The sequence below is a fragment of the Arthrobacter sp. EpRS71 genome, assembly GCF_001512285.1.
Classification (GTDB): Bacteria; Actinomycetota; Actinomycetes; order Actinomycetales; family Micrococcaceae; genus Arthrobacter.
Window position 1 is genome coordinate 172,094 of the sequence record NZ_LNUV01000004.1, and the last position, 113,670, is coordinate 285,763.

Genomic DNA, 113,670 nt, shown 5'->3' on the forward strand with positions numbered 1-113,670 from the left:
CAGCACCAAAGTGCTGGTGTCCACCACCGTCATTGAGGTGGGCGTGGACGTTCACAACGCCACGCTCATGGTGATCCTGGATGCCGATCGGTTTGGCATCTCGCAACTCCACCAGTTGCGCGGCAGGGTAGGGCGTGGGGGATTGCCCGGCACTTGCCTTCTGGTGACTACCTTGGAACCGGGGCATCCGAGTCGTCGGCGGCTTGAAGCTGTTGCTTCAACAACCGACGGTTTTGAACTGTCCCAGGAAGACTTGAAGCTCCGCAGGGAAGGAGACATCCTGGGTGCTTCGCAATCCGGCGGACGCTCCACGTTGAAGTTGCTCCGTGTCCTTGACCACGAGGACATCATTGCCCGTGCACGTACTGACGCCCAGGGCCTGGTGTCGGAAGATGCTGCCTTGGACCATCAGCCGGCTTTGGCCGCTGCGATTGATGAATATTTGAACCCTGAGAAGGAGGCGTTCCTTGAACGCGGTTAGAGATCCCCGGTTGCTCGCGCGTGGAGATTCCCTGTGAGCCGGATCATCGCCGGAGTTGGTGGTGGTAACCCGCTGACCAGCGTCCCCGGAACCGCCACGCGTCCAACCACGGACAGGGTCAAGGAGGCGTTGTTTTCCCGGTTGGAATCCTTGGCCGTCATTGACGACGCCCGGGTCCTGGACCTCTACGCAGGTTCCGGATCCTTAGGCATCGAAAGTGCCAGCCGGGGTGCCCGGAGCGTGGATCTGGTGGAGTTCGATGCCAAGGCAAGCGACGTTTGCCAGCGGAATGCGGGCTTGGTCAACCAACTGCTGGGCGGCAAGACGGTCTCCGTTCACCGTTCCAAGGTGGAGTCGTTCCTGGAGCGTGCGAGCGACGCCGACATGTGGGACCTGGTCTTTCTTGATCCGCCGTACCCCTTGGACGAGCCGGCGTTGAGTGCTGTGCTTGAAAAGTTGGCGCCGCACGTGGACGCCGGAGCCGTCGTGGTGGTGGAACGGAGTTCAAGGAGCCCGGAACCGGCGTGGCCCGAGTCCTTGGAGTGTTTTGCCGACAAGAAGTATGGCGAGACCAAACTGTGGTTCGCTGAACCGGCGTAACGCCCCCGGGGACGCTAGGCCGTGATCCGGTCCAGTTCAACGCCCGTGAGGACGGTGGCGGGGTGGGGGCCGCGGGCCAGTAACTGCGCTGTCCACTCCGAAGACCACGGCTTGCGGGTACCCACCAGGATGATGTTGCCCGGGTAGCGGCCGGCGAACATTCCTGTTTCGGCGAAGGCGGCGACGTCCGGCATGGCCTGGCGCAGTGCAGCCACTTGGCTGCGCACCAGCGTGAGCGCAGGTTCATCGCCCACGTTGACGATCAACACGCCCTCGGGCCGCAGCCGCGCCGCTGCTTCTTCGTAGAACCCGCGGCAGGCGATATGGGCAGGGGCCTCCGGCCCGGAGAAGATGTCCAGAATCACGACGTCGAACATCACCCGGGCGGGAAGCTCAACCAACGAGTCGCGGGCATCGCCGATGTGCGTGGTCAATGTGGTTCCGGCAGGCATGGGCAGCTTCTGAAGAACGAAGTCCAGGAGTTCGCGCTCAAGTTCAACCGCATGCTGTTCCGAACCCGGGCGGGTTGCCTGGATGTAGCGCGCCAGAGTGAGGGCGCCCGCGCCAAGATGGAGGGCGTTAATGGGTTGTCCAGGCTCGGCCGCCAAGTCCACCACATGGCCGATCCTGCGCAGGTATTCGTAGAAGATGTCCGAGGGCTCGGCCAGGTTCACGTGTGATTGTTCGGCGCCGCCGATGCTGAGGATGAAGCCGCCCTCAACCAAGGTATCGGCCTCGATCGTGGCGTGCTGCCCTGTGGTTCGGAGGAAACGTGTTGCCTGATGCCGGCCGGAGCCTGCGGCGTTCAGAGCCTGTCCTTCAGGGTGGCGAGGCGTTCGGCGGCTTCTTCAAGGACGTCGGTCTTCTTGCAGAAGGCGAATCTCAGCAGGCTGCGTGTGCGCTCGGCCCCTTCCGGATGGCAAAACACGGGAACAGGGATGGCTGCCACGCCAACGAGCCCCGGTAAGCGCCTGGCAAGGTCAACCGAGTCGAGGATGCCCAGGGGTGCTGTGTCGACATTGATGAAGTAGGTGCCACTCGGGTTGTACACGCCGAATCCGGCAGCGCGCAGGCCCTCGGCGAGGATGTCGCGTTTGTGGCCGAGGGTAGCGGCAATGCCTGTATAGAACTCATCGGGAAGGCCCAGGCCCACGGCAATGGCGCTCTGGAAGGGGGTGCCGGAGCTGTAGGTCAGGAACTGCTTGACGGTGCGCACCGCAGCTACCAGGTGTTCCGGTCCGGTGAGCCACCCGATCTTCCAGCCGGTGAAGGAGAAGGTCTTACCGGCAGAGGAAATCGTGATGGTGCGTTCGCCGGCGCCAGGCAGTGACGTGATCGGGATGTGCGGTACTGAGAAGGTGAGGTGCTCGTACACTTCGTCGCTGACAATGATGGCACCGTACTTTGCCGCCAATTCCACAATCCTGGCCAGGACGGGCTCCGGGAAAACGGCGCCTGTGGGGTTGTGCGGATTGTTCAGAAGGACAATTTTGGTGCGGCTGCTGAACGAGCTTTCCAAAGCTTCGAGGTCGGGGAGGAAGTCCGGGGCAAGCAGGGGAGCCGTGACGTGTTTGCCTCCGGCCATGCCGATGATGGCGCCGTAAGAGTCGTAGAAGGGTTCGAAGGTCAGGACTTCGTCGCCGGGTTGGATGAAGGCCAGCAGGGTGGCTGCGATGGCCTCCGTCGCACCCGTTGTCACGAGGACTTCGGTGTCAGGATCCGGGGTCAGCCCGTAGAAACGTTGCTGGTGTGAGGCAATGGCTTCGCGAAGCGCGGGAACGCCTTTGCCGGGCGCGTATTGGTTGGCACCTGAGGCGATTGCGGACCGGGCAGCGGCTTTGATCTCTGCAGGGCCGTCTTCATCCGGAAACCCCTGGCCGAGGTTGATGGCACCGGTGGACAACGCCAAGGTGGTCATTTCCTCGAAGATTGTGACTCCCAGATTTCCTTCCGGGGAGAGCAAATTGGCTCCTGTGGCGGCCCGTTGCCACGGTGCCGGTCGGGCGTCCTCGGTGGTGTCTGCGCTCATTTTCAAGGAAGGGTTGCTGCCTGCGGATGCCATGTCAGCCATGGTATCCCGGCAAAGTCATGGGGTAGGTTCGTCTCATGAGACGCGCGGTATGCCCTGGATCCTTTGACCCCATCCACAACGGACATCTCGAAGTCATCGCCCGGGCCGCCGGCCTGTTCGACGAAGTCATTGTGGCCGTGTCCACAAATTACGCCAAGAAGTACAGGTTCAGCCTTGAGGACCGCATGGAGATGGCCCGTGAAACCCTGGCCTCCCTACGCGGCATCATCGTTGAGCCCATGGGCGAGGGGCTGTTGGCTGAGTACTGCCGCCACCGGGGTGTTTCAGCCATAGTCAAGGGCTTGCGTTCATCCTCGGATTTCGACTACGAGCTGCCCATGGCCACCATGAACCGCCAGCTGACCGGCGTCGAAACGGTTTTTCTGCCTGCAGAAGCGCACTACCTGCACCTTTCCTCCACCTTGATCAAAGAAATCAACGTCCTCGGTGGGGACATCTCCGACTTCGTCCCCAAATCTGTGCTGAAAAGGCTTCTGGCTGGCGAGCCGCCAACGGAACAGCCGCGCAAGGGGTAGGCTTGACAGGTACCTTGCGCCGTTGCGCCGAGTTCCCCAAGCTGAAACCACCGCGTAGTTACCTGCGCCCGGCGTCGGTTTGAGTCCTCAAGCGTGATCAGGCTAAGATGGTACGTCGGTCATATGTTCTACAGGAGTTCTCATTAAGCGAGATGCAAGTTCGCCCTTGGCGCTGGTAGTCAAGGACCTTGGACGTAGTCCAGGGACCATGCGGACACTCAACGAGCATGTACCTGCGCCAAGTGACCTTGGTGTGGCGCTCATTGGCGTAAAGGAAGGCTCGGATATCGAGCTGGATCTTCGTCTTGAGGCCGTACACGAAGGAATTCTGGTATCCGGAACCGTCGTCGTCGAAGTAACCGGCGAATGCGGTCGATGCCTGGATCCCCTTGCGTATGACCTTGAGGTCAATGTGCAAGAACTTTTCTTCTATGAAGGCGTCGAGCTTTCAGGCGAAGAAGACGATGAAGAGCAACGTCGAGTCGAGTACGATCTGATCGATCTTGAGCCGGTGTTGCGGGACGCAGTTGTCACTATGCTGCCGTTCCAGCCGGTGTGCCGGGAAGACTGCCAGGGCCTGTGTTCCGAATGCGGAGCGCGCCTGGAAGACGAGCCGGGGCACCACCACGAGGTCATTGACCCTCGCTGGGCTGCCCTAGCTGATCTGGCTAAGACTGACCGGCAAACCGATTAGTAAGTGTTCGTCTAAGAGAGAAATGAGATAGCCGTGGCTGTTCCCAAGCGGAAAATGTCTCGCGCAAATACACGCGCCCGCCGTGCCCAGTGGAAGGCAACTGCCCCCAACTTGGTCAAGACCATCGAAAACGGTCAGGTTACCTACAGCCTGCCGCACCAGGCAAAGGTCGTTACTGACTCTGCCGGCACCGCGCTGTTCCTTGAATACAAGGGCCGCAAGGTCGCAGACGCCTAATCTGCCGTACAGGCTGACTAAGGATGTCTTCAACTGAAGAGCTTCTGAAGCGTCTCGGTGTCTCGATTGACACCGAGACGCTTCGTCTTGCTCTGACACATCGCTCATATGCGTATGAGAACGGCGGGATTCCCACCAACGAGCGCCTCGAGTTCCTCGGCGACTCCATCCTGGGATTTTCCGTCACCGATTCTCTTTACCGTGAGAACCCCTCGCTGCCCGAAGGCGAGCTCGCCAAGCGGCGTTCCGCCGTCGTCAGTACGCGTGCCTTGGCCGGAATTGGCCGGGAGATCGGCGTTGGTGAGTTCATTTACCTCGGGCAAGGCGAGAAGCTGACCGACGGCAAGAACAAAGCCTCCATCCTGGCTGACACCATGGAGGCCCTGATCGGCGCCACGTATCTCTCGAACGACATCGAGACAGCACGTCAACTGGTCATGCGCCTGGTGGGCCCGCTCCTGAAGGATGCAGGTGCACTTGGAGCAGGAACTGACTGGAAAACGAGCATCCAGGAGCTGACCGCGAGCCGGCAACTGGGCGCCATCCACTATGCCGTTGAAGGCTCGGGGCCGGATCACGCCCGGACGTTCGAGGCAGTGCTGAATATTGGCGGCACGCCCTTCGGCAGAGGCTCGGGTCATTCCAAGAAGGAAGCGGAACAAGAAGCTGCCGCTGATGCCTGGCGTGCCCTGACCGCCCTGGACTCCACCACCGCCGGTCCTGCTACCTCATAAACCCCATGCCTGAACTTCCCGAAGTAGAGGTAGTCCGCCGCGGCCTGGCCCGTTGGGTTCGTGGACGCACCATCACAGGCGTCGATGTCCTGGATTCACGGTCCATCCGTCGGCACGCGCTTGGCACCGAGGACTTCATCGGCAATCTTGTGGACGCCACCGTGCTCGACGTTGTGCGCCGGGGGAAGTTCCTCTGGATGCCCCTTGCCATGCCGGACTCGCCGGATGGTGACCCCGGAACTAACCCGGGAGACCTCCCGAAGGTGGCGCTCATGGCGCATCTGGGAATGAGCGGTCAACTCCTGATGCAGGACCCGGACGTTGCTGATGAAAAGCACCTCAAAGTCAGAATCAGGCTCAGTACCGTGCCCGATATGCCCGAACAACTGCGGTTTGTTGACCAGAGAATCTTCGGCGGCCTGTTCGTGACGTCCCTGGTGCCAACAGTCGACGGCGGCCCTGGCGGCTTGGGCGAGACGCCGCTGCCGGAGATCGCCGAGGAAGCCTCCCACATTGCCAGGGATCCGCTGGACCCCTATTTCTCGTTCGACGCTTTCTATAAGAAAGTCAAAAGCCGCAAGACAGGCCTGAAGCGCGCGCTTCTGGATCAATCGGTAGTTTCCGGCATCGGCAACATCTATGCGGACGAAGCCCTGTGGCGTGCCAGGCTCCACTACGCCAGGGCAACGGACACACTTCGCCGAGCGGATGCGGAGCGGTTGGTCGAGGCTGCGAAGGATGTCATGAACGCCGCCCTTGACGCCGGGGGGACAAGTTTCGACTCCCTATATGTCAACGTCAATGGCGATTCCGGGTACTTTGCCCGGTCTCTGAATGCCTACGGACGTGCTGGTGAACTGTGCGGACGCTGCGAGGAGATAGGCCTGCGGAGCATCATCAAACGGGAACAGTTCATGAACCGTTCTTCCTATACCTGCCCGGTGTGCCAACCGCGGCCGCGGAATGGACGTTGGTAGGCCCAAAACTGTTCCGGAATCGGGATGGCAATGGCAGACTGTCCCCATGAACAGCTTGGCGTTCCGAATCGCCATCGCGCACGTCAACGCCACCACACTGCCGGTGGCGTCAGTTCTACCTGCTGCCCTTAACGATATGGCCTGGCAACCACCCGGCAACTCAGCCACTTCGGATATGCCATGATGGTGCGGCGGCTGGTGCTTGCAGGCATTTGCCTCGCTGTGCTGATCGCCGCCGCCGCAATCATTCTGGACCAGATGGCTGGGAAGCCAAGGCCCTCTGCCGTCCAAGCCACATCAACATCCGCTCCCAGTGCGGCATCAAGCGCCGCCCCTGCAGGGGGAGCGACTCCGGGCGGCAACCCTCCGTCCGGGAAAACGACAACCGGGAGCCCGGCGACTGGCATTCCGACGTCCGGCACCGACGGCAGCGGAAGCAGCAGCGGTGACGGCGGCCCTGTGGCGGCGAAACCCTTGGAGGTCCTGCCGCCCGTAACGGCAACGCCCACCGGTTTGCCCGAGCCTTCCGCCCCTGCGCCACTAATTACCGGCCCTTTGCCGCAGCCGGGCAGCGCGTCCGGTGAGGTAGTGGACGGATGGCCGGGAGGGGTCCTGAGTTTGCCCGAAGGTACAACAATCGGCTCCACGTCAGTCTCGACGTCCGGTGATGTCCTTCAGGTCGCCGCAGACGGCATCATTGCCAAGCCACAAGCCGAGGTCCTGGCGTCCTTCCGCCAGTCCCTGGTGGCCCAGGGATTCTGGTCGGAGGCTGCGCCGGCTCTGGACGGAGCGATGGCCGAACGGTTCGTGCGAGGCACGGATACGGTGACGGTTTCGGTATCGACTACAGGTACGGGTACCTCACGATTCCAGCTTTTGGGCAGCCTGCGCGCGGCGGCGGACTAGGGGCAGCGATGTACATTTCACTCTCGGACCGCGGGAAACGGGACAAGCCGGAGGGACCACGAACGGCACTATCGAGCGAAGTGCCGTTCCGTTTGTCTCCGGTCATTCTGTGGTTGGGCATTGTGAGTATGGTGACCGATGTTTCCTCTGAGTCGGTCACGGCGATCCTGCCCTTATATGTGACCGGTTTCCTGGGGCTCTCCACCATTGCCTTCGGTTTCATCGACGGCATCAACCAAGGTGCCAGCGCGATCGTCAGGATCGCTGCCGGCTGGGCTGCCGACCGCAGTGGTCACCCCAAACGGATAGCCTTGGCTGGTTACGGCTTATCGATGCTCGCCAGGATAGGTTTCCTCTTTGCCGGCGGGTTTTGGGCCATCACGGCGATAGTCACCGGCGACAGAATCGGCAAAGGCATCCGCACGGCTCCGCGGGACGCCCTGATCTCAGTATCTGCGCAGCCTGAACATCTGGCCCGTTCGTTTGGCGTGCACAGGATGCTGGACAACATCGGCGCTGCCGCCGGGCCGTTGATTGCCTTCTTCGTGTTGCTGATGATCCCCAACGGCTTCAGCACGGTGTTTGTGGTGTCACTGGCCTTCGCGGTCATTGGTGTCGCCGTCCTCGCCTTGGTGGTGCCGGACATCAAGGCACGCGGCCTCCAAGGAGTGGAGGGCCGGGAGGGTCGGCGGCTCTTCGCTTTTTCCTGGAGCCACCTGAAGGAACCGGGGCTGGGAAAGTTGCTGATTGCCGCGGGACTCTTGGGCTTGGTGACCATTGGCGACGGCTTCATCTACCTGGTGCTCCAGGCACGGGACTCTTTCGCTGTCCAGTGGTTTCCGCTGTTGTTCGTCGGTACCAACGTGGTGTTCCTGGCGTTCGCCATTCCGCTGGGCCGGCTCGCGGACCGGGTGGGGAAGATCCCCGTGTTCGTGGGTGGTCACCTTGCCCTGCTGGCAACCTACCTCCTCGCAGCGGCGCCGTTCGGAGGGCTGTGGGCGACTATCGGCTGCTTGATCCTTCTGGGAGCGTTTTACGCAGCCACTGACGGCGTCCTGGCCGCCCTGGCCAGTCAATTGACACCGCCGGGGAAACTCGCCACGGGTATCGCTTCGGCACAGACCGTCGTCGCCCTGACCAGGATGATCGCATCGGCAGGTTTTGGTGTCCTCTGGTATTCAGTTGGTGCACCAACGGCCATGGCGGTGGCGGGAGGATTGCTGGCCTGCACTGTTGTGGCTGTCGCGGTCATACTTCGAGGTGCCCGGGTCATCCCGGCAGCGGAATTAGATGACGCTCATGACGCGGGGCATGACGCATGAGCGGTTCGCTCGTTGAAAGTAAGATGCGGTGGGGTGCCCTTCTTGCCGTCACAGCGCTGGTGTTGGTGGCGGCGGGTATTTACGCGGTGGGGGCGTACCAGCGGTTTGAAGAGAGCAGAAACGCGGTGTCGTCGGTGGGCGTCACAGCGAGCCAGCCGCTTCCGGCTGGCTCATTCGTCCTCTTCCGGAACACGGCGTCGGGCCAGGGCTACGGAAACGCAGCCACGGTCCCGTTGTCGGCTCCCGGCGGATCCCGTGCCGTGAGCGGGCAGGAGTGTGATCGCGTTTACGGAACACGGGACAAAGTGGTGTGCTTGAAAACCAACAGGGGCTTGGTAACAGCGTTTGACGCTGTTGTCCTGGACCGCAACTGGGATCGGGAGCGGACATGGCCGGTCCCTGGAATACCCAGCCGGACCCGCATGAGCGCCGATGGATCCATGATTGCCACCACGGTCTTCGTTTCGGGCCACTCTTACGCCACGTCTGGCTTTTCCACGGCCACCGAGATCAGCCTCCCGGACGGGACCTCCGGCAATCTGGAGGACTTTGCCTTGATGGTCAACGGTGAGCGGCTTCTTGCCACGGACAGGAACATCTGGGGTGTGACGTTCGCGCCCGGCCAGAGTGATGTTTTCTACGCCACGGCAGCTTCCTCGGGACGCATCTGGCTGGTCCGGGGCAGTTTGTCCGCAAAGACCTTGACCGCCATTCACGACAATGTGGAGTGCCCGTCCATCTCGCCGGACGGGCAAAGGATTGCGTACAAGAAGAACGACGGCGGCGCGCTGGCAGCTCATTGGAACGTCGCTGTGCTGGACCTCGCTACGGGACAGGAGATTGTCCTCGCAGAGAGGCGCAGTGTTGATGACCAGATCGAATGGCTGGATAACCACAACCTTCTCTATGGCTTAGCTGACGAATCCACTGACGGAGACAGCAACATCTGGAAGTTGGGAACCGCACCCGGTTCCCAACCCAGCTTGTTCATCGCCCATGCGTGGTCGCCCAGCGTCGTTCGCTGAAGGATCCCAATAGCGTCAGCAAACCCTCAACAAACCGCAGAGCAATCCGCCGGACTGGGTGGGAGTCGGTGACGGACTTGGCGTGGCCGTTGCCGTAGGACTTGGTGAGGCCGTCCCTGTTGGTGTCGCGGTGGCAGTGGATGTGGCCGTTGGAGTTGCTGTGGCCGTCGACGCAGCTTGCTGCTGGGCCGGAGCTGTGGTGGAGTACACCACGTCAACAAAGTAGTTCGTGGCGTTCCAGGAGCTCGTTGGCATCACACCTCCCGAGCCATACCGGTACCGACCGTTGTTCGGGCCTGCGGCGGTGAACACCCCGCTGTTCCAGGTCTGGTTGAAGAACCCTGCCGTCGAGGAGTATCGGCCGTTCGGTGCCCTGTAGGACACCACGTAGGTTTGTCCGGTGACCAGCGGCACGGGTGTTGCCAAGGTGGCGGTTTGCCACCCTGTGGCTGTCTCGTTGGTGAAAGTCACTTGTGCAAGGCGGGTGCCGGCCGAGTTCCACAGCGAGCCCACATGTGTTCCAGTGTTTCCGGTTCCCTTGTAGAAGCGGATGCCGGTTACATTCCCGGCTTGGGACACGGTGAAGGCGGTACCCAGTTCCACTGACAGGAAGTCAGAGTTCGCGGCAACCTGTGGAACCAGCGATCCGAAGATCGTGGATAGTTGCACCGCCGGTGCCGCAGTGGTGAATTGCCAGGCCGTGGTGGGGAATGCCTGCCCTTGCTGGGACACAACGTTTGCCACGCTCACGGAAATCACGGTGCTGGCAGGCAGCGCCGCCGTGGGAGTGAACGTCACGCTCCGGCTGTCGGCGGACAGGACCGCCGTCCCCGCAACCGGGCTGCCGTTGGCCGTCAGGGTGAATGAAGCGCCCGGCCGTATGGCGGACGAGAAGGTAATGGACGGCTTGACGTCCACCGGTATGCCGGTGGCACCCGGCGCCGGAACCTGCTCGGAAATAGTCAACGGCGGTGTGGTCACCGTGAACACCAGATCCACCAGGTAGTTGGCGGTGGAGGAAGCGTTGGGGAAGTCACTGTTGTAGGCGAAGGCTCCGGAATCCGAGGCTGCACGCAGCGGACCACTCGTCAGGCCGGCACCAAATCCACCGGCAGTGTAGGAGTACTTGCCGGTAGGTGACTTGTAGGCCACCACGTACTCTGTATCGGCCTCAATGCTGACAGGCTGGCTGAAGGTGGCCGTTTGCCAGCCCGAACTGGATTCATTGGCGAACGTCACTGTAGCCAGCAGCTGCCCGGTGGTCGTGTAGAGCGAGCCGGTGTGGGTTCCGGTGTTGCCGGCCGCCTTGTAGAACCGCACCCCGGTGACTTGCCCGGCGGTGTCACTGGCAAACCGGACTCCCAGGGACAACGGCACGCCATCGTTCGCATCCGGAGTCGTGGGCGTCACTGTGTCTTGGAAGAGCGTGCACGGGCACACCCCGGGAGTCCGCGGAGGCGGAACCGTGGTGAATGTCCAGCTGCCCCCGCTTGACATCAGCTGACCGGACACTGAGGTGGCAGTGACTGTTGCCGTGTAAGAGGTCCCTGCAGCCAATGGTGCAGAAGGCGTGAACGTCACCTTGCGGGTGGTTTGATCGTAGGTGGTGGTCCCTGCGACGGCAGCTCCGCCGGTGATCTTCAGCCCCAGCGTCACGCTGGATGCCACCGCAGCCTCGGACAGTACGGCGCTGACGGCAGAACTCAGCGGGACACTGGCCGCGTTGGGGATCGGCGAGTGTGAACCGACAGTGAACGGCGGGTTGGGTACGTTGACTATGACGTCCACCAGATAGCTGGTGGTGGAGCGTGCGGAGGCGAAATCACCGCTGTAGGTGTAGGCGCCTGCATCAGAGGCAGCCCGGAGCGGGCCCACGCTCATGCCGGAACCGAACCCGTTGGTAGTGGCCGAGTAGGTGCCGGTCAGTGATTTGTAGGAAACGATGTAGTCGGTGTTCGCAGCCATTTGTACCGGTTGGCTGAACATTGCCGTTTGCCACCCGGAGGCACTTTCATTCGTGAAAGCCACGGTTGCCAGTTGCTGGCCTGTTACCGAGTAAAGGGCACCGTTGTGGGTTCCCGTGTTCCCTGCCGACTTGTAGAAGCGCATGCCCAGGACCTCACCGGCGGAGACACTGGAGAACCTCACGCCCAAGGTCAAGGGAACTCCCTCACGCAGTTCGGCAATACCGGGCGTGACGGAGTCATCAAAGAGGCTGCAAGGGCAGGCGCCCGGGACTGGCAACGTTGCTGCCGTGGTGAAGGTCCACGTCCCCCCAGCTGTGACCGGCCCACCGATCGAATCAGTGCCGGACAACGTGGCGGTGAATTGAGTACTGAAGGCGAGGGCGTTCGACGGCGTGAAGGTCGCCCGCCGCGTGGCAGCGTCGTACGCCGTGGTGCCTGCCACCGGCCCGGAAGGCGACTGCAGGGTCAACTGGACACTGGCCGCGGTGACGGGTTTGGAGAAGACTGCGCTCACCTTGGTGTTGACGGAAACGCTTGAGGATGAAGGAATCGGTGAATGGCCTGATACGGTCATCGGTGAGCTGTCCACGGTGCTGAAGAGGGCGTCGGCGAAGTAATTGCCGCCGTTGTAACTCGTCGTGGGAAAGCCTTGAGACGTGGCATAGACCCCGGCCGGCTCGGCTCCGAAACCACCGGCCACCTTCAGGGGTGCGTCGGTGGATCCGAAACTTGCCCACTGATAGTCCTTGGTGGAGTAATGGCCGTTCGGCGCCCAGTAGGACACGGTGTATTTCTGTCCGGCCGCCACAGGCACAGCTTGGGTGAAGAGTGCGGTCTGCCACCCCGATGCCGTCTCATTGGTGAAGGTCACTGTGGCCAGGCGCTCGCCGGTGGAGCTCCACAGGGACCCGGTGTGGGTTCCGGTGTTGGCTGTGCTCTTGTAGAAGCGGACGCCCGTGATGAAACCGTCTATGGAGGGCGTAAACCTCAAGCCCATCTCGTACGCTCCGCCATCACCTGAATCCTTGACCGTGGGAATGGTCTGGCCGAAGACGCTGTAGGGTCCGCTGAGGGTCAGGTTCCTGACGGTTGCTGCCCCGATGTTGGCGCTATCGTCGATGGCCCGGGCCTGGATTGTTGCCGTGGCGAGGCCCTTTTGGATGTACGTGTAGGTCCAGTTCTGAGTGCCCTGTGCCGGATGCCAGGTGGTGCCGCCATCGGTTGAAACCTCCACCCCGGCCACCACGCCGCCAACATCAGCGGCAGTTCCCGTCACGGTGACGCTGTTTCCGTGGGGTACCGTGGCGCCGTTGGCCGGAGCAGAGATGGCGGCAGTGGGCTTGGTGGTATCGGTGCTGGGCGCCGCGGCAACCAGTCCGGCAGCCCTCGTGGCCGGCTGCGCACCCATGTCGGCCAAAAGATTGACCTGCGCTTGCCTCATGCGGATATCGGCCGGCGCGCCATTGCCGTCGTGCTCCTGGTCCAGGCCCCAAGTCCATTGGACGCTGCCTGCAGAAAAGACCAAAGCACCGCTTGCTGCCCGGTAGAGAGTCACGTTGTGGGTGGTGGTTCCCGGAGCCACGGTGTTGCCGAAGTCCTGGAGATATTGTGGAACACTTCCTACCGTGGTGGACAACCTGACCAAACCCGCCGGCCGGAATCCGTTGTCCAGATCTTCGTTTGACTCGTATCCCACGGTGTGGGGAGCCAAGGCTGCGGAAGAACCAGCGGAAAGCGTCGCCAGAGACGTGTTGCGCCAGAGCCGTGTTTTCCCTTCCTGAGCGGATACTGTCACAGGTAGGTCAGAGAAATTGGACATGTACAGAGTGCCTGTCAACCCATTCTCGGGGAGCCCACCACCGTTGGCTTGCGAAGCGAAGCGAGGATCCCGCCAGGTGCCCGTCCACTGCACTGTGGGGTCAATCTTTTCGTTTGCCCACGTTTCCTTGTAGCAGGTCAGGGTACGGTTGGCTGCGCCATCCACCGCGGAGGGTTCAAACCGTGTCCTCCAGTACATTTCGTTGCCGGAGAGGAACTGGAGATTCACTCCCGCATCCCTCGCGGCCGTGACGTTGGCCCGTTGCGGTCCTGACCAATATTCGTCGTGGCCTACAGACAGGAACACTTTGTGGTTCAATAACTCGGCGCCGTTGCGGTCCGCATCGAGACCACTGATGTAGCTGACGTCGTAGCCATTCTGCTCAAGGAAACGCACCATGGGGTATTCGTTGGCGAAGTAGAAGTCACGGCCATCCGGTCCTCCTCTGGTTGCCATGGGCCGGTTGTAGCTGACCTTATAGGCGCGGCCGTTGACCCCCTGATAGAAGTCAGCGCCCCCGTAGGAGTTGTAGGCCTGCCACGTCTGGTCAGCGGTCTGGAAGACCACTGCGGAACGGTTACCATCGTTACGCACGATGAACGTGATGTGGCTTTTCTCCCCTGTATCAGGCCGCTTCAGCAGGGCGATGTAGACCCCTGAAACGGCTGTGGCCGGCACCTGCCATGTTGCGGACACTGCCCATGTGCCGCAGTCAAAAATGCCTGTGGTGGCGTCACTGCGGCAGGCTGGCTGATTCTGCCGGAGGACCGACGGCGTCACATCGGCGATTTTGCGTGCGCCCAGGCCGCCGTACCAGCCCGTGCGGTAAATCGCGATGGTGTAGCTGGGCGCGCTCGTATCCACCTTGAAGCGGATAGGTTGCCCCGCGTTCACACTGATCTCGGTAGAGAAGCCCTGGATGCTGTCATCACCGGCGCCACTGATGTCCCATTCGGAGGGCGGACTCCCGGCCTTGGAGTTCTCGCACGCCACAAGGTTCACCACAGGATCACATGGGCCCGCCGCAACTGCTGCCGGTGCTGAAAGGGGCAGCAGGGCCGCCACCATGGCAAGCACCAAAGGCACAAGGAAACCTTTGTAGGCCCGCTGCGGTTGGGTAGCTGAAGGACCGGGCATGAGAACTCCTGGAGTGGTACGCCGATTGCTAAGACGGGGCCACGCAATGAAGCGCAACCCCTGCTTGCCGCTCCCCAGCCAGGGTCAAACCAAGATCTTCAGTTGTGAAACTCAGGGTTGGCGCGGATGGGCGTTCCCAAGATCGGGACCGGACCCGGCAATGACCGAACAGAAGTTCAAGCCGACGCCGGACCACAGGAACGAATCCGCCAAGTAACCCTTGGCAGGAGTGTAGGGGTGCGGCATGCCGCCCGCAAGGGCTTCCGCTTTCAGATCCGCAGATTTCGTGCAAACCGCAGTAGATTTAGTGGATACAGACACCCGGGCCATCCAGGAGAACCGAAGCGCCTTGCACCTGAAAAGTTTGACTGTCCGAGGATTCAAGTCGTTTGCGTCGGCCACGACCTTCGACTTTGAGCCCGGCGTCACCGCCGTCGTCGGTCCCAACGGATCGGGCAAGTCCAACGTCGTGGATGCCTTGGCCTGGGTCATGGGAGAGCAGGGCGCCAAAACCCTCCGCGGCGGCAAGATGGAAGACGTCATCTTCGCAGGTACCTCGGGCAGGCCACCGCTGGGCAGGGCACATGTTGCCTTGACCATCGACAACGCAGACAACGCGCTCCCCATCGAGTACAGCGAAGTGACCATCTCCAGGACCCTGTTCCGCACGGGCGGGTCCGAATACGCCATCAACGGCGCACCCTGCAGGCTCTTGGACATCCAGGAACTCCTTTCCGATTCCGGCTTGGGCCGCGAAATGCACGTCATTGTGGGACAGGGCCAACTGGACCGCGTGCTCCATGCGACTCCCGAGGACCGGCGCGGCTTTATTGAAGAAGCGGCGGGAATTCTCAAGCACCGCCGCCGCAAGGAAAAGACTGTCCGCAAGCTCGAAGCGATGCAGGCCAACCTCGCGCGGCTCGGAGACCTCACGGCCGAGATACGGCGGCAACTGACTCCGTTGGGCAAGCAGGCGGAGATAGCCCGCCGCGCCCAAACAGTCCAGTTCGACGTCCGGGATGCCCGTGCCCGACTCCTGGCGGATGACCTCGTTCACCTGACAACCACGCTTGAAAAAGACGTTGCTGACGAGGCTGCCCTCAAAGAGCGCCGCCTCGTGGTTGAGGCAGGGCTTGGCACGGGGAGGCGACGCCAAGCTGCACTGGAGCAGCAAGCCGCCGAGGCCACGCCACGACTGAACGCCGCACGCGAGGATTGGTACCAGCTTTCAGCAACCCGGGAACGGCTCCGCTCACTCGGTTCCCTGGCTACCGAACGCAGGAGGCTTCTGGGTTCGGTGGAGGCCACACCGGATACTGGACGCGACCCCGAACACCTTGAGCGCCAGGCTGCCCGGGTTCGTGAGGAACAGGCCTCCCTTGAGCACGACATCCTCGCCAAGCAGGCGGCTCTCTTGGAGGCAACGGTCACGAAGGACTCGGCTGAGGCGCTCGCCGCTGCGGAGGACAAGCGCCTTACCGCCATGTTGCGGGCTGCCGCCGACCGGAGGGAGGGGCTGGCCAAGTTAGCGGGCCAGGTGGCCGCAGCCAGATCCCGGGCTGAAGCTGCCGAGGCCGAACGTGGTCGCCTCAGGGAATCGTTGGCTGCCGGTGATGATCGGCGTCGCACGGCGCAGAGCGAGTTCACTGCACTGGAGTCACAAGTGGCCGGCGTCGAAGACGGCGAAGAAAGCCTGGACGCCGAGTACGAGAATGCCAACGACGTCCTGGATGCAGTCAGCAGGGAAATCGAGGAGCTGAAAGCCTCTGAACGGGAAGCTGTCCGTGAGCGGGACGCCCTGGTGGCTCGACGCGATGCCCTTCAACTTGGGCTCAACCGCAAGGACGGGTCCGGAAGCTTGTTGACCGCCGAAGGCGTCCTCGGACCTTTGGCTGCTTTGGTGACCATCGAGCCGGGATACGAGGCTGCCGTGGCCGCCGCCTTGGGCAGCGCTTCGGACGCCCTGGTGGTTGCCGATACCGACAGTGCCCTGGCAGCCATCCGGCGACTGAAGGATGACGACGCCGGGCGGGCAGCACTGCTTCTTGCCGGAAGCGGCACCGCACGGGAGGGCCTCCGTGCACACCCCGCACTGCCCGCAGGTAGTCGTTGGGCAGCCGACGTTGTCAGGATTACTGATCCAGCTGCCCAAAGCGCGTTGGGGCTTTTGGCCCGTACCGCCGTCGTTGATGATGTGGAGGCTGCGGCGGCTTTCCTCGCCGAACAGCCCGACATCAGGGCCGTTACCCGCGAGGGAGACGTCCTGACTTCCCTGACAATCACGGGAGGTTCGGCCAGCGCGCCGTCGCTGCTGGAAGTTCAGGCGGCAGTGGACGACGCCGTTGCCCGGCTTCAGGAGGTCACGGCCCGTCTGGAACGTGGACGCTTCACCCTTGCTGGGGCTCAAGCGCGCCGTGCCGAGGCTCAGGATCGCGCAGACACTGCGTTGGAGCGCCTGCATGAATCCGACGCCCGCCTTGCCGCCGTAGCTGAGCGCCTGGGTCACCTCAACTCTGTCCTTCGCAGTGCCGTTGGCGAAAGCGAAAGGCTCGCTGCGTCCATGGCCAAAGCCGAAGCCAACATCGCAGAGGCCCAACTGGACCTGGAAGTCGCTGCCGAACGTCTTGCGGCGGCCCAGGAAGCTCCGGATGAGGAGCCGTCCACGGATCGGCGGGACGAACTCGCTGCCCAAGCCAGGGCTGCCAGGGCATCAGAAACCGAGGCCCGGCTCGCGCTGAGGACGTCGGAAGAGCAGTTGGGAGCCATCAGCAACAGGGCGGCATCGCTTGAACGGGCAGCGGCTACAGAACGCCGTGCCCGTGAAGAGGCCGCCCGACGCGCGCAACGCCGCCGCGCGCAGGCGCAGCGCGCGGCGGCGGTCGCGTCAGCGGTGGAACAGACGCTCAGGTTCATCGACGTTTCCGTGGAACTGGCCGGATATGATCGTGACCTCGCCGAACAGAAGCGGGAGCAGCTGGAGAAGGAACTGGCAGAGGTCCGCTCCGGCAATGACGCCTTGGCGCGGGAGCTTGCCGAACTGACAGATTCGGTGCACCGGGATGAGATGGCGCGGACACAGCAGCGGCTACGCATCGAGGCCTTGGAAGCGCGGACCATTGACGAACTGGGACTTTCAGCTGAACAGCTCCTTGCCGATTATGGCCCCGATCAACCAGTTCCGCTGCCACCTGGATCCACCACAGATAAGTGGGCTGAACTCCGGGCGCCCGTTGATGAAAACGGCGACGCCATCATTGAAGGGATTCCGTTCGTCCGGGCAGAGCAGGAGAAGAGGCTGAAGAAGGCCGAGCGCGAGCTCGCCGCTCTGGGCAAGGTGAACCCTCTTGCTTTGGAAGAGTTCGCCGCCCTGGAAGAACGGCACCAGTTCCTGAGCTCGCAGCTTGAGGACCTCAAGTCCAGCCGTAAGGACCTGTTGGACATCATCAAAGAGGTGGACAACCGTGTCCAGCAGGTTTTCACCGAGGCCTTTGCTGACACGTCAGCCCAATTCGACCACGTCTTCGCCAGGCTCTTTCCCGGCGGTGAAGGCAGGTTGGTTCTCACTGACCCTGACGACATGCTCAATACCGGGATTGAAGTGGAGGCACGGCCGGCGGGCAAGAAGATCAAGAGGCTTTCGCTGCTTTCCGGCGGGGAGCGCTCGCTCACGGCAGTGGCGCTGTTGGTGGCCATCTTCAAAGCACGTCCCTCGCCGTTCTATGTCATGGACGAAGTGGAGGCGGCGTTGGACGACACCAACCTGGGCCGGCTCATCACCATCTTCGAAGAACTGCGTGAGTCCAGCCAGTTGATTGTGATTACACACCAGAAGCGCACCATGGAAGTGGCAGATGCCCTTTACGGAGTGACGATGAGGGGCGATGGCGTCTCAACCGTCATCAGCCAGAGGCTCGGTGCCGGGGCGTAGCTTTATGAGAAGGTAGGGGAGTGAACGATTTCCTACCCATAATTCTGTCCATTCTCGCTGCGCTCGTAGTGGTCGGCGGACTCGTGCCGGTACTCATGAAAGCCCGGAAGACCGGCGCCAAATACCCCGGAACACGCGACGCGAACGATCCCGTCCAGTCATCGGCAGCAGGCGGCGGAACGCTTGTGGAGGACCGTCCGGATGCGGTGAAGGCGCCGGCTCCCACCTTCGACGGCGCTGTGCAGGACACGGATGTCCCGGATGACGCTGCCGGGCTCGAAACCATCGCCATTGACACTCCGGCGCCGGTGGAAGGCAGGCTCACCCGCCTTCGCGCCCGCTTGATCAAGTCCAACAACATCCTGGGCAAGGGTCTCCTGGCTCTGTTGTCGGGCGACAAGATCGACGAAAACGTGTGGGACGAGGTAGAAGAAACCCTCCTGCTGGCCGACCTTGGCACAGAACCCACCATGCAGTTGGTGGACGCCCTGCGTGAGCGCGTGAAGGTGCTGGGTACCCGGAGCCCGGAGGACGTCAAGGCGATGCTCCGAGAGGAACTCATCAAGCTGGTTGATCCAGGGATGGACCGTTCCTTGAACGTCGAGCGCAAAGGCGACCGTCCCGCCGTCGTGCTTGTTGTTGGGGTGAACGGCGTTGGTAAAACCACCACAGTGGGCAAGCTGGCACGGGTGCTGGTAGCTGAAGACAAGGACGTCCTGTTGGGCGCCGCTGATACTTTCCGCGCTGCTGCTGCCGAGCAGTTGGCCACGTGGGGCCAGCGCGTGGGTGTTCCCACGGTCAAGTCCGACATCGACGGCGCCGATCCCGCTTCTGTGGCCTACGAAGCCGTGAAAGCCGGCATCGACCAGGAGGTGGACGTCGTCATGGTTGACACGGCGGGACGCCTGCAAAACAAGACCGGGCTGATGGATGAACTCGGCAAGGTCAAGCGGGTCATTGAGAAGCTGGCCGAAGTGGACGAGGTCCTGCTGGTCCTGGACGCCACCACCGGACAGAACGGCCTGAACCAGGCCCGTGTTTTCGCGGAGGTAGTGAACATCACCGGCATCGTGCTGACGAAGCTGGATGGAACTGCCAAGGGCGGAATTGTTGTGGCTATCCAGAAGTCGCTGGGTGTCCCCGTGAAGCTTATTGGCTTGGGTGAAGGCCCGGACGACCTCGCACCGTTCGACGCAGAAAGCTTCGTGGACGCACTGCTCAACTAGCGTTGTGGCCGGCGGGGGAGTGCTTCGAAGGCTCCCGCGCCGGCAGCCAGGCTAAGGCGGTGAGGAGGAGCACGCCTCCGGTGATGCCGAACGCCCAGCCGTAGCCGAGGCGGTCGGCCAGCAGCCCGGCCACGATCGGACCAACGATCGCCCCGGTATCAGCCGCCATTTGGAAGATCGCCAGTACCTTCCCTCCCGAGCGGCCGCGGCCGATGACGTCGGCGACGGCGGCCTGCTGCGCCGGGCCCAGCAATCCAGAGCCGAAACCCGCCACCGCGGAAGCGATGAGGAATCCTGTCAGATCAGTGCTGAGCCCGATGACGCCGGTGGCCGTGCCCGTGATGACCAAACCGGGGATCAGCAGTGGCTTACGTCCCCACGCGTCGGCGAGCCGCCCGCTGAACGTCAGGGCAAGGGCGTTGCCCACGGCAAAGATGGCCAGCGCCCATGCTGCGGTCTCGGGCGCTGACTGCAGGACAGCAACGGCGAACAGCGGGATGGTGGCCATCCGGACGCCGAACGTCACCCAGCCGTTGCCGAAGCTTGAGAAGATGGCGGCGCGGTAGGCAGAGTCAGCTAAGGCTTCCTTGAGGGTCATGGCCGGGGCAGGTGCGGTCTCTCGTGCTTCATTTCCTTCACCGCTGAGCATGGTGCGCACCACCAAGGCGGCCACCAACAACGCTCCTGCGTAGGCAAGGAAGGGTACCCGGAGGCCGAAGCCCGCCAGCAAACCACCCACTACCGGACCCAGAACACTTCCTATCAGGAATGCCGAGGCGTAGGCACCGGACACGCGACCCCTGCGCTCGGGCGGCGCCAGACGGATCAACAGTCCCATAGCGGCAACTGTAAACATCACCGAGCCGGCTCCACCGAGACCACGGAAGATCAGTAGCTGCCAATAGTCCTGCGCGAAGGCGCATGCCGCGGTGGAGACTGCAACGATCAGCAAGCCGGTGACGTAGACGTTCCGCTCGCCGAACCGTCCGATCAAGGCGCCGCCTGCAGGTGCGAAGACCAACCGCATGAACGCGAAGATACTCACAATGACGGCGGCAGCAGTGGCGCCGACGTCGAAGGTGGTGGCGAACTGCGGCAGGACCGGGGCCACCAGGCCAAAGCCCAACGCGATCAGGAACGCCGCAGCCAACATCACCTTGATATCGCGCGGAAGGGGAGTCTTCTCCGGCCTGATCCTTGGGGCTTTGACGGATCTGGGCGACTCGGTCATACGGTGCTGGTCCTTCAGGTGAGATTCTGGGTGATACTTCGGGGGCTATAGAGGTGCATGTGGTCCAAAACCGGGTATTTCCGGTGAAGTCCGACGCCTGAAACATATCCGTAACACCGGGGATATGCACCATTTACGTTGGGGAGGTTGTTGTAACGAGCCCGCAATGTAAAACCTGCGCAGGTGAAACACGGCGGCACAAAACTCTTAAGCAGGACGCAAACGGCGTCAGGACAGCGGTTGAACCGCAGATCTAGCAAGAGAGGAACGTGCACCATGGAACTTACCGCAGGTCACGTATGGGTCATGGTGGCGGCGGCGCTTGTGCTGTTCATGACACCTGGTCTGGCATTTTTCTACGGCGGCATGACACGCGCCAAAGCAGCCCTGAACATGATGATGATGAGCTTCATCTCCATCGGCATCGTCGGGGTTGTCTGGGTGCTGTGGGGCGCTTCGATGAGCTCGGGCGAAGGCTTCATGCAGGTTGTGGGTAACCCGTTCGCTGCCTTCGGTCTGGCCGGAGTGGAGACCACCCCGGACGCGATGATCAAGATTGGCTACGCAGCAACCTTCGCCATCATCACCGTTGCCCTCATCAGCGGCGCCATCGCCGACCGCGCCAAGTTCGGCGCCTGGAGCATCTTTGTTCCGGTCTGGGTAACCCTGGTCTACTGCCCGCTGGCCTACATGGTCTGGGGTGGTGGCTTGTTCGGCCCCGAAGGCGCAATCGGCAAGGCTCTTGGCCCGGCCATCGACTTCGCGGGTGGCACCGTGGTGCACATCAACGCCGGTGTGGCGGCACTCGTCCTGGTTCTCATCATTGGAAACCGCCGTGGCTTCGGCAAGGACCCGAACCACCGCCCGCACAACATCCCCTTCGTAATGCTCGGCGCTGCAATTCTCTGGTTCGGCTGGTTTGGTTTCAACGGTGGCGCAGCTACCACCGCTGAGCAGGCGGGCTTGATCTGGATCAACACTTTGGCAGCCCCTGCGGCAGCCATGATCGGCTGGCTCATCACCGAACGCATTCGTGATGGCCACCCGACGTCGCTCGGTGCAGCATCCGGTGTTGTAGCCGGTCTGGTTGCCATCACCCCGGCCTGCGCAAACGTGGACCCCATTGGTGCCCTCGGCCTGGGTGTAGTCGCCGGTGTTGCCTCGGCCTTGGCGGTCGGCCTGAAGTTCCGTTGGGGCTTCGATGACTCCTTGGATGTTGTAGGCGTCCACCTCGTTTCCGGCATCATCGGCACCGTGGCCCTTGGCTTCATTGCCAAGTCCACTGACGGAGTGGGTGGCGGTCTCTTCTACGGCGGCGGCATGGCCCAGATGTGGGCACAGCTCGCAGCAGCCGGTATAGCGATTGCTTTCTCGGCAGTCATGACGGCCATCATTGCCTTCGCCATCCACAAGACCATGGGCTTCAGGGTCTCCACGGAGCAGGAGAACGTTGGCGTGGACCTCAGCCTCCACGCTGAGACGGCCTACGAGTTCGGAGTCAACGGCCACGGTGGCAGCTTCCAGCCACTGCACAATGCCGTGACAGGAAAGTCCGACCCCGCTGCAACCAAGACGCCCGCTGAAGGCAAGGAGAGTGTCCAGGCATGAAGCTCATCACAGCGATCGTCCGTCCCGAAAAGCTTGAAGCAGTCCGGGAAGGCCTCGAGTCATACGGGGTCCAGGGTCTGACGGTCAGCGCGGCCAGCGGCTACGGCCGCCAGCGCGGCTACACCGAGGTGTACCGGGGTGCCGAGTACAACGTGGATCTTCTGCCGAAGATCCGGATCGAGGTCCTCGCCACGGACGAGCAGGCAGACGACATCCTGGATGTCCTGATCGCCAGCTCAAACACAGGCCGCGCCGGTGACGGCAAGGTGTGGACCGTGGATGTCTATGAAGCAGTAAGGGTCAGGACCGGGGAGCGCGGCGCGGCCGCAATCTAAGTCCCATGATCAACAAGAAGCGGGCCGGGTACCACTGAAAGGTACCCGGCCCGCTTGCGCTGTTTACTCTGGCTTTAGTCCACGACGTCGGTGGGCCAGCCCGCCGGGCCCGCGCTGCCGGCGTCGTACTCTTCCAGCGGGACGTCGCCAGATTCCCAAGCCCGGAGGACGGGCTCAATGATCCGCCAGCAGTCCTCGGCGGTATCACCCCGAACTGACAACAACGGATCGCCGTTGAGGATGCCTTCCAGCACTTCACCGTACGGAAGCATTCCTGCAGCGTTGAGCTGGGCCACCAAGCTTGCGCGGTCCAGCGTGAAGATGTCGCCGGGGCCGTTCACATCGACGTCGAGTTGGAGTACATCCGGACCGAAGCCGATCCGCAGCTGGTTGGGAGAGTCCACGCCGGAGAATCCCTTGGGCAGGTGGGGGACAGGGCGGAAGGTGATCACGGCTTCCTTGCGCCGGTGTCCCAGGGCCTTGCCGGAGCGAAGGATAAACGGGACACCCTTCCACCGCCAGTTGTCGATTTCCACCCGGACTTCGGCCAGGGTTTCGGTGCTGCGGGAAGCGTCCACGCCTTCTTCGGCAGCGTAATCCGGCACCGTCCGTTCCCCCAGCGTTCCCGCGGTGTATCGGGCGCGGCGTGTGGAGCCGCTGTACGGGGCTTTGATGCTGCTGGCCCGCAGGACCGTAGCCACGGCATCACGCAGGTCCCGTTCTTCGATGGTGGCCGGGGCGTCGATGGCCAGGAATGCCATGATGTGCAGGAGATGGCTCTGGATCATGTCGCGAAGGGCGCCGGCAGTGTCGTAGTACCGGGCCCGGCCCTCAAGGGCCAGGTCCTCATCAAAGATGACCTCTACCTTCTCGATGTGGTCCCGGTTCCACACGGGCTCCAGGAACCTGTTGGCGAAACGAAGGCCTAGGATGTTCAGTACTGTCGCTTTGCCCAGGAAGTGGTCCACGCGGTGGATGTGGTCTTCGGGGACCAGCGCGGCAAGAGTCTTGTTGAGCTGGTGCGCAGACTCCGTTCCGGAGCCGAACGGTTTTTCCATCACCAATCGCGTTCCCGGGAGCAGCTGATCCGGGTGGAGAACCTCGCAGGCCTTCTGGCTGACGTGGGGCGGCAAGGCGAAGTAGATGGCCACCGGCCCTTCCAGTTGGGCCAAAAGCCCGGCCAGCGGTCCGTCTGCGGTGACGTCCACCTGATGGTATTCGGTGGATTCGGCGACGGCAGCCAGCGCAGCGCGGCCTTCGGTGTCGGCCGCGCTTGACGCCGCAGCGAAGGCACCGGTGACCCGTTCCTGCCACTGGTCAGGGGACCACGGGTCAGAGCCCGCCCCCACCAAACGAAGTCCGGGCGCCCGGCCGGAAGCCAGTAGGCCGGCCAGGCCCGGCAGGAGCAGCCTGCCTGTGAGGTCCCCGGACGCGCCGAGGATGAGCAACGTTTTTACAGTTGTTTTGCTGGTCACTGTGCCAGCATGCCATCTTGCAGGTGCGACTTGGTACCCTAGATAGTCGAGTCCCGTAGTCGAAACAGATTTGTTGGCTGAGAGCTATTTGCCGGGGCAAGAATGATCAGGACTATGGCGTGCCGCATTGGCCGCCATTCGTAGACCATCGAAAGAAGTGCACGGCGCGTGTTCAATTCACTCTCTGACCGGTTGACAGCAACCTTCAAGAACCTTCGTGGCAAAGGCCGCCTCACCGAGGCTGATGTTGATGCCACCGTTCGGGAGATTCGCCGTGCCTTGTTGGATGCGGACGTTGCAGTATCCGTGGTCCGCGAGTTCACCGGCCGTATCCGTGAACGTGCCTTGGGCGCCGAAGTCTCGGGAGCCCTGAACCCGAGCCAGCAGATCGTGAAGATCGTCAACGAGGAACTCAAGGAGATCCTTGGTGGCGAAACCCGCCGCATCCGTTTGGCCAAGACCGGTCCCACCATCATCATGCTCGCCGGCCTCCAGGGTGCCGGTAAGACCACCCTGGCCGGCAAGCTGTCCAAGTGGCTCAAGTCCCAGGGACACAGCCCCCTGCTGGTGGCCTGTGATCTTCAGCGCCCCAATGCAGTGACCCAGCTGCAGGTTGTGGGGCAGCGTGCCGGCGTCCCCGTGTTCGCTCCGCACCCCGGTGCTACGTCCGAGCTCGAGCACCCTGCCGGCGATCCCGTGGCCGTCGCCAAGGCCGGTGTCGAGGAAGCACGTCAGAAGCTGCACGACGTCGTGATTGTTGACACCGCCGGCCGCCTTGGCGTCGACGCCGAGATGATGGATCAGGCCCGCCGCATCCGTCAGGCGATCATCCCCAACGAAGTCCTCTTCGTCATTGACTCCATGATCGGCCAGGACGCTGTCAACACGGCGATGGCATTCGATGAGGGCGTCAACTTCACCGGAATCGTGCTGTCCAAGCTCGACGGCGATGCCCGCGGCGGTGCCGCACTTTCGGTCGCGTCCGTGACTGGCAAGCCGGTGATGTTTGCTTCCACGGGTGAAGGACTGGATGACTTCGAGCTCTTCCACCCGGACCGCATGGCTTCCCGCATCCTGGACATGGGTGACGTCCTCACACTGATCGAGCAGGCCGAGAGGTCGTGGGACAAGGATGAAGCTGCCCGGATGGCGAAGAAGTTCGCTGACCAGGAAGACTTCACCCTGGACGACTTCCTCGCCCAGATGCAGCAGATCCGCAACATGGGCTCCATGAAGAAGATGCTCATGATGATGCCGGGTGCGCAGAACATCCGCCAGCAGCTTGAGAACTTCGACGAAAAAGAGATCGACCGCGTTGAGGCAATCGTCCGCTCCATGACCCCGCACGAGCGGGTGGCTCCGAAAATCATCAACGGTTCCCGCCGTGCCCGTATCGCCAAGGGCTCCGGTGTGCACGTCTCTGAGGTCAACGGCCTGCTGGAGCGGTTCGCTCAGGCCCAGAAGATGATGAAGAAGCTGGCCCAGGGCGGCGGCATGCCGGGCATGCCCGGGATGCCTGGCCTCGGAGGCCCCGGCGGCGGACGCAAGAACGGGAAGAACGCCCCGAAGAAGAAGGCTCGCTCTGGCAACCCTGCCAAGGCAGCCCAGGAGCTGCGTGACGCTGAGGCCAAGCGGGCCAACGCGGCCTCGGCAGCACCCACGGGCGCGGCTTTTGGTCAGGGTGCAGCGGACTTCGACCCGTCATCGCTCAATCTTCCCAAGGGCTTTGACAAGTTCCTCGGAAAGTAGATAGTGCGTCCTAAGGAGCCGGGCCCCCGGCTCCTTAGGATGTTAGAGCCGTGGAATAGGCTGAATCAATGCATAAGCAGCGCGTAGTTTTCGTCCACGGCCTGGGCAGTTTCGGTGCTGCGGCGTGGCCGAAACAACATGGCATGGCCCTCGCTTATGACGCCCTCTTCCTTCGGCGGCACGGCTTTGACGCCGTCGCCGAACCCACGGAATCCAATGTGGCGGCGGACGTTGCCATTGTGATCAATGCCTTGATTGATTCCGGTGGAGGCCACATTGTGGCACACGAACAAGGCGCCATCTCCGCCATGCTGGCAGCAATCGAACACCCCGATCTGGTGCATTCGCTCACTTTGGTGGAGCCCGCATGTTTGTCCCTGACGGCTGAGCTTCCGGCTACGGGTTCCCACCGGGCACTCATGGAACCGCTGTTCGACGCCCGCACCCAACTCAACGACGCCGATTACCAGCGTGAATATTTCCGCCGGGCTTTCTCTGCTGAAACGGGTGGGCTGGACACTGCAGAAGCCCGGCGTTCCGCCCGCAGGCTCAGGCTCCAGGCACCGCCATGGGAGGCGCCGCTCCAGATCGTTCCAGGGGTCCCCACCCTGGTCCTCACCGGCGGGTGGGAACCCCTCTACGAGGAAATTGCAGGCTACCTCCAGGAAACCGGTGCCCTCCGCCGCGTGGCAGCGGGCGGACACCGGCCCCAGGATTCCGTTGACGGCGATCAGGCTATCCGCTCGTTCATCGCCGATGTTGGCCGGGCGAGGTCAGCTCAGGCTTCCTGAGCTCCTGCCGTGGTTCGCGGGGACCTGAAGCTCCGGCAGGTACACCTTTCCCCCGGAAGCCAAAAACTCCTCGCTCTTCTCGCGCATCCCGTGATACAGGCCTGCGATTGCAGCCTGGGATTCTGCGGAACCGTATTCGTCGCGGATGTCCTGGCTGATGCGCATCGAACAGAACTTAGGTCCGCACATGGAACAGAAATGGGCGGTTTTGGCGGGTTCTGCAGGCAGTGTCTCGTCGTGGAACGCTTCGGCGGTGACAGGGTCCAAGGACAAAGCGAACTGGTCCCTCCAGCGGAATTCGAACCTCGCCTTGGACAGCGCATCATCACGTTCATGTGCTCCCGGATGTCCCTTGGCGAGGTCAGCCGCGTGCGCCGCGATTTTGTACGTGATGACGCCAGTCTTGACGTCGTCCTTGTTGGGAAGCCCCAAGTGCTCCTTCGGGGTCACGTAGCAGAGCATTGCGGTGCCGTAGCGTGCAATTTCCGTGGCGCCGATGGCCGAGGTGATGTGGTCATAGCCGGGGGCTATGTCGGTAACCAGTGGACCCAAGGTGTAGAACGGCGCACCTTTGCACAGTTCCTGCTGGCGCTCAACATTCTCCCGCACCAGATGGAAGGGAATGTGGCCGGGGCCTTCCACCATGACCTGGACGTCGAACTCCCACGCCCGCTGTGTCAGCTCCGCGAGCGTATCCAACTCGGCGAACTGCGCGGCGTCGTTGGCGTCCGCAATGGATCCAGGACGCAGCCCGTCTCCCAGGGAAAACGCGACATCGTACTGGGCAAAGATTTCGCACAGCTCGTCAAAGTGCGTGTAGAGGAAGTTCTCCTGGTGGTGAGCAAGGCACCAGCCGGCCATGATGGAACCGCCGCGGGATACGATGCCGGTGACCCGGTTGGCGGTCAATGGCACGTACCTGAGCAGAACGCCCGCATGGATGGTCATGTAGTCCACGCCCTGCTCGCATTGCTCGATCACGGTGTCGCGGAAGATCTCCCACGTCAGCTGGTTGGCCTCGCCGTTCACCTTCTCCAGCGCCTGGTAAATGGGGACTGTTCCGATGGGAACGGGCGAGTTGCGGATGATCCATTCACGCGTGGTGTGGATGTCGTCTCCTGTGGAAAGATCCATCACCGTGTCAGCACCCCACTGCGCCGCCCACTGCAGTTTGTCCACTTCCTCGGCTATGGAACTGGTGACTGCCGAGTTGCCGATGTTGGCGTTGATCTTGACCAAGAATGCTTTGCCGATGATCATCGGCTCGGATTCGGGGTGGTTAATGTTGTTGGGGATAATCGCCCTTCCCGCGGCGACTTCGCTGCGGACGAGCTCAACATCGCAGTTCTCCCGCAATGCGACGAAGTGCATTTCCGGAGTGACGACGCCTTGTTTCGCGTAGTGCATCTGCGTGACGGTCTTACCGTCGACGGCGCGGCGCGGCACCGGCTGCGCGCCTTTCCACTCCGCTGAAGCTGCTCCCCGCCGAACTGCGGATTTACCGTCATCGAGCAGGTTCCGTTCGCGCCCCGAATACGCTTCAGTGTCTGCCCGGGCTTCAATCCATGGGGTACGGAAAGGCTCCAGACCTACCACGGGGTCACTGCCTGGGCCCGCTGTCCGGTAAACATGTAGAGGCGGGTTGGCCAGGCCGTTGGGGGAGGGTTCCAAGGCGATCTCCGTAACGGGAACCCGAATGCCATGGCGGGGATCTTCCAACCAGGCCAGCGAGTGGGACTTCAACGACTGCGTGATGGCCTCATTTTGGCCCGCGTTCGTCCCGTTTTGGGCAGGGCTGTGCTGTGTTTCTGTGGTGCTCAAGGGAATACTCACTTCCTTCGCCGGCATTACCCGGACAGGTTCAACGGTCGCAGACTGCGTCAGTCCGATCTCAGCCCCTGCAGGGGCCCCCGTGTGGTCGTAGACGAAGCTACCACAGCTCCGAACAGCGGCCCAGTCACATGCATGCAGCGGGCCCTGCAGCGCTACCCCAGCTACGCTTTTGCCATGGCCACCATCATCGAATTCATTGGACCTGTGCTCGTCTCGGCGAACGAGGAGCGTGAAGGGATGTGGTCCGTGGATGGAGTTGTGACCTTCCAGCGCCCCACGGTCACGCCGGACGTTGTGTTGGAGGGGTGGGTTCTGCCTGGTTTGGTGGATGCCCACTGCCACATCGGGCTAGGGGCTGGCGGAGCGGTTGATGAGCACGCCACCCTGGCTCAGGCCCAAGCGGACCGTAACGCCGGAACGCTGCTGATCCGCGATTGCGGATCGCCCAGCGACACGCGCTGGGTCCAACAGCGAACTGACCTGCCCCGACTCATCCGTTCAGGCCGGCATATTGCCAGGAGCCGGCGCTACCTCCGCGGCCTGGGCCACGAGATTGAACCGGAGCAGCTGGTGGAGACCGTCCGAAAGGAAGCAAGGGACGGTGATGGCTGGGTAAAGCTGGTGGGCGACTGGATAGATCGTGGCGTTGGCGATCTCGCCGCATCGTTTCCTGCAAAGACCGTGAGGGACGCCATCTCGGCCGCGCATGATGAAGGTGCCCGGGTGACGGCTCATTGCTTCGCCGAGGACACCATCGACGACATGCTCGATGCCAACATCGATTGCATCGAGCACGCCACCGGCCTCTTGCCTCGGCACATTCCGCGGTTGCTGGAGCAGTCAGTCCCTATTGTGCCCACCTTGGTCAACATCGCGACGTTCCCGGATATCGCCGCGCAGGCCGGGCCAAAGTTCCCCGGGTACGCAGCCCATATGACACGTCTGTGGGAGCGCCGGCGGGAGCGGGTGCTGGAAGCATTCGAGGCAGGCGTTGCGATCTATGCCGGGACCGACGCGGGCAGCGTCATCAAACACGGCAGGATTGCGGACGAAATGATGGAGCTGCACGACGCCGGTATGCCGCCTGTCGCTGTCCTGGACGCCGCAGCGTGGGGTGCCCGGGCATGGCTGGGAGTCCAGGGCATCAGCGAGGGTGCCCGGGCCGACGTCGTGTTGTGCAGGGACGACCCGCGGCTTCGCCTGGCCACGGTCACTGATCTGAAGCACATTGTCCTTGGAGGATGTGTCGTCCGTTAGGAATAAATTGAAGCTTCAAGTAATTTATAGAGGTAGAAGGAAGCCGATGCGCGGCCACCTCAGAACCGGGAGCTTCACATGACCATCTCAATCAGTCAGGATCTTCTGCCTGCCGAACTCACCATGGGCACCGTCATGCTCAAGGTTGGCGACATGAAGGTTATGAGCGACTACTACCAGCGCGCTTTGGGCCTGGAGGTGGTTGCCGAGCAGGATGGCGGGCTGTATCTGGGGCGAGTCGGAAAGCCAGTGGTCCACCTTGCTCCCGCGGCGGGGCTGCAGATTCCAGGGCGGGGCGAGGCCGGCTTGTTTCACACGGCCATCCTGTTCGAAGACCAGCCTTCATTGGCCGCCACCATTGCCACCGCCGCCGAGTATGAACCCCGCGCTTTTGCGGGCAGCGCCGATCACCTGGTCAGCGAGGCGTTCTACTTCACCGACCCCGAGGGCAACGGCATTGAGCTCTACTACGACAAGCCCCGCGAGCTGTGGCAGTGGGACGGCAAGAACGTGGTCATGGACAATGTGGCCCTCCCACCCCAGCGGTTCCTGCAGCAGCACCTGAGTGAAGCTGCCGTGACAGGGCAGCTCGAGGCCGCTGCCGGCATCGGGCACGTTCACTTGCAGGTGGGCGATGTGCAGACGGCGCAAAAGTTTTACGTGGAGACACTCGGATTCGAGCGGACCGCGGGGTGGCATGGACAGGCGCTGTTCGTGTCCGCAGGCGGTTATCACCATCACATGGCCATGAACGTCTGGAACAGTCGCGGAGCCGGGCCCCGAAAGGACACCCTGGGCCTGGGCGAGGTGCTGATCGAAGTCCCCGGCCATGACCATGTCGGAGCACTGGCCGACCGCCTCAAGGTTGCAGGGGTGCAGCATCATCACACCGGGGCAGAGCTGCACTTTGAGGACCCTTGGCGGAACAAGCTGCGGGTCGCGGTCCGTTAAAAGCTGCGCCTGTCCGGTTGCCCGCCCGCCCGCTGCGCTGCACTAGGCTGGGTAGAGACGGCGCGGAGCCTATCGGATTCCGTGCCGCCGCCCCGTCAGCACGAAGGAATGAGAGCACTTTCCATGGGCTTTGCCGAAATCTTTGTAGCCACCCACGATGAAGCACTCAAGCGGGCAGCAGCCTTGGACAAGGGGGCCGATGTGACCGGCCCGGCCGTCCGGATTGACGGCATTACCGACTTTGAAGTCGAACAGTTGGGCGATCTTGCCGGACAAGCCGTTCACGCCGCCGGGGCTGACTATGAGCTTGCCCTGGTTGATGTCACCAGTGATGCCCTCCTGGGCGTCCCGGAGGCCATGGTTCGGGCCCTGGCCGAGCTTCTCACGTATGAGAGCGAGGGCGACGCGAACGTTCTCGACGACGTCGCTGCCGCCTGGGCCGCGCAGGACGATATGCCGTTCGATGCCGCGAAATCGCGCCAGTATGTCCAGCAGTTGGCTGCCCTCGCAACGGACGTTGAGAAGGCGGAGCGCGCCGGGCTGTACGTCTGGTCCGAATGACGGCTTGGTTCGCTTGAGCCTCAGTACTAAACCGGGGGAGTGGGGAAGATCACGCCCACCCGCGTAGTCGAAGTCGTATTTATTCCGGGCATCTGGCACAATAGACAGGTACTCGATCGGTGCGGCCCCTCTCTCCGTGCTCGTATCTTGTCCTTCGAACCGTCAAGTATGGCCCGCCCCACGGGTGCAGAACGTCGGGTTCAACCTCGTTTCAGAAACAGGAGTGACCACAAAAGTGGCCGTAAAGATTCGCCTTAAGCGCTTCGGTAAGATGCGCGCACCGTACTACCGCATCGTCGTCATGGATGCCCGCGCCAAGCGCGATGGCCGTGCCATTGAAGAAATCGGCAAGTACCACCCCACTGAAGAGCCGTCGTACATCGAGGTCGCTTCCGAGCGTGCCCAGTACTGGCTTTCCGTTGGTGCCCAGCCGACCGAGCAGGTTGCCGCGATCCTCAAGATCACCGGTGACTGGCAGAAGTTCAAGGGCCTCCCGGGCCAGGAAGGCACCCTGAAGACCAAAGCTCCGAAGGAAGCTTTCGTAGCGCCGGAGAAGGGTTCCGTCATCATTCCGGAAGCCATCACCAAGAAGGCCAAGAAGGACGAAGCTGCTGAGGCTCCGGCCGAGGCTGAAGCAGAGACCACCGAGGCTGAGTAAGTTGCTGGCAGAAGCGCTCGAGCACTTGGTCCGTGGGATCGTTGACAGCCCTGAGGATGTCAAGGTCAGTGCCAAGAACAACCGCCGCGGGGAATCCCTCGAGGTGCGTGTTCACCAGGAGGACCTCGGACGGGTGATCGGCCGTCAGGGACGCACCGCACGCGCACTGCGCACTGTGGTTGCAGCTTTGGCTGGTGGCGAGCAGGTCAGGGTCGACGTCGTCGACACCGACCGTCGCCGGTAACGCGCTCAGCACTACTTGTCTTAGATCCGGCCCCTTCACCGAATATGGTGGAGGGGCCGGATTGCTTTATCCACCATTTCATCACCGTGGCTGCCCGGCGGCGCGGTACATAAGAATTCAGAGGAATCCATGCAGCTCCAGGTGGCCCGGATCGGCAAACCGCACGGTATTCGCGGCGAGGTAACGGTGCAGGTACTCACCGACGCGCCTTCCGAGCGATTCATCGCTGGAACCGAGTTTGTGGTGGAGCCGGCTTCGGCCGGCCCGCTGACCATCCGCAGTGCCCGGTGGAACAAGGACATCCTCCTGCTGGGCTTCGAGGAAATCGCAGACCGTAACGCCGCCGAGGTCATCCGGGGAGCGAAGCTCTTCATCGAAACCGCGGAACTCGACGACGAAGACGACGACGAAGGCTGGTACGAGCACGAGCTGGTGGGTCTGGAGGCCCGGGTTGGTTCGCAGGTAGTGGGCACAGTCGCCGCGCTCACAACCTTGCCCGTCCAGGACCTCCTGACGGTCAAGGCTCCCGACGGCAAGGAAATCCTCGTTCCCTTCGTTGAAGAAATCGTTCCGGAGGTCAACATTGAGGATGGCTACATCCTGATCACTCCGCCGTCGGGCCTCTTCGAGATCAACGACGAGAACCCCAAGGATCCCAAGGGTGGCGCCGGGGATGATGCCTGAATGAGGATCGATGTTGTCAGTATCTTTCCTGAGTACCTCGCTCCGCTGGAGTTATCACTCATAGGCAAGGCCCGCCAGGACGGATTGCTGGAACTGAACGTCCACGATCTGCGCTCCTTCACCACGGACAAACACCGCACGGTGGATGACACCCCCTATGGTGGCGGCGCCGGAATGGTCATGAAACCAGAACCCTGGGCGCAAGCCCTGGAATCGGTCGCGGCGGCCCGCGAAGGATCCAAGCCGATTCTGATCGTTCCTTCGCCGGCGGGGGAGAAGTTCAACCAGGCCCTGGCGTACGAGCTGGCCGAGGAAGATCAACTCGTCTTCGCCTGCGGCCGGTACGAAGGCATTGACGAGCGCGTCATTGACTGGGCGCAGGATCATTTCACGGTCCGGCCCGTCAGCCTCGGCGACTACGTCCTCAATGGCGGTGAGGTGGCTGTGTTGGCCATGGTCGAAGCGATCGGGCGCCTCCTTCCCGGTGTGGTTGGCAACCCGGAATCCTTGGTTGAAGAGTCACACTCGGATGGCCTTTTGGAGTATCCCGTGTACACCAAGCCCTCAGCGTGGCGGGACCACGACGTCCCTCCCATCCTCCTCAGCGGCAACCACGGCAAGATTGCCCAGTGGCGGCGCCACGAGCAGTTCCGCCGGACGGCTGAACGCAGGCCGGATCTTATGGAAGGTTTCGACGCCGGTGTGTTGAGTCGCGCTGACCGGCAGGCCCTCGCGGACCTCGGCTACGACGTCGTTGATGGTCGCCTTCGTGCCCGGCCCGGCGGCAAGGCCGAAAACTAAGGTCACTTCCCGCCGTCGAACGTTGCGGTTGGCCGGATGGTGGCGACTATGGCAGAATTAACCCTTGTGTCTGCTGGGCTGACACCTGCCACAGGGGGAGTTCAGCCAACAGTCGGACAACCCGGCGATGCCAATCAGTGGCAGAGCTGGACACTAAGAAACTTCGGCGGAGATTTTCGGATGGCCTTCGTGCCCCGGGCTTGTCTGCCGTAACCCAAAGTGAATGACCTGTGGCGTTCACCAGGAGTGGATTAATGCATATCCTCGATAGCGTAGATGCAGCCTCGCTGCGTAACGATGTTCCGGAGTTCCGCGCGGGCGACACCCTCAAGGTTCACGTCAACATCATCGAAGGCAAGAACTCCCGTGTCCAGGTATTCCAGGGCTTCGTCCTGGGCCGCCAGGGTGACGGCGTTCGCGAAACCTTCACCGTGCGCAAGGTTTCCTTCGGTGTCGGCGTAGAGCGTACCTTCCCGGTGCACTCCCCGATCATCGACAAGATCGAGGTCGTCACCAAGGGTGACGTCCGCCGCGCCAAGCTTTACTACATGCGCGCACTGCGCGGTAAGGCTGCGAAGATCAAGGAAAAGCGCGACTTCGCCAAGTAAGTCTTCCGACTTACATAACGGGTCCAGGATTCGTGCCCGGTTGTTCCGGAGCAATCCGCAACGCAACAGGGATACGAGCCATGGACACATCAGAACGCCAGCCCCGGAAACAGGGCTGGCGTTTTGTTTTGCTCGCACTGGTGCTGGCCGTTGCGATCAGCGGCCTCGTCCGGTCCTTGTGGCTCGACGTTTACTACATTCCCTCCGAGTCCATGGAACCCCTTCTTGAAGAAGGGGACCGGATCCTCGTCTCTCGGACAGCCTTCGCCTCTGAACCGATCCGCCGCGGGGACATTGTGGTTTTCGACGGCCGCGGTTCCTTCGATCCCCTAAGCAGCGGACAAGGGCCTTTTGTTGATTCGGTGTCCGCCGCCAGCCAATGGTTCGGGCTCACCGGCAGCGACACCACGTACGTCAAGCGTGTCATAGGGGTGGGGGGCGATCACGTCCAGTGCTGCGACACGGCAGGGCACCTCACGGTGAACGGTCAGGTTCTTGAGGAACCCTACCTTTATCCGGGGGACGAACCCAGCAAACAGAAATTCGATGTGGTGGTTCCTGATGGCCGCCTCTGGCTTATGGGTGATCACCGTTCGCGTTCTGCTGATTCGCGTGGGCTTCTGGGCGCCCCTGGCGGCGGCATGGTGCCCGTTGAGCGCGTTATAGGCCAACCGGTCCGGATCGTCTGGCCACTTGATAGATTTGCAGAAATACCTCGCTCAGCGCAGGCCGAAACACCACCGAAGAACGGACAGTAAATGCCGGACAAAGCTCCAGAGAACCCCGAGCGGTACCACGATGGCGCCCGGCTCTCGGATGGAACGGCCAGTGCCGCCGGCATGGCTGATCCCCGCCCGGTTGACGGCTCACCGTCCGAGGGCGGATCCCACGCAGCTGAGAAACCCCGTACAAACCCGGTGCTTGTATGGGTCAAGGAGATCGTCACCGTGGTGGCGATTGCGCTGGTGTTGTCCTTCCTCCTCAAGACTTTCCTGTTCAGGGCGTTCTACATTCCGTCCGAGTCCATGGAAAGCACCCTGGACGTCAACGATCGCATCTTCATCAATCTCCTGGTGCCCGGCCCCTTCGACCTCGAGCGCGGGGATGTTGTGGTCTTCAGGGATGCCCAGGCGTGGCTGCCGCCAGTGGCGACGAAGCCGGCTGGACCCATGGACTGGGTGGGAGACGGGTTGGAGTTCGTTGGTTTGGCTCCTGATAACAATGATCAGCACCTGGTTAAGCGCATCATCGGCCTCCCGGGGGACAGGGTTTCCTGCTGTGATGCAGAGGGCCGTCTTTCCATCAACGGCGTGCCGGTGAACGAGAGTTACATCAACCCGGCCGAGGTGCCGCAGCCGAAGACCTTCGATATTGTTGTTCCGGAAGGAAAGGTGTGGGTGATGGGAGATAACCGCAACCACTCCGAAGATTCCCGGATGCACCAGGAAGTCAACGGCGGTTTCATCAACATCGAGGATGTTGAAGGCAAAGCCACCGTCATTGCGTGGCCCATTAACCGATGGACCATCCTGGATAACTATCAGGACGTTTTCCGTGACGTCCCTGAAGGTACCCCGGCTAAGTAAGGCACCTGGAAAAGTAATGGCATCCATGGCTACCAGTTCCAAGGGGAAAGCTCCGGCCAAAACTCCTGCCAAGGCTGCGGCGAAGGCCTCGGCCAAGACGCAGGCTAAAACCACCAAAAAGGCCAAGAGCCCCGTGGGATTCCCAACCCTGGACATCGAGCGGTCCTACTTGTCATCCGGCGTGCGCTTACTTGCCGGAGTGGATGAGGTTGGGCGGGGGGCCCTGGCCGGACCGGTCAGTGTTGGCATTGCTGTGGTGAACCTGGAAGAGCACGGTCTGCTGGCTGATGTCAGGGACAGCAAGCTGCTCAAGCCCGAGGACCGGGACAGGCTTGAGCCCCTTGTTCGAGAGTGGGCTGTGGCCTCCGCCGTCGGGCACGCGTCATCCCGTGAGATTGACGAAATCGGCATCATCGCCGCCCTACGGCTGGCCGGAACCCGTGCTTGGTTTGACATCCTTGAAGGCGGCATCACTCCGGACATTGTGCTGTTGGACGGCAGCCACAATTGGCTCTCGCCGGACGTTCAGGCCTCACTCTTCGACAGTCCCGACCCCGGCCCGTGGTGCGAGGCGCCAGTGCATACCAGGATCAAAGCGGATATGAGTTGTCTCAGTGTTGCCGCCGCCAGTGTCCTGGCCAAAGTTGCCCGCGACCGGATTATGGTGGACCTGCATTCGGAGATTCCCTCCTATGGCTGGAACGTCAATAAGGGTTACGCCACTTCCGCTCACCGTGATGTCATTCGCTCGCAAGGCCCCAGTGTCCATCACCGGACAAGCTGGAACCTCACCGGTCCTGATCTGGCCTGATGCCTCAGACCCACGCTGCCACCCCATGTGGCGCGGGCTGCCCGGCTGATAGTGCAAGATGGAACTATGAGCGCCGAGGACCTTGAGAACTATGAAACCGACATGGAGCTTCAGCTCTACCGCGAGTACCGGGATGTTGTCGGTCTGTTCAGCTACGTAGTGGAAACCGAGCGGCGTTTCTATCTGGCCAACCACGTGGACCTGCAGGCCCGCAGTGCGGACGGCGAAGTCTACTTTGACCTCACCTTGCAGGATGCCTGGGTCTGGGACGTCTACCGTTCTGCGCGTTTCGTGAAGAATGTCCGGGTGATCACGTTCAAGGACGTCAACGTAGAGGAACTGCCGCGGAGCGAGGACCTCGCTCTGCCGAAGGATGGCGGCCTTGGCGATCTGGGAGATCTGGGCAACTAATGCCTGCCTTTCCTGGTTCAGTATTCCTCCACAGTCCTGACTTCTGCAGGGTTACCCACATAGTGCATTGACCCCCTGCCGCCGCTCCCCGCCAGTCTGAAAACTGGTGTTTGGAGGTGGTGGTCATGAGAGCAAAAGACCTGCTTGGCCGCAACGGTGAAGCACTGGCGGCCGATTTTCTGGAAAACCAGGGAATGCGGATCGTCGATCGCAATTGGCGGTGCCCGGACGGTGAGATCGACATCGTGGCGATCGAGGGCGACGTCGTGGTCGTTGCCGAAGTAAAGACCCGGAAGAGCCTGGATTACGGTCATCCTTTTGAGGCGGTGGGTGCAGCCAAGCTCGCGCGTCTTCATCGTTTGTCGTCGTGGTGGTGCCGCGAGCACGATCTTGCTGCACTGCGCACGCGGATCGATGTTGTTTCCGTCATTGACAGCGGCGTCGGTGAGCCGCAACTTGAGCATTTGCGCGGTGTCGGCTGATGGGGGTCGGGCGCAGCTACTGTGTCGCCTTGGTGGGGCTTAACGGTTACATCGTGGAGGTGGAAGCTGACATTGGCCAAACGCTTCCGAACTTCGTCATCCTGGGGTTACCCGATGCCGCCCTGAATGAGGCTAAAGAGCGCATTCGCTCGGCCGCCCAAAACTCGGGAATTCCCCTGAGCAGGCGCAAGATCACGGCCAATCTCATTCCAGCATCCCTTCCGAAGCGGGGCTCTGGGTTTGATCTCGCCATCACTATGGCGGTGCTCCGTGCTGCCGACGACATCCGCGAAATTGGCGGAACCGTGTTTATTGCGGAACTCGGGCTTGATGGACGATTGAGGCCGGTACGGGGCATCCTGCCTGCTGTTATGGCGGCTGTTCAGGCGGGATACCCGGACGTCGTGGTGGCTGACGCCAACGTTGAGGAAGCCTCGCTGGTCCCGGGAGCGAAGGTTCGCGGTTACAAGACCCTGGCCCGGCTTGCTTTTGACTTTGGGGCGGACCCCAAAGAGCTCGCTCTCGACTACAACCCTGTGGACATCGATGTTCCTGAGGATGACGCGGATAACGCACCGTTAATGCCGGATCTCTGTGACGTCTCGGGGCAAGGTGAGGCCCGCCGTGCCTTGGAGGTAGCCGCTGCCGGCGGCCACCACATGTTGCTGACAGGGCCCCCTGGGGCAGGTAAGACGATGTTGGCGGAGCGTTTGCCAGGCTTGCTCCCGGACTTGGCCGACACAGCAGCCATGGAGGTGACCGCCATCCACTCGCTGGCCGCCGTCCAGTCGACAGCTGTGAGGCTCATCCGCAGGCCTCCCTTTGAAAATCCCCACCACAGTGCCACCTCTGCCGCCATCATTGGCGGAGGCTCGGGACTTCCCAGACCCGGGGCCGCGTCGCGTGCACATCGAGGCGTCTTGTTCCTTGACGAAGCAACGATACGCCAAAACACTCTCCGCTTATAGCAGACGAACACCCCTATTTATAGCGAGATCAAACTACTAATTACATGACAGAATTGATAATTCTCTTGTCGCGGAATTGTCAATTGACAGCCTCGATAGTTCTACTAAAGACTGGACATACTCAGGCCGAGTAATCGGTTCGTACTCGTTAGAGGGGGCAATGTGGGTTTGTTCGCACCAGCCGGTGAAATAGGTACCTTTCAATCCCAGCACTCATTACAAGACACTCAAACTCTGGTCCTTATGGGCGTGCAGGAGCAGCTGACGAATGGGAACGACTTCGCCGTCCGCCCCCTCGGCATCCAAGATGCTATTTATGTCACGGAGTACAATCCGGGACGCATCACTGTTGCAGCAGGAAATACCACTCGACTTCTGTATACCTTCAATGTGGACTTCCAGGAGATCGACAACATGACCCACGGGCGGGTCTATTTTGATCGCTCGCACCGCAAGATCTTCCAGTGGGTCGGCAATGCCATGCAGATGATCTATGGCGTGGAGCGTCAGCTGCGGTCTGCTTCAGTCAAAGTCGGACGCTGGAAGAACTTCTAGAAGAGGAGATAGAAATGGCAACAAACGAGGAATACGACCGTGTCCTTCTCAAAGCCGAGATGGGAGGCCTGTCCAAGTTGAACCAGCAGGAGCTCGATCTGCTGAAGAGGATGTACAAAGAGATGGGTGCCCGTGGAAACCGGGCACGAAAGGTCATTGACGGTTAAGAGCCACTTGATCGAAGATTTTACTAGGGTCCGTCGTACACGCGGCGGCCCTAGTTCTTTGTTGTCTAGACGGACAACAATGGAGCGACAAGACTTAGCGCATTGCCTGACACTCGAAGAGAGACACCACTTGCGGCGGTAGATTTCTTCAGATATACAGCGAGATCAAAGTCATTCATTCATCATCTATTTTACCAATAATCTTATTGACAATAAATAGCATTCCCTCATAATCAGCGGCAGTAGTGATCGAATCAGTCGATTACTTGTACCTAGCCCTTAGAGGGGGTGAACAAGATGGGATACGTCTCCAAGCGAACTTCTGACATCAGTGGGGAGATCGTCGCTGAAGAAGCTGTCATTACCGTGGTTGTCCGCAGCCTGGGGAAGCTCTTCGACGCAACAGCCGAAGAACTGACTCCGCTCAAGCGCGTCACCAACGTTGTCGAGTTGGAACTGCGTCATCCTGACGGGAGCTCGGAAGAGATCATCGTCACTAAGGCTGACTTCGAGAAGGTGGTAACACCTGAAGTTCTGGCCAACGCGGATTCGATCCGTGGTCGTCGTAACGGGTATCGCCCACAAGGCACTGAACAAGAACGGTTGTGATCCAGCATCTTCATGCAGGCGCATGAGTAACTCATCAAATACGGGCAGGTAGGGATTCGAGCTTTGACTCTCCCTACCTGCCCTTTTTCATGTCTTTTTCGCGGCCTCGTAGGGCTCGCCGTCCCCGGACGCATGTTTGGAGAGGTATTCAATCTACTCTGGGATGGTGAGAAGAACCCCCATTGAACTAGCAGCTATTGCAACTGCGGCAGTGCCTGGACTGACCCTGACCGCTGCTGGCTCTGCCCCTGATGATTCCGCTGACTTTGATTGCGCTCTGCTAGTGGACACTGAGGGTAAGCGATGGCGGGTGCGCTCACCTCTGCATGACGAGGCCAGTGCGCGCATGGAGACTGAGGTCTCCGTGCTGAAGGCCTTCACTCCCGCGATTCGAGCGAATCTTCCGTTTCTTATTCCGACTGCCGTTGGAAGCGTGAAGCTGGGTGACCTGAGCACTTTCGTTTACTCCCACGTGCCAGGCGCTACACGAAGCCTTGAAGAACTAACGACTGGATCTCAGGGACTTGCTCGTGAGCTCGGCACGGTAATGGCCGCCATACACGACCTTCCGAGGTCCCTTGTTAGCGATGCAGACCTGCCGGTCTACACGCACCACGAGGTCCGACAGCGCAGACTGAACGAACTCGATCAGGCCGCCACCACTGGAATGATTCCTTCTTCCCTGCTGCGCAGGTGGGAGCACGCGATGGAGGATGTGTCTTTGTGGCACTTCAATCCCAGTGTGATCCACGGTGACCTGCACGAAGGGCATGTGTTGGTAGACGGGGAACGAGTTACTGGCGTTACCGATTGGACTGAACTGGGAATCGGTGACCCTGCCGGTGACTTCGCTTGGTTGATCGCGTCCAATGAGCAGGACTTCGTAGATGCTGTTCTAGAGAGCTACGCGGTAAGCCGACGAGATGCGCCCGATGACTATCTGCTCAAACGAGCTGCTCTGTTGGCTGAGTTCGCCTTGGCTCAATACATGGTGAAGTGCCTTGCATCCAACATTCCATCCATGATTCACGAGGCCGAGGGCATGCTTCAGGCCTTGGCTGACGACATCCGGGAGCAAGAGGCGGTCCCAGACGTCGAGGAACCAACGGAAGAGCCCTTGGCGCCTGTAACAGTGTTGCCCGTACCTGCGGTCGTAGTGTCGGCTGTTCCAGACATTGAAGATGGAAAAACCCCTTCACCGAAGTAAAGGGGTAGTCCACGATTATCCGGCCACCACGCGTACGTGGTTGACCAGGGCGTTCTTCTCTGCGTAGCGCAGGACTGTGTTGTAGGCAGTGATCCAGTCCGTAAAGACTTTGTCGTGCTGCCTCCACATCATGTCGTCTATCGGCTGCATCTGCACCCTGAAGTGTTTAGCTTCTAGAAGCAGGTGCCGATAGAAATACGGGACATCCTGAGTCACGCCGTCATCATTGGGAACGCCGATGAGTACAGCGTCACCGAGGATCGGAGCTGCTGAACGGTAGCGGGTGAGCCCGACCCACAAGATCAGGGATGCTCGCCGGTTGACCGGCACATCCATGAGCACGCCCTCTTCATTGACGAAGATGGTTGCTTCGGGCCGTTCAATGGTCATCGGTTCGATCAATCCACCGACGGCTTCTTGAAGGGGCCTGAGCCCGTCCAGCTGTTTCAACTCAAGCGGCTTGTCCATGTCTACTGGGATCAAGATTCCAAGAGGCACTGCACTCACTTCCTTATCGTGGAGGTTCAGTGCAGCCCGTTGGCTGCACAGTCACGTCTGCGATTTAGAAGATGGGACTTCCCCCGGTGAGGTACTCATCGATGAGCTTGCGGGCTTCCTGGAAGCCAACGGCGAATTCTGCCTTGTAGCCACGGTCCCTGAGTCGTTGCAACATAATGGCTTGTTCTTCTAGATGCTCGTCCTTGCGGAGTGTGCCGTCCTGCTTGTAGATGACGGTGCCTTCGCGCTTCAGTTCCATGTACAGTCCTGGGTAATCGCCGTAGAGGACGTGCGCAGGCTCGGCAATCTGAATGTCTGGCCAAGCCCGACTTGCCTGAAGCTTCTTGTGAAGAACTGCCTGGGGCATCGATAACTTGAGGCCGGCTGCAAAGTCAGTGCGAAAGAGAGCGCGGGGGTATCGGACTTTGAGATACTCCGCTACTTGTTGGTGGAGCATTGCCTCAGAGTTGAACTTGATTGGTCTACGCTGTCTCATCACCGCCCTCAGATGGACCTTGTTGCACGGCCCTGATCCCAAGAATGCGTTTTATGTCCGCCACACGTCCTTCGGCCCGTTCCAGCTCTTGCTGGAGCCAGTGGACATCGCGCACGTTCTCAAGCTTGGGGAGTGGCAGGTAGATGACCTCGGCTTTACGCATCCATTTGGTACTCGTTTAGGGTTATTTCTCTAGCCTGGTCCCATCGCTGTGTTTCATCGCAGACACACAGCCACAGGACGAGGCTCATCTCCGTTGGGTTGGCGTCTAAGGACACCTCGGGGTTTCTAGCTGCCACCATGACCGCACCGGCAGTAGAGATGAGCGATGTTCGAGTGGAGAGGTTGCCGCTGGTTGCACCCAGATCGGTCTGACACGTTGGTCCTAAGAGAACTTAGACGGGCAACTCTTCTAACTCTGTTTCTTCTTCGCTTTGATACGAGCCTCAGATGCCTGATAGCGATCATCTGACTCTTGGCGCTCGTAGTAGATTCTGATTCGTTCTAAACTGTTCATCCTCTGCCCGTTATTATGACGATTCGTTCTGATTATTCAAGTCAGTTTTTCGGATCAAATAGACGTTGCCTTCGTCGTCGCATCCAACTGACTCGATGTCACGCAGGGATAGGCGCTTCATTGTCTCCAGCTTCGATGTAAGGCCGTCCGGGGTCTGGACATAGATGGCTGTCACGTCCTGACCGAAGATGTGCTGTTGGCAGAACTCGACTGCTTCACGTACTTCAACGGGATCGAAGAGGTTGATGCGACCGAGGATGGCGTGTACGGGCTGGCCACCATGTTCTAGGAGCTCTCTCAGCTGGTCGTTCAAATTGTCATGGCTCTCGGGGAGGCGTTCGCTCATCTATGATCTCCTTCCGTTTCTTTTGCTTGGGCTTGAAGTTCGGCTTTTTTCCAGTCAACGTGACTATGGATTGTTGATTTGTTTGACGCCTTGAATCCACAGTTGCATTTATACCCAACCTCAAAGCCGTTTGCGTCACGTCCAAATCCACCAGCGTACCAATGTCCTTTATTGCGCTCATCTATCCTCGCTTGATTGCACTGCTGGGCGATATACTCTTCAAGCTCCCTGCGTGTGCTGTTGGTCAAGTATTCATCGCAGAGTATTTTGTCCAGTTCGCTTTTATCTGTATTACTCATCACTCGCCTCTCTTTCTGGCCTACCTGCCTTAATGATTCGATCCGCGGTGCTGAACACGCTCCGGATGCTCTTCTCGTCTGGCTGCTCACCTCGGAGCCAGGTCTGGATGTAGTGCCGGCTCTCGTCGGCATCAAACTGATCGCTCGCACCGAGCTCGTTCATGATCAGGTAGGCAGAGCCCTCAGCTTCGAACTCGTACAGGCCACGGTGAAGTGAGTACTCCTGAAGCCGTTCTTCGGTGGTGTGTCCGTGAACGATATGGCTCAGCTCGTGCTGCATTGTCTTGAATGGATAGGCAGCCACAGGATTGACGGCGAACTCACGTGCACGGCTATAGCCTTGGGCGTTGCCATCCATCGTCTCGAACGCAGTCTCCTGGATAGCCAGGGCACCCAGAGCGCGTTCTTTGCTCCACGTAGGCGGCTCGTACTCCGGTAGATCCTCGCCTTCAGTGTCTGAGACACCGAACATGCAGTTGACCAACCTAAAGCCAGAGAGCCGCTTCTCTTCGTCACCGTTGTCTTTGGTTTCCTTGCGGAACATAGGGACGTAGATCGCTTTGGCCTTGCTGCCCTTCTTGACCTGCCGGTCTAGCGCTAGCCAACCCTTGTACGTCTCCTGGGGCTCGATGATGCGACTCTGCATCATGAGAAGCGCCTGATTACCCAAGCTCAGTGTGCGGAAGCGTGAGTACGTCTGTCCGCTCTCGCCGGGGAGGGTAAGTGCGGTCTCTAACAGCTCAGACCATTCGGGGTGAGTTGTCAGTCGTTCACCCACGGCTCATGCCCTCCACGATCTGGCTGTGCAAGAGTGCGATGTCCGCGATAGCCAGGTTCAGTGTTCGGTACTTGCCTTGCTTCACGTCCAGGAAGACGCTGTAGACCCGCTCTTCAAACGACAGCTCTTGAATCTCCCGATACTCAGCTGCATCCTCGGCTGCGGGTGATGACTGGTAGAAGTCAGGGATTTCTGGACGATTGAGCTTTGGGGGATTAGGGCGAAGACCTTTGTCGTATGCGTCCCACTCTTTAGCAATGCGGATAGCGCTGGCAGTCATACCGCCGACGACACCGCGATCTGGGTAGGTGCGGCTGAGTGCTGACTCCAAGCACTGAGGCTGGATGACGCAGCGTGCACAGATGGCCTTGGCTGTCTTAGCTAGGAAGGGGTCTGTGTGGGCGTTCGCTTCGAAGTACTTCTCTGCGATCCCTGGAGCGAGCTCAGTGCAGGCTCCGCCTGTGAGGTCGGGATACTTATCAAGACTCATCACCGGCCTCTTGCGTAAACACCTCAACGGTCTCGTGGCCGTAGTCCTGCGACCATCGCCAAGCGAGTCCGCCGAGTGCGAGACGCCGGTTCAGCTCCACTGCTTCGTCGTCATAGTCGAAGTCTGGTGCCTTGTTGATTCGATCAATCAGCTCATCGTCAGTGAGGTGCTGGAACTTCTCTTCAATCTGTTTGGATAGTCGTTCTTTCATGCTGCTTTTTCCTGGTCATCCCTGTGACCCTTATATGTAAATCTCCAAAGCCCATCCTTGATGTGTTCAGACACGATCTCGTATCCTTCATGGCGTAGGTCGTGAATCCTGGCTCCGTACCTGAAACAGATCCGGTTCAGCTCACGGTTGGTGGCGCTGCCTTTGGTCTTGAGTAATTTCAGGAGGCGGGATGTCTGGGTAAGTGACTCAGACATCCCAGCCACACCTTCCTGGCGCACCGTTGCACGGCCAGTTGGCCTGCTGTCGTGGGCACTTACCGATCAGGTGAAGGAAGCGCCTAAACATTGCGAGGCTCCAGCAGTTCGGGGTTCTCGTAGATGTTGCCAACGACTTCGCTGTCGGTCATGCGTGAGTAGCGATTATCAGCTTCGCAAAAGTCGGTCGTGAAAGTGCCGAAGAAGAAGTTGACTGGCGCTACTCGCTGTTGCGACTTATCCCAGCCGTCAAGCAAGACGTCCCCTTCATAGATCTCCACACCGTTCTTGTCTTTGAGGCCGGTGTATTGACCAACAGTTTCTGGTCTCACGCTTCTCGCAATGGTGTCGCCATCTTCGTCTGAGTAGCGGATGTAGCAAAGAGGGTCGTCTGTTTTCCCTTTCAATAGGTCGCCGCATCGCCACTCGCTACCGTTTTGCGCTCTGAACTTTATCTCTCTCATTCTGTTGTTCCTTGACGGCCTAACCGTCCTTACGTTGTCTGACTGTGGATAACTCACTGTCCTGGCGTCCTTACCCGAACATTTGACGAATCAACCGGTTTGGTTGCCTGATAACGAGCGACACAATGATCTGCCCGTACTTGCAATACTTTTGGTGCTCTTGATTTTCTGCACCGTGATGGTTCGCTATGTTTTTCGGCGTCTGACCCCTGTTGGCTGCGTCGATTTATACGTCACACAATCTCCATTGCAGGGAGCACACCATCGCGAACTAGCGTTCTACGACTGGCTCGAAGTCTTTAGCCTCAAAACCGAATGTCCAGGCCCTCGCCTCGCGCGCCGTCATTGTTGCAGGCGGAACGCGTAGAAAATACTGTCGTTCGGTCGATGGATCTTTGACGTGGACAAGAACGATATCTTCATCGTTTTCCTGTTTGATCCGTAGCAAACGACCGTCAGTTGATTCATCAAGCAGTTCTGCGCGATCAATAATCTTGTCGTAACCAATGAGCTCTATGACGGCACGCCGGATCTCAGCATTCGGCAAGCTCAAGACAGCTTCGGCGTTTACGGTGCTGCCCTGGAGAACGTCGAAAAGCGTGTCAGTGACCTCGATCAGCTCCGTGACGGTCGGCTCGACTTCCGAGTAGTTACCCTCCTTTAGCACGATGGACTCGGTAAGGGGCCACTGCTTGTCTGCGGTTGGCGCTTCAGGTCCGTTGCAGGAGCAGCCTCCTTGTTCACAAGTAATTAGCTGCCCGTCACGGTTGACACCTATGTCCATCTGACCCCAGTCATAGCCACTATCGCCGTTGCTACTAGCAATCCAGAATTCGTCGCCAATGGAACCTGTGTTCAGCTCGGAAAATTTCTTGCTGATAGTTCGCAGTTTCTCCCGGGTCTCTATAGGAACTGAGATGAGCTTAGTCTCTGACATATACGATCCTTTCTGGCGTGTACTCACGCTGCCTTACTACTGCATAGAATCCCTTCGGCAGTTCGATGACTCCGTGTTCCTCGTGATCGAGGTTTGCTTTGGTGTTTACTTCGAAATATCCCATGCCTTGCTCGACCGAGTCATTCGATCGATAAAGCGTGAAGTCGCCAATCAGTTTGTGATTGTGCCCAGTTGCTTCACCGCGAAGCAGGGTTACTTCGTTGTCGTCCACGAACTGTTTAACCAGTCGTAGATTGGGGCGAATTGTCGTGTGGACGAGCAAATCGCCATGTCTATACATCTTCATTTAGACATCCTTTCGTTTATAATCGTTCTTATATATGCCAAGACGCCACTACGATCTCGATGAAGTCTGCGCCCTTGCCGAAGCCGGCAAGACTGCTAGTGAGATCGTGGAAGAGCTTGGGCTTAGTGTGGGGGAGCGAGCGGTCCAGAAGGCCGTGAATAAATTCCTCGGTCCTCGTCCGCAACGGGCTCCCGCAATGTCTGGTGATCGTCTGCGCCGACGTGTGGTGGCCTATATGATCGCCAATGGCCTGGATGAGCACTACTGCTATGAATGCGAGAAGTGGTCCGTGCGGCCTTGCTCTATACGGGAGCTGAAGCAGGACGACGAATTAGGATCGTTAGTCTTTGTCTGTCGTCACTGCGTTCGCCCCGGCGATGTTTAGGCGGCGCGTTTTCTGCCGTGGGTACGTCTCTTGAATTGTTTGTACTCAGTGATGACGTCTTCGACGTTCACTGTCTGCTCATCTCCGTCTGAATTTATGCAGGTCATTATCGGCATAGCGCTGCTGGCTGTGAGCTTCAGCCCATGCTCCAGGGTGTACCACTTGATCGCTTTCAATGTTGCTGACGACAAAGCACCAGCCTTTGTGCGTAGCTTGTTCATATCGAGCCCTGGAGTGTGCACCTCGCCGAATAGATCGATCGCTTCTGCACTCATTAGACTTCCGCGATCACTTTCCTGCGTCGGCTCCTACGCCCGCCCTTGGCACCTGCAATACGAGCGAGCTCGGGGTTGGCCGCGAAGCCGCCAGTTCGACCGACGCGTCCACCCTTCCTTCCAATTTTTGAATAGAAGTGCGGATCTCTAGCCAGGTTCTTGGCAGCAGCTTTCTGACCGCCGATCATAGTGCCGGCCATTATCGGACCCACCAGCGCTTAGATCGCTGCTTCTTAGCCATCTGGTCGATGCGTTGAGACAGCGTGTTGATCCATCGGTTCATGCCACGCCACTCTTCAAGCGTGACGATTTTGATTTCAGGATTCTCGTCACGGTGGATCTGGTTCAGCGGGCTCTGCACTACGGCGTCTAGTTTTGCTTCGGCAAGAGACTTTGAAGCGTTGCGGACTGACTCTCCGAGAGAGATACCTGTCGTTCGACGCTTATTCTTCTCAAGCTTCATGGCCTCATACTTTGGCCAGGTCTTGGCCACCTTGATCTTTCGAACCGTCTCGTAGCTGACCCCATGAGCTTTTGCAACCTGAGACACCGGCTGCTCCAGTTTCAGGTCATGGTTGATCGTGTGGAACTTGAACTTTGTTATGTGTGTTCGGCTAGACATTATCGGTTCTCCGAGGTCTCAGTGACCTCATTAGTTGGTTCTGGTGCGGCGTAGTAGTCCGCTGGGAGCTTCTCTTCACCGCTTTCGACACGGGTGAGCGTTTGAGCCAGGACGGCGAGGTCCGCAGGCTTACAACTCTTTAGGAATGGTCTACCCGTTTGCGCCCTAATCAGTAGGCGTATTGTGGCGTCGTCCTTGAGCTTCAAATCCTGTAGACGCTTGGCGATGGCTTCCATCGTTATGGCAGGCTCATCATCTTCGATCTCGATTGTCGTAGCTGTCTCAGCTGCCTGACGGGCTTTGATAGCTGCTGCACGTCCCGCAAATATCTTGTCCAGGTCATTCAACGCCAGGACGGCTTGATCATCGGTCCGGAGACTGCGGAGCTTCTTCTCGACTTCGTCCTCTGGGAACTTGAGACTCTTGCATAGTGCTGCGATCTCATTCAGGTTTTCCTGAGTTGGTGGCGGTAGGTGATTGCTCGCCTTATTGCCATCGTCGTCCTCATCTTTAGCAGAGAGGCCAAGAATGGCCATGACGGTCTGTCTGCGGGTATAGGTCAACGCTGACCCCAGTCCCTGCGGATCTTGCTTTGTCAGCAGAAGCTTTATGTCGCTCTGCATGGACTTGCCATCTTCGTGAGTAAGGATCGTGTGGAGGAAGTGCTCTGTCCCTACGGTCATTGGCCACTGCATAAGAGACAGCTTCTGATTCGTGAGAAGGGGGAGAGCTGTGTCCATGACCTCATCTAAGGGGGCATAGGTGTTCTTGAAGTGATCGTTCTTCGCTGACTTGCCCATGGCGCGTACTTCGGCTTGGAGGGCTACCAGGGCCTTCGCGATGCTGGCCGGTACCTCCATTGCTGTGGAAGCCACTGGAGCTGTTTCAGTTACCGGGTCTGCCATAAAGCTAGTCCTTTGAGCAGGCTGATACCTGATCGCTTAGGTGGAGTGCTGAAGTCTCTGCGCTTTGGGGTGAACAGGCTATTGATTGCTGTTTCCCGCTGGCGGATGAGCTGACTAAATGAAGTCGAAGTTTTCCGTGTAGACCGGATGCTTAGGCGTCTTGATACCGTCGAGGTGTTTCTTGTCATGGCGTGGTGCCTCCTTTTTTAGTTTGTAGTACTCCTTCCGTACGAAGTCGTTGTGCTGCAGTATCGACGTTGCGAACATGCTGCTATGCGATGGTTTGAAGCCATACTCTTTTAGATGGTGCTCCTGGTAGCGACGCATCGCTTGCAAGAGCAGTGGGTCGAATCGCTGTACCGACTGCTGCGGATAGGTGCCGTGCACCTGTCGCCGCGAAGGGTACGGGCTCGGTTGTTTAGGTTTCTGCATGTGTATGCCTTTCTGTTTAGTTTGTTCTCTCCTATGTGAAGTTGCTTGCTGATTGTCAATGCACGCTCAAACGTTTGTATGTCGCTTTTGCTGTGTCCCATTATGAACGAACAGACCTATTTGTAAATACAAAAGCTGACGTGGAAACAACAACGCTTGCTGTGGAAAAGCGGAAGCCAAACTGACGTGTTCTTCGATGTGGTGCTGGGCAGGGCTCCGCTACACGCCTGGCAGGCCCAGAAGCCCCGGAAATACTGGGATCGACGCGCATACTGCTCTGCTCTATACTGCGAGCATGCGCATGACCGACCGCGACGCCGCCATCATTCGTTCTGTCGACCAATTCGGACAGCTTGCTGCTGGTCATGTAAGGCATCTACATTTTCACAACAATCTCAGCAGAACATCGACTGATCGTGTTCTGAGTAGATTAGTGAGCCAGCGTCTCCTGGCACGTGTAGAGCGCCGGCTCGTGGGTGGTGACAGGGGTGGCTCGGGTCAGTACGTCTACCAAGTTGGATTGGTTGGCTGGGATTTCCTTGGTAAGCGTGGCAAATACTCACCGCCGCACCGGACTGTGAAGCACCACCACTTAGAGATAGCTGATGCCTTCGTGGAAGTACTGACAGAGGAACGCTCTGGCCGGTTGAAGCTGCTCAACTATCTGACAGAGCCAAATACGCACACCACCTTGGGCGGCATCACCGTGCGGCCTGACCTCTTTATCGACGTGGAGTTCGTCGGCCAGGGTGAAGCTGCAAGCTATTGGATTGAAGTGGACCGTGGTTTTGAGAGCCTCAGCACCATCTCTGAGATGGTCCACAGATATGTGAAAGCGCATAACAACAGCACTAGCAGCGACTTTGAGAGCTTCCCATTAGTTTGGTTCCTAGTTCCCGATGAACAGCGTCAACGGAACATAGAGGGCGTCATACGACGCGAGGTGGCTACAAGCTCAGATATGTTTGCCGTTCATCTTGCTGAGGGCTTCGCAGAGAAGATTTCGTAGACCTAGCACCCAACTCAAACAAGAAAAGCCGCCCTGGTAGAGAGGGCGGCTTTAGTAGTGGTTTGTAGTGGGAAACTACAGAAGGTACGAGACTGACTGCCATGGGTAACAGTAATCTTGCCGTCTAGTTTAACATTATTGGTTCTGCTCGCAAAGAGGTTTAGCTCTTCACGGTGTTGTATGGCACCCATCGCTTTTGATTCTCTTTCTGCTCAGCAATGATGGCCGATTGAGGGCGAGGGAATACGTGCGCAGGTACACGGTAGGTCTTGTTCAGTAATCGACGCAGATCGTATTTGTCTTTGGTGTTGTCTGGTTGCATAGGCACAGTATGCGTTATTGAATCGCTTTTGCCTAGATGCTTATTGACTTATAAGTCCGAGCCTTCATAATGGGAGGCAGCCCGTACGCTTCTAGCGATTCGTGCGCGGTCATACAGTTAGACTAGGGATTCAAATAAAGGAAATCCCACTGTTTCCAGTGGGTGTACGCTTCTAGCTGCCCATTATTATGAGCCATTCAGTCGATTGTGTAAATACTTTTACAAGAAAATAGTTCGCAGTCTATGTTATAGACGGTGATGAGCAGTCGGCCATGATGAACAGGGTCGCTCCCTTGCCGAGGTTCATCTCATCGTTACTTCCGAGCGACGTGAAATGGGTAGTCCCCGTAACTCCTAGAGTTACCTGCTCTTCTCTGTCTATAACGCTTAAGGGTAGCTGTGAGGGATAAAACAAAAGGGCCGCTGGCAATAGTGTCCTCGCGGGTGATACCTCGTCATCCATTCCCTCCCACATACCCTCAATCAAAACTGTTGGTGCAGCCCTCACAGGCTTGGTGAACCGTGACTAAATGTTGACTCACCTGACTTACTGAGAGCTGAACTATTGAGAAGTCTCCGTTGGAACAGATCCCAACTGACAAGCCGTATGAAGATACGTGAGCATTGGCGGAGGCGTAAGAATAGCTTGTAATCGGTCCGACACTCCTGACCCCTAAGTAGTAGGGAGTGAGGGGCTAGTGGCCAACGTTGCGCCTTGGTAGGGTGCAGCATGGCTGAATACAAGGTGTTTTGGGTGAGAGACTTCGTGATAACCGACAGCGAGAACATGCTTGAGATTCCCAACGCCACAAAGGTGATCAACGATTGGTGCAATGCTGGCTACGAGCTGGTATCGATCGTTCCGGGTACGAACGCTCAAACGTATATGGGGCTGTTCATCACCCTTCGCCGACCCGACCAGTGAGTGGGAGCTTACTAACATAACGCCCCGAATAGCGGATCGTCATTGGGATCACACGGCGGTACGACCCAGTCGTTAGCCGCCATCATGTACACGCCTCCGACAACGAAGAGCACTAACGCCAAGACCGCAATCACGCTGAATGATCTCCACAACCAAGGATGCTTGTGAATCCGCCCCGCAAAGGGGATTGTGAGCATGACGACCACGTAGAGAGCGAACCCTATGTAGAAAATAGTTGGGCCAACTAGTTTTGGAGCCCCAAGGTAGCCAAAGGCGATTCCCAGGAACCCGATGGCGATCACGGCGAAGATGCCGGACATCGTGCGGCTGGCTACATCCCTCCAGAAGCTCTGGTCCTTGAACCAGATAGCCGGCCATTGCCACGCTCGCGGCTCCTTGTCGGAGCGTTCCTTGTCCTCATGAGTTCCCACGGTTTCGACACTAGCAGTCACCTGCGACAGAAGATGCTGAGTGGGTCCTCCGTGAGGCGGCGTTGTAAATAAGACATAAGCGCTTTGAGCGCCGATAACAGGTGTCGTGATCCGTGCAGCTATCCAGGCGCCCAAAAATTCCGTTGACTTTGTATATACAAGGTGCTTAAATACGGGCAGCCAAAAGCGCGTTGAATCAATATAAATCGGAGGATATGGCTATGAACGAGAACATGCGTACAAAGTTTAGCGTCGAAGGAATCAGCAAGGATGGGTTTTCGTTTTACACGGTCCAGTGGGCGTTCAACCGCCTTGAAGCGGTAAAGCTAGGTCTTATGCCAACGGAAAAAGTTGGTGACTATGAACACTATTTAGTTACCGGTCTATGATTTCTATTAGGGCTCTGGATTGCTACTGGCACCATACGCTCTAACAACTCTCTATACTCCACCTTCGTCCATGTGAGGCTACCCCACCTGGACGGTAGCGGCTGATAGAGCCGAAACAAACACATAAAGCCCACTCGGGCAAGGAACACAAAGACGTGAAAGCAACAGAACAAACACGAGCTCAGGACATCAAACCAAAGACAGTGAACCGTACGACCTTCGTACTAGGCATCTTGCTTACGATCTTCGCAACAGCAGTCATCGTCACTATCGCTAACTGGTTCTTATATACAGACATCCAGGCACAAGCACGAGCTGACGTTCACGAGGACATCACATTGGTGTCAAAAGGTCTTGGCCGGTAGAGGCCAAGCTCTCAGAAGCCGCCAGTGAAGTCGCCGGGGCTCAGACGAAAGACGAACCGGCTCAAGCCGCAGAGACGCCTCAGAGCGTCCCAGGCGAGTCGACAGGGCAAATGACAGTGGACCTTGAAGCCGAGGCAAAGGCTTTCATCTACTTCAAGGAAAGCACCAACAGGACCGACGCGATCAATTCAGAGTCAGGCGCCTGTGGTCTCGGACAAGCATTGCCGTGTAGCAAGCTGCCTTGTTCGCTCCAGGACTATGAGTGCCAGGACGAATGGTTCACCGACTATGCAGTTCGTCGCTATGGCAGTTTCGTCAACGCGAAGGCATTCTGGCTAGCCAATAGCTGGTGGTAACAACAAGAGCAGTGCTATGCGAGGGCACTGCTCTTTAGTTTGTCCGTCTAGAGTGGCCGGCCTCTCCACGCCTCCTGATCGACTCGCTTGATCTGACCAGCTGGGAACCACTCAACGTGATAAACCCGCTGATCATCCATCCACTCAACGAGACCGTAGGTGCGCGTGTACTTGATCGCCCGACCGTAGGTCTCGCCAACGCGGACCAGTGGCTGAGCACCAGGCTCCAGCTCGGTGATCTGTCCATCATCAAGCTTGGGGTGGTTGTTGTCGGCATCGATCTGCATCATCATTCGAGCGAAAGCGGTGGAGTCTTGCTTGGGTCTCATAGTGAAAGATTAGAACATACGTTCGAGTGTCGGGAATGGGTCCAAGCCTCCTAGCAGTTAGATTTGAGTCATGCCTGACGAATCGACGCTGCCTAAGCGGACCCTCCTTGTCATCGGCAGCAACCCTCCGACGACGAGTGGACAACGCACGCTCGGACGAGCTGAACAAGCGCGTCTCGCTCTGGGCTTCGACAGTGTTGAACTAGAGAATCTATTTGGCATCGCGACGTATAGAACGGGCGGTGTCTCACTCGCTGGTATGTCTGGCACTGGATGGCAGGAAGCGAGGCCGCGTCTTGCCGCAGCCTTAGATACTGCTGACGCTGTCCTTCTGGCCTACGGAACGTCGAAGCCATCAGGCGATGCTGCTAAACACCATGTCGAGCAAGTCGCGTGGATAGAGCAAGAGATCTCAAATCGACGGCTTCCGGTTTGGTCCGTTGGTGGAGAGCCTCGGCATCCATCTCGATGGCAGCGATACACCTATCGCGCTCATCCAGGTGTTCCATTTTTCGAAGCGCTCCGAGCTTCATTAGTGACTCAAGAGACTGTCGATGACAAGCGTGCCTAGCGTCGGCCTAGCCGCGCGGCTGGTAAGCTTGCTGGTCGTGGCCCATCGGCCCGCTGGCACCTCAGCAGCCCTCTTGCGGCTTGAATATTCGGTGCAGGAAGTATCCACAGAAAGGGCTTAAAATGCCAGACGAAGCACCCGACGTGGAGAAAGTACTCACCGTTGACCCGCGCAATACTCTCAATGCACTTACCTCCAGAGAGTGGCTAAGCGAGAGCGTCAGTGTTTGGAACCAAAAAGGTCTCGGCGCTGGCCATGCTGACGCAGCGATTGAGAAGTTGCACCCTGCTCCGTTCTCTTACACAGATGTATCTCGCCTGATCAAGATGCTGTCTAAGCCTGGCGATACAGTGCTCGATCCGTTTGCTGGTGTTGGTTCGACTCTCAAAGCATCGGCGCTTGAGGGACGTAACGGCATTGGTTTCGAGATCTATCCTGACTTCGCAAACCTTGCAGAGCAGCGCCTTCAGACTGAGGTGCCGGCTGACGTTCTTGCCAAGACAACTCAAGAGATCATGCAGGGTGATTCCCGCATCCTGGCGCACAAGCTAGAGCCTGAGTCTGTCGACTTCATTGTTACGAGTCCGCCGTACTGGTCCATCCTTAATAAGAAGTCAGACCACAAGGTCAAGCAGACTCGTGAGGCGCATGGTCTGGTCACAAACTACGGTGATGACGAGCGCGACCTTGGCAACATCGAGGACTACGACGAGTTCATTGAAGTCCTAGCTGACACTCTCGGTGCAGCTGGTGAGTCACTCAAGCCGCGACGCTACATGGCGATCATTGTGGGCGACTTCCGTCACGGCAGCCGCTACTACATGTTCCACGCTGACATCGCTCGCGCAATGGAAGAACGCGGGTTCATCCTGCAGGCCATGAACGTTCTGTATCAGCGTCACAAGCGAGTGTTCCCCTACGGCTATCCGTATGCCTACGTGCCCAATGTCCATCACCAGAATATCGTGATCATGCGTAAGGCAGTGAAGGCAGTGAAGGCAGCTAAGAAGTGAACGAAGTCGTTCTCGGGGACTGCATTGAAGAACTAGCCAAGCTTCCTGACGCCAGTGCGCAGCTAATCATTGCTGATCCTCCGTACAACATCGGACCCGCCTTTGGCATCGACAAAGAGTGGAACCGCTCGCACGAGTGGATTCCCTGGAGCAAGAAGTGGCTGACCGAGGCTGAGCGTGTCTTGGCTCCTGGCGGTTCGATCTTCGTCTACGGCATCCACCACTACCAGTGCTTCATTCAGGTGCTGCTCTATGAGCTGGGTTTGGACTATCGTCGGCAGATTATCTGGAACTACGAGAACGGCTGGAGCCGCAGCACTAAGACACTGGCGACTCACTATGAGCCCCTGCTCTGGTTCTCAAAGGGCGAGGACTACACGTATCACACGATTCGTGAGCCGTATAAGAGCACGGAACGCTTGAAGAACAAGATCATCAAGAACGGCAAGGTTTGGACGCCGCATCCTGATGGCCGTATGGCAGGGGATGTTTGGCAGTTCCCAACACTCGCTGGCCGTCGCTTTGCTGACGAGCGTGTAGATCACCCAACTCAGAAGCCACTGGCGTTGACGGATAGAATCGTCAACCACTTCTCGAACCCGGGCGATCTTGTCGTCGTGCCGTTCTCCGGTAGCGGGACCGAACTCGTGAGTGCATCACGGAACGGTCGCCGCTACTGGGGATGCGACATCAAGCCTGAGTACGTCAGGCTTGCGACAGAACGACTGAATTCAGAGGAAGCTGATCCAGGACTTCTTGACCAAGCGAATTAAGAGCTTCTAGCGGCTGCCCTTCAACTGCCATGATTGCGCCTATGGACTGCGCAGTCAGGAAACCACGTAGATCGTCGTGCAGGTCTCCATCAACCACGATGGTCTTAGTCTTGGGGTTGTCTTTGAATCGGACGGCCACGTTGAAGTGGGCGTAGTAGTGGAGCTGACCAACGGCACGAATCACCTGAGCGTCGGCGTCACTGTCGATCGTTTTCATCTCAAAAACGTGAGCGACATCGGAAGTGTTGCTCTTCCACACTAGGTCGTAGCTGGTGTTGTCCTCATAGAACGTACCCTCGCCCGCCAGGATGCAGCTCGCGAAGTACTTCACCAAGTCCTGGTGGTTATCCATACGCTCGTTCAAACGGTTCTGCGCGTCCGCCTGCTGGTCAGGAGTAAGCCCATCGGGAAGCGTTCGATTGACGCCGTGCGATCCAACGTTGTTAGCATCGCGCTCTTGTCCGCCCGTAATTCGGCGCTGGGTCCTGCGACGTCCCGGGGGAGGGGTGGGAACAGGCGGGACAGCGGGCGGAGGCGGAACCGGCAAGGTTGAAGCTTGATACCCCTGAGATCCAACAGGTGTCCAATGGCCAGCCACGGCCTTCATGCCAGACGGGGCCAAGTGATAGGTGCCTTGAGCGTCTTCAGTAACAAGGCCGGCATACTTTGCCAACGTAGGAAAGACCTTGGTTGCATTCGCCAATTGAAATGGGGTCACATGCAGACGTGTTGCTCGCCACGCCGCGGGCATGATCACGAACGTCTTGTAAAGCTCCTGAACCCTGAACCGCTCACCAGCGGAGTCATCATTTGCTTCAAGCATGAGCTCAAGTCCGGCACGATGCGGGCTGGGATCTACGAACAGCAAGTGCAGCATGATCATGACCGGTGAGGACGTCCGATTACCGGTGTCTGTGATCGTCAATTGAATCAGGGCATCAGCAAGAAGGTCCCGTTCAAGTGGGCTGCCTGGCTGCGTTCCGAGAAGTTGCTGCCCCAAGGGCGTGACAACTCCCTCTGTATCCACCCACTTAAAGTCGATTAGGGTGCGGCGAAGTTCGCGTGCATTGGTTCGGGCACCCTGATTGCCACCGGGCTTGGCCTTTTCAAGTTTGATGCGTGCCTGGATGTCCTGCGGGGTAGCTGTCGCGTAGTCAATGCCACGGAACGTGTAGAACTTCCGCGCTGCCAGCTCGTACCCAAGGATGCCATCGTCAAGGGTGTTGGCTTGCCTCGCGTTCAAGGACGCGATCGTCTGCAGGGTGTTCCTGATTCTTTCGAACGTCGTCGCCTGATTTGGATAGTTCTTCATCGTGCAGCCCCATGTCTAACTTGGTCCCCAATATCAACAGCGTCAGGCTAACACGGTTGATCGGGGCGGTTTTGAGGCGTGGGACACGCTTCGCCGGAGGCGTAACTGATAAAGACCTTTTAATTGGCGGGCAAGTGTGTTTAACTAAATGCACCCATGGTAGTGGCTACAAAATCAAAGACGGGTTCAGCTTTCAATACGAGAAGAACTCGTATTCTTTTCCTCGTCAGCTGTTTGTTAGTCGCTACTCTCTTTGTGCTTGCTCCAAGTAGCGTTCGATCCGAACAGACTGCTCCTAGCCCAGTCGTCGCTCCGACTATTGAAGCAACCGAGCGTGTACCTGGCGTGCTGGCCGCTGTGAATGCCTACCGGTCAACCAAGCAACTATCGCCCGTTGTACTAAACGATCAACTCAGCGAATCAGCGCAGGCCAAAGCGACCGACCTAGTAGCAGGTCAGTATTGGAGTCATGATTCACCGGACGGCAAGACGCCCTGGTCATTTGTAAGCGCTGCTGGTTATGAATACCGGACAGCAGGTGAGAACCTCGCCAAGTGCTACGACTCAGCTCAAGCCGTCGTGGATGCCTGGATAGCTAGTCCTAGCCATGAGGCAGTGCTCACAGGCGACTACGAGGACGCCGGCTTTGGAGTGCAGCATGACGACGCCGACGACTGCGACTACGTGGTCGGGCACTTCGCTAGCAGCAAGAAGTAATTATCAGCGCGATATGTGCTCCCGGTCGTAGCGCTGGACAACCGAGATTGGCCAGGTAGAGCAGGAATTTGGATCGTCTGGGTTAGCATCACGCTCGGCTTGGTAATCAGATGCTAGATCAGTAATGCCAATCGTCTCGACTGCAGCCTTCCAGCCACCCATGCCTTCGATCTGTTTTGGAACCCAGACGTTGGCTGCGCCGTTTAAGGCGTCCCAACTCTTCGGGTTTACCGCCCGATCAATGTAGATGCCGCCCTCAGGCGCTCTCTTCGCGATTGACGGGAATGGGACAACACCCATCAACGCCGCTGCTTGAAACTGCGTCATGGACCACGGTGGTGTCTTGAAGTAGTACCAACTGGCGGCACACACCCCGTAGAGGTTAGGACCGAACTGCGCGTAGTTGAGATACAGCTCAACGAGGCGCTCAGGAGGAAGTGTTAGTGCGAACTCCGTGGCCAAGACCGCTTCGAGTCCTTTGCGGAGACCGTTTTGATCAGGCCACAGGAAGATGTTCTTCACGAGCTGCTGGGGAATGGTTGAACCGCTCGGATCAGTTTCGCCCTTTATGTACGCTTCGACGCGCTTCTGAAAGTCGTCAACTGGGAAGGCGCCAACTCTGGTGCCTAGTTGCTGATCTTCGTGGGCGATGGTAGCTGCGATTGCGTATCGACTGATGTGTTTAAGAGAGACGAACTGGTACGTGATCGGCTCGCCGTCCTGGAGCATGTACGACGTTCGAGGCGGCGTGAACCAGAGGAACGAAACAGCTGCGAGTTCACTCACGACGACCAGGCTGAGCAGCGTCAAAAAGGTCCTACGGACTAGGCGGCGGAACCAGCCTTTGCGCTTGCGTGGCTTTGGTTGAGGTGGGGGAGTGGGGACAGGTTGTGGTTGGTCTGAAGGCTCTGTCGGCCCGCCAGGTAGCGGGGCGATGGCGACCTTCGGAATATCTTCGGTGGTTGGGTTATGGGTAGACGGACGAGGGTATTTCTCATCCAAATTCGTAGCAACAGAGGGCTCCATGGCGCGCTCCTACTTAGATGCACTACGCCCCTTAGGGAAAAAGGGGTTGAAGTTTCTAGCTTAGACCTGTTTCGAGTACCGGGTCAAAGAGTAGCTCCGATAGTAGGCTTCCATTTATTCACCGATTGTGCATAAATAGTGGCACTTATGGCAGACCTAGAAACATCAGAACTCCAAGAAGAAAAGAACAAAGGCGGACGACCGCTCAAGTTCGCGACTGTGGCTGAACTCAAGCAGCAGATCGAAACGTACTTCAACACCTGTGATCCTCACACTGAGATGCGTCGCGTTGAATCCGGCGTCAAGAACGACGGCACCACCAACTGGGTCACTCGCGAAGTAATGACTGATCAACGTCCCTACACGATCCTTGGTCTTGCCAGGGCTCTAAAGACGAGTCGCGAGACGCTACTTGATTATGAGTCTGGCAAGTACGACGACCGCGATGATGCGGACGAATCAGGTGACACCTTTTCTGACGCTATAAAGCTGGCCAAGTCACGAATTAACGAGCAAGTTGAAGAGCGCATGCTTAGTGGTGCTGCTCCTGGCTCTGCGTCCATCTTCTGGCTGAAGAACAATGCTCAGTGGAAGGACAGATCAGAAGTCGATCATCAAAGTGGCGGTAAGCCGATGACGGCGCTTGTGGAGATCGTCCGAAGTGGGGACCGAGCCGACAGTCAAGATTAAGTTCCTCGAAGAGTACGAGGAGCTGTTCAACGAAGATCTGCGCAACATCGTGTTCCACGGTGGGCGTGGCTCAGGTAAGTCCAAGCACGTCGGTCTAGCGCTCATTCTCCGTGGCCGCACTAAACGGCTTCGCATCCTTTGTACCCGTGAGCTGCAGAACACCATTGCTGACTCTGTACACAAGCTCCTATCCGACATCATCAACGAGTACGGCTTCACTGATTACGAGATCACTGAGAAGCAGATCCGCAACACCATCACTGGGACCGAGTTCTTCTTCAAAGGGCTGAGGCACAACGCAACAGAGGTTAAGTCCACTGAGGGCATCGACATCGCGTGGGTTGAGGAAGCTCAAAGCATTAGCGAAGCCAGCCTGAAGGTGCTCATCCCGACAGTACGTAAGCCTGGAAGCCAGCTGATCTACACGTTCAACCGCATGAACGAGCTGGACCCGGTCTACGTCCGTTACTGCAAGGCTGATCGTCCCCGCACCTATGTCCGCAAGGTCAACTACGACGTTCTGGAGCGTGCCGGCCTTTTCCCTGCCGAACTCCGTGAAGAGATGGAAGCTGACAAAGCGGCCAGCCTGGATCTCTATGCTCACGTCTGGCTAGGTGAGCCGATTGCTCAGTCCGACACTTCCATCCTCAGCCGTACCGCCATCCTGGAAGCGATGGAGCGCAGCGTCAGTGATGAAGGTGCCATCGAAGTAGGCGTCGACGTTGCTCGCATGGGAGATGACCGGACAGTTTTCAAGATGCGTGAGGGGCTCAAAGAAGTAGGGACCAAGACCTACACCAAGCTCCGGACCACTGAGGTCTGCGACAAGCTGGAGCTGTTTGTGAACTTCGACAAGACGGTCCTGATCAAGATCGATGACACTGGCGTTGGTGGCGGAGTGACTGACGAGATGATGAAGCGCGGGTACGCAGTCATGCCGTTGAACTTTGGAGCCTCAGCTGCCGATCCTGATAAGTATCCGAACCTCATTAGCGAGGCGTGGTTCTATTTGGCTAGCATCATCGACACGATCGACATCGGCATGAACGACGACCTACTCATGGAGCTGTCCACCCGCCAATGGAAGATGGATTCAAAAGGACGCCGCGGAGTTGAGAGTAAAGCCGACTACAAGAAGCGTGGCTTTCGCTCACCAGATAATGCTGATGCCCTCATCATGTGTTTTTACAACAATGCGCCACAGCCTATTGATGATCAGGAAGATGATGACTATGAGTCGATTACGTCCGGATTGCTAGACGAAAGCTTTTAAGTATCGTATTTTGAAGGAAGATGAAAGATAAGCCCGACAAGTTAAAAGAAATAGGAACCTCAGGTGTTGCTATTACTGGTGGACTTATCACAGGGGAAGAATACAACCCTAAACTCTCTGGCCTTTCAGCCATCAAGACCTACGACGAGATGCGCCGCAGCGACGCCACGGTCAACGCTGCTCTTACTGCCGTGAAGCTGCCGATCCTCAGTGCAGACTACTCGATCGACCCAGCCTCAGATGATGACGCTGACAAGGAAGTGGCTGAGTTCGTTCATGACTGTCTCTTCCACATCGTCGACTGGTCGCAATTCCTAGAGGAAGCGCTGACGTTCCTCGACTTCGGTCATGACGTACACGAGATGGTGTTCGAACCACGGGAGGTCAACGGTCAACTCAAGATCGCCCTGGTCAAGCTCGGTTACCGCAAGCAGACCACTATCCAGAAGTGGGAGACCAAGGACGGCAAGCCAGGCATCTACCAGCGAGACAACACCGGGGGAGACTTCTCGATCCCCGCTGAGAAGTTGGTCCGCTTCACCTACAAGCAAGAAGGCGACAACTACGAGGGCATCTCTATCCTGCGTGCTGCCTTCAAGCACTGGTACATCAAAGACAAGCTGTACCGCATTGATGCTGTGGGCCATGAGCGTCACGCACTTGGGGTTATCGATGTCACCACGCCAACTGGTGCCACTGACAAGGACAAGAAGATGATGCGCCAGATGGTGCGCAACCTTCGCGCCAATGAAGAGTCTTACATCGAGCACCCTGACGGCTGGCTCGTCCAGTTCCTCGATATGAAGGCGAACTCACTCAAAGACGTTGAGCCTTCGATTAACCACCATGACCGCCAGATCATGAAGAACGTCCTTGCGCAGTTCCTTGAGATCGGGGCATCAGGCGGTACTGGCACTCGCTCTACATCGGAGGACCACAGCCGTCTGTTCGAGCTGGCAGTGCAGTCAGTGGCGCGCCGCCTAGTCCAGGTGCTGCAGAACACCGTTGTTCGAACCCTGGTTGATCTCAACTACACAGACCGTGAGTATCCAACGCTGCGCGTGGGCAATATCAGTGACGACAACATTCCAGTCATGAGCGAGGCAATCAAGAAGTTCGTTGATGCTGGTGTCCTTCACCCTCGTCCTATCGACGAGAACAGTACCCGCAAGATGATCGGTTGGTCTGAGCTCACCGAGGATGAACTCAAAGAGGCAGAGAAAGCCAAGAAGGAACAACCGGCTAAGAAGCCTGAGGTTGTCGATGCAGACATCTCAGAAGCTCGCCGCATCCATGCATCAGTAACGGAGCAGCTCTATGGCAACACGAGCCGAGCTGCTTGAGGCTAGAGAAAAGCTCCACGTAGCCATTCACGCCGCGGAGGAGTGGCAGGACAGCTACAAGGCGAGTCCGATTACCTTTGCGGACTTACTACGCCTAGAAGCGGCCTTAGAAACAGCCGTAGCTGAATATCTGCACGAGCTATCTACCCGTGCGGTGGATTACGTGGATTGGTCCCGCTTGCCTGAACCGATCAAAGCAGACGCCGGCCCGGTGGCTAACAACGACGATCCAGTCTGGAAACAGGAGCAGATCTTGCTGACTGCTGCTGTCATCGACATCATCACTGACCTGGTGGCGACCGGTGCTGTTGCAGGAGAGACGCTCTACGCCATCCCGGTTGGCTACTCTACGCTTGAGTTCGCCTCACTAGACGAAGCGATCATGCAGGCTGCCAGGAAGCTGACCGCTGACATGGTTTCAAACGTCACTGAGACAACACGCAAGCTCATCCGTGAATCAGTGGCTAAGAGTATTGCCCTGGGGGAGACAGCTGACTACGCGACCGTGCGCCTCATGAACATGATCGATAACCCGATCCGTGCGACCATCATTGCTCAGACTGAACCAGTCAACGCTTACCAGGCAGGGCTCAAGCTCTACGCCGTGCAGAGTGGGGCTAAGTCAAAGACCTGGGACGGACTCAGTGGAGCCTGCAAGATATGTTCTCCGGTTATCGGTAAGACCCTCGAACTCGATGAATTGTTTGTCCTGGCGAATGGGAAACAAGTCGATAGGCCTGCGGGTCATCCGCGCTGTCGCTGTTCATTGATTTACGCGTATTAGCCATTATTCCTATTGACATAAACCCTTGATTCTAAGACATTAAGGACATATGGCAATAAAAGGATTTCACAACCTAGTAAAAATCAGTGCCGACGCTGATGGCAATGCTCCTAAAACAATTGAGCTTCTTCGAACCGGAAAATGGAACACTCCATGGCACGGTGACTTTGAAATCACTAGGGAAGACATCCAGCAGTTCGTCCTCCACGCTTCGATCGGTGTGGGGCTCGTCCAGGCTGATCCAAAAATTCCTCTGAACTATGGCCACGCCTCTTATGACAAGGCCGCCGGCTGGATTCCATCGGTGTACGCCAGCGACGACGGTGAAGCTCTCCTGGGCGATCCTGACTGGACCCCAGCTGCCGTACAGGCAATTAAGGACGGCGAGTGGAAGTACATCTCTCCTGAGTTCAACCCGAGCTCATACCCATGGGAAGACCCAGAGGAAGAGTTCCACTTCGTCAAGAACGTGATCACGGGCGCTGCCCTGACCAACATCCCACTATTCAAGAAGCTGAAGCCGATCCAGGCCTCCCGTCTCCCTGTCCAACCAGTGAAGGCGGATGCCACCGGCACCAGTGATAACAGTAAAGGAGACAACATGACGTTAGAAGAGATTCGCGCCAAAGAGGTTGCTGAGCTGAACGACGAAGAAAAAGCGTTCTTGGCTGAGCACAAATCAGAACTAAGTGCAGAGGACCTTGAAAAGTACGGCCTCAAAGGAGCTGAGGCTGACAAACCAGCTGACGAAGATGAAGAGAAGCCAGAACCTAGCAAGGTTGAGGCAAGCGCCATCAAGGGGCTCACTGACGCAGAGATCACTCAGCTCCGCGCTGATGCAGAAGCTGGTCGTGAAGCGAAGCGAGAACTAGAAGAGAACAGGGCTCGTACCTTCGTCCAGGCAAGCATCAAAGCAGGCCGCGTGAAATCAGATCAACAAGACGCCGCCGTCAAGCTACTTCTCGCATCGAAGGGTGAGCAGCGCACCCGACTGGAGGCATTCATCAACGGCCTTCCAGAGAACAAGCTGATCACTGCTGACGAGCTCGGTAGCGGCAAGGGCGGTGACGAAGCTCCTGTTGAGCTGTCGGACGAAGAGAAGTCATTGGCTTCAGACTTCGGCAACACACCCGAGGACATCGCTGAGTTCAAAAAACAGGAAAGTAAATAAGAAAGGTCTATAGACGATGGCAAATCTAACTGCATCAAAAGCTGACGAACGCCAAGAAGGTGTCTTAATCGACGTCGCCCTGGCAGCAGTCAAATTGTTCAAGGGATCAAACGTAAGCTTCAACGCTGCTGGCTACGCCAAAGGCTCATCTGACACTACTGGCGAAGCATTCGCTGGTGTGTCTTTAGAGACTGTCGACAACAGCGCAGGCGCTGCTGGTGACAAGTACGTCCGCATCTGGCGCGAAGGTGTCAGCTCAATGGGCTGCGTAAGCGCAACTCAGGCATGGGTAGGCCAAGACGTCTACGCCGTCGATGACAACCTGGTCGCCCTAGCTGCAACCACCACTAACGACGTCAAAGTCGGCAAGTGCGTCGGTTTCGTCAGCGCTACCGAAGTGCGAGTAAAAATCTAAACCCGAATACAGAAAGGATAATAAATGTCTGTAATCACACGTGAACTACTCCAAGCCCTTGATACGAACATCAGGGTCACTTGGCAAAAACGCTTCGAAGGCGCACCAAACACTGACGTTTGGAAGAAGATCGCTATGCCGGTCAACAGCAAGAGCATCAGCGAGAAATACTCGTTCCTAGGTACCGTTCCTGGGCTCCGTGAGTTCAAGTCTGAGCGTATCCCTGGCACGCTGTCTGGCTTCAACTACGAGATCACCAACAAGAAATGGGAATCAACCCTTGATGTTGATCGTGACGTAATCGAAGACGACAACACTGGCCAGATCATGCTTGCCATCACTGGTCTCGCTACCAAGGCTGCTAAGCACTACACACAGCTGACAGCTAAAGCCTTCGAGCTTGGCTTCAGCACTCCGATCTATGACGGGCAGAACTTCTTCGACGCCGATCACACCACAGGTAGCAACTACCTTGGCACCGGCCAGGCTCTAACTCATGACAACCTTGACGCTGCAGAGCTGCTGCTCAACGGACAAACTGACGACCGTGGTGAACTACTTGGCTACGAAGGAACGGCTCTGATCGTTGGACCTGCCTTGAAAGCAACCGCCAAGAAATTGGTGAACTCACGTCAGATCGTTGTTGACGGCGTCGCTCTCGATAACCCTCATTACCAGGCCTACGAAGTCGTGGTCCTTCCGCATCTGTCTAAGACCTACAAGGGTTGGGCTCTGGCTGACCTGAGCGAAGGCATCTTGCCATTCATCATGCAGATCCGTGTTGCGATCACTCTGTTGGCAAAGACTGACATCAACAGCGACCGTGCGTTCGACAAGGACATCTTCACTTGGGGAACACGTGCCCGTCACAACGTTGGCTTCGGCAACCACCAAACAATCGTAGGAGCTGTAGCACCTTAATTGGGGCGCAGATGATCTATGTATAAAGTCACACTTCCACGAGAGTTCCCTTACGAGCAGCGCATTCGCGCTGGCGTCGTAGTGAACAAGGAACATGGGTACGAGGGCGAACTCACAACAGAGCAAGTGAAAGCCATCAAGGCTGACGGCATGTTCACCGTCGTCAAGATTCAAACTGAAGCAGACATAGAGGCAGCGGCTGCAAAAGCCAAGGCCGCTAAAGAAGCTGAAGAAAAGCTGGCCGCAGAAAAAGCTGCAAGCGAGGCAAAAGCCAAGGCTGAAGCAGAAGCGGAAGCCAAACGAGTTGCCGACGAGAAGGCAGCGGCTGAGGCAAAAGCCAAGGCTGAAGCAGAGAAGCACTCAGCCAACAAGCAAAAATAGTTCCCTTGCTGAGTCGAAGAGAGCGCCTACTACTGGCGCTCTTTTTTGTGTCCGCTGTATTGCCGTTCGAGCTTCTCGGACAAGTGGTCAAACACTTTTTCCTTGTCCTCTTCAAATTTCTTTTTGGCTTCCGGCTCCATGACCTTTACCACGATAGGACTGACTCCGCTGGCCTTTCGAAGAGTATTAACGAAAGCCAGCTTCTTCTCTTCAAAATCTTCGAGATTGAGAGATTCGCGCTCTCTATCGAGGGCCGGAAGGACCATGACGATGCACTCATCATAGAGTGTCTTGCCGGTAGTCAGGGCGTCGTCGTGAGCGAAGAGCTCAAACTTTCCCCAGGCGTCCTGAAGAGCCAAGATGCCGTCCATCACTGAGGTCAGGAAGTCGTTGGGTGTTAGCGCCTTGGCTGGATTGCTTTGTCCCCTGAAGGCAAGAGAGATGCTGTTTACAGCTTCCAGAAACTCAAGTCCGGCTGTCCGTGTATCGATCATGATGCGCTCAGCCTTTTCGCGCTTAGCTTTGCGAGTATCCGCTGAACGGGCCGACAGATAAGCGATCAGTGCACCGAAAAGTGTGGCACCGCCCGTCAGCGCCGGTACACCCCACCATGGAGCACCTTCGGTCTGAGCTGTGACCTCAGTGATCACCTGTTGGAGAAGCATGGACAAAGAATATCAGTCTTTCTGAAATGCTTTATGCGTGCTTAAATATGGATATATGGCCACGACGGTACGAATGGATTCATTTCCAGAAATTAACATTGTTGAACGTGGCGAGCTTCGACTTGACTACACTCCTGAAACAACGCTGCTTTTCGTAAAATGAGAGCGCCCGAAGGGGCGCTCTTTACGTGGTGGGAAGTTCGACGCTGGACACACCGAAAATGCTGATCCACAACAGCATCGTGTTAAAGAATCCGATGAAAATCTGAGTGCCCCGTACCTGGGGCGTTGTGACTTCCTTTGGATCGCTCCACGCAAGCCAAGTAATGAAGGCTCCAAAAATCAATGCGATCGCTAAAGCGATCCACAACCGGTTTCCGTCGGTATTGCTTGTGACGAAGTTCAGTATCACCCCAGCAAAAACTGTCACGCCTGGAAAAGTCAGATTGCCCGCTGTTAGGTACAGGGCCTTGTTGGCGTCAGAGAGGACGCCTGCGTCGTCGCTAGGCCTAGGGCGCAAAGAGAGGAAGTCGCGTAATGCTTGCAGCAAGTAAACCACCCCAAACAGGCTTGAGGCACCGTCTATCGGTGCGCCGTGGATGCAGTGTACCGCTTAGTTTCTTTGATGAACAGAAGCTTGCTGGGACTTTTAAAAGTACTCGCTTGGTGTTTAAATGAAGTCAGACATGGCAACAACCCTAAGAATAGACTCATTCCACGATTCCAACATTGTTGAACGCAGTGAACTTAGCGGTGACTACGTTGCTGAATCCACAACGCTCAAACTTAGAAATTCACAGGGCTTAGTCGCCGGACAAGTCATCTACGTTGGCCAACTGTCGCTTGAAGGCTGTGAGAAGGCCGTCATTGATTCTGTAGATGATGAGACGACTCTCAGTCTGTCTGAAGCACTAAAGCTGCCACACGCGCGCTACGAGCCTGTCACAGCAGTGCTTGGGGACTCGATCCACATCCACCGCGCCGTTGACGTGAATGGGAAAGTACCAGCTGACGATGCATTCAGCGTGCTGACTACAAGGTCGATTGATCCGGACCAGCTCTCTACGTACTACCGAGACCCAGAAGGTTCGAGCGCCTATTGGTACCGCTATAGCTACTTCAACCCGACCACCATGGAAGAGACGCCACTTCAACCGGCTTTCCGTGGCGATGACTTCGCGCACTACGCCAGCCTTTCCGAGATCCGCAATGAAGCGGGCTTCAAGAACGCCACCAATCTCGCAGACGGTGACATCGAGCAACAGCGCCGTGCGGCCGAGGTAGAGATCAATGCATCGCTGAACGGAGCCTACGTCGTTCCCTTCGCTCCTGTACCCGACACCATCCGGACCCTGACTATTCAATTGGCATCAGCGCTTCTCCTGGCGAACGCATACGGACTCACCAGCAGTACTAAGCAGAAGTTAAAGGATGCAAGGGCAGCAATCGAAAGCTGCCGACTTGGATCGACCGTTCTTACTGACGGGGACGGTACTTCACTCTCGCTGTCGGATGACATCAGCGGATTCCCAGAAGCTCCGAGCCGAGATTATCCACGGTTTTTCCACATGGGGGACAAGTACTAGATGGCAGACGTTCGCTTCACTATCCAAGGCGACAAAGAGCTAGCCCAGAAGCTGCGTAAGTTTGGGGTATCGGTCCTAGACCTCAGTGACTCGATGGATGAATCAGGTCGCTATCTCACGCGTTTCTTCTCCGGAGAAGTGTTCGCATCACGTGGCCAAGTGTTCGGTCTGTCGTGGCCAGCACTAAACGATAACTACGCCGCTTTCAAGGCCAGAACCTTTCCTGGCCGGCCACCGCTCATTCGTACAGGCGTTATGAATCGGCAGTTCAAGCACAAGTCGACCAACCTCACAGCCAGCTTGTGGAATGAGTCCGAGTACTTCGAGTTCCACCAAGAAGGTAGGGGAGTACCAGAACGTGTGATGATGCACGTCGATGAGAAGCGCGAACGCTCCATCGTTGGGTTCATTGCCCAGGACATAAGCGGAAAGATGAAGGCTGCCGATGTCTAACGACTACGAGGACAACGTTCAGCGCATCGTGCGCCTAATGCAGGACACCTTTGGCGATACCTTCAAGACGTACTACGACGGTGATCCTGAGGCTATCCCAGTATTCAACCTTCCCTGCGTCATCGTTACGCAGAAGAGCGATGAGACCACCGCTGACTCATGGCAGCAGGATGAAGTCGAGGACCAGATCACGATCAAGATCGTTCTGAACAAGAGAGACGATTTTGACAATGACAAGGTGAATCCGCTCAACATGACCGAGCGAAAGATTCGAGACTTTGTTGGTGAGCGAGATCCTGAGACTGGCTTCTACCTTCCTCGCACAGTCAAGGGAGCGGTCCGAACCATGGCCACGAAGGGCATCACGGCGATCGCCGGCACGATGAACGTTGAGTACGGCATCACCCCGCGAGTTCCTGGAGAAGGACTAGCTGATCTCACCGCTGAAGGACATGTCACCTTCCCAATCAGCTTCGCTGTAGATATTCCGGTACCAGCTGAGGAAGATAACTAGGCTTTTAAATGACATCGAATTGTCTTACATTAAGGACATGGCGAACAAATTAGCTAAGAAAATCAAATCTAAAGCCGTTGACGCTTCTGTTCAGCTCTTCTTCGTGCCATCCATCCTTCGATCGATAGCAGCAAAAGACTTGAGTGAGATCGGAGCAAAAGTGGCTGCGACTAAAAGTAATCAAGAAAATGAGGTAGGTGATGGCAACAGCTGATCAACATATTGGACGACGAGTAGGAGTAGGAATCGGCATCGAAGCCACTCCAGGAGTGAACGTCGCTCCACAAACGTTCCTTCGATGGGACACTAACGATCTTCAACCGAAGACAAACATTGTCGAAGATGACAGCGCCATGGGCATCGTTGATGAGGTCAGTGACAGCAGCATCACTTCTCGCTGGGTTGAAGGCACACTCGGTGGAAAGATCAGCGCCGTCGATATGGGCTTCTTCCTCCTGGGCCACTATGGCTCAGTGACGACAGGCGCAGCAGTATCAGGCGTCTATCCGCACACATTTAGCGTGAAGCAGTCCAGCATCCCGACGCCAGTCACCCTGGCCATTGCGAGTCCACTGCAATCTAAGCGACATGGCTACGGGGTAATCGACACCCTTGAAATCTCGGCTGAGCAGAACAGCTACGTCAACTTCTCAAGTGCAGTGAAAGCTCGCGTTGGTACCGGATCTAGCGAGACTGTGGCGTACGCAGCCCAGAAACTCTTTACGAGCAAGCACATCACCTTGAAGATCGCTGACAACAGTGGTGCTCTTGCAGGTGCCGCAGCCATCAGCGCCTTGAGCCTCAAATTCATCTCTGAACGACCCTCGACAGCGATCACGCCGCTTGGCACCGATGATGACGTCGAGTTTGATCGTGGCAGCTACAAAGCTAGCGGTGAGTTCGTCGTGCGCCTGAAGTCGACCGAGTATGAGGAAGCGTTCCTGGCAAACACGGTGCGCGCAATGTTGATTGCTATGGCCAACACCGGCGACAGCTTGGATATCACGGCGACTAAGGTCCGCTTCCGTGAGCTCTCTAAGTCAACGGATAAGAACGACGTCGTGACGGCCACAGTCCAGTACTTCTGTGAGTACGACACAGCTGTTGGTGCATCGAATGTTCCAATCTTGAAGAACACCCGCGCTACCTACGCAGCAGCCTAATAGTTCTTTACTGGAATAGTGCCTCATGTTTAAATGAAGGCACTATTTTAATTGGAGAACTACCCATGGGTCTGAACATCGTCGCTAAACGCAAAATGAGCTTAAAAGGATTTGCCGAGGGCTGGGACGATTGCTATCTCATGATTAAGTCCGCCAATGAGACGAAGCGTAAAGAGTGGCTGAAGAGTCTCGACCAGGAGAAGTCGGACGACGAGACGGCGTTCAATACCATCCGAGACGCGTGCCTTGAGGTGATCGTCGGTGGTGTCGTCATGAGCACTGACGCCGATGGCAACGCGAGCCCGGTGGAGTTCACCGCAGCTGACGTCCCAGAGGTTGTAGAAGCAATGAACTTTGTGTGGCAGCAAGAAGCTGTCAGCGTATCTACGGGCAACGACCGTTTAAAAGCGATGATCTAGAGACGATTGAGTCGCAGTACCGCGACGTGATCGTCCACGGCCTCACGGCTGGCATTCCTGATGACATATTCCAGGAGATATTTGCCTTCCGTTACAGGGAGTATTTCAAGCTAAGCGCAGTCGAGTTTGAGAACGAGCCATGGGAGGCGCTTTATCAGGCTCGATTAATGTGGTCCTTTGATGATGAGCGTGTTAAATTGGAAAACATAAGGCAGCAACCTATTAATTAGCTGCCCCGAGATTTACCACGTGGCTTCAAATAAAATCAATATCGTCATATCCGCCGAAGACAAAGCATCAAAGCCACTCAGGGCTGTTGCTGACGAGATGGATAACGGACGGACCAGTTCTGACAAGTTTGGTTCTTCACTCGGCAAGCTCGGGACTATTGCAGGCATAGCTGCCGCAGCCACAGGTGCAGCCGGAGTTCTGGCCGCTAAGTTCGCGATTTCAAGCGCTGCCGACTACGAGCAGTCGCTCAACATCTTCCGATCCGTCTCTGGTGCCACCGCGGAACAAATGAAGATGGTAGCCGCTCAGTCCCGCGAGCTGGGTAAGGACATCAGCCTCCCAGGCATCAGCGCTAAAGACGCCGCACTTGCCATGGTCGAGCTGGCGAAAGCTGGTCTGTCTGTCAATGACACTATGGCCGCGTCTAAAGGTGTTCTCGCCTTGGCCAAGGCCGGCCAGATGGATACTGCAGCAGCAGCCGAGGTCGCCGCCAACGCCTTAAATGCCTTCAATTTACAAGGCGGAGAAGCTGGTCGTATTGCTGATCTCTTAGCCGCAGCAGCTAATGCATCAAGCGCTGACGTCAAAGATCTCGCCTACAGCTTGCAGATGTCGAGCGCTGGCGCTGCTGCCGTCAAGGTGCCAGTCGAAGATCTCACCTCTGCCATCGCTGAAATGGCGAATAACGGCATCAAGGGGTCAGACGCCGGTACGTCGCTCAAGACGATGTTCATGAACCTGATCCCGACAACGGATAAGGCGAAGAAATCATTCAGAGCTCTGAACCTCGACTTCTACGACGCCAAGGGGAACTTCGTCGGTATCCGAGAGATGGTTCGCCAGCTAGAGGAGGGCACCAAAGACCTTACCGATGAACAGAAAGCACTCCACATCGAGCAAATCTTTGGGGCTGACTCTTCTCGTGCGGCCAACATCCTCCTGAAAGAGGGAGTTAAGGGCTACGACGAAATGAGTAAGGCGGTCAATCGCCAAGGAGCAGCAACTGCACTCGCTGCCGCTCAGAACGCTGGCTTCAAGGGTGCCATAGATACTCTGCGCAGTTCACTGGAGACAGTTGCCATCGATATCGGCATGAAGCTGCTTCCTTCTCTCACCGCTATTGCTACCAATCTTTCGGGCAAGGTCGAGCCCGCCTTCGAAACGATGCAGAAGGTTGGTAAGCAGGCACTCGACTTTTTGATGCCGGCCTTCCTAGGTCTTGGCGATGCGATCAAGAATCAGCTTATCCCAGCCTTTAAGACAGTGGCTAAGAGCGACATCGTGAAGTACCTGGGTGGTGCGCTGGTAGTTGCTGTCTACGCTGCGATTCGAGTCGTAGAGGCTGCCATCCGTGTAGTAAGCAGCATGGCCTCACAGTTCAGCCAGATGACACCTCTTCTTGTTGCTGCCGGTTCTAGCATCGTCGCCTACACCGCATTGATGGGTGCCCTCGCAGTCAAAACCGCTGCCGTCACAGCTGCAACAGTGGCCATGAACGTGGCTTTGAAGCTCAACCCATTCTTTCTCGTAGCAAGTGCCGCCATCGGTATAGCCGCTGCATATACGCAGGTCGTATTGACCTCTGATCGGACAGTGATCTCCACTGAGGCGCTGAAGTCGGCTCAAGATCGACTTACTCAGACCACCAACTTGGCGAAGGATGCACAGGACAGACTCAGTGGTGCCTTGCTCTCACAAGAAGGATCGGCACTGGCTGTTGAGCGAGCTCAACGTGCGTACAACGAGACGGTCGCTAATTATGGTCCGAACTCCCTTGAAGCCAGGGAAGCCGCCTACAACCTAAAGCGCGCCAATGATGACCTCGCTGCTGCCAATGCGGCCGTTCGAGATCGAACCAATGAGGCCAAACAAGCAGAGAAGGAAAAGCGCGAAGCCGCTGCTGATGTAGTCAAGGCCAACGACGCAGTGAAGGACAGTGCCTACCGCGCAGCCGGGGGCTATCAGGCCATGGCCCATGCAATCAAAGAAGCGAAGGAACAAGACGCTAAATCCGGAGTAAACGCAGGATTCGGTGGAAAGAACCAAACAAACGCAGTATTCGGCATGCCTAAGGGCTTCGCTACAGGTACTTCGTATGCTCCAGGTGGCCGCACCCTCGTTGGCGAGAACGGCCCCGAGATACTCAACCTCCCGCGTGGATCGCAGGTAACCCAGGCATATAGAACACGCAATGAGCTTGCGCAGGACGGCGCAGGAGGCGTTACGAACATCTTGAGCGGCAACTTCACGTTCCAAAACGCAGAAGCCGTCCAGGAGTTCTGGAACCGCCTCGATAAGACGCAGCGTCTGGCGAAGATGGGGATGGCTTCATGATCGGGGTGAAGTTCGGTGACTTCAACCTCCAGGCAAACGGCGTCGTCGTCACTAACACCGACGTCTATTCAGCACCGGTCAACAAGATTCAAGCTGATCCACTTGCCGAGCGTGATGGTGCCCTCGTCGTCAAGCAGCAGTACGACAGTAAAACGTTCAGTATCGAGGGCTACATCCGCAAGGACTCGATCGCTTCACTAGAAATGATGATGGACACCTTCAAGCTGGCAATGAGCCAGAAGAACAAGCCTTTCGACATCGACTATGCCGGAAGTACAAGGCGCTACCTCGCCTCAGCTCGTAACTCGATATTGAGTAAATCGAGTCTGACGTCGGCGGGCTTCACTGTTGAGTTCCTATCGCCAGATGGCATGGGCTGGGATCTCGACACCACTTCTCTTATTTCATCGACCTTGATTACTGTCTCCAACAGCACCACGTCACTATCGGTAGGTGGCTCGTACAAGGCAGACCCTGCAGTGAAGCTAACAATCGGTGCCGTGACTGGTGGAACGAACAAGACGATTACGCTCTCTAACGCGACCACGCTCCGGTCCATCTCCGTGAAGCGAAACTGGATTGCCGGCGATGTACTGGAAGTCGACACACTCAAGGGCCTCGTACTCGTCAATGGTGTGGCGACGGACTTCTCTGGCCAGCTGCTCAGCTTTGAACCTGGCGACGGAGGATTGGGATATCTGGATGACTTCACGACTCGTAGCGTGACGCTAACTGCGAGCTATACGAAAAGGTGGCTATAAGTTACATTAAAAGCAGATTAAACAGGAAAACTAAATAATGGCGAATGCGTTATACGACAAGGCGAGAGAAGGATTTCTTTCAGGACAAATCAATTGGTCTTCGGACAACATCAAGGCGGTTCTCGTTGATACCGCGCTTTATACGCCTTCTATGTCGACTCACCAATACCTCAGCGATATTGCCTCAGGTGCACGCGTAGCAACCAGCGGCAACCTTGCGAGTAAGACCGTGGCCAACGGTGTAGCCGACGCAGCTGACATCACGTTCCCAACAGTGACTGGCGCTTCTGTCGAAGCCATTGTGCTCTACAAAGACACCGGTTCTGCCGCAACGTCTCGTCTTATCTGCCTCATCGACAGTGGCATTGGTGGCATCCCGATTACGCCGAACGGCGGTGACATCGCCACGGCCTGGAACGCTAGCGGCATCTTTAAGTTGTAGGTGCTGATCTAGATGGCGAATCGATACTGGGTAGGAGGATCTGGAACCTGGACTGATGCTGCTCATTGGTCATCGACCTCGGGCGGTGCTGGTGGTGCCAGTGTTCCCACAAGTAGTGACGACGCCTTCTTCAATGCCAGCAGCGCAGGGTCGTCGTTCATCGTCACGATTCCGTCTAACGACTGCCCGGTATGCAATCTCTCCCTCCAACCCACGCAGCCGATGCTGCTTAGAAACTTCTCCCTTGCTGTGCACGGAGACGTCGTAAGTAACAGCAACCTGTCTACGAGTTTTACGAGGTTCAACTTCTTCGGTCATTCCATGGTCCAAGCAGCCGGGAACTCTCTTGCCGGAACTGTCTTGAGCTCGGGCAACGTCGACTCCTACATCGAACTCACGGGAAACACGGTCGTGCAGAGCGTGTTCATCAACGACGGTAGTTTCTTCACGAATGACTATGACCTCACCATCACCGACGGACGCCTAGGTTCCTACCCGTTCAGTAGTGTTTACCTCGATCTCGGTACGAGCAACATCTCTGTGACCGGTAGCGATAATTCAAATCTTATTCAGGCGATCGGGGACTGGTGGGCGCGTGAAGCGACGATCACTCTGATCAGTGCCAGCGCAAGCGACACCGAGTTCTTCGGCGGTTACGACGGTATTGAATTCGGAACAGTTATCTTCAGCAACGCCGGGGTCGGTAAGACGTTCGCGATTAGGCAGAGCGTCAACTTCGAGACTCTTGAAGTGAAGCCAGGGGTGACGCTTAAGTTCAATACCGACGACATGGCACCACCGTTCCACGAGCTAGGAACGTTCATTGCAAACGGCACCAATGCTCAGCCTGTGACCCTTCGGGGGACAACGCTCGGTAAGCAGTTTATCCTCAGCAAGCCAAGCGGCACGGTCAACGCCACTTATATCGACCTCAAAGACTCCATCGCTACAGGCGGTGCCACTTGGAATGCTGTCGGTGGGACGAATAGCGGCAACAACAGTGGCTGGAACTTCCTACCGCCGCCAATCCCGACCTGGGGCTTCGTTGACTCAACAGCATCTGCATTCCAGCCAACGCTGACGCCTGGCGTGGCGACGATGTCACCGACCTTCGTCAGCAGTAGTGCTGCAGTTTATAGCCCTTCTAACACGATGTTCACGAGCCAAGGCAGCCTTGTGGACTCGACGGCAGATGTCTTTGCTCCGGTCCTGACGCAGCTTCCTCCACCACCTCCACCTCCTACGGACTGGGAAGCTATCGGCAAGGAAGACGAAAAGGTCTACGTATATAAGGTCTACAAATCAGACGGCACGTTCATCGGCATCTGGAATGACGTGCGCGATCCGCTGATGTTTACCCGCAAGATCAACACGCCAGGAACTACGACGACGGTGATCTTGGCCCGCTCTCCGAACACCGTCAAGGAAGTCCGGGCCAGCATGACGACCGAAGCCGGCGAGCCGATCACCACGGAGGATGGTGAGCGACTGACCGTCACCTATGAAACGAACAACTCAGTTGGTGAGGGTACGGATGTTGACATCAATTACAAGGTGGACGTTTATGTGCATTACGGCGACTTCAACAGGCTAGTTACTGAGGCGGGAGGGCCGCTGACGACCGAAGATGGCGAGTATCTGCTTGTTGCTTCAGGAGCACCAAGCGGCGTGCGGGTGTTCAGTGGCACCATTCTTGACTACAAATCCACTTACGACGATCAAACAGGCGTGACTGTCACGCTGGCTTCTCACGGGCTGGGTCTATCTCACGAGTTGGTCCGAAGTGGAGAGACAACGACGGTTAGCTACTCGTCTCAAGCTCTTCAAACGACGCTGAAGAGCATCTTGGATACGAACCCACAGGTGATGTCCTACAGCACTGACTCCATTGCGGTTCCAGGTGTTTCCTCCGCTTTCAAGTTTGAGCTCACTACGAAGCTCGAAGCAATCGAGCGCATTCATGAACAGACACCTGATGGTTGGTACTGGTCTGGGGACGTCGCGGACAACTACGTCTACATGCAGCCGACAGCCTCTACACCTCATCACGTGTTCAAGAAGGGGTATCACGTAAAGAGCCTCGATCTCACTCGCTCCAAGGAACAGCTGATCAACAGGGTCTACTTCATCGGTGGGGAAGTAGGCGGTGTGCCGGTGTTCAAGAAGTACGAGGACGCGGCGAGCATCGCGCAGTGGGGAGTTGGCCTACACCGGATTGTTGATCGCCGCTTCACAGATGCTGCGGCGATGGAGCGTAAGGCGATGAAACTTATCAATCGGTTCAAGAGCCCGATTTACACAACACCAATAACAATCAGCTCCGCTCGTTATGACTTGGAATCAATCAAGGAAGGTCAAGTCATTGGGTTCTCGAACTACGACAACTTTGTGGACGACCTGTTGCTACAGATTGTCAGCCTCTCTTACGAGCCCACAGCTGTCATTATGCAAGTCGGCGATGTTCTCCAGACCCAGCACGAAAGGATTGAGGAGATTGGCGAAGAGTTGCAAGGTGAGCAATATCAAAACCTTCCAACTGCACCCGTTTGATGTTAAATTTAGGAGTATAAAGGATTAGAAATGTATGGCCGATAAGAAGATAAGTGATTTAGGTGCCTTAACCACAGCCGATGCCACCGATGTAGTCCCTCTCGTGGACGTATCAGCGGGTGTGACGAAAAAGACGACTGTGGCTGGTCTCGCCGCTGCAGTGGCAGCAAACATCCCAGATGGCGCGCTTCCCTACGCGAAGGGAGACGGCAAGATCTGGTGGGAGGAACTTGGGCGAAGAACCCTCAGCACTTCCGCAAGTTCCCTAAGCATCACGGGATTGGCATCAAAGAAATATCTGAAGGTTCTATTTGTTGCTATTCCTACGACGACCATTGCATCGATGGCCTTGCAATTCAACGGTGACGCGACTTCGAACTATAACTATCGTTTGTCAACGAATGGCTCTGCGGACACCAATGGCGCCTTCGCAGGAATCCCCGTTGATCCTGGTAGCACTCCTGGTACTGGAAGCGTGGTGTTCGGTGAGTTGACCGGCATTGACTTCGTGGGGCAGGAGAAGGCTTTCATTGGACATGTGCTGGACACATTTGCAACTGGCGCGAATGACCCCCGTCGACGCGAACTCCAAGGGAAGTGGCGAAACACGGCGCGCATCACGAGCGTCCAGCTAGCTCTATCTGCAGCCTGCGCAGCCGGTTCCGAATTGATAGTCCTGGGGCACGATTGATGTCTCAAAAGACCAAAACAATCATCAAGGAGACGGAAGAGGTGAGCGATCGCGACAATCAACCAGTCCTCGCTTACCGGGTGGGACAACTAGAACTGGCTGTGAAGGACGTGAGTCTTGCACAGCGTGAGGGCACGGAGAAACTTTCAACCAAGATGGACGAGTATGCCCACAACTTCGCGAGCAAGACGGATCTCGTTGACGCCAAAAGCTCTCTTGACAGGCGCATCACGAAGGTCGAGAGCTGGATGACCTGGATTGGCCGAACGGTCATTGGGACAGTTGTCCTCGCGGTCCTCGGTCTCGTGCTCTATACAAAGGGAGGCATCTGATGGCTGTGAACCAAAACGCTGATGACTATGCCAATGCTCGACTGGGCATCTATTTCCCTGGGCATCCAGCGACTCTCACTGGTCAATGCGTGTCACTTATCAAGTGGTACCTGGGTGAGATGTGCGGCGTAGCAGAGTGGCAAGCTGCTCGGGGACATGCAAAGGACTTTGGTGACACTCTCGTTTCGCAAGGCTTGGCCACAGTAGTCTCCGCTGGAAGCCGTAAGCGCGGCGATTTAGTTGTTTGGAAACAGGACGGAGGTGGCTACGGCCACATCGGAGTTTTGTGTAGCAACGACAACGTATTCGAAGAAAACGTTGGGCTGGCTGGCAGCAAGTCCGCTGTCTATGGCGGGAACACTGTGTACGCATCTCGAATCGATCCACTCAACGCGGTATGGCGCAAGGGGCCGCCGACGTTCTACCGCGTCAAGACGTACGTCGAAAGCATTCAACAACCACAGGGAGGTGACATGGTTACAAATCGAGACCAACTCAACAAACTCTATGAAGCAGTTCTGAGGCGTCCACGCGGCGCGGGTGAAGGTGAAGATGTCTATCTGGGCAAGGACTCAGGCTTCGTATTCAACGATCTCTACGCGTCGCGTGAGCGCAGCACCCGAGTGCAAGCTGAAGCCAATGAGAAGGCGTCATTAATTACTCAGCGGGACCAGGCGAAAGCCAAGTCAATCGAACTCGTGTCTAGTGTCTCCACTCTGACTAGCGAGCTGGCGGAGGCGAAGGGCCAGATCGTAAAGCTGAAGGCGACCCAAGGTGGCGGCCTTGACCAGCAGACGAAGGATGACATCGCTGCGACCAAAGCGAATACCAGCTGGATCGCAGAAGCAATCAAATCAATCTTCAATAGGAAATAAGGAGGCATATGGCAACATCAAAATCAGCATGGCATGAGTTCGTAAGGTCACTGCTTAGTCGCAAGTTCCTGATCGCGATAGTCGGAGCGGCTGTCGTGTTCGGCAACTACATGTGGAACTGGGGACTAACCGAAGCGCAAGTATGGTCAGTACTGGCACCGCTTCTCACGTACATGGGCGTCGAAGGCTTCGCAGACATCAAGTCGCGCTAATACATACCATATTTACCTGCTAGGAAGCTCTCAGAAGCTTTGCGGCCCAAAAGACACCAAATAGTTCACCTAAAGGCCTTCACGTTGCTGGAGGCCTTTTGAGGGCGTAGTCTTTTGCTATGGCAAAAGAAACTAAGATCATTATCCGGGATGACCTCGACGGAACTGAAGGCGCATCCTCTTATACATTCGCCTGGGGCAAAGACCAGTACGAGATTGATCTCAGCGATGCCAACGCCAAAGAGTTCGAAGATGTACTGAGCAAGTACATCGATGCTGCTGCGAAAGTAACGGCTCGCCTTCCGCGCGAGGCTGGTAGCCGCTCAGCTTCTTCCGGTCCCAGCAAGGAAGAGCTAAAGAAGATGCGCATCTGGGCGAGAGAGAATGGCATGAACGTGAGTGGCCGGGGCCGGGTCTCTCAGAAAGTTCAAGACGCCTACAAAGCCGCCCACTAGGTTCCCAAACAGAAGCCCCGCGTCAATATGAGCGGGGCTTCTGTTGTGTTCAGTGGCAACTAAGAGATTTTGCGCCGGCCGATGTTTGGCCGTTCTTCAGGAGTGGCGCTGGGGCCAGTGCGCCGAGTGTCGATCTCTTGCTCGACCTCAGCTAGTGGGCGCCCGTACCTTGCGCGTGACTGCTGAATGACTTGTCGGATATTGCCAGTCTCGCGGAACGCCTCCTTAGTCCGCATCGTGAAGGCCTGCGAAACCCCGTCTGCTGTGGCTACGCGGGAGATGGTTTCTCTGTGCCGTAGGTTCTGGAGATCTTCGGCACGAACTTGTGGCCCGAACTCAGGCGACATGGCTTTGGCATCCTTGGCCGTCGTCTGAAAGACAATCTTGCTGCGGCAGTTCGCCAGCACGGCATCCTTCAGTTCTTTGTTAGTCAGCTGCGTTAGGTTCTGATGCGCGAGGACCATGCCGAGCCCGAAGGAACGACTTTGAGCCAACATATCGGCGGGATCAGTTGGAAGAGCAACGAAGTTCTGGAACTCGTCCATATAGAGCATGACCGGGGCAGTGTGTGGTGTCGTTCTTACTGCTCCCCATAGGGCGTTCATTATCAGCGTCCCCATGAGACTGGCCGCTTGCTGACCAATACGAACGCCGTTGAGGTTTACGAGAAGAATCTTGTTGTTACTGACTAGGTCGGGCATGGTGAACGTTGAATCCAGCTGTCCCAGGGAGTTTCGGATTTCTGATCGGGATACGAACGGCCAGATACGACGGAGCAGGACGCCAAGCTCCATGTCAGCTCGACTTTGCTGCTGGCCCTTCCTGGAGGTGCTTTCATTCAAGTACTCCTGCCAGAACTTCTTGATCTGTGTATCTTCAATGTTCCGGACCACCTTGCGTTGCCAAGCTTCTTCCTCTGGCGTTGGCTTGATCATGCTCGGCAGATCAACAAAGGTTCCTGAGCCTGCCAAGGCATGAAGACCGTGATACATGACCTGGGGTGCCGACAGACTCTCAGGGAAGAGATTTGTGATCAGCCCGTTTAGTTCATCAATCGCTGCACGGCTTGAGCCCTGTCTGAGGACGTTGAAACCAATAGGGAAGTCTGTGTCATCGAGATCCCAGACGATAACGTCATTCATGCGGTGTGCCGGTACTCTCTCTAGGACACGTTGGTAGAGATCGCCCTTCGGATCGATCAGTACGAGACCAGATCCGTCGTTCATGTCCTGAACCGCCATATTGGTAGACAGCCACGTTTTGCCACTCTTCGTCGGTCCCATGATGTGCACGTGCTGGAGGCGGCTTTCACGATCAATGGCGATGTCCCGATTGCTGCCTGGAACGGTTGAAGTACCAATGACGGTGCCTTCACGGGGCACAACGTTAGTAACGTGCATGTGCCGCGTGCGAGATTGCGGCAAGCCGGCGATGTATGGCGAACCAACTGGCCACGAGATGAAGGACGTGGCTTCCGGCAGATTGAGCTGAGCCGGAAAGAGCATCGGCGTGGTCGCGTTGCCAATGGTGTGGGCAAGCTTTTCAGGGTTGATTTGTTTCTGCGTGAGCCAGTTTCGCCCGACTTTGGCTTCAGCGAACGCGTGCATGACCTCCCCGGCAATCTTGTTTGCGCGGATCTCGTGAGGGGCAGCTACAGCTATGCGTCCCACCGCCAGCATGTTCGGCGTCTCAAGTTTGCGCCGTCGGTCATCGATCTCGTCGCTGCCAGCCGGAGCGCCAGGATTTAGTAGAGCCCGCAGAATCGACCAGTCGTTAGAAGCTGGCTTGTTCTCCCGCTGAGGTGGTGCTTCAAACGGTGCGGGGGAGAGTACCCACTGAATGACGACGGCTTCGTTTTCTCGGAGGCTCTGAATACTCGTCAGGACGCTGGCTGAAAAGTCGGTTGTACTAGCGACGCGGAGCGTGCGAGATGGTTGCTTCATGCCTAGCTCGACGCCCACGGTCCACTTAACTCCGTAGCCTTTGTCATCCACGCTGACGTTAACACCAGGAACAAGGGATTCAAGGTGGCTGACGACGTAGTGTGCATCCTTTGAAGGAACTCGCAGGCGATGAGTGATGCCCTGATCATTAGCGAAGGTCTCAAAGACGATTGATGGAACACCGAAGATGCGAGACAGTCCGACATGCATGTTGCCGCTGATAGAGCTGAGCCAAGCTAGGACTCGCTTCTCATCCAGGTCGCCGGGGAAGGTCAGTAGATAGGATCGTCGATCGTTGTCGTAGACCGACTGCGTAAGCGGCGTCATTTCAATACCACCAATCTGATTTGGTTTGAAAGTGGGTATAGAAAAGGCCGCATCATGTCCTATTTACTGTGACACAATGCGGCCTTTTCCGGCTAGAAGATTTTCTTTTTGGAAAATATCATCCTCACAAGCAGGTAAAGGATTACGAAGAATCCGACGGTTGAAAATAGCGGTGCGACAAGTTGGTAGATCATGCCCATTATTGATGCGATCGCATCGACTACGCTGTTGTTGACCTCATCAGACGTCATGGTCCGTGCCTCCTATACTTCGAGACCGTGGCGTCAATCTCAGCCTTGGCCAATCTAAAATGTTGATCGATTGCTTTCTTCTTGATCCGTATCGGGTCTTGCAAATATGCTGCACACCAAAGAATTGAAGGTGCGACTACGAAGGCCATGAACGCGCCGAACAGTGGTGTGGCCAACAGTGACATCAGAAGCCCCAGACGTTGCTGTCATCCTTCTTGCCATTGGTGAGGCCGCTGACGTACGCGATCTCAACCTTGGTGAGTAGGTGAGTAAGAACTTCGTCTCCGTTCGCCCTACCTTGCAGGTAGTAGTGGAGATCAACCACTTGATCGCCGACATGCTTGGCGAGTTGTGCCTGGCCGGAAGCCACGAAGGCTTGAAGTTGCAACTCATCTCGGTAAGCCTGTGCTTTTTTGATCGCGGGTGAGCGACGACCTATGCGTCGACCATTGTTACCCGGGTCCATCATCATCATTTCCAGTTCGCTAGACATGGCTGCCTAACCTCTTCTCTGTCTCGCTGTTCAGTTACCAAACCAACGGCTGCTGGTAGAATGACGGTATCTGACTACTCATCAAGTAGTCAATATATGAGTACCTATTATTTGGAGAGTCATGTCAGACCTGACCGCAGAGGAAGAACGCGATCTCATCGAGCGCACCGCTTCCTTCTTGAAGAAGCTCGCTTTGGGGGAAGGCCTCACAGTCCAGAATGTGATGCGCGTTGGAACGGGAGATCAAGCTGGTCTGTTTGAGGACGAAACACCTGAAACGATCGTTGACGTAATTACGGGGGTCTCCTTCGAGGCGCTGGACACACCCGCTATCCGGGCGATACGCAACGCGCTAGGAGTAGCTTCTAGCGAGCAAGAAACGACATTGACCGAACGCCGGGATAGGTACAAGCAGGCAGCGAACATCTCTCTGAGCACTGTGATTCGCCATGAGCAGCAGGGCGCCGAGGATTTAGCTGGCTACATGGTGCGCCGCATGATCAATAATCAGAACTCGGAAGAGACCCCCCTGGCAAAGCTGGAGCAGAGAGTTAGCGAGCTGGAAATGATGCTGTCGATTCTTCTGCTGCCACCTGGCCAGTTGCCAGAGGACTTCCGTCGAGATGTCATGAGCGCTTCCATGGGCATCATGGGGCAGTACGTAGTGAGAGTCAGTGCTGCTCTCGATTCGTACAAGCAGAGATTTCCCGAAGAGTTCAAATCTTCCAGCGAATCTCAACCCGATCAGGATTGAAGATGAAGCCACGGAACTTAGCCTTACCATCGCCGGGCTTCTTGGGGTGGATATAGACGCCTTCGATCAACGTATCGAGTAGTTGGCGTTTCCAAACGAGATCAGCCTGATCCCATGTCTCGCGGAGCGTCTTACCGCTCGGGACGTTAGCGGTGATGCGCTTGCTGGACGTGCGCTCGATCTCGCGAGTCAAAGTGTCCAAGCGGGATTGCGCCGATGCCTTGGCGACTTTGTATTCATCGTGGGTCAGCTCGTTGGTGGAGTAGAGACTCAAGATTTCTTCGAGGCGTTGCCGCTGCGTCTCGTGTTCTCGCATCAGCCGCTTCAATTCAGGTGTCGCTGCGTCGGCGGACAGCAGACCACTTACCTCAGGGGTATCAAGTCGGTACATGATGCAGTCAATAACCAGGAGCTCAACTGGGTCTTTCTTGCGCTTGACCTTGCCGCATCCAACTTCCTGCCCGCGGTGATCGTTCTTGCGGCAGCTAAAGGCAGGGGAGTAGCTGCCGTCTCTCTGCTGTGCATTGATGATCCTCATTCTGGTGCCGCAAAGGCCGCAGTGAACAAAGCCAGTTAGCAGGTGCTTCCGGGCATATGACCGCTTACCGTAAAGCACCTGACCACGTTTGATGGCAAGCTGAAGATCCTCATACTTATCCCTGCTCAGAAGAGGCTCCCAGGCTGCCTCGTACTCAACGCCGTTGTGGTCACGGATGCCATAGTGACGCTTCAGCTTCGCGACGTTGGCGACGTTGATGGCTGACCACATCTTGCCCTTGGCGGTAGGAATAGACCGGCTGTTCAGATCGACAGCGATCCTGTTCCAAGAGTCCCCGGCAATAAAGCGATCCACGATTTCGCGGACAACTGCCGCCTCAGCCTCTCGGAGTGACATGCCGTCTTGATTCCAGCCGTAGGCGCGGTTGCCACCACTCGTTTTGCCTGCCCGAGCTGCTTGGAGCTTTGACGCTTTTACTCGATCGGTTGAGGTCTCGACTTCATATGCGGCCCAAGCAGCAAGGGTCTTAGCAACCGCGCGTCCAGATGGAGTGGCGAGATCAAAAGTGCCGGCCTTGACTGTATGAGTGGCCACGCCTAGCGGCTGGCAAAGATCGATGTACTTCTCAAGGTCAATCGTTCGGCGTAGTAGTCGGTCCTGGTGCCAGACGGCGACGGCGTCGATGTCGCCAGCTTTCACTGAATGGAGAAGTGACTCGTATCCAGGACGATGCTTACCGGAGTATGCGCTGATGTCGTTGTCTGAGTATGCAGCCACCACCACGCCGCCGAGCTGGGCCACCAAAGCCTCGCAGTCTTCTTGCTGCCGTTCCACACCAAGACCAGCACCGACGCGGTCGCGGCTTATGCGTGTGTAGATGGCGAATCGAGGTTGCTGCATATATTCAGTTCCGCGCATGATTATGAGCCTTCCGGGGAGTGCCGTCAATAGTCTTGACGAGGCTCCGGAGTATGAGCGCCGGGTCCTGGATGCCCTCAGGCAGCCTCTGGAGAGCGGGGAACTGGTCATCCACCGTTCGGCTGGGACGGCTGCATACCCTGCCCGGTTTCAGCTCGTACTTGCCGCGAATCCATGTCCGTGCGGCAAGGCGTCCGAGAAGGGCATGGACTGTACATGCACTGCCATGATGCGCCGCAGATATTTTGGTCGCATCTCCGGGCCTTTGTTGGATCGTGTGGATATTCAGTTGCAGGTTGAGCGGGTGTCTTTGGCTGACTTTGGACATGCCGGCAAGGAAGAAGACACGCGCGCTGTCGCTGCACGGGTCCTGGCGGCCAGGGAGAGGCAGCTTGAGCGTCTGTTGGAGATGGGGTTGGAGACCAATTCTCAGGTGCCGGGGCGCACCCTGCGGGGTGAGCTGCGGCTGGCTCCAGGTACCACCCGGATTCTGGACACTGCGCTAGAGCGCGGCACGCTCACTGCACGCGGCTACGATCGCGTCCTTCGGCTGGCATGGACGCTGGCGGATCTGGGGCACAGGGATACGCCGGACGTCGATCACATTGGCCAGGCTTTGGGCCTGCGCCAAGCTGCAACCGCCACATGAGTAAAAGAGACGCGAAAGGATTCACAGCCATGGCTGGTGCAGGGACGAAAGAGAGAGAACGAATTGCCAGGGCGGCATTGGCCAGGCTCATGGAGCCCCAGGACTCTGCAGGCCTGGCACTGGTGCGGACAGTAGGTCCCATAGATGCTCTGGGTATCGCAACCGGTGAGTTGCGCGCAGGGCCAAACCTTGAGCGGGAGATCTCGGCGCTGTTGGTGGATGGAGGTGGACCTTCGTCATGGGCGGGGCTACCGGCGAGCCTTCGACGTTGGGCTCCCCGTATTGCTGATCTCGCGCCGGACCGGGATCTGGAAACCATGAACAGGCTGGGAGGGCGGTTGATCATCCCGGGCGATGAGCTATGGCCCGAACAATTGGAAGGCTTGGGACTTCAGGAACCTCTTTGCCTGTGGTGGCGGGGACGGGAACAGCCCCTGCCGTCCCTCGGGCATGCCATCGCCCTGGTGGGATCGAGGGACAGCACCAGCTACGGGGCCTCCGTCACAGGCGACTTAGCCTACGGTTTGGCGCAACGCGGATTTACCGTGGTCTCCGGCGGGGCGTATGGCATTGACGCCCACGCCCACCGCGGGGCCTTGAGCGGCGGAGTGGCCAGCGTGCCCACCATCGCCGTCATGGCTGGAGGTGTGGATCGGTTCTACCCATCGGGTAACGATGACCTCCTACGGGCAGTGTCCACTCAGGGGGCTGTCCTGTCGGAGGTTCCACCGGGGTCCGCTCCCACCAGGTACAGGTTCCTGCAACGGAACCGGATCATCGCAGCCTTGGCATCGGTAACCGTGGTTGTGGAGGCGCGATGGAGATCCGGAGCCCTCAACACGGCCCATCATGCTGAAAGCATCGGAAGGGTCGTTGCTGCTGTCCCTGGATCCATTCACAGCGCCAACTCGGCAGGATGCCACCGCCTCCTCCGGGACGGGGGAGCCGTCTGCGTCACCGACGTCGGTGAGATAGCCGAGCTGGCCGGCGCCATAGGGGAAAGCACGAATGAGGAAAGGGATGCCGGTACCGCCCTGCACGACGGCCTTTCCTTGGAAGATCTCATTCTCCTGGATGCTTTACCGCTCCGATCCACCAGCTCGGTGGAGAAACTGGCTGTAGTGGCCGGGCTGAGCGCAGACGCCGTGCGTGCAGGCCTGGGCAGGCTGGGACTGCTCGGATTAGCCAGCTCCGAACGGGGTGCGTGGAAACGGGCCAAAACGTCCTAGCCCTTCAACGGAAGCATGTTGATACTCCTTGTTTGCGACGAGGGCTGGCACAGTGGGGAGGGTGAACGGTCAATCATTGCCAGCACCCCTTCAGAATGCAGTCGACGGCTTTCGGCGCTACTTGGAGGGCGAACGTGCCAGATCGGTGCACACCGTTCGTGCCTACCTTGCCGATGTTGAGAGTCTCCTCGGTTTTGCCGCATTGGAAGGCGTTCAGGAACCCGGTGACCTGGAGCTGGGCACCTTGCGGCGCTGGCTTGGGGCGCAAAGCGAGTCGGGTATGGCGCGGGCCACGCTGGCGCGCCGGGCTGCAACGGCAAGGTCCTTCACGGGATGGGCGCTCCGGGAAGAACTCATCGGGACGGACCCCGCAGTCCGTTTGCGGGCACCCAAGCGGGACAAGTCCCTGCCGGGGGTCCTTCAGCAGCAGCAGGTCTCCCGAATGGTGGATGATCTGAACAATGCGGCAGCTGACGGTGGTCCCATGGCCTTGCGCAACCGGGCAATGGTGGAGCTTTTGTATGCAACCGGAGTCCGCGTCGGTGAACTGGCGGGGCTGGACATCGATGACCTCGACCCGGATCGACGCACACTCCGCGTGTTGGGTAAGGGCAACAAGGAGCGCACTGTTCCATTCGGTGTTCCGGCAGCTGTGGCCGTGGATGACTGGCTCAGGCGGGGCAGGCCGGCAGTGGTGACAGCCACGAGCGGGCCGGCCTTGTTCCTGGGAGTCCGCGGCAACCGGGTTGATCCGCGTCAGGTCCGGGCTGTGGTCAGCGAACTCTTGCAAGCGTTGGGTGACACATCTGCCACAGGGCCGCACGCGCTCAGGCACAGCGCGGCCACCCACCTGCTGGATGGGGGAGCGGATTTACGCGCTGTACAGGAAATACTCGGTCACAGCAGCCTGGCAACCACGCAGATATACACCCACGTCTCGGTGGACCGCCTCCGCAAGAGCTACCAGCAAGCGCACCCAAGGGCTTGAGCGTACCCGGCACATGCCGTACTGGCGGAAACGGGCAGGGTACGGCAAAATGAAAGCACCACGGGGGAAACCTTCAATTCACGGTTGAGGGTTAGAACTGTGTCAGTATCGGTCGTAAGGCCCTCAGAACTACGTAGTATCCACAAAACGCAGTAGTGTTCACACAACTAAATAGCCTGTCAGGGTCGATTGAGTTCCACGGTATCCGGCAGCAGAAGCACCATCCAGGCAGAGGTCGTTGGGGAAGACGTACCTACAGCTATGGAGGATGGAATGTCTGTTGCAACAACCCGCGGTGTCTTGTTCGTGCACTCGGCCCCTACGGCACTTTGCCCGCACGTCGAGTGGGCTATCGGATCGGTCGTGGATAAGCGAACCGATCTTGAGTGGACCCCTCAACCTGCCGCGCCGGGAATGTTCCGGGCGGAGTTGTCGTGGACCGGCGCTCCCGGCACGGGGGCCCAATTGGCGTCCGCTCTCAGGGGCTGGGCTCATCTGCGCTACGAAGTGACCGAAGAACCCAGCCAAGGGGTGGATGGTGCGCGGTGGTCCCACACCCCCGAGTTGGGCATTTTCCACGCCGTCACTGATGTGCACGGCAACATCATGGTCACCGAGGATCGCATCCGCTACGCCTACGAGTCCGGTGCGGGAGACCCCTCAGCTGTTTACCATGAGCTTTCATTGGCGTTGGGTGAAGCGTGGGATGAGGAACTGGAGCCCTTCCGCCACGCAGCTGAAGGTGCTCCTGTGCGCTGGTTGCACCAAGTTGGTTAGCGCCGCCGTCAGCAGTATTGCTCGTCAGTACTGACTCAGCGTCTCCCCATAGCAAAGAGAAGGGCCCCACCTGCTGGTGGGGCCCTTCTCATGTCTGAACTCGTGTGCCTCCATGGTTGGCGGCAGGAGTCCGGCTCAGACGTTACGGACTGCGATGACAGCGTTGTGGCCGCCAAAGCCGAACGAGTTGCTCAGTGCCACGATGTCTCCCGCGGGAAGATCGCGAACGGAGGTCACCACGTCGAGGGGGATCTCCGGATCCTGGTTCTCGAGGTTGATGGTGACCGGCGCTTTGCGTTCGTAGACGGCCAGCACGGTCAGTACAGCCTCAACAGCCCCTGAAGCGCCCAGGAGGTGGCCCATCTGCGACTTCGTGGCGGATACCGCCACGTTGTCCACGTGGGTCCCCAGGGCGGCGCGCAGGGCCGTGTACTCGGGCTTGTCTCCAACAGGGGTCGAGGTTGCGTGCGCATTGACGTGCACCACGTCCTCCGCCTGGATCCGGCCATCGAACATTGCCGCCTTGAGGGCGCGGGTGGCTCCAAGGCCCTCGGGGTCCGGTGCTGTGATGTGGTAAGCGTCAGCAGTCACGGATGTTCCGGCGAGTTCGGCGTAAATGCGCGCGCCTCGTGCGATCGCGTGTTCCTCGGCCTCGAGGACCAGGGCGCCGGCGCCTTCGCCCATGACAAAGCCGTCACGGTCGATGTCGTACGGGCGGGAGGCCCGCTCCGGCTCGTCGTTTCGACGGGACAACGCCTGCATGGAGGAGAACGCGGCCAAGGGCATCGGGTGGATGGCGGCTTCAGCACCACCGCACACCACAACGTCTGCCTTGCCGGAGCGGATCAGGTCCAAGCCCAAGTGCAGGGCTTCGGTGCCGGACGCGCACGCCGAAACTGGCGTGTGTGCCCCTGCACGGGCACCGAGGTCGAGGCTGACCGCCGCTGCCACACCGTTGGGCATGAGCATGGGAACGGTCATGGGCAGGACCCTGCGGGGACCCTTGTCCCTGAGCGTGTCCCACGCATCAAGGAGCGTCCAGACGCCACCGATGCCGGTGGCAAACGCTACGGCGAGCCGGTCATGGTCAATCTCTTCAATCCCCGAGTCAGACCAGGCCTCGCGGGCTGCGATGACACCAAACTGCGTGGACGGGTCCATGCGCTTCGCCTCAACGCGGCTCAGGACCTCAAGTGCCGGCGTCGAGGCCCGGGCAGCAAAGTGGACGGGGAGGTCGTACTTGGCCACCCACTCGTCGCCGAGCGTGCGGGCGCCGGAGACCCCTTTCAGCGCGTTCTGCCACATTGTGGGTACGTCGCCGCCGATGGGAGTGGTGGCCCCCAGACCGGTTATGACTACTTTGCGTGCCATGCGATCACTCTCTGTCGGATAGCCGTCCCGCATACGCGGTTCACGTGGGGGAGGCAAGAAAATCTACGGGTGTTACTGCGGCTGTGCCGGGCGCAAGGATAAGAATCCCGGCCCGGCACAGCTGGTGTCAGGACTAAGCCTGTGCGTTGGCGATGAAGCTAACGGCGTCGCCGACGGTCTTGAGGTTCTTGACCTCTTCGTCCGGGATGCGAACGCCGAACTTCTCTTCAGCGTTGACGACGATGGTCATCATGGAGATGGAGTCAATGTCCAGGTCCTCGGTGAAGGACTTGTCCAGCTCCACAGCTTCGGTGGCGAGGCCGGTCTCTTCGTTGACGATTTCAGCCAGGCCGGCCAGGATCTCTTCGTTGCTAGCCATTGTTGGCTCCTTTTCTTGTTGGACCGGCTACTGCCGGAAAGGGGGCAAACCGCGGGTTGCGGCTTGGGTTTGTAAGTCGTATTCAGTTGGTTGTTGGTAGCCGGGAGGGGTCCGGACTACGGCAGAACCACTACCTGGGCGCCGAAGACCAGTCCGGCGCCGAACCCGATCTGCAGAGCCAGGCCGCCGCTGAGCTCAGGGTTCTCCTGAAGCAAGCGGTGTGTTGCCAACGGGATGGATGCCGCGGACGTGTTTCCTGCCTGAGCAATGTCGCGGCCGATGACAACAGATTCGGGAAGCTTGAGCTTCTTGACCATCTCGTCGATGATGCGCATGTTTGCCTGGTGGGGAACGAAGGCAGCGAGGTCGCTGGCTTCGATGCCCGCGGCATCCAGGGCCTGCTGGGCTACCTTGGCCATTTCCCAGACGGCCCAACGGAACACTGTCTGACCGTCCTGCCGAAGCGTGGGCCAAACATCCTGGGTTGCCGAAAGAATGGCGGGATCGTCGATTTCGTCGGAGTGCCGCGCGGATTCGCCCAGCTTCTTGACGTCCTCGAGGGAGTGGGTCATGCCGATTGCGTCCCACTTGCTGCCATCCGAGCCCCACACTGAGGGGCCGATGCCGGGAGTGTCGGACGGGCCAACCACAACGGCACCTGCGCCGTCGCCGAGAAGGAATGAGATGGTGCGCTCGTGGTTGTCGATGACGTCGGAGAGCTTCTCCGCACCGACGACCAGAACGTACTGGGCTGCACCTGAACGGACCAGGGCGTCAGCCTGTGCCACTCCGTAGCAGTACCCTGCACAGGCGGCCGAGATGTCGAAGGCGGGTGCCGGCGTCGCGCCCAGGCGGTCGGTGAGCGCAGCAGCAGCCGACGGCGTCGCGTACGGGTGCGTCACGGTGGACACGATCACGGCGCCCAGTTGGGAGGCCTCGATCCCGGCTTGCTTGAGGGCTTCGCGCGCAGCGCCTTCTGCCATGTCGATGACGCTGACGTCAGCAGCAGCGCGGTGGCGGGTGATGATCCCGGTGCGCTGGCGGATCCATTCGTCCGAGGAGTCGATCCACTGGCAGACGTCGTCGTTGGTGACAATGACGTCCGGGCGGTAGGCACCGATGCCCAGGATGCGGGCATTCTCGTTGACAACAGCCTTGTTCAACACGGGAGTGCTCATGCCTGTCCCTCCAGTTCTGCGAAGAGCGCGAGTGCCGCGGACAGGTCATCCGGGGTTTTGACGGCAACAGTCTTGACGCCTGGCATGCCGCGTTTTGCGAGCCCTGCGAGTGTGCCGGCGGGTGCCAGTTCAATGACGCCGGTGACGCCGCGCTCAACCAGCGTTTCCATGCACAGATCCCAACGCACGGGCCGTGAGACCTGCGCGATCAGGCTTTCCACCGCTGCAGTACCTGCGGACACTTCCTTGCCGTCGAAGTTGGACAACAGCGGAACAGCCGGGTTCTGCGGTGACAAGGTCGGCTTGAGGGCTTCGAGGGCGCTGACTGCTGGTGCCATGTGCGAAGTGTGGAAGGCGCCGGCGACCTTCAGGGGGATGACGCGTGCCTTAGCCGGTGGGTTGTCCGCCAAAGCCTTGAGCTGTTCGAACGTTCCCGCGGCTACTGTTTGTCCGGCCCCGTTGACGTTGGCCGGCGTGGCGCCCGCGGCCTCAATGGCTGCCAGGACCTCGGCGGGGTCTCCGCCCACAACCGCGCTCATGCCCGTGGGCGTCACGGCAGCTGCTGCGGCCATGCTGTTGGCGCGCTCCCTAACGAAGGTCATTGCCTCGGGCTCGGTGAGGACACCGGCGAGGGCGGAAGCCGTGATTTCGCCAACGGAATGCCCGGCGAGGATGACGGGAAGGGTGCTGAGTTCCACATCGAACAACGACTTGGCAGCAACCAAGCCGGCAGCGACAATCAGGGGCTGCGCCACGGCAGTGTCCTTGATGGTCTCTTCATCCGAAGTGGTTCCGTGGGCCTTGAGGTCAATGCCTGCGATTTCGCTTAGTGCGGCCAATTGGCCTTCGACGGAGGGGAGTTCAAGCCAAGGGGCCAAAAATCCGGGGGTCTGGGAGCCCTGTCCAGGGCAGACGATTGCAAGCACGTATCCAGCTTTCCAAATTGCCACGTGATCCACTGGTGTTTTGGTACACCAAGCTCACTGGGTCAGTTTGTAGGAAGTCTACAACGGTTCAGTTCTGCGAACGTGACGTGTGACGTTCGGGAGCGGCTTTCGGTTGGGCTGAAAGGCGGCCTACCACCAACGCCGTTTGCAGCACAAACGCTTCCCGAGGGAGCAGCGGATCCCATCCTGTCACGTCGCAGACACGCTTCAAACGGTAGCGCACCGTGTTGGCATGGACGAACAATTCGCGCGCCGTAGCCTCCAGCGAGTGGCCGAGCTCCAAGTATGTCCCCAGGGTCTCAACGAGCCCATTCGAGGCCGCCAGCAGGGGCCTGTAAATGTTCTTGATCAGTGATCTGCGGGCCGCGTCGTCACCGGAAACAACACGCTCCGGGAGCAGGTCGTCGGCAGCTACGGGTCGGGGTGCGGAGGGCCATGCCCGGGCTGCTGTGAGCCCGGCGAACGCAGCCTGCGCGGAACTGCTCGCCTCCAACAACGAGCTTGCTTCCGGGCCGTACACCACGGCGCCCGGGGCAAAGAGTTCACTGAGCTTGACGTAGGCGGTGTCGCGGTCATTGACGCCACCGAGGATCAAAATAAGGCGATCGCCTTGAATGCCCACCAGGGCGTCCTCCGCAAAACGTCCGGCGGTTCGGCGCAGTTCGCTGACGTAACTGGCGCTCGGTTCCGACGGCGAATTGCCCACCATTACGGTGAATCGCTCCTGTGCTTTCCAACCGAGGGCTGCGATCCTGGAGCGCAAAGCATCTGTGTTTTCACCGCGCAGAATCGCGTCAACAATCAACGCCTCGAGGCGTGTGTCCCAGGAACCGCGGGATTCCGCAGCCCGTGCATAGACATCGGCGGCCGCGAAGGCCACTTCCCGCGAGTAACGCAGCACTGCTTCACGGAGCGAGGGCTGGTCCGATTCCGGCGCAATGACGGGAACCTGGTCCTCGACGACTTCAACCACTATCCGGATCAGTTGAAGGGCCTTCTGCAGGCTGATGGAGCGGGTCAGCTCCGTAGGGGCGTTGCCGAAGACGTCGGTAAGAATCCATGAGGGCGAACTGGGCCGCTCATACCATGTCACAAAGGCGGCTATGCCGTTTTGGGCCACCAGGCCCAAGGCCGAACGTTCATCGGAGCTCAGGCGGCCGTACCACGGCAGTGATTTCTCCAATTGCCGCATGGTGCTGGTGGACAATTGGCCCACGTTGGCGCGGAGTTGGCGCAGGGTTTCGGCCTTTTCCGGTGACAATGCCTGGGGCGCTGCCTTGCGCTTGGTGGTGGTTTTGCTCGGCTCTGCCATGGAACGAGCATACGGCCCATCCCGGACAAGCTCCATTTGTGAGAAGGCTACAACTCGTGTTGTTGCTGGTCACGCCTTGGCAGGGATACCCGAACCGGGTTAAAGCCCGACGGCGGCCCTCACCTTGTGGTGAAAGCCGCCGTCGCGGTTAGTGCTCGCGTTGCTGTTGTTTGCTGGAGTTATCCGACAAACAGTTAGGCGTCGCCGCCTGCGCCGCCGGTGGTGCCGGCGTTCACGTCCAAGAGCCTGTACTTTTCGATCGCCTTTTCCAGCGCACCTGCTTCAACTTCTCCCTTGGCGGCGAGGAGTTGGAGGGTTTTGGCGACGATGGAGTGGGTGTCGTTTTTGAAGTAGCGGCGTGCGGCTTGGCGGGTGTCGGAGAAGCCGAAGCCGTCTGCTCCGAGGGAGGCGAAGTCGTTGGGGATGAATTGGCGGATTTGGTCGGGGACGGCTTTCATGTAGTCGGACACGGCGATGACTGGTCCGGTGGTGTTGGCGAGTTGTTCGGTGATGAATGGGGTGCGGGCGGGTTGGCCGGGATTGAGGAAGGCGTGTTCTTCGGCGGCGAGTCCGTCGCGGCGGAGTTCGTTCCAGGAGGTCACGGAGAAGACATCGGCGGCGACTCCCCAGTCTTCGGCCAGGATTCGGGCGGCTTCGAGGGCCCAGGGCACGGACACGCCGGAGGCGAGGATGTTCGCGGTGGGCCGGTTTCCGTTCCCAGTGGTGCTTGCGGGGGCGTCTGCGAGTTTGTAGATGCCTTTGAGGAGTCCGTTGATGTCGAGGTTTTCCGGTTCCGCGGGTTGGGTGATGGGTTCGTTGTAGACGGTGAGGTAGTACATGACATTTTTGTCATTACCGGTGCTGGTGCCCTCAGTGTCGGGTCCGTACATTTGTTCGAGGCCGTGGCGGATGATGTGGCCGATTTCGTAGCCGTAGGCGGGGTCGTAGGTGCGTACGGCGGGGTTGGTGGAGGCCAGGATGGGGGAGTGCCCGTCGGCGTGTTGGAGTCCTTCGCCGGTGAGGGTGGTCCGTCCTGCGGTGGCGCCGATGATGAAGCCGCGGGTCATTTGGTCCGCTGCTGCCCAGAACGAGTCTCCGGTGCGTTGGAAGCCGAACATGGAGTAGAACACGTAGATCGGGACCAGGGGTTCGCCGTGGGTGGCGTAGGCGGTTCCGGCGGCGGTGAATGCTGCGACGGCGCCGGCTTCGTTGATGCCGGGGTGGATCAGTTGCCCGGCGGGTGATTCTTTGTAGGCCAGGACGAGGTCGCGGTCCACGGAGAGGTAGTTCTGGCCTTTGGGGTTGTAGATTTTCGCGGTCGGGAAGAACGCGTCCATCCCGAAGGTCCGGGATTCGTCCGGGACGACGGGCACGAACCGGGCACCGAAGTTTTTGTCCCGCATCAGGTCCTTGAGGAGCCTCACGAAGGCCATGGTGGTGGCGGCTTGTTGTTTCCCGGATCCTCGTTTGGCGACCTCGTAGGATTTCGCCTCGGGCAGGGTCACGGGGGTGTGTTTGCGGCGGCGTTCGGGGACGAACCCGCCAAGTTCTGCCCGGCGTTCCATGAGGTATTTGATTTCGGGGGCGTCCATGCCGGGGTGGTAGTACGGGGGACGGTAGAGGTCAGCGTCGAGTTGGTCATCGCTGATGGGGATCCGGAGGTGGTCACGGAAGGCTTTGAGGTCTTCCATGGTGAGCTTCTTCATTTGGTGGGTCGCGTTGCGGCCCTCGAAGTGGGGTCCGAGTCCGTAGCCCTTGACGGTCTTGGCCAGGATCACGGTGGGTTTGCCCTTGAATTCGGTCGCTGCCTTGTACGCGGCGTAGACCTTGCGGTAGTCGTGACCGCCGCGTTTGAGGCCCCAGATCTGCTCGTCGTCCAGGTCCGCGACCATGTCTTTGGTCTGCGGGGATTTACCGAAGAAGTGTTCCCGGACGAACCCGCCGGACTCGGCTTTGTAGGTTTGGTAGTCACCATCGGGGGTTTCGTTCATGATTTTCACCAACGCCCCGTCGTGGTCTGCTTCCAGGAGGGAATCCCATTCCCTGCCCCAGACGACCTTGATCACGTTCCAGCCCGCACCGCGGAAGAACGCCTCCAACTCCTGCATGATCTTGCCGTTACCGCGGACCGGTCCGTCCAGGCGCTGGAGGTTGCAGTTGATCACGAAGTTCAGGTTGTCCAGGTTCTCGTTCGCGGCGAGCTGGAGCAGGCCACGGGACTCGGGCTCGTCCATTTCCCCGTCCCCGAGGAACGCCCAGACCTGCTGATCGGAGGTGTCCTTGATGCCACGGTTTTGCAGGTACCGGTTGGACTGGGCCTGGTAGATCGCGTTCATCGGGCCGATACCCATCGACACGGTGGGGAATTCCCAGAAATCAGGCATCAGGCGCGGGTGCGGGTACGAGGACAGGGCGTGGCCTTCTTTGGACTTTTCCTGACGGAACCCGTCCAAATCCTCCTCCGTCAGGCGGCCTTCCATGAACGCCCTGGCATACATGCCCGGCGAGGCGTGGCCCTGGAAGAACACCTGATCCCCACCACTGGGGTGGTCCTTGCCGCGGAAGAAGTGATTGAAACCCACCTCATACAACGTCGCAGCACCGGCATAAGTGGAAATATGCCCACCCACACCAATATCGGCCCGCTGCGCACGATGGACCATCACCGCAGCGTTCCACCGCATATACGCCCGGTACCGGCGCTCGAACTCCTCGTTCCCCGGGAACTGCGCTTCCTGGTCCACCGGGATCGTGTTCACATAATCAGTGGTCGTCACCATCGGCACACCCACCGACCTGGCACCAGCACGCTGCAACAACGAACGCATAATGTACTGGGCACGCTCGGTACCCTGCTCCGCGATCAACGCATCAAGGGACTCAATCCACTCCGCGGTCTCTTCCGGATCACGATCAGGCAGCTGGGCAGTCAACCCGCTGAGGATGTGTGAGGTCTCTTCTCCTGCAGCCACGTCCAACCTTCCTTTAGGCGCATGCATCGGCGCCTCAAGTCCGGCAGGGTATCTGCCCGTCGTGAACGCGTCGTGTGCGACAACTATGTTTCAACAGCCCGGTCGGATGCGCCGGGCAGGTCTTGTGAGCGCTTGGCTGCCTGTGGAACTTCTCGGGGCGATCGCCCTGCAGCCGTAGCGCTCATGGCCACTCTAGCTTTCGCGGCGTCACGATGCGTAGCCGCAGGCCCTCGCGGGCGTTGTATGTCACACTCCCGCCGCCTCCGTGACGCAAAGCACGCAATCCCCGTGGCCTCGAAACACCTTATGGAATGCGGAATATGGCCGCTGGCTGGGACAATGGCTTGAAGCACACGCCCAAAGGGTGTTGGCTGTTAGTAATGGAAGTCACTGCAAAAGGAGGAAACGTGAGCGAGGCCGACGCCGCCACATCGGTAAATGTGGCGGAAAGAATGGGTTTCAAAGATGGGGATCTGATTCAGGAACGCGGCTACGACGACGACGTCGATTTCGACTTGCGTGACGACATCGAGGATGTCACAGGCTCCGAGTTGTTGGATGAAGATGATCATGACGTCGTGGATGCTGTTGTTTTTTGGTGGCGGGACGGCGACGGTGACCTTGTTGATGCCCTCATGGATTCGCTTACCAACCTGAAGGAAGGCGGAGTTGTTTGGGTGCTGACGCCAAAGTCGGGACGTGACAACTACGTATCTCCAGCAGACATCCAGGATGCCGCGCCCACCTCGGGGCTGCACCTGACTACCTCGGCAGGTGTTTCAAAGGACTGGAGCGCCACGCGTTTGGTGCCCAAGAAGAACAAGTGACCGAAGTCCAGCAGGCACCTGCCCCCGTGCATGTTCCCCAAGTGGGGCAGCTCGCACCGGATTTTGAACTGCTGAATCAGTACGGCGAGCCTGTTCGCTTGACCGATTTCCGGGGCCGCAACGTTGTTGTCGTGTTCTTTCCCTTTGCCTTCTCCGGCATCTGTACTGGAGAGCTCTGTGAGATTCGCGACAACATCGCTGCCTTCGAGGATTCGGATGCCACAGTTTTGGCCATATCCGTAGACAGTAAGTTCGCCCAGCGGGCCTACGCAGAGCATGAGCATTTCGGCTTTGACCTGCTGGCAGATTTTTGGCCACACGGGGCGGTAGCAAGAAACTACGGTGTCTTCGACGAAGCCAGCGGCATGGCGTTGAGGGGAACCTTCATCATCGATGCCGCCGGCACTGTCCGCTACGTGGTTGTCAATCCTCGGGGTCAGGCAAGGGACCTGACTGAATACCGTCGGGCGTTGTTGTCCTTGACGGGTCAGTAGCGATGAGCCGCCATAGCCCCGGAGTGGGTATGACTGGATTCGCCAGTATGGCACCTGCGCCGGCGGCGGAGCTGAACCCCAAGGAACTCGAAGAACTCAGGGGGGCCTCGGACCTGCTGGGGGGTAAGCGCCTGGCTGTCCTCACCGGCGCCGGGTTAAGCACGGATTCGGGGATACCTGACTACCGTGGTCCTGGCTCTGCACCACGGAACCCCATGACCTTCCAAGAGTTCATTGGGAGTGAGGCAAACCGCAGGCGCTACTGGGCGAGGAACCATATTGGCTGGTCCCACCTCAGGCATGCCGATCCTAATGCAGGCCACGCCGCCGTCGCTCTTTTGGAACGTCGCGGCCTGATGACAGGACTCATTACGCAGAACGTGGACAGGCTGCATGAGGACGCGGGAAGCGTCAACGTGGTGGACCTGCACGGCCGCTACGACCAAGTGGTTTGCCTCAGCAACGGGCACACCTTCAGCAGGCATGTGATCGCGGCGATCCTTGAAGAAATTAATCCTGGCTTTGTCGAAGCCGCTGTGGAGTCCGGCGAAGTGGAGATGGCCCCGGATGCTGATGCGACAGTGGAGGACTCTGAGCTCATTACCTCCTTTGTCATGGCTGTTTGTCCTATTTGCGGTGGGACGTTGAAGCCAGACTTTGTCTATTTCGGCGAGAACGTCCCCAAGGATCGTGTGGCCCGCGCTTACGGGATGGTGGATAACGCCGATGCCCTCTTGGTGGCGGGGTCGTCGCTGACGGTTCAGAGTGGATTGCGCTTTGTGCGTCACTCCGCAAAAACAGGAAAGCCAGTGGTCATCATCAACCGCGGAACTACCCGCGGTGATGACTTTGCTGAGCTGAAACTGGAGCTGGGAGTTAGTGGAGCTTTGGACTACCTTGCACGCTCTTTGCCGGATCTTCCACGGGCTTCGGAGCCGATTGGTGTTTCCGGCGGTTGATCATGTAGAGTCATTGTTCGTTGGTTGAAGCGCTGAGGAAGTAACGAAGCGTGGAGGCCGAGGTTTGGGTCTTTAGCTCAGCTGGTAGAGCGCCACGTTTACACCGTGGATGTCATCGGTTCGATCCCGGTAGGACCCACCAAACAAAACCCCGTCATTCAAGTTGTGAGACTTGGAAGGCGGGGTTTTTTGTTTCTCTGGATTTTCTTTTGCTCCATCTTTAATGTCAGAGCAACCTTTAATGTCAGAGCACCGCCCTACGGTCTTTTCCATGGAGCAAGTAGATATCCCCACGGTTGAGCAAGGCGCCCCGGCAGTAGTAGTGAGGGGAGGCCGCGAGTGGCCCATGGTGGTGGAACCTGTCCGCTGGTTTGAGCGGGTTGCCTGGTGGGAGGAATCCCGGCGGATGCCGCGAGGGCAGGGGCGGGTGGATGTTGAAGTGTGGCAGGTTCAGGTTCGTTTGGGAAACACCCCGGGATCCGGCATCGCCACCTGGGAATTGGTGCGGGATGGTTCCGGTGGGGGCTGGTTTGTCCGGGGCGAGGAACTCGCTGCTGCGTAGCGCTGGTCCTGGAAATGGATGAGCTCTCCACCACGACTATTGGGGGATGCCGCGGTGGAGAGCTCGAAGATGAATATACAGAGAACTTTCGGGTTTGAAAAGTGTGGCCCATGGCAAGGGGGAGCGTGGCTGGCGCGGGCCCTTCTCCGACGTCCACATTCCACTATGATGAGTAGTGTTCAGCAGATTGAACACCCGAATTGCGATGTCGAAGGAGAATCATGGCCGATTCCCGCTCCTCCCGTTCCGAAGGGCTGGGCGCCTCATCGCCGGCGCCTGCCGTTACCCGTGCCGCTGCGGTGCTGGAGGCGCTTGCTGAGTCGCCCTCGGGCCGTTTGACGCTGAGCGATCTCTCGCGTGAGCTCGGCATCCCCAAGTCTTCCACCTCCAATTTGTTGTTGGCTCTCGAGGAAGCCCGTCTTATTACCAGGCAGGGGGCGGATTTTGCCTTGGGCCGGAAGCTCGTGGAGCTGGGTGCCGCTTATCTCAGCCGGCTCGACGAGGTCCAGGAGTTCTACAAGTACTGTGAGCAGGCGCCCACGCTCTCCGGGGAGACTGTAAGGATCGCGATGCTCGACGGCGATCACGTCATCTACCTGGCGAGATACGAGGGTCATCCGGCGGTCAGGTTGACGTCCAATATCGGCGACAAGATGCCCGTTTCGCTGTGCAGTGTAGGCAAGGCGCTTCTTGCTCAGCTGCACGATCACGATATCGACTCCATGTTCCCTGATGGCATGGAGCTCCCCACGATGACTGCTAACTCACTCAAGACTGCTGAGGAGCTCAAGGCAGAGATTTCCACTATTCGTCAGCAGGGGTATGCCTTCGAGGACGAAGAGTCCACGGTGGGTGTGGTGTGCCTGGCTGTCCCGGTCCCCACGCACGGAGCTCATGGACCAAGCCTCGGCCTCTCCGTGACGGCACTGAAGGCCACGTATTCAGAGGAGCAGGGCGCGCTCATGGTCAAGGAACTCAAGGAGTTGGCGCGCTCCCTGGGCAATCCCATGGGCTAGGGCTACTGGCAGGATTAATAAATCTGATTACAACCTTGGCAGCTCGTTCAACTAGCTGTACGCTGTTCATCATAGTGATCTTGGCGGTGATGCCATCACTATCTCGCTGGGCCAACGGGGGCCCGGGGTGATTTTGAGGGAGTGCTTGTGATAACTCGTGCAAATGAAAAGCTCGCAGCCGAGGCTGACGACGCTGTAGTTGAGCCGGAACAGCTCCGCAGGGCTACGCTGGCCAGCTCTGTAGGTTCCGCGCTGGAGTACTACGACTTCTATATTTACGGTCTGGCGTCTGCGCTGATCTTCGGCCCGCTGTTCTTTTCCCCACTAGGCCCCGATGGTGCCCTGATTGCTTCGTTCGCCACTTACGGCGTTGGCTTCGCTGCACGTCCGTTCGGCGGTTTGATCTTCGGCTACATCGGGGACAGGTTCGGCAGGAAGATGGTCCTGATCCTGACCATCGCCTTGATGGGGACAGCGAGCTTTGCCATTGGTCTGCTGCCCACGTTTGAACAGGCCGGAATGCTCGGGGCTGTTCTGCTGGTGACCTTGAGAATCATCCAGGGGCTGGGAGCCGGGGCGGAGCAGGCCGGCGCAACAACTCTGATTTCGGAAGTTGCTCCGCGGCGCCGTCGTGGTTTCTTCGCTTCGCTGCCGTTTGTCGGCATCCAACTGGGCACGCTCCTCGGTGCCGGAACTTTCGCGCTCATCACCATGGCGGACAAATCCGTCCTTCAGGGCTGGTTGTGGCGCGTACCTTTCCTTGCAAGCTTCATCCTGATCGCAGTGGCCATCTTTATTCGCCTCAAGCTCAAGGAGACCCCGGCCTTCCAGGAGCTGGAGAAGCACAAGAATGTGGTCAAGAACCCCATTGGTGCGCTCTGGAAGCACTCCAAAAAGAACGTGCTTATTGGCATCGGCCTCCGCATGGGCGAGAACGGCAACTCTTCGATCTACTCCGCGCTGCTGGTGTCCTTTATGAGCATGCCGGCGGGAGTCTTTGCGGGAAATAACTCCATCGGTCCGGTTGGCCTCCTGATTGCTGCCGGCTTCGCGGCTGTCATGGTGGTGACATTCGGTGCCTTGTCCGACCGCTACGGTCGTGTTCCTGTGTACCGCTATGGAGCCCTCTTCCAGGCCATCATTGCCGTTCCTGCGTTCTATCTGGTGACGCTCGGCAACGTTACCCTCGTGTGGATTGTCATGGCTGTTGGCATCGCAATCGGCGTCCAGTCGATGCTCGGCCCCCAGTGCCCGCTGCTGCCGGAACTTTTCGGATCCCAGTACCGCTTCACCGGGGTGGCGATGAGCCGGGAGATCTCGGCCGTCCTGGCCGGTGGACTCGCACCGCTGTTGGGTGCGCTCATGTTGGCCGCCACCAACCACTCGTGGCTGGTTTTGGCCATCTACTCCCTGGTCCTTGCGCTCATCTCCTTCGTGACCACGTTCTTCACTCCAGAGACGGCGGGCAGGGACCTGGTCAGCACGGAGGACGCTAAGTAGTTCCCAACGAACAATCGGGGGCAGGAATACCTGAAGACCAAGAGAACACGTGCGGCACCCTCCTTGTGGAGGGTGCCGCTCTGTAGTGTCCGGGACACACAATGCGTCCGAAGAGTGTGATGGTAAAACACCGTCGGCAGTGCAGAATTGGTGCAGTGAAAGAGGAGCGTGTCCATGACAACCACCAAGGGCCTTGCATCACCGGAAAGTCCTGGGCGGGTCAGGACGGGTGGAGCGGGCACCAGCTTCAGGCCTGAGATTCAGGGCCTGCGTTCCTTGGCGGTGCTCATGGTTGTCTCGTACCACATTTGGTTCGGCCGGGTTTCCGGTGGAGTGGACGTTTTTCTGCTGATTTCGGCGTTCCTGATGACACTGCAATTCGTGAGCCGTTTCGACGATGCCCGGCCGGTTTCACTGGTGCGGCACTGGTTGCACCTGTTCTGGAGGCTGTTGCCTGCGGTGGTTGTGGTGTTGCTTGCCACGCTGGCGGCCACTTATCTGGTGATTCCCCGCACTCGATGGCTTGAGATCTTCAGCCAAGGGTGGGCGTCCCTTTTCTACGTGCAAAATTGGCTGCTTCAGAAACAGGTGGTCAATTACTACGCGGCAGACCACAGCGTGGCGAGCCCCTTTCAGCACTTCTGGTCGCTGTCCATCCAGGGGCAGGTGTTCATCTTGTGGCCGGCGATCTTTGTTGCCGCTGCCTGGGTGTGCCGTAGGTATGGCCTGAAATACCGGGCTGTGCTGCTGGGAGTGTTCGGGCTGATATTCGCGGTGTCGCTGGCTTATTCGGTCTATTTCACGGCCGCACATCAGGAACTGGCTTATTTCGATACTTTTGCCCGGCTGTGGGAGTTTGCCTTGGGCACTCTCGTGGCGCTGTTGCTCCCGTATCTTCAGCCCGGCCGCGGAGTGCGAGGCGTGCTGGGGTGGGTTGGGGTGGCCGCTATGTTGAGTTGTGGAGCCCTGCTTCAGGTCCAGACCGCGTTTCCCGGGTACGTAGCACTGTGGCCGACCCTGGCGGCCGTGGCCGTCATCATCGCGGGGCAGTCCGGAAGCCGCCTGGGAGTGGACCGCATTCTGTCGTCCAAACTTTTGGTCGGGCTGGGTTCCACCTCGTATGCCCTGTACTTATGGCATTGGCCGCTCTTGGTAGTCACCCTGGTGTGGATGGGCCGGGATCATGCCGATGCTTTGACCGGCACTGTGATCGTTGCTGCGTCGCTGGTGCTGGCGCTTCTTACCACACGGTTTGTGGAGCAGCCTCTGCGCGCATGGAGGTGGCCGGAAGCCAAACGACGGCGCCTGGCGGTGGCCGTACTTGTTTGCCTGGGGGTGGCCGCTGCTCCGATGGTGCAGTTCGGATACCAGCAACAAGTGGAGAAGAATCTGATCGCCCATCAGGACGCCGACGACAACCCCGGTGCGCGCGCCTTGTTGCCCGGCTACGTTGACCTTGTCAGGGAAGGGGCGCGGACACTGCCCACCCCTGAGCAGCTTCCGGAAGATTGGGGAAAGCTCGATGGCCCATGTACCGGTGAGCTCCGTCCCGCGGATCCGGTGCTTTTTTCAGAGTGCCAGCAGAACGACGTCGGCGCTGACGCAGAGAAGACAGTCTTTGTGGTGGGTCAGTCCCATTCGCTGCAATGGCTCGGAGCGATCGGTCCGCTGGCCAAGGAAAACCGTTGGCGTGTTCAAGCAGTCACGTTCGGGGCCTGCCCGTTCATGACTGAAACCGATGAGGTGGGGGACGAATGCAATGCCTTCAACAGGAATGTCCGGGAACACATCCGTATCCATCGGCCCGATGCTGTCTTTCTGGTAGGCACAGCGGCAGTTCCCGACTCACCTGACGAGGACCTGACGTGGGGCCTTGACGAGTTGGTGGGTGAAATGACTGATCAAGGCGTGGAAGTCATCGCCATGCGGGACAACCCGCGTTTCTCTTTCAGCCCCAGTGAATGTGCCATGGCCTCCGGAGTGGATGATCCGCGGTGCCGACCTGCCCTGTCGTCGGTGCTCGCCGAATCCAATCCTTTGGATCAGTTGGAGGGCACCTTCACGGGGTTATCGATCCTGGACATGACGGATTTGATCTGTGACGGCGGGTCCTGTCCAGGCATTGTGGGCAACGTTTACGTGTACCTTGACGACAACCACCTCTCGAGCACTTACGCCAGGACCATGACGGAGGCGTTGTCCGAGAGGTGGTTTGACGCCACGGGGTGGTAGTTGACGGCCTAGTAGAAATGGACCGGATCAACCAGGTGCGGAAGTTCACCACCGTCCAGGAAGGTCCGCAGGTTGCCGCAGAAGCGTTCTGCGATGAGCCGGTTTTCGGCAGCGCTCAATGCCGAGGTGTGCGGCGACACAAGGACCTTGGGGTGAGTCCACAAGGGGCTGTCCTGGGGGAGCGGTTCCACCGCGAAAACGTCCAGGCAGGCGTATGAAACCTGGCCGTTGTCCAGCGCTTCCAGCAAAGCTTCTTCATCCACCACGGTTCCGCGGCCCACGTTCACGAACACGGTGCCCGGTTTCATGGCAGAGAAAATGTCCTTGTTGAAAAGCTTCTCTGTGTATGGCGTGCCGGGCAGCGTGTTGACGACGGCGTCGGCATCAGCGAGCAGGCCGGGCAGGCCACCGTTGTCGGTGACCTCGTCGATCCCTTCAATGGCTTCAACGTTGCGCTTGGTTCCGCTGACTTTCATTCCCAGGGCACGCGCGATTCGGGCGGTTTCCATGCCGATTTCACCGAGGCCGGCGATCACAACTTTGGAGCCGTTGGCCAGCTTGGTGGGTGTTCTCAATTCCGGCCAGAACTTGGCGGCCTGATCCTGTGCCATCTCCGCGCTGCGCTTGAAGCCGTTGAGGATGCCGAAGGCTGAAAATTCCGCCAGCGGCAGTGCGTGGACTCCGGCGGACGTTGTGACGCGGAACTTCTGCAGGGTTTCGGTGTCGAGCCCGGAGGCCTTCACCGCGCCACCGGCTCCTGCTGCCATGGCGTGAATCCATTGCAGATGGGGGTTGCTGCCTGCGATGCGCGCCAGTCCGGCCGGGCTTTCGTTGGGGAAGCCGTAGAGGATCTGGGCCCGGTTCAGCATGTCCCAATAGCGTTCTTCCTGCTCTGGTGTGCGCTCGAATTCGGGATCGCCTGCGTGATCGGCCGGGAAGCGTTCCGGCGGAAGGAGCTCGGGTTCGTAGAGAACTGTTACGGAGGGATCTACAGCGCGGATCAGCTCTACATGCTCGGCTTCGAGGGGTACAGCGATGGCGATGGTAAGTTCATCAGTCGTCATAGTGTTCATCATACTGAATGGAGGCTAGGATATTGAACAGAATTTGCGAAGATGACCACAAAGAAGTGAGGTATTACCTGCCATGACAAGCACAAGAGTTGGCTTCGTTGGCCTGGGTCTCATGGGGGCGCCCATGGCCTCAAACATCGCAAAGGCCGGTTGGAACGTCACCGCCTGGAACCGCTCCGGTGCCGCCTTTGAAGGATTGGCCGTCCAGCGTGCAGCCAGCGTCGCCGAACTGCGCAACGAAGACGCCATCATCTTCATGCTCCCAGACCTTCCCTTCATCGAAGAAGCTTCAGCTGACTTGCTGGAGTCCTGGCGGAGCAATCCGCCCCGGCCGGGTACCGCCGTCGTTATCATGAGCAGCGTTTCTCCTACCGCGGTCCAGCAATTCGGCGAAGCTGTTCACCAGGCGACCGGCGGCAACGCGGTAGTAGTGGACGCGCCGGTCAGTGGCGGCACCGCGGGCGCACAAAGCGGAAACCTTGCCATTATGGTGGGCGCGAGCGAAAGCCGGTTCGAAGCGCTCAAGCCGCTTCTCGAAACCATGGGGACCACCGTACGGCGCATGGGGCCGCTTGGATCGGGGTCGCTCGCGAAAGCCTGCAACCAGCTCATTGTGGGAACCACGACGGCGGCCCTCGCCGAAGCAGCCGAACTCGCCGAACGCTCCGGCATGGAGGTGAAAGCCCTCTTCGAGGTTCTCTCCGGAGGGCTGGCCGGAAGCAGGGTGCTGGACAATGTTGGCCCCCGGCTGGCCGCCAAGGATTATGCCCCCACCGGACCGGCCAAGTTCATGCACAAGGATCTGGGCTTCGTGGTGTCCAGTGCGGAAGCCGTTGGTTCCGCCGTTCCCATGGCGTCTGCGGCAATTGACCTGTACGCCGAACTCAAGCGCCAAGGTCTGGGCGATCATGACCTCGCTGTCGTCAGGCAAACAATCGCGAACCTTAGCCGCACATCAGCCAGCACCAACTGAACCGGCAGCAGTAACTGAACCGGCCCAACCGAAGAAGGAATGAAAAACAAACTATGAGTGGACTTTTTGATCTGACCGGGCGGGTTGCCTTGGTCACTGGCTCCAGCCGCGGGATTGGTAACGCCCTGGCTAAAGGGCTGGCAGACGCAGGCGCCACGGTGGTGTTGAACGGCATCAGTCCGGACCGTCTCGAATCAGCCCACCAAGCCATGGAGATTGACTATCCGCAGGGGCGGGTCCATAGCCGTGCATTCGACGTCACCGATGCCACGGCCGCCGCAGAGGGAGTGGCCTGGATCGAGGAGAACGTCGGGCCGCTGGACATCCTGGTAAACAACGCCGGAATCCAGCACCGTGTGCCCATGCTGGACCTGGACGTGAAGGATTGGGATCGTGTCATCACCGCAAACCTGACCAGCGCCTTCCTGGTGGGTCGGGAAGTGGCGCGGCACATGATCCCCCGGGGACAAGGGAAGATCATCAATATCTGCTCGGTCCAGACAGACCTGGCCCGCCCCACCATCGCTCCCTACGTGGCGGCGAAGGGCGGGCTCCGTAACCTGACCCGCGCCATGACCGCAGAGTGGGCGGCCAGCGGATTGCAGATCAACGGCATCGCACCGGGGTATATCCACACGGAAATGACGCAGAACCTGGTGGACGATCCCGATTTCAACTCCTGGATCCTCGGCCGGACCCCGGCCAACCGTTGGGGAACAGTGGCCGATCTGGCCGGGCCAGCCGTCTGGCTCGCCTCGCAAGCATCCAATTTTGTCAACGGTCAGACGATCTTCGTTGACGGTGGAATGACGGTGGTGGTCTGATGCGCATCATTCTCCCGACGTCCGGACCCGCCGTCGTTGCCCATGGCAAGGGCGATCTCAGGATTGAAGACATCCCCTTGACCGTGCCGGCCACCGACGAGGCGATCGTGGAGATCGCCTACGGCGGGATCTGCGGATCTGACCTTCACTACTGGCTGCATGGGGCAGCAGGGGAGTCCATCCTCAAGGAGCCCATGGTCCTGGGGCACGAAATTGTGGGCGTGGTGGTTCAGCAAGCAGCCAATGGCGAGGGTCCCGCAGTGGGAACGCCCGTGGCCGTCCACCCCGCCACGCCGGCCCCCGGAGACGTCCGATACCCTGAGGACCGGCCCAACCTCTCTCCGGGTTGCACATACCTGGGTAGTGCGGCACGGTACCCCCACACGGATGGCGCGTTCAGCCGCTATGCCAACCTGCCGGCCAGGATGCTGCGCCCGCTGCCGGAGAACCTGGACCTGAGGACGGCCGCACTGGTTGAGCCGGCCAGTGTGGCATGGCATGCCGTTGCCCGCGCGGGCGATGTCGCAGGAAAAACCGCCCTGGTGATTGGCAGCGGCCCCATTGGTGCACTCGTCGTCGCCGTACTCAAGCGCGCCGGAGCGGCCCGGATCGTCGCCGTCGACATGCATGACAAGCCCTTGGAAATTGCCCGTGCTGTTGGCGCTGACGAGGTCCTCAAGGGCGACGATGCCGGGGCTATAGCGGCAGTGGACGCCGACGTCGTTATTGAATCTTCAGGAAGCCATTTTGGCCTTGCCTCGGCCATCAAGGGCGCCACCCGCGGCGGCAAAGTGGTGATGGTGGGGCTGCTGCCGTCAGGACCGCAGCCCGTCTTCATCTCCCTGGCCATCACCCGGGAGTTGGAACTGCTGGGTTCGTTCCGCTTCAATGACGAAATCGACGACGTCATTGCTGCCTTGGCCGATGGTTCGTTGTTGGTGGACCCCGTGGTCACGCACGAGTTCGACCTCTCCCAAGGCTTGGAAGCATTTGACGTTGCGAGGAACTCAGCCGAATCCGGCAAGGTGTTGCTGAACTTCCAGCAGTAACCAGTTAGTTCTTCGCGACGGGGACGAACACGCGGGGCTGGTCATTCCAGCTGGGAGCCAGCTCCGCAATGGTCTGCCGCATGATTTTGGCGGCGGCATCGCGCGCGAGGGAGCCGTCTCCTGCATCTATCGCGTGGGCGACGTCCATGTGCCACTGGAGCGCCTGCTTTTGGGGGTGTTCGGGCATCAGCCCGTGGACGGTTCGGCCTGTGAGGGTCTCCGTGACCTGGCCAATCAGGTTGGCGAACATTTCGTTGCCGGAGCCGGAGAGGACCAGTGCATGGAACCGGATGTCGAGGTCAAGGAACCGGGCCATGTCACCGGCATCGCCGGCTTCCTTCATGGCAAGTGAGATGCCCACCAACTCCTGCCGAAGACTTTCCGGTGCGTTCCCTGCAGCCAGTTCTGCCGCTACAGGCTCGACGGCGGAACGCAGCTCAGCAAGGGACCGCAACTGGGCGCCCCGCCCCTCGCCGGCGAGCCGCCAACGAATCACTAAAGGATCGAAGGGGTTCCAGCGATGTGCCGGCAACACACGGATACCCACTCGCTTGATGGTCTCCACGAGCCCCAGCGACTGTAGAACACGGACAGCTTCACGGACCACGGAGCGCGAGACCTTGAGCTCGTCTTCCAAATGCTCGGCCAGCATGACATGGCCCGTGGGAAGGGCACCGCCGACGATTCTGGTGCCCAAGTGCTCTACGGCGCGGTGGTGGAGGCTGGTTGACATAGAGGTAAGCATAGTGGCGCGGCGACGTCAGGTGCGCAGAGGAAACCGGGGCGGCATCATAGACTGTTTATGACGCGGCACCGTTCCAAAACGTGGGCGCCGCTTTCCCGCACTTGGCTTAAATACGTATGGTTTATTACAGCCCCTGGTTTTGAAATCGCTTCCCGCGTGCCCCCTTGGGTAACGGGCGACTGTTTGTACACGAACTTGTACAAGAACGAAATGGAGTTTTGATGTCAGCACACATCGGTGTCACCGGCCTTGCGGTGATGGGCGCCAACCTGGCCCGCAACCTCGCCCGTAACGGCTTCACGGTGGCTCTCCACAACCGCTCCGTGGAAAAGACTGACGCCCTGCTCGAAAAGCACGGCACAGACGGCGACTTCATCCGCACGGAAACGCTGCAGGAACTCGTGGACTCCCTCGAAAAGCCCCGCCGTGTCCTGATCATGGTCAAGGCAGGCGCTCCCGTTGACAACGTGATCGAGCAGCTCGAGCCGTTGCTCGAGGCCGGGGACATCATCATCGATGCCGGTAACTCGCACTACGAGGACACCCGCCGCCGGGAAGCCGCGCTGGCGAAGAAGGACCTGCACTTCGTCGGCGTCGGTGTATCCGGTGGCGAAGAAGGCGCCCTGAACGGCCCCTCCATCATGCCCGGCGGCTCCCGTGAGTCCTACGACGCCCTCGGCCCGCTGCTGGAAAAGATTTCCGCGAAGGTCGACGGCGAACCGTGCTGCGCATGGATCGGCACCGACGGCGCCGGACACTTCGTCAAGATGGTCCACAACGGCATTGAATATGCCGACATGCAGGTCATCGGTGAAGCGTTCGACCTCCTCCGCTCCGGTGCAGGCATTGAGCCCGCAGAGCAGTCCAAGATCTTCGCTGAGTGGAACAAGGGCGATCTGTCCTCCTTCCTGATCGAAATCTCCGCCGAGGTCCTGGGCCACGTTGACGCCAAGACGGGCAAGCCGTTCGTGGACGTTGTGGTTGATGCCGCAGGTCAGAAGGGCACGGGCCGCTGGACGGTCATCTCCGCGCTGGAACTGGGTTCCCCGGTCTCGGGCATCGCCGAGTCTGTTTTCGCCCGTGCACTGTCGTCCCAGACCGAGCAGCGCAAGCTCGGCCAGGAACTGCTCGCCGGTGAAGAAGCCGCAGTGGAGATCCCCGAGACGTTCGTTGAGGACGTCCGCCAGGCACTGTACGCCTCCAAGCTGGTCTCCTATGCCCAGGGCCTGGACATGCTGACCTCCGCTGCCAAGGAGTACGGCTGGGACTTGAAGCTGGACGAGATCGCTTCGCTCTGGCGTGCAGGCTGCATCATCCGCGCAGAACTGCTCAAGGACATCACCCAGGCCTACGCCGCCGAGGAGAAGCCGGCCAACCTGCTGTTCGCACCGGCCTTCACCAAGGCAATCGCCGAGGCTCTCCCGGCCTGGCGCCGCGTGGTGGCCACAGCAGTCCAGCTGGGCATCCCGGTACCAGTGTTCTCCTCCTCCCTGGCGTACTACGACGGTCTGCGCCGCAAGCGCGTTGCCGCTGCCCTGATCCAGGGCCAGCGCGACCTCTTCGGTGCACACACCTACGGTCGCGTGGACACCGAGGGTACGTTCCACACCCTCTGGGGCGAAGACAAGTCGGAAATCTCGGCAGTCGACACCCACTAGCAATAACATTCCGCCAAAGGCCGGTTCCGCCCAGTTACGCTGGGGTGGGCCGGCCTTTGCCGTACCCAAGAGCCACGCCAGACAGCTGAAGGAGACCACCATGGCAGCCCGGATTGCGCTGGTCACCGGTGCCTCCACCGGAATCGGTTTTGACACAGCCATTGCCCTCAACGCCGCCGGATTCACCGTTTACGCCGGAGCGCGCCGGATGGACAAGATGGAGCCGTTGAAAGAGCACGGCATCAATGTGCTGCCCTTGGATGTCACTTCTGAGGACTCCATGGTCCAGGCAGTGGCGGCGATTGAAGCGGCACACGGCACAGTGGACGTGCTGATCAACAACGCGGGCTACGGTTCCTATGGCTCACTGGAGGAAGTTCCGCTGGCTGAGGGCAGGCGACAATTTGACGTCAACGTCATGGGCCTGGCAGGGATGTCCCAATTGGTGATTCCCGGAATGCGGAGGGCGGGGACAGGCCGGATCATCAACATCACCTCAATAGGCGGCAAAATTTATGAACCCTTGGGTGCCTGGTACCACGGCACCAAGTTTGCGGTGGAGGGAATGAGCGATTCCCTGCGGCTGGAGTTGAGGCCACACGGAATCGACGTCGTCATTATTGAACCATCGGGAACAGATAGTGAGTGGGGCGCCATAGCGGGGGAGGGCCTGTTGATGGCCTCGGGCAGCGGACCCTACAGGGAACAAGCGCACATTGTGGCTGCCGCGTTGGCATCCACCTCCGGAACCGGCCATGTGTTGTCGACGCCGGCGGGGGTTGTAGCAAGAACCATTGTCCGCGCTGCAACGGCAAAACGCCCCAGAACCCGCTACCCGGTGGGCAGGGGCGCCTGGAGCGTCCTGGCAATGCGCAGAATTCTTCCGGACCGCGCCTTCGATGCTGTCTTTTGGAACTTTTACCGAAGGCTCGCCGGCTAGATCCGGTATTCGATGTAGTACTCCGCCGGATCCACGGCAGGTTTGGTTTCGGATCGGGCATCACGGTGCCGCCATGTGGCGGGAATGCCTGTGATGATGGACTCCGGTGGTGCGTCCTTGACCACCACGGCATTGGCGCCGATCGCGCTGCCGGCGCCGATGGTGATGGGACCCAGGACCTTTGCTCCAGCCCCGATCGTCACGCGGTCACCGATGGTCGGGTGACGCTTGACCTTGGCCAAGGACCGGCCGCCGAGCGTTACCCCGTGATAGATCATCACGTCCTCACCGATTTCGGCGGTCTCACCAATCACGACTCCCATGCCGTGATCAATGAAGAAGCGCCGGCCGATGGTTGCACCGGGATGGATTTCGATGCCGGTCAGGAACCTTGCCAGCTGGGAAATCAGGCGGGCTGGAAAGCGGAGCGCCGGATTTTGCCACAGCCGATGGGTGATCCGATGCGCCCAGATGGCGTGCAGGCCGGAGTAGGCGAAAAAGTTCTCAAAAGAGCCTCGAGCCGCCGGGTCGTGGGACCGGGCGGCATCGAGGTCTTCCTTAAGCCTTGCGAAGAAGCTCACAAAGACCTTTCTACAGGAAATGAAGACGTACCGGCGTTGTGTTAGCCGCGGATGTCGTCGAACAACACGGTGGAGATGTAACGCTCACCAAAGTCACAGACGACGGCAACGATCAGCTTGCCCGCGTTCTCAGGGCGCTTGGCCAACTCGAGGGCGCCCCACACAATGGCGCCGGAGGAAATGCCTCCCAGGATACCTTCACGTGCGCCGAGGTCACGGGCTACGCGGACCGAGTCTTCCAGGGTGGCGTCAAGAACTTCGTCGTACACGTTGGTGTCCAGGATTTCCGGAACAAAGTTGGCGCCGATGCCCTGGATCTTGTGCGGGCCAGGGGCTCCGCCGTTGAGGATCGCCGAATCTTTGGGCTCGATGGCCACAATCTGCACGCCGGGCTTGCGCTCCTTGAGGACCTGCCCAACACCTGTGATGGTGCCACCGGTGCCTACGCCAGCCACAAAGATGTCTACTTCACCGTCGGTGTCTTCCCAGACTTCTTCGGCAGTGGTGGCGCGGTGGATCGCAGGGTTGGCCTCGTTGGCGAACTGCTGCGCCCAGATGGAGTTCTCCGTGTTGGCGACGATTTCCTGTGCCTTCTCGACGGCGCCACGCATGCCTTCGGATCCGGGCGTCAGGACGATTTCGGCACCGTAAGCACGCAACATGACGCGGCGCTCGGTGGACATGGTCTCAGGCATGGTCAGGATGACCTTGTAGCCGCGGGCTGCACCCACCAGGGCAAGGGCGATGCCGGTATTACCCGAGGTACCCTCAACGATGGTTCCACCCGGCTTCAAGGCGCCGGACTTCTCGGCAGCATCAATGATGGCCACACCGATGCGGTCCTTGACGCTGTTGGCCGGGTTGTAGAACTCGAGCTTGACTGCAACGGTGGCGTCGAGGCCCTCGGTGAGCCGGTTCAAACGAACCAGCGGAGTCCGGCCGACCAGCTGCGTGACGTCGTCGTAGATCCTTGCCATGAAAATTACGCCTATCTCTGAAGAGGGAATGCTGAGGTCAGCCTAACCATCGGGATCGAAACACCGCTAAGCACTAAGCCATGCAGAGTAATATTTCCGGGCCTTGGCCAGCTTCGGGTTGATGATCACCTGGCAATACCCCTGGTAGGGGAACTTTGCATAGTAATTCTGGTGAACTTCCTCGGCTTCATGAAACTCGGGGAGGCGGCTGACCTCGGTCACGATCGGATCGGACCAGAGGGCCTGGGCGCGTTCGATTGCTTCTTCGAACAACACCTTCTCTTCCGTGGTTGTGTAGAACATTGATGATCGGTACTGGGTTCCCACGTCATAACCCTGCCGATTCAGCGTGGTGGGGTCGTGGAGGGCGAAAAACATGTCCAGGATGACCTCTTCCGGAACTACTGTTTCGTCGAAGGTCACCGCCACAACTTCCGCATGGCCAGTGGTTCCGGAACATACCTCGTAGTAATCAGGATTGCGGACGTGACCGCCGGTGTAGCCGGACACCACCGAGCTGACGCCACGGGTCTTTTGGTATACGGCATCAAGGCACCAGAAGCAGCCGCCGCCAAGTACGAAAGTTTTCATGTTCTCTTCAATGGATCGGAGGGTCTGATGATTCCCGTTTCACCTTACGGGAGAATTACGGCAC

General features: G+C 58.6%; 122 protein-coding genes, 1 tRNA gene, 2 pseudogenes and 1 riboswitch (1 of these 126 running past the window's edge). Of the genes and pseudogenes, 83 read left to right on the forward strand and 42 right to left on the reverse strand.

Annotated features, from left to right (window positions below; all coding sequences use genetic code 11):
* Both AR689_RS08165 and rsmD read left to right on the forward strand, forming a co-directional pair.
* Positions 1-481 carry the 3' end of an ATP-dependent DNA helicase RecG gene (locus AR689_RS08165; protein WP_062068944.1) on the forward strand. Its footprint begins 1,775 nt before the window's first position, so the window shows 481 of its 2,256 coding nt (coding positions 1,776-2,256); its start codon lies off the left edge, out of view; the stop codon is at positions 479-481.
* 33 nt (positions 482-514) lie between these two features.
* Positions 515-1,081, forward strand: a complete 567-nt coding sequence (rsmD, locus tag AR689_RS08170) for a 16S rRNA (guanine(966)-N(2))-methyltransferase RsmD (RefSeq protein WP_062068946.1) — start codon at positions 515-517, stop codon at positions 1,079-1,081.
* A 14-nt stretch (positions 1,082-1,095) separates the two neighbouring features.
* Here rsmD and AR689_RS08175 read toward each other — a convergent pair whose 3' ends face one another.
* Positions 1,096-1,890: a fused MFS/spermidine synthase gene (locus AR689_RS08175; protein ID WP_197412847.1), complete on the reverse strand. Its 795-nt coding sequence runs from the start codon at positions 1,888-1,890 to the stop codon at positions 1,096-1,098.
* Positions 1,887-3,152 (reverse strand): aminotransferase class I/II-fold pyridoxal phosphate-dependent enzyme, encoded by a 1,266-nt coding sequence (locus AR689_RS08180; RefSeq protein WP_082697847.1) that lies wholly within the window; start codon positions 3,150-3,152, stop codon positions 1,887-1,889. The genes AR689_RS08175 and AR689_RS08180 overlap by 4 nt, the downstream gene beginning before the upstream one ends.
* A gap of 35 nt (positions 3,153-3,187) precedes the next feature.
* On the opposite strand from AR689_RS08180, the gene coaD reads away from it, so the two are divergent.
* The 8 genes from coaD to AR689_RS08220 all read left to right on the forward strand — a co-directional run bounded on the left by coaD (position 3,188) and on the right by AR689_RS08220 (position 9,583).
* Positions 3,188-3,688 (forward strand): pantetheine-phosphate adenylyltransferase, encoded by a 501-nt coding sequence (coaD, locus tag AR689_RS08185; RefSeq protein WP_062068952.1) that lies wholly within the window; start codon positions 3,188-3,190, stop codon positions 3,686-3,688.
* Between the two features lie 166 nt (positions 3,689-3,854).
* Positions 3,855-4,382: a YceD family protein gene (locus AR689_RS08190; RefSeq protein ID WP_017199628.1), complete on the forward strand. Its 528-nt coding sequence runs from the start codon at positions 3,855-3,857 to the stop codon at positions 4,380-4,382.
* A gap of 33 nt (positions 4,383-4,415) precedes the next feature.
* Positions 4,416-4,619 (forward strand): 50S ribosomal protein L32, encoded by a 204-nt coding sequence (rpmF, locus tag AR689_RS08195; RefSeq protein ID WP_011775139.1) that lies wholly within the window; start codon positions 4,416-4,418, stop codon positions 4,617-4,619.
* Positions 4,620-4,642: 23 nt separating this feature from the next.
* A complete protein-coding gene (gene rnc / locus AR689_RS08200) occupies positions 4,643-5,353 on the forward strand; it encodes a ribonuclease III (protein WP_062068954.1) in 711 nt (236 codons plus the stop codon).
* A 5-nt stretch (positions 5,354-5,358) separates the two neighbouring features.
* Positions 5,359-6,330: a bifunctional DNA-formamidopyrimidine glycosylase/DNA-(apurinic or apyrimidinic site) lyase gene (gene mutM, locus AR689_RS08205; protein ID WP_062068956.1), complete on the forward strand. Its 972-nt coding sequence runs from the start codon at positions 5,359-5,361 to the stop codon at positions 6,328-6,330.
* A gap of 180 nt (positions 6,331-6,510) precedes the next feature.
* A complete protein-coding gene (locus tag AR689_RS08210) occupies positions 6,511-7,236 on the forward strand; it encodes a hypothetical protein (protein WP_062068958.1) in 726 nt (241 codons plus the stop codon).
* Between the two features lie 80 nt (positions 7,237-7,316).
* Positions 7,317-8,558, forward strand: a complete 1,242-nt coding sequence (locus tag AR689_RS08215; protein ID WP_062069651.1) for an MFS transporter — start codon at positions 7,317-7,319, stop codon at positions 8,556-8,558.
* Positions 8,555-9,583, forward strand: a complete 1,029-nt coding sequence (locus AR689_RS08220; protein ID WP_062068960.1) for a TolB family protein — start codon at positions 8,555-8,557, stop codon at positions 9,581-9,583. Before AR689_RS08215 ends, AR689_RS08220 begins: the two co-directional genes overlap by 4 nt.
* Before the next feature lie 15 nt (positions 9,584-9,598).
* Here the strand turns inward: AR689_RS08220 and AR689_RS08225 are convergent, their stop codons facing one another.
* Complete coding sequence (locus AR689_RS08225; RefSeq protein WP_062068962.1) at positions 9,599-14,506, reverse strand: DUF4082 domain-containing protein; 4,908 nt, start codon at positions 14,504-14,506, stop codon at positions 9,599-9,601.
* A 349-nt stretch (positions 14,507-14,855) separates the two neighbouring features.
* On the opposite strand from AR689_RS08225, the gene smc reads away from it, so the two are divergent.
* Positions 14,856-18,434: a chromosome segregation protein SMC gene (gene smc / locus AR689_RS08230; RefSeq protein ID WP_197412848.1), complete on the forward strand. Its 3,579-nt coding sequence runs from the start codon at positions 14,856-14,858 to the stop codon at positions 18,432-18,434.
* A gap of 20 nt (positions 18,435-18,454) precedes the next feature.
* Complete coding sequence (gene ftsY, locus AR689_RS08235; protein ID WP_062068964.1) at positions 18,455-19,660, forward strand: signal recognition particle-docking protein FtsY; 1,206 nt, start codon at positions 18,455-18,457, stop codon at positions 19,658-19,660.
* Here ftsY and AR689_RS08240 read toward each other — a convergent pair.
* Entirely contained in the window at positions 19,653-20,891 is a 1,239-nt protein-coding gene (locus AR689_RS08240) for an MFS transporter (protein WP_062068966.1), read from the reverse strand. The genes ftsY and AR689_RS08240 overlap by 8 nt on opposite strands.
* 276 nt (positions 20,892-21,167) lie before the next feature.
* Here AR689_RS08240 and AR689_RS08245 point away from each other — a divergent pair, with 276 nt between their 5' ends.
* On the forward strand, positions 21,168-22,499 hold the full coding sequence (locus AR689_RS08245) for an ammonium transporter (RefSeq protein ID WP_062068969.1): 1,332 nt from the start codon (positions 21,168-21,170) through the stop codon (positions 22,497-22,499).
* A complete protein-coding gene (locus AR689_RS08250; protein ID WP_011775128.1) occupies positions 22,496-22,834 on the forward strand; it encodes a P-II family nitrogen regulator in 339 nt (112 codons plus the stop codon). Before AR689_RS08245 ends, AR689_RS08250 begins: the two co-directional genes overlap by 4 nt.
* A 74-nt stretch (positions 22,835-22,908) precedes the next feature.
* On the opposite strand, the gene AR689_RS08255 is transcribed toward AR689_RS08250, so the two are convergent.
* Positions 22,909-24,309 carry a glucose-6-phosphate dehydrogenase gene (locus tag AR689_RS08255; RefSeq protein WP_062068971.1) on the reverse strand — a complete coding sequence of 467 codons (1,401 nt, stop codon included), beginning with the start codon at positions 24,307-24,309 and terminating at the stop codon, positions 22,909-22,911.
* A 168-nt stretch (positions 24,310-24,477) separates the two neighbouring features.
* Between AR689_RS08255 and ffh the strand changes: the two genes are divergently transcribed.
* Positions 24,478-26,058 carry a signal recognition particle protein gene (ffh, locus tag AR689_RS08260; protein ID WP_062068973.1) on the forward strand — a complete coding sequence of 527 codons (1,581 nt, stop codon included), beginning with the start codon at positions 24,478-24,480 and terminating at the stop codon, positions 26,056-26,058.
* 68 nt (positions 26,059-26,126) lie between these two features.
* On the forward strand, positions 26,127-26,849 hold the full coding sequence (locus AR689_RS08265) for an alpha/beta fold hydrolase (RefSeq protein WP_062068975.1): 723 nt from the start codon (positions 26,127-26,129) through the stop codon (positions 26,847-26,849).
* Here AR689_RS08265 and thiC read toward each other — a convergent pair.
* The gene (gene thiC / locus AR689_RS08270) at positions 26,832-28,670 is read right to left on the reverse strand and encodes a phosphomethylpyrimidine synthase ThiC (RefSeq protein ID WP_062068977.1); all 1,839 of its coding nucleotides are present in this window, start codon (positions 28,668-28,670) and stop codon (positions 26,832-26,834) included. The two genes, AR689_RS08265 and thiC, sit on opposite strands and share 18 nt — an antisense overlap.
* A riboswitch (TPP riboswitch) is annotated at positions 28,666-28,773 on the reverse strand. Its footprint overlaps the gene before it by 5 nt.
* Before the next feature lie 83 nt (positions 28,774-28,856).
* Here thiC and AR689_RS08275 point away from each other — a divergent pair.
* The 18 genes and pseudogenes from AR689_RS08275 (at position 28,857) to AR689_RS08355 (ending at position 41,242) form a co-directional block, all read left to right on the forward strand.
* Positions 28,857-29,939: an amidohydrolase family protein gene (locus tag AR689_RS08275; RefSeq protein WP_062069655.1), complete on the forward strand. Its 1,083-nt coding sequence runs from the start codon at positions 28,857-28,859 to the stop codon at positions 29,937-29,939.
* Positions 29,940-30,017: 78 nt separating this feature from the next.
* A complete protein-coding gene (locus tag AR689_RS08280; RefSeq protein WP_062068979.1) occupies positions 30,018-30,890 on the forward strand; it encodes a VOC family protein in 873 nt (290 codons plus the stop codon).
* Between the two features lie 108 nt (positions 30,891-30,998).
* On the forward strand, positions 30,999-31,451 hold the full coding sequence (locus AR689_RS08285) for a hypothetical protein (protein ID WP_062068981.1): 453 nt from the start codon (positions 30,999-31,001) through the stop codon (positions 31,449-31,451).
* A gap of 235 nt (positions 31,452-31,686) precedes the next feature.
* Positions 31,687-32,109, forward strand: coding sequence for a 30S ribosomal protein S16 (gene rpsP, locus AR689_RS08290; protein WP_024817151.1), 423 nt, complete (start codon positions 31,687-31,689; stop codon positions 32,107-32,109).
* A 1-nt stretch (position 32,110) separates the two neighbouring features.
* Positions 32,111-32,353: an RNA-binding protein gene (locus AR689_RS08295; RefSeq protein ID WP_011775119.1), complete on the forward strand. Its 243-nt coding sequence runs from the start codon at positions 32,111-32,113 to the stop codon at positions 32,351-32,353.
* Between the two features lie 129 nt (positions 32,354-32,482).
* Positions 32,483-33,037, forward strand: coding sequence for a ribosome maturation factor RimM (gene rimM / locus AR689_RS08300; protein ID WP_062068983.1), 555 nt, complete (start codon positions 32,483-32,485; stop codon positions 33,035-33,037).
* Positions 33,038-33,838, forward strand: coding sequence for a tRNA (guanosine(37)-N1)-methyltransferase TrmD (gene trmD, locus AR689_RS08305; protein WP_062068985.1), 801 nt, complete (start codon positions 33,038-33,040; stop codon positions 33,836-33,838).
* A gap of 254 nt (positions 33,839-34,092) precedes the next feature.
* On the forward strand, positions 34,093-34,446 hold the full coding sequence (rplS, locus tag AR689_RS08310) for a 50S ribosomal protein L19 (RefSeq protein ID WP_014922079.1): 354 nt from the start codon (positions 34,093-34,095) through the stop codon (positions 34,444-34,446).
* Positions 34,447-34,526: 80 nt separating this feature from the next.
* A complete protein-coding gene (gene lepB, locus AR689_RS08315) occupies positions 34,527-35,204 on the forward strand; it encodes a signal peptidase I (protein WP_062068987.1) in 678 nt (225 codons plus the stop codon).
* Complete coding sequence (lepB, locus tag AR689_RS08320; RefSeq protein ID WP_062068989.1) at positions 35,205-36,032, forward strand: signal peptidase I; 828 nt, start codon at positions 35,205-35,207, stop codon at positions 36,030-36,032. It begins immediately after the preceding gene.
* Between the two features lie 16 nt (positions 36,033-36,048).
* Positions 36,049-36,843: a ribonuclease HII gene (gene rnhB, locus AR689_RS08325; RefSeq protein ID WP_062068991.1), complete on the forward strand. Its 795-nt coding sequence runs from the start codon at positions 36,049-36,051 to the stop codon at positions 36,841-36,843.
* A gap of 66 nt (positions 36,844-36,909) precedes the next feature.
* The gene (locus AR689_RS08330; RefSeq protein ID WP_018776202.1) at positions 36,910-37,254 is read left to right on the forward strand and encodes a DUF2469 domain-containing protein; all 345 of its coding nucleotides are present in this window, start codon (positions 36,910-36,912) and stop codon (positions 37,252-37,254) included.
* Positions 37,255-37,370: 116 nt separating this feature from the next.
* A complete protein-coding gene (locus AR689_RS08335; protein WP_082697871.1) occupies positions 37,371-37,736 on the forward strand; it encodes a YraN family protein in 366 nt (121 codons plus the stop codon).
* A pseudogene (locus tag AR689_RS08340) lies at positions 37,736-38,674 on the forward strand (YifB family Mg chelatase-like AAA ATPase); the annotation flags it as partial. The gene AR689_RS08335 and the pseudogene AR689_RS08340, both read left to right, overlap by 1 nt.
* A gap of 192 nt (positions 38,675-38,866) precedes the next feature.
* Positions 38,867-39,259, forward strand: coding sequence for a hypothetical protein (locus AR689_RS08345; protein ID WP_231745470.1), 393 nt, complete (start codon positions 38,867-38,869; stop codon positions 39,257-39,259).
* A gap of 14 nt (positions 39,260-39,273) precedes the next feature.
* A complete protein-coding gene (locus AR689_RS22985; protein ID WP_156424552.1) occupies positions 39,274-39,426 on the forward strand; it encodes a hypothetical protein in 153 nt (50 codons plus the stop codon).
* A gap of 288 nt (positions 39,427-39,714) precedes the next feature.
* Positions 39,715-40,035, forward strand: a complete 321-nt coding sequence (locus tag AR689_RS08350; RefSeq protein WP_062068997.1) for a hypothetical protein — start codon at positions 39,715-39,717, stop codon at positions 40,033-40,035.
* 163 nt (positions 40,036-40,198) lie between these two features.
* On the forward strand, positions 40,199-41,242 hold the full coding sequence (locus AR689_RS08355) for a macrolide 2'-phosphotransferase (protein ID WP_502686010.1): 1,044 nt from the start codon (positions 40,199-40,201) through the stop codon (positions 41,240-41,242).
* Between the two features lie 15 nt (positions 41,243-41,257).
* On the opposite strand, the gene AR689_RS08360 is transcribed toward AR689_RS08355, so the two are convergent.
* From AR689_RS08360 to AR689_RS08435, 16 genes are all read right to left on the reverse strand, one after another.
* Positions 41,258-41,740, reverse strand: coding sequence for a DUF3846 domain-containing protein (locus AR689_RS08360; RefSeq protein ID WP_062068999.1), 483 nt, complete (start codon positions 41,738-41,740; stop codon positions 41,258-41,260).
* 64 nt (positions 41,741-41,804) lie between these two features.
* Positions 41,805-41,999: a hypothetical protein gene (locus tag AR689_RS22990; RefSeq protein ID WP_156424553.1), complete on the reverse strand. Its 195-nt coding sequence runs from the start codon at positions 41,997-41,999 to the stop codon at positions 41,805-41,807.
* Between the two features lie 767 nt (positions 42,000-42,766).
* Positions 42,767-43,099, reverse strand: a complete 333-nt coding sequence (locus tag AR689_RS08370) for a hypothetical protein (protein ID WP_062069003.1) — start codon at positions 43,097-43,099, stop codon at positions 42,767-42,769.
* The gene (locus AR689_RS22995) at positions 43,096-43,398 is read right to left on the reverse strand and encodes a hypothetical protein (protein ID WP_156424554.1); all 303 of its coding nucleotides are present in this window, start codon (positions 43,396-43,398) and stop codon (positions 43,096-43,098) included. Before AR689_RS22995 ends, AR689_RS08370 begins: the two co-directional genes overlap by 4 nt.
* A complete protein-coding gene (locus AR689_RS08375) occupies positions 43,391-44,176 on the reverse strand; it encodes an ArdC-like ssDNA-binding domain-containing protein (protein ID WP_062069005.1) in 786 nt (261 codons plus the stop codon). Before AR689_RS08375 ends, AR689_RS22995 begins: the two co-directional genes overlap by 8 nt.
* Positions 44,169-44,666, reverse strand: a complete 498-nt coding sequence (locus tag AR689_RS08380; protein WP_062069007.1) for a WhiB family transcriptional regulator — start codon at positions 44,664-44,666, stop codon at positions 44,169-44,171. Before AR689_RS08380 ends, AR689_RS08375 begins: the two co-directional genes overlap by 8 nt.
* Positions 44,656-44,877, reverse strand: a complete 222-nt coding sequence (locus AR689_RS08385; protein WP_062069009.1) for a hypothetical protein — start codon at positions 44,875-44,877, stop codon at positions 44,656-44,658. The genes AR689_RS08380 and AR689_RS08385 overlap by 11 nt, the downstream gene beginning before the upstream one ends.
* On the reverse strand, positions 44,874-45,092 hold the full coding sequence (locus tag AR689_RS08390) for a helix-turn-helix domain-containing protein (RefSeq protein WP_062069011.1): 219 nt from the start codon (positions 45,090-45,092) through the stop codon (positions 44,874-44,876). The genes AR689_RS08385 and AR689_RS08390 overlap by 4 nt, the downstream gene beginning before the upstream one ends.
* An 83-nt stretch (positions 45,093-45,175) precedes the next feature.
* The gene (locus tag AR689_RS08395; RefSeq protein WP_062069013.1) at positions 45,176-45,556 is read right to left on the reverse strand and encodes a YopX family protein; all 381 of its coding nucleotides are present in this window, start codon (positions 45,554-45,556) and stop codon (positions 45,176-45,178) included.
* A gap of 271 nt (positions 45,557-45,827) precedes the next feature.
* Positions 45,828-46,493, reverse strand: a complete 666-nt coding sequence (locus tag AR689_RS08400) for a DUF6745 domain-containing protein (RefSeq protein ID WP_062069015.1) — start codon at positions 46,491-46,493, stop codon at positions 45,828-45,830.
* The gene (locus tag AR689_RS22665) at positions 46,480-46,800 is read right to left on the reverse strand and encodes a DUF8820 family protein (protein ID WP_156424556.1); all 321 of its coding nucleotides are present in this window, start codon (positions 46,798-46,800) and stop codon (positions 46,480-46,482) included. The genes AR689_RS08400 and AR689_RS22665 overlap by 14 nt, the downstream gene beginning before the upstream one ends.
* A 381-nt stretch (positions 46,801-47,181) precedes the next feature.
* Complete coding sequence (locus tag AR689_RS08415) at positions 47,182-47,460, reverse strand: hypothetical protein (protein ID WP_062069018.1); 279 nt, start codon at positions 47,458-47,460, stop codon at positions 47,182-47,184.
* Positions 47,460-47,660: a con-10 family general stress protein gene (locus tag AR689_RS23745; RefSeq protein WP_062069019.1), complete on the reverse strand. Its 201-nt coding sequence runs from the start codon at positions 47,658-47,660 to the stop codon at positions 47,460-47,462. Before AR689_RS23745 ends, AR689_RS08415 begins: the two co-directional genes overlap by 1 nt.
* Positions 47,660-48,082 (reverse strand): hypothetical protein, encoded by a 423-nt coding sequence (locus tag AR689_RS08425; RefSeq protein WP_062069020.1) that lies wholly within the window; start codon positions 48,080-48,082, stop codon positions 47,660-47,662. The genes AR689_RS23745 and AR689_RS08425 overlap by 1 nt, the downstream gene beginning before the upstream one ends.
* Positions 48,082-48,987 carry an ERF family protein gene (locus AR689_RS08430; RefSeq protein ID WP_082697848.1) on the reverse strand — a complete coding sequence of 302 codons (906 nt, stop codon included), beginning with the start codon at positions 48,985-48,987 and terminating at the stop codon, positions 48,082-48,084. Before AR689_RS08430 ends, AR689_RS08425 begins: the two co-directional genes overlap by 1 nt.
* A 114-nt stretch (positions 48,988-49,101) precedes the next feature.
* Positions 49,102-49,419: a hypothetical protein gene (locus AR689_RS08435; RefSeq protein ID WP_062069022.1), complete on the reverse strand. Its 318-nt coding sequence runs from the start codon at positions 49,417-49,419 to the stop codon at positions 49,102-49,104.
* A gap of 301 nt (positions 49,420-49,720) precedes the next feature.
* Between AR689_RS08435 and AR689_RS08440 the strand changes: the two genes are divergently transcribed.
* Both AR689_RS08440 and AR689_RS08445 read left to right on the forward strand, forming a co-directional pair.
* Positions 49,721-50,428 (forward strand): replication-relaxation family protein, encoded by a 708-nt coding sequence (locus tag AR689_RS08440; protein WP_231745471.1) that lies wholly within the window; start codon positions 49,721-49,723, stop codon positions 50,426-50,428.
* A 1,052-nt stretch (positions 50,429-51,480) separates the two neighbouring features.
* Positions 51,481-51,675, forward strand: coding sequence for a hypothetical protein (locus tag AR689_RS08445; RefSeq protein WP_062069026.1), 195 nt, complete (start codon positions 51,481-51,483; stop codon positions 51,673-51,675).
* Positions 51,676-51,686: 11 nt separating this feature from the next.
* On the opposite strand, the gene AR689_RS08450 is transcribed toward AR689_RS08445, so the two are convergent.
* Positions 51,687-52,106 (reverse strand): hypothetical protein, encoded by a 420-nt coding sequence (locus tag AR689_RS08450; protein ID WP_156424557.1) that lies wholly within the window; start codon positions 52,104-52,106, stop codon positions 51,687-51,689.
* 221 nt (positions 52,107-52,327) lie between these two features.
* Between AR689_RS08450 and AR689_RS23000 the strand changes: the two genes are divergently transcribed.
* Together AR689_RS23000 and AR689_RS08460 are read left to right on the forward strand one after the other, a co-directional pair.
* On the forward strand, positions 52,328-52,495 hold the full coding sequence (locus tag AR689_RS23000; RefSeq protein ID WP_156424558.1) for a hypothetical protein: 168 nt from the start codon (positions 52,328-52,330) through the stop codon (positions 52,493-52,495).
* 481 nt (positions 52,496-52,976) lie between these two features.
* Positions 52,977-53,216, forward strand: a complete 240-nt coding sequence (locus tag AR689_RS08460) for an aggregation-promoting factor C-terminal-like domain-containing protein (protein WP_231745472.1) — start codon at positions 52,977-52,979, stop codon at positions 53,214-53,216.
* Between the two features lie 47 nt (positions 53,217-53,263).
* On the opposite strand, the gene AR689_RS08465 is transcribed toward AR689_RS08460, so the two are convergent.
* On the reverse strand, positions 53,264-53,545 hold the full coding sequence (locus tag AR689_RS08465) for a hypothetical protein (RefSeq protein WP_062069034.1): 282 nt from the start codon (positions 53,543-53,545) through the stop codon (positions 53,264-53,266).
* A gap of 70 nt (positions 53,546-53,615) precedes the next feature.
* Between AR689_RS08465 and AR689_RS23750 the strand changes: the two genes are divergently transcribed.
* The 3 genes from AR689_RS23750 (at position 53,616) to AR689_RS08475 (ending at position 55,902) form a co-directional block, all read left to right on the forward strand.
* Positions 53,616-54,116, forward strand: a complete 501-nt coding sequence (locus AR689_RS23750) for a DUF1643 domain-containing protein (protein ID WP_082697851.1) — start codon at positions 53,616-53,618, stop codon at positions 54,114-54,116.
* Positions 54,117-54,238: 122 nt separating this feature from the next.
* Positions 54,239-55,129: a DNA methyltransferase gene (locus AR689_RS08470; RefSeq protein ID WP_062069036.1), complete on the forward strand. Its 891-nt coding sequence runs from the start codon at positions 54,239-54,241 to the stop codon at positions 55,127-55,129.
* Positions 55,126-55,902, forward strand: coding sequence for a DNA-methyltransferase (locus AR689_RS08475; RefSeq protein WP_062069038.1), 777 nt, complete (start codon positions 55,126-55,128; stop codon positions 55,900-55,902). The genes AR689_RS08470 and AR689_RS08475 overlap by 4 nt, the downstream gene beginning before the upstream one ends.
* Here AR689_RS08475 and AR689_RS08480 read toward each other — a convergent pair.
* Entirely contained in the window at positions 55,835-57,214 is a 1,380-nt protein-coding gene (locus tag AR689_RS08480; protein ID WP_062069040.1) for a hypothetical protein, read from the reverse strand. The genes AR689_RS08475 and AR689_RS08480 overlap by 68 nt on opposite strands.
* Positions 57,215-57,376: 162 nt before the next feature.
* On the opposite strand from AR689_RS08480, the gene AR689_RS08485 reads away from it, so the two are divergent.
* The gene (locus tag AR689_RS08485) at positions 57,377-57,931 is read left to right on the forward strand and encodes a CAP domain-containing protein (protein ID WP_197412840.1); all 555 of its coding nucleotides are present in this window, start codon (positions 57,377-57,379) and stop codon (positions 57,929-57,931) included.
* Positions 57,932-57,934: 3 nt separating this feature from the next.
* Here AR689_RS08485 and AR689_RS08490 read toward each other — a convergent pair whose 3' ends face one another.
* Positions 57,935-58,741: a transglycosylase domain-containing protein gene (locus AR689_RS08490; RefSeq protein ID WP_062069045.1), complete on the reverse strand. Its 807-nt coding sequence runs from the start codon at positions 58,739-58,741 to the stop codon at positions 57,935-57,937.
* Between the two features lie 363 nt (positions 58,742-59,104).
* Between AR689_RS08490 and AR689_RS08495 the strand changes: the two genes are divergently transcribed.
* The 8 genes from AR689_RS08495 (at position 59,105) to AR689_RS23005 (ending at position 65,935) form a co-directional block, all read left to right on the forward strand.
* Positions 59,105-59,647, forward strand: a complete 543-nt coding sequence (locus tag AR689_RS08495; RefSeq protein WP_062069047.1) for a terminase small subunit — start codon at positions 59,105-59,107, stop codon at positions 59,645-59,647.
* On the forward strand, positions 59,619-60,920 hold the full coding sequence (locus tag AR689_RS08500) for a PBSX family phage terminase large subunit (protein ID WP_062069048.1): 1,302 nt from the start codon (positions 59,619-59,621) through the stop codon (positions 60,918-60,920). Before AR689_RS08495 ends, AR689_RS08500 begins: the two co-directional genes overlap by 29 nt.
* Positions 60,921-60,940: 20 nt before the next feature.
* A complete protein-coding gene (locus tag AR689_RS08505; RefSeq protein WP_062069050.1) occupies positions 60,941-62,263 on the forward strand; it encodes a phage portal protein family protein in 1,323 nt (440 codons plus the stop codon).
* Positions 62,238-63,047, forward strand: coding sequence for a structural protein (locus AR689_RS08510; RefSeq protein WP_062069052.1), 810 nt, complete (start codon positions 62,238-62,240; stop codon positions 63,045-63,047). Before AR689_RS08505 ends, AR689_RS08510 begins: the two co-directional genes overlap by 26 nt.
* 49 nt (positions 63,048-63,096) lie before the next feature.
* On the forward strand, positions 63,097-64,218 hold the full coding sequence (locus tag AR689_RS08515) for a phage protease (RefSeq protein WP_062069054.1): 1,122 nt from the start codon (positions 63,097-63,099) through the stop codon (positions 64,216-64,218).
* A gap of 16 nt (positions 64,219-64,234) precedes the next feature.
* On the forward strand, positions 64,235-64,633 hold the full coding sequence (locus tag AR689_RS08520) for a hypothetical protein (protein ID WP_062069056.1): 399 nt from the start codon (positions 64,235-64,237) through the stop codon (positions 64,631-64,633).
* A gap of 24 nt (positions 64,634-64,657) precedes the next feature.
* A complete protein-coding gene (locus tag AR689_RS08525) occupies positions 64,658-65,554 on the forward strand; it encodes a Mu-like prophage major head subunit gpT family protein (RefSeq protein WP_062069059.1) in 897 nt (298 codons plus the stop codon).
* 81 nt (positions 65,555-65,635) lie between these two features.
* Positions 65,636-65,935 carry a hypothetical protein gene (locus AR689_RS23005; protein WP_197412841.1) on the forward strand — a complete coding sequence of 100 codons (300 nt, stop codon included), beginning with the start codon at positions 65,636-65,638 and terminating at the stop codon, positions 65,933-65,935.
* Between the two features lie 29 nt (positions 65,936-65,964).
* Here AR689_RS23005 and AR689_RS08535 read toward each other — a convergent pair whose 3' ends face one another.
* Positions 65,965-66,606 carry a hypothetical protein gene (locus tag AR689_RS08535; protein ID WP_231745473.1) on the reverse strand — a complete coding sequence of 214 codons (642 nt, stop codon included), beginning with the start codon at positions 66,604-66,606 and terminating at the stop codon, positions 65,965-65,967.
* Between the two features lie 178 nt (positions 66,607-66,784).
* Positions 66,785-67,150, reverse strand: coding sequence for a hypothetical protein (locus tag AR689_RS08540; RefSeq protein WP_231745474.1), 366 nt, complete (start codon positions 67,148-67,150; stop codon positions 66,785-66,787).
* 136 nt (positions 67,151-67,286) lie between these two features.
* On the opposite strand from AR689_RS08540, the gene AR689_RS08545 reads away from it, so the two are divergent.
* The 15 genes from AR689_RS08545 (at position 67,287) to AR689_RS08615 (ending at position 79,618) form a co-directional block, all read left to right on the forward strand.
* The gene (locus AR689_RS08545) at positions 67,287-68,186 is read left to right on the forward strand and encodes a phage protein Gp36 family protein (RefSeq protein ID WP_062069067.1); all 900 of its coding nucleotides are present in this window, start codon (positions 67,287-67,289) and stop codon (positions 68,184-68,186) included.
* On the forward strand, positions 68,187-68,639 hold the full coding sequence (locus AR689_RS08550; RefSeq protein WP_062069069.1) for a hypothetical protein: 453 nt from the start codon (positions 68,187-68,189) through the stop codon (positions 68,637-68,639).
* Positions 68,632-69,153 carry a hypothetical protein gene (locus AR689_RS08555; protein WP_062069071.1) on the forward strand — a complete coding sequence of 174 codons (522 nt, stop codon included), beginning with the start codon at positions 68,632-68,634 and terminating at the stop codon, positions 69,151-69,153. The genes AR689_RS08550 and AR689_RS08555 overlap by 8 nt, the downstream gene beginning before the upstream one ends.
* Before the next feature lie 19 nt (positions 69,154-69,172).
* Positions 69,173-69,367 carry a hypothetical protein gene (locus tag AR689_RS23010; RefSeq protein ID WP_231745475.1) on the forward strand — a complete coding sequence of 65 codons (195 nt, stop codon included), beginning with the start codon at positions 69,173-69,175 and terminating at the stop codon, positions 69,365-69,367.
* Positions 69,354-70,316 carry a phage tail tube protein gene (locus AR689_RS08560; protein WP_156424560.1) on the forward strand — a complete coding sequence of 321 codons (963 nt, stop codon included), beginning with the start codon at positions 69,354-69,356 and terminating at the stop codon, positions 70,314-70,316. The genes AR689_RS23010 and AR689_RS08560 overlap by 14 nt, the downstream gene beginning before the upstream one ends.
* A 65-nt stretch (positions 70,317-70,381) precedes the next feature.
* Complete coding sequence (locus AR689_RS08565; protein ID WP_062069075.1) at positions 70,382-70,735, forward strand: hypothetical protein; 354 nt, start codon at positions 70,382-70,384, stop codon at positions 70,733-70,735.
* 249 nt (positions 70,736-70,984) lie between these two features.
* Positions 70,985-73,300, forward strand: coding sequence for a phage tail tape measure protein (locus AR689_RS08575; RefSeq protein WP_062069078.1), 2,316 nt, complete (start codon positions 70,985-70,987; stop codon positions 73,298-73,300).
* The gene (locus tag AR689_RS08580; RefSeq protein WP_062069080.1) at positions 73,297-74,061 is read left to right on the forward strand and encodes a phage distal tail protein; all 765 of its coding nucleotides are present in this window, start codon (positions 73,297-73,299) and stop codon (positions 74,059-74,061) included. The genes AR689_RS08575 and AR689_RS08580 overlap by 4 nt, the downstream gene beginning before the upstream one ends.
* Before the next feature lie 37 nt (positions 74,062-74,098).
* Positions 74,099-74,503 (forward strand): hypothetical protein, encoded by a 405-nt coding sequence (locus AR689_RS08585; protein ID WP_062069082.1) that lies wholly within the window; start codon positions 74,099-74,101, stop codon positions 74,501-74,503.
* A 12-nt stretch (positions 74,504-74,515) separates the two neighbouring features.
* Positions 74,516-77,053 (forward strand): phage tail protein, encoded by a 2,538-nt coding sequence (locus AR689_RS08590; RefSeq protein WP_082697856.1) that lies wholly within the window; start codon positions 74,516-74,518, stop codon positions 77,051-77,053.
* A gap of 34 nt (positions 77,054-77,087) precedes the next feature.
* Positions 77,088-77,744 (forward strand): hypothetical protein, encoded by a 657-nt coding sequence (locus tag AR689_RS08595; RefSeq protein ID WP_062069086.1) that lies wholly within the window; start codon positions 77,088-77,090, stop codon positions 77,742-77,744.
* The gene (locus tag AR689_RS08600) at positions 77,744-78,076 is read left to right on the forward strand and encodes a hypothetical protein (RefSeq protein ID WP_062069088.1); all 333 of its coding nucleotides are present in this window, start codon (positions 77,744-77,746) and stop codon (positions 78,074-78,076) included. Before AR689_RS08595 ends, AR689_RS08600 begins: the two co-directional genes overlap by 1 nt.
* On the forward strand, positions 78,076-78,951 hold the full coding sequence (locus AR689_RS08605) for a CHAP domain-containing protein (RefSeq protein WP_062069090.1): 876 nt from the start codon (positions 78,076-78,078) through the stop codon (positions 78,949-78,951). Before AR689_RS08600 ends, AR689_RS08605 begins: the two co-directional genes overlap by 1 nt.
* 8 nt (positions 78,952-78,959) lie before the next feature.
* A complete protein-coding gene (locus AR689_RS08610; RefSeq protein ID WP_062069092.1) occupies positions 78,960-79,163 on the forward strand; it encodes a hypothetical protein in 204 nt (67 codons plus the stop codon).
* A gap of 119 nt (positions 79,164-79,282) precedes the next feature.
* A complete protein-coding gene (locus tag AR689_RS08615) occupies positions 79,283-79,618 on the forward strand; it encodes a histone-like nucleoid-structuring protein Lsr2 (protein ID WP_062069095.1) in 336 nt (111 codons plus the stop codon).
* A gap of 59 nt (positions 79,619-79,677) precedes the next feature.
* Here the strand turns inward: AR689_RS08615 and AR689_RS08620 are convergent, their stop codons facing one another.
* Positions 79,678-81,888 carry a type IV secretory system conjugative DNA transfer family protein gene (locus AR689_RS08620; RefSeq protein ID WP_062069098.1) on the reverse strand — a complete coding sequence of 737 codons (2,211 nt, stop codon included), beginning with the start codon at positions 81,886-81,888 and terminating at the stop codon, positions 79,678-79,680.
* A gap of 435 nt (positions 81,889-82,323) precedes the next feature.
* A complete protein-coding gene (locus tag AR689_RS08630) occupies positions 82,324-82,632 on the reverse strand; it encodes a hypothetical protein (RefSeq protein WP_062069104.1) in 309 nt (102 codons plus the stop codon).
* 121 nt (positions 82,633-82,753) lie between these two features.
* Between AR689_RS08630 and AR689_RS08635 the strand changes: the two genes are divergently transcribed.
* Positions 82,754-83,386: a hypothetical protein gene (locus tag AR689_RS08635; protein ID WP_062069106.1), complete on the forward strand. Its 633-nt coding sequence runs from the start codon at positions 82,754-82,756 to the stop codon at positions 83,384-83,386.
* Here AR689_RS08635 and AR689_RS08640 read toward each other — a convergent pair.
* A complete protein-coding gene (locus AR689_RS08640) occupies positions 83,349-84,803 on the reverse strand; it encodes a recombinase family protein (protein ID WP_062069108.1) in 1,455 nt (484 codons plus the stop codon). The genes AR689_RS08635 and AR689_RS08640 overlap by 38 nt on opposite strands.
* A gap of 34 nt (positions 84,804-84,837) precedes the next feature.
* Here AR689_RS08640 and AR689_RS08645 point away from each other — a divergent pair.
* The 4 genes and pseudogenes from AR689_RS08645 to AR689_RS08660 all read left to right on the forward strand — a co-directional run.
* Positions 84,838-85,452, forward strand: a pseudogene (locus AR689_RS08645) (ATP-binding protein); the annotation flags it as partial.
* Positions 85,449-86,681, forward strand: a complete 1,233-nt coding sequence (dprA, locus tag AR689_RS08650) for a DNA-processing protein DprA (protein WP_062069111.1) — start codon at positions 85,449-85,451, stop codon at positions 86,679-86,681. The pseudogene AR689_RS08645 and the gene dprA, both read left to right, overlap by 4 nt.
* A 52-nt stretch (positions 86,682-86,733) precedes the next feature.
* Entirely contained in the window at positions 86,734-87,669 is a 936-nt protein-coding gene (locus AR689_RS08655) for a tyrosine recombinase XerC (RefSeq protein ID WP_062069113.1), read from the forward strand.
* 273 nt (positions 87,670-87,942) lie between these two features.
* On the forward strand, positions 87,943-88,446 hold the full coding sequence (locus tag AR689_RS08660; RefSeq protein ID WP_018776197.1) for a DUF3145 domain-containing protein: 504 nt from the start codon (positions 87,943-87,945) through the stop codon (positions 88,444-88,446).
* Between the two features lie 135 nt (positions 88,447-88,581).
* Here the strand turns inward: AR689_RS08660 and AR689_RS08665 are convergent, their stop codons facing one another.
* The 6 genes from AR689_RS08665 to aceE all read right to left on the reverse strand — a co-directional run bounded on the left by AR689_RS08665 (position 88,582) and on the right by aceE (position 96,632).
* Complete coding sequence (locus tag AR689_RS08665; RefSeq protein WP_062069116.1) at positions 88,582-89,817, reverse strand: beta-ketoacyl-[acyl-carrier-protein] synthase family protein; 1,236 nt, start codon at positions 89,815-89,817, stop codon at positions 88,582-88,584.
* 133 nt (positions 89,818-89,950) lie between these two features.
* Positions 89,951-90,196, reverse strand: coding sequence for an acyl carrier protein (locus tag AR689_RS08670; protein ID WP_011692310.1), 246 nt, complete (start codon positions 90,194-90,196; stop codon positions 89,951-89,953).
* Positions 90,197-90,312: 116 nt separating this feature from the next.
* The gene (locus AR689_RS08675) at positions 90,313-91,374 is read right to left on the reverse strand and encodes a beta-ketoacyl-ACP synthase III (RefSeq protein ID WP_024817140.1); all 1,062 of its coding nucleotides are present in this window, start codon (positions 91,372-91,374) and stop codon (positions 90,313-90,315) included.
* Entirely contained in the window at positions 91,371-92,300 is a 930-nt protein-coding gene (locus AR689_RS08680; RefSeq protein ID WP_197412849.1) for an ACP S-malonyltransferase, read from the reverse strand. The genes AR689_RS08675 and AR689_RS08680 overlap by 4 nt, the downstream gene beginning before the upstream one ends.
* Before the next feature lie 88 nt (positions 92,301-92,388).
* A complete protein-coding gene (locus AR689_RS08685) occupies positions 92,389-93,633 on the reverse strand; it encodes a PucR family transcriptional regulator (protein ID WP_024817138.1) in 1,245 nt (414 codons plus the stop codon).
* A gap of 194 nt (positions 93,634-93,827) precedes the next feature.
* Complete coding sequence (gene aceE / locus AR689_RS08690) at positions 93,828-96,632, reverse strand: pyruvate dehydrogenase (acetyl-transferring), homodimeric type (protein WP_197412844.1); 2,805 nt, start codon at positions 96,630-96,632, stop codon at positions 93,828-93,830.
* Positions 96,633-97,012: 380 nt separating this feature from the next.
* On the opposite strand from aceE, the gene AR689_RS08695 reads away from it, so the two are divergent.
* The 8 genes from AR689_RS08695 (at position 97,013) to AR689_RS08730 (ending at position 104,195) form a co-directional block, all read left to right on the forward strand.
* The gene (locus AR689_RS08695) at positions 97,013-97,432 is read left to right on the forward strand and encodes a DUF3052 domain-containing protein (RefSeq protein ID WP_026005795.1); all 420 of its coding nucleotides are present in this window, start codon (positions 97,013-97,015) and stop codon (positions 97,430-97,432) included.
* A complete protein-coding gene (locus AR689_RS08700; RefSeq protein ID WP_062069130.1) occupies positions 97,429-97,926 on the forward strand; it encodes a peroxiredoxin in 498 nt (165 codons plus the stop codon). The genes AR689_RS08695 and AR689_RS08700 overlap by 4 nt, the downstream gene beginning before the upstream one ends.
* A gap of 2 nt (positions 97,927-97,928) precedes the next feature.
* Entirely contained in the window at positions 97,929-98,885 is a 957-nt protein-coding gene (locus AR689_RS08705; RefSeq protein ID WP_062069133.1) for an NAD-dependent protein deacetylase, read from the forward strand.
* A 66-nt stretch (positions 98,886-98,951) separates the two neighbouring features.
* Positions 98,952-99,027: transfer RNA gene (locus AR689_RS08710), tRNA-Val, on the forward strand.
* A 129-nt stretch (positions 99,028-99,156) separates the two neighbouring features.
* Positions 99,157-99,447, forward strand: coding sequence for a hypothetical protein (locus tag AR689_RS08715; RefSeq protein ID WP_062069657.1), 291 nt, complete (start codon positions 99,157-99,159; stop codon positions 99,445-99,447).
* Between the two features lie 221 nt (positions 99,448-99,668).
* Entirely contained in the window at positions 99,669-100,463 is a 795-nt protein-coding gene (locus AR689_RS08720; protein WP_062069136.1) for an IclR family transcriptional regulator, read from the forward strand.
* A 141-nt stretch (positions 100,464-100,604) separates the two neighbouring features.
* A complete protein-coding gene (locus AR689_RS08725; protein ID WP_062069139.1) occupies positions 100,605-101,963 on the forward strand; it encodes an MFS transporter in 1,359 nt (452 codons plus the stop codon).
* Between the two features lie 174 nt (positions 101,964-102,137).
* On the forward strand, positions 102,138-104,195 hold the full coding sequence (locus AR689_RS08730; RefSeq protein WP_062069143.1) for an acyltransferase family protein: 2,058 nt from the start codon (positions 102,138-102,140) through the stop codon (positions 104,193-104,195).
* Positions 104,196-104,203: 8 nt separating this feature from the next.
* On the opposite strand, the gene AR689_RS08735 is transcribed toward AR689_RS08730, so the two are convergent.
* Positions 104,204-105,271, reverse strand: coding sequence for a D-2-hydroxyacid dehydrogenase (locus AR689_RS08735; RefSeq protein WP_062069146.1), 1,068 nt, complete (start codon positions 105,269-105,271; stop codon positions 104,204-104,206).
* Positions 105,272-105,341: 70 nt separating this feature from the next.
* Between AR689_RS08735 and AR689_RS08740 the strand changes: the two genes are divergently transcribed.
* The 3 genes from AR689_RS08740 to AR689_RS08750 are packed head-to-tail and all read left to right on the forward strand — an operon-like array spanning position 105,342 to position 108,114.
* Positions 105,342-106,241, forward strand: coding sequence for an NAD(P)-dependent oxidoreductase (locus tag AR689_RS08740; RefSeq protein WP_062069149.1), 900 nt, complete (start codon positions 105,342-105,344; stop codon positions 106,239-106,241).
* A gap of 53 nt (positions 106,242-106,294) precedes the next feature.
* Positions 106,295-107,065, forward strand: a complete 771-nt coding sequence (locus tag AR689_RS08745) for an SDR family oxidoreductase (protein WP_062069152.1) — start codon at positions 106,295-106,297, stop codon at positions 107,063-107,065.
* Entirely contained in the window at positions 107,065-108,114 is a 1,050-nt protein-coding gene (locus AR689_RS08750; RefSeq protein WP_062069155.1) for an L-idonate 5-dehydrogenase, read from the forward strand. Before AR689_RS08745 ends, AR689_RS08750 begins: the two co-directional genes overlap by 1 nt.
* Positions 108,115-108,118: 4 nt before the next feature.
* On the opposite strand, the gene AR689_RS08755 is transcribed toward AR689_RS08750, so the two are convergent.
* Positions 108,119-108,847 (reverse strand): FadR/GntR family transcriptional regulator, encoded by a 729-nt coding sequence (locus AR689_RS08755; protein WP_043471334.1) that lies wholly within the window; start codon positions 108,845-108,847, stop codon positions 108,119-108,121.
* Between the two features lie 233 nt (positions 108,848-109,080).
* On the opposite strand from AR689_RS08755, the gene gnd reads away from it, so the two are divergent.
* On the forward strand, positions 109,081-110,517 hold the full coding sequence (gene gnd / locus AR689_RS08760) for an NADP-dependent phosphogluconate dehydrogenase (protein WP_062069158.1): 1,437 nt from the start codon (positions 109,081-109,083) through the stop codon (positions 110,515-110,517).
* A 100-nt stretch (positions 110,518-110,617) separates the two neighbouring features.
* Entirely contained in the window at positions 110,618-111,457 is an 840-nt protein-coding gene (locus AR689_RS08765) for an oxidoreductase (RefSeq protein WP_062069160.1), read from the forward strand.
* Here the strand turns inward: AR689_RS08765 and epsC are convergent.
* The 3 genes from epsC to msrA form a co-directional block, all read right to left on the reverse strand.
* A complete protein-coding gene (gene epsC, locus AR689_RS08770) occupies positions 111,454-112,038 on the reverse strand; it encodes a serine O-acetyltransferase EpsC (protein ID WP_062069163.1) in 585 nt (194 codons plus the stop codon). The two genes, AR689_RS08765 and epsC, sit on opposite strands and share 4 nt — an antisense overlap.
* Positions 112,039-112,079: 41 nt before the next feature.
* Positions 112,080-113,015 carry a cysteine synthase A gene (cysK, locus tag AR689_RS08775; protein ID WP_062069167.1) on the reverse strand — a complete coding sequence of 312 codons (936 nt, stop codon included), beginning with the start codon at positions 113,013-113,015 and terminating at the stop codon, positions 112,080-112,082.
* A 66-nt stretch (positions 113,016-113,081) separates the two neighbouring features.
* Positions 113,082-113,606 carry a peptide-methionine (S)-S-oxide reductase MsrA gene (gene msrA, locus AR689_RS08780; RefSeq protein ID WP_062069170.1) on the reverse strand — a complete coding sequence of 175 codons (525 nt, stop codon included), beginning with the start codon at positions 113,604-113,606 and terminating at the stop codon, positions 113,082-113,084.
* Positions 113,607-113,670 lie beyond the last annotated feature (64 nt).

Coding starts and splice junctions, on each gene's coding strand:
- AR689_RS08620 (WP_062069098.1), bottom strand. CDS start 81,888: ATGACGCCGCTTACGCAGTCGGTCTACGACAACGATCGACGATCCTAT.
- AR689_RS08520 (WP_062069056.1), top strand. CDS start 64,235: ATGGCAAATCTAACTGCATCAAAAGCTGACGAACGCCAAGAAGGTGTC.
- AR689_RS08425 (WP_062069020.1), bottom strand. CDS start 48,082: ATGTCTAGCCGAACACACATAACAAAGTTCAAGTTCCACACGATCAAC.
- AR689_RS08250 (WP_011775128.1), top strand. CDS start 22,496: ATGAAGCTCATCACAGCGATCGTCCGTCCCGAAAAGCTTGAAGCAGTC.
- AR689_RS08545 (WP_062069067.1), top strand. CDS start 67,287: ATGGCAACAACCCTAAGAATAGACTCATTCCACGATTCCAACATTGTT.
- AR689_RS08355 (WP_502686010.1), top strand. CDS start 40,199: ATGGTGAGAAGAACCCCCATTGAACTAGCAGCTATTGCAACTGCGGCA.
- AR689_RS08595 (WP_062069086.1), top strand. CDS start 77,088: ATGGCCGATAAGAAGATAAGTGATTTAGGTGCCTTAACCACAGCCGAT.
- AR689_RS08370 (WP_062069003.1), bottom strand. CDS start 43,099: ATGAGCGAACGCCTCCCCGAGAGCCATGACAATTTGAACGACCAGCTG.
- AR689_RS08470 (WP_062069036.1), top strand. CDS start 54,239: ATGCCAGACGAAGCACCCGACGTGGAGAAAGTACTCACCGTTGACCCG.
- AR689_RS08675 (WP_024817140.1), bottom strand. CDS start 91,374: ATGAGCACTCCCGTGTTGAACAAGGCTGTTGTCAACGAGAATGCCCGC.
- AR689_RS23745 (WP_062069019.1), bottom strand. CDS start 47,660: ATGGCCGGCACTATGATCGGCGGTCAGAAAGCTGCTGCCAAGAACCTG.
- AR689_RS08610 (WP_062069092.1), top strand. CDS start 78,960: ATGGCAACATCAAAATCAGCATGGCATGAGTTCGTAAGGTCACTGCTT.
- AR689_RS08505 (WP_062069050.1), top strand. CDS start 60,941: ATGAAAGATAAGCCCGACAAGTTAAAAGAAATAGGAACCTCAGGTGTT.
- AR689_RS22665 (WP_156424556.1), bottom strand. CDS start 46,800: ATGAAGATGTATAGACATGGCGATTTGCTCGTCCACACGACAATTCGC.
- lepB (WP_062068987.1), top strand. CDS start 34,527: ATGGACACATCAGAACGCCAGCCCCGGAAACAGGGCTGGCGTTTTGTT.
- coaD (WP_062068952.1), top strand. CDS start 3,188: ATGAGACGCGCGGTATGCCCTGGATCCTTTGACCCCATCCACAACGGA.
- AR689_RS08400 (WP_062069015.1), bottom strand. CDS start 46,493: ATGTCAGAGACTAAGCTCATCTCAGTTCCTATAGAGACCCGGGAGAAA.
- trmD (WP_062068985.1), top strand. CDS start 33,038: ATGAGGATCGATGTTGTCAGTATCTTTCCTGAGTACCTCGCTCCGCTG.
- AR689_RS08740 (WP_062069149.1), top strand. CDS start 105,342: ATGACAAGCACAAGAGTTGGCTTCGTTGGCCTGGGTCTCATGGGGGCG.
- AR689_RS08730 (WP_062069143.1), top strand. CDS start 102,138: ATGACAACCACCAAGGGCCTTGCATCACCGGAAAGTCCTGGGCGGGTC.
- AR689_RS08280 (WP_062068979.1), top strand. CDS start 30,018: ATGACCATCTCAATCAGTCAGGATCTTCTGCCTGCCGAACTCACCATG.
- gnd (WP_062069158.1), top strand. CDS start 109,081: ATGTCAGCACACATCGGTGTCACCGGCCTTGCGGTGATGGGCGCCAAC.
- AR689_RS08240 (WP_062068966.1), bottom strand. CDS start 20,891: ATGACCGAGTCGCCCAGATCCGTCAAAGCCCCAAGGATCAGGCCGGAG.
- rimM (WP_062068983.1), top strand. CDS start 32,483: ATGCAGCTCCAGGTGGCCCGGATCGGCAAACCGCACGGTATTCGCGGC.
- AR689_RS08635 (WP_062069106.1), top strand. CDS start 82,754: ATGTCAGACCTGACCGCAGAGGAAGAACGCGATCTCATCGAGCGCACC.
- AR689_RS08670 (WP_011692310.1), bottom strand. CDS start 90,196: ATGGCTAGCAACGAAGAGATCCTGGCCGGCCTGGCTGAAATCGTCAAC.
- lepB (WP_062068989.1), top strand. CDS start 35,205: ATGCCGGACAAAGCTCCAGAGAACCCCGAGCGGTACCACGATGGCGCC.
- AR689_RS08720 (WP_062069136.1), top strand. CDS start 99,669: ATGGCCGATTCCCGCTCCTCCCGTTCCGAAGGGCTGGGCGCCTCATCG.
- AR689_RS08705 (WP_062069133.1), top strand. CDS start 97,929: ATGAGCCGCCATAGCCCCGGAGTGGGTATGACTGGATTCGCCAGTATG.
- AR689_RS08580 (WP_062069080.1), top strand. CDS start 73,297: ATGATCGGGGTGAAGTTCGGTGACTTCAACCTCCAGGCAAACGGCGTC.
- AR689_RS08630 (WP_062069104.1), bottom strand. CDS start 82,632: ATGTCTAGCGAACTGGAAATGATGATGATGGACCCGGGTAACAATGGT.
- AR689_RS08440 (WP_231745471.1), top strand. CDS start 49,721: ATGACCGACCGCGACGCCGCCATCATTCGTTCTGTCGACCAATTCGGA.
- AR689_RS08755 (WP_043471334.1), bottom strand. CDS start 108,847: ATGTCAACCAGCCTCCACCACCGCGCCGTAGAGCACTTGGGCACCAGA.
- AR689_RS08685 (WP_024817138.1), bottom strand. CDS start 93,633: ATGGCAGAGCCGAGCAAAACCACCACCAAGCGCAAGGCAGCGCCCCAG.
- AR689_RS08665 (WP_062069116.1), bottom strand. CDS start 89,817: ATGGCACGCAAAGTAGTCATAACCGGTCTGGGGGCCACCACTCCCATC.
- dprA (WP_062069111.1), top strand. CDS start 85,449: ATGAGTAAAAGAGACGCGAAAGGATTCACAGCCATGGCTGGTGCAGGG.
- AR689_RS08555 (WP_062069071.1), top strand. CDS start 68,632: ATGTCTAACGACTACGAGGACAACGTTCAGCGCATCGTGCGCCTAATG.
- AR689_RS08615 (WP_062069095.1), top strand. CDS start 79,283: ATGGCAAAAGAAACTAAGATCATTATCCGGGATGACCTCGACGGAACT.
- AR689_RS08225 (WP_062068962.1), bottom strand. CDS start 14,506: ATGCCCGGTCCTTCAGCTACCCAACCGCAGCGGGCCTACAAAGGTTTC.
- AR689_RS08765 (WP_062069160.1), top strand. CDS start 110,618: ATGGCAGCCCGGATTGCGCTGGTCACCGGTGCCTCCACCGGAATCGGT.
- AR689_RS22995 (WP_156424554.1), bottom strand. CDS start 43,398: ATGAGTAATACAGATAAAAGCGAACTGGACAAAATACTCTGCGATGAA.
- AR689_RS08640 (WP_062069108.1), bottom strand. CDS start 84,803: ATGCGCGGAACTGAATATATGCAGCAACCTCGATTCGCCATCTACACA.
- AR689_RS08330 (WP_018776202.1), top strand. CDS start 36,910: ATGAGCGCCGAGGACCTTGAGAACTATGAAACCGACATGGAGCTTCAG.
- AR689_RS08660 (WP_018776197.1), top strand. CDS start 87,943: ATGTCTGTTGCAACAACCCGCGGTGTCTTGTTCGTGCACTCGGCCCCT.
- AR689_RS08210 (WP_062068958.1), top strand. CDS start 6,511: ATGATGGTGCGGCGGCTGGTGCTTGCAGGCATTTGCCTCGCTGTGCTG.
- rnc (WP_062068954.1), top strand. CDS start 4,643: ATGTCTTCAACTGAAGAGCTTCTGAAGCGTCTCGGTGTCTCGATTGAC.
- AR689_RS08590 (WP_082697856.1), top strand. CDS start 74,516: ATGGCGAATCGATACTGGGTAGGAGGATCTGGAACCTGGACTGATGCT.
- AR689_RS23750 (WP_082697851.1), top strand. CDS start 53,616: ATGCCTGACGAATCGACGCTGCCTAAGCGGACCCTCCTTGTCATCGGC.
- AR689_RS08275 (WP_062069655.1), top strand. CDS start 28,857: ATGGCCACCATCATCGAATTCATTGGACCTGTGCTCGTCTCGGCGAAC.
- AR689_RS08220 (WP_062068960.1), top strand. CDS start 8,555: ATGAGCGGTTCGCTCGTTGAAAGTAAGATGCGGTGGGGTGCCCTTCTT.
- AR689_RS08435 (WP_062069022.1), bottom strand. CDS start 49,419: ATGCAGAAACCTAAACAACCGAGCCCGTACCCTTCGCGGCGACAGGTG.
- mutM (WP_062068956.1), top strand. CDS start 5,359: ATGCCTGAACTTCCCGAAGTAGAGGTAGTCCGCCGCGGCCTGGCCCGT.
- AR689_RS22990 (WP_156424553.1), bottom strand. CDS start 41,999: ATGGAACTGAAGCGCGAAGGCACCGTCATCTACAAGCAGGACGGCACA.
- AR689_RS08480 (WP_062069040.1), bottom strand. CDS start 57,214: ATGAAGAACTATCCAAATCAGGCGACGACGTTCGAAAGAATCAGGAAC.
- msrA (WP_062069170.1), bottom strand. CDS start 113,606: ATGAAAACTTTCGTACTTGGCGGCGGCTGCTTCTGGTGCCTTGATGCC.
- AR689_RS08750 (WP_062069155.1), top strand. CDS start 107,065: ATGCGCATCATTCTCCCGACGTCCGGACCCGCCGTCGTTGCCCATGGC.
- AR689_RS08380 (WP_062069007.1), bottom strand. CDS start 44,666: ATGAGTCTTGATAAGTATCCCGACCTCACAGGCGGAGCCTGCACTGAG.
- AR689_RS08445 (WP_062069026.1), top strand. CDS start 51,481: ATGGCTGAATACAAGGTGTTTTGGGTGAGAGACTTCGTGATAACCGAC.
- AR689_RS08495 (WP_062069047.1), top strand. CDS start 59,105: ATGGCAGACCTAGAAACATCAGAACTCCAAGAAGAAAAGAACAAAGGC.
- AR689_RS08735 (WP_062069146.1), bottom strand. CDS start 105,271: ATGATGAACACTATGACGACTGATGAACTTACCATCGCCATCGCTGTA.
- AR689_RS23000 (WP_156424558.1), top strand. CDS start 52,328: ATGAACGAGAACATGCGTACAAAGTTTAGCGTCGAAGGAATCAGCAAG.
- AR689_RS08265 (WP_062068975.1), top strand. CDS start 26,127: ATGCATAAGCAGCGCGTAGTTTTCGTCCACGGCCTGGGCAGTTTCGGT.
- AR689_RS08565 (WP_062069075.1), top strand. CDS start 70,382: ATGGGTCTGAACATCGTCGCTAAACGCAAAATGAGCTTAAAAGGATTT.
- AR689_RS22985 (WP_156424552.1), top strand. CDS start 39,274: ATGGCAACAAACGAGGAATACGACCGTGTCCTTCTCAAAGCCGAGATG.
- aceE (WP_197412844.1), bottom strand. CDS start 96,632: ATGCATGCGCCTAAAGGAAGGTTGGACGTGGCTGCAGGAGAAGAGACC.
- AR689_RS08285 (WP_062068981.1), top strand. CDS start 30,999: ATGAGAGCACTTTCCATGGGCTTTGCCGAAATCTTTGTAGCCACCCAC.
- AR689_RS08605 (WP_062069090.1), top strand. CDS start 78,076: ATGGCTGTGAACCAAAACGCTGATGACTATGCCAATGCTCGACTGGGC.
- cysK (WP_062069167.1), bottom strand. CDS start 113,015: ATGGCAAGGATCTACGACGACGTCACGCAGCTGGTCGGCCGGACTCCG.
- AR689_RS08180 (WP_082697847.1), bottom strand. CDS start 3,152: ATGGCTGACATGGCATCCGCAGGCAGCAACCCTTCCTTGAAAATGAGC.
- AR689_RS08560 (WP_156424560.1), top strand. CDS start 69,354: ATGGCAACAGCTGATCAACATATTGGACGACGAGTAGGAGTAGGAATC.
- AR689_RS08515 (WP_062069054.1), top strand. CDS start 63,097: ATGGCAATAAAAGGATTTCACAACCTAGTAAAAATCAGTGCCGACGCT.
- AR689_RS08465 (WP_062069034.1), bottom strand. CDS start 53,545: ATGAGACCCAAGCAAGACTCCACCGCTTTCGCTCGAATGATGATGCAG.
- AR689_RS08395 (WP_062069013.1), bottom strand. CDS start 45,556: ATGAGAGAGATAAAGTTCAGAGCGCAAAACGGTAGCGAGTGGCGATGC.
- AR689_RS08510 (WP_062069052.1), top strand. CDS start 62,238: ATGGCAACACGAGCCGAGCTGCTTGAGGCTAGAGAAAAGCTCCACGTA.
- AR689_RS08415 (WP_062069018.1), bottom strand. CDS start 47,460: ATGAGTGCAGAAGCGATCGATCTATTCGGCGAGGTGCACACTCCAGGG.
- AR689_RS08525 (WP_062069059.1), top strand. CDS start 64,658: ATGTCTGTAATCACACGTGAACTACTCCAAGCCCTTGATACGAACATC.
- rplS (WP_014922079.1), top strand. CDS start 34,093: ATGCATATCCTCGATAGCGTAGATGCAGCCTCGCTGCGTAACGATGTT.
- AR689_RS08430 (WP_082697848.1), bottom strand. CDS start 48,987: ATGGCAGACCCGGTAACTGAAACAGCTCCAGTGGCTTCCACAGCAATG.
- AR689_RS08600 (WP_062069088.1), top strand. CDS start 77,744: ATGTCTCAAAAGACCAAAACAATCATCAAGGAGACGGAAGAGGTGAGC.
- AR689_RS08550 (WP_062069069.1), top strand. CDS start 68,187: ATGGCAGACGTTCGCTTCACTATCCAAGGCGACAAAGAGCTAGCCCAG.
- AR689_RS08385 (WP_062069009.1), bottom strand. CDS start 44,877: ATGAAAGAACGACTATCCAAACAGATTGAAGAGAAGTTCCAGCACCTC.
- AR689_RS08715 (WP_062069657.1), top strand. CDS start 99,157: ATGGAGCAAGTAGATATCCCCACGGTTGAGCAAGGCGCCCCGGCAGTA.
- AR689_RS08745 (WP_062069152.1), top strand. CDS start 106,295: ATGAGTGGACTTTTTGATCTGACCGGGCGGGTTGCCTTGGTCACTGGC.
- AR689_RS08245 (WP_062068969.1), top strand. CDS start 21,168: ATGGAACTTACCGCAGGTCACGTATGGGTCATGGTGGCGGCGGCGCTT.
- AR689_RS08390 (WP_062069011.1), bottom strand. CDS start 45,092: ATGTCTGAGTCACTTACCCAGACATCCCGCCTCCTGAAATTACTCAAG.
- AR689_RS08585 (WP_062069082.1), top strand. CDS start 74,099: ATGGCGAATGCGTTATACGACAAGGCGAGAGAAGGATTTCTTTCAGGA.
- rnhB (WP_062068991.1), top strand. CDS start 36,049: ATGGCATCCATGGCTACCAGTTCCAAGGGGAAAGCTCCGGCCAAAACT.